This is a genomic window from Pseudomonas sp. Yb2C2, assembly GCF_052112325.1.
GTDB lineage: Bacteria > Pseudomonadota > Gammaproteobacteria > Pseudomonadales > Pseudomonadaceae > Aquipseudomonas > Aquipseudomonas marginalis.
Map to the genome: position 1 here is coordinate 1 of NZ_JAVAJK010000024.1, position 115295 is coordinate 115295.

The window sequence follows — 115295 nt, forward strand, 5'->3', positions numbered from 1 at the left end:
ACCGGAAGCCGCCGCGGCCCCCGTGCCCGCGACGGTGGTGCCGTTGGCTTTTTGAAAGTCTGCCGGCGACTTGGCCAAGCGTTTGGGGGCCGGGGTTGCCGGTTGGTCTTCGACCTGACGCACGCGCTGCTCCAGCACGGCCAGCGCTTTTTGCTGCACTTCGTACCGCTGCTTGAGTTCCAGGAGTTCCTGTTTGAGGGTTTCGATGTCGCTATCTGGCGCTGCATACAGAACGGATGCGGGCAAGAGCGTACTTAAACAGATCACAGCACGGAGCGTTAACGATCGATGCATGAAATAAGCCGTCCTTTTCTAATGCGTAAGTGTCGACGGTCAGCGTAGTTCAATAACCGAGCGTGCGTAGGGCTTTGAGTTGATCCAGATTGCAGTTCAATGCGCCGTTGTTCAAACCGTTGTTGTTCATCACTACGTTGAGTTGGGTCATGTTGTTGACGAAGTTAGTGTTGCCGGTCAGAACCGTGCCTTGCAGCACATTCCCACCACCGATCTGCTGCAGGCTGTTTCCCTGGTTGTGGTTGGCCTGGATCGCCATCTGCAAGCCACCGTTGTTGGCCGACACGCTCACGCGGCCTGCTGCGCTGTCACCGGTCACCGTACCGCCGGCGACCAGCACTTGCCCCGATTGCACGATGTTGGAGGGCGCAAAACCGTTCTCGACGGTGATGCCCACATTGTTATAGGCGGTGTTGCCATCGCCGGCGGTACGCACGCTTTGTGTCACACCCTGGCCGCTGCCCAGGCCGGCGCCGCCGGTGACCGTGCCGGTGCCGGTGTTCGGGTTCGTGCCGTTGCCGGTCGAGCCGGTGGTTTGTACGTAGAATTGCGGGGTGATGGTCGACGAATCGATCTGCATGCTGGCCTTGCCGGTGATGGTGTCACCCACGGCGTTGGTCCAGGTGCTGCTCATGACAATGCCGAAGCTGATGATCCGCCCCGGCATCACGTAACGACCGCGCAGGTCGGCCATTTCCGAATCCTTGAGCTCGATGGGTTTGAACCCCGACGAAGCATAAGCGGGCATTGAGGCTGCCAGACACAAGACCGTCAGCCAACGGGAAGTGTTCATCTTTTGCTCCTGGAGCGTCCTGCCCCTTATTGCGCTTCTTAGAAGAAGTCGCTCTGGATAAAACCGAAATCCATCAGCTCGGCATCGCCTACGGGCCTGAACTCATTCAACTGGTTCTTGGCGGTCAGTGGCGTGGGCGGGTCGAGCAGGGCGTTGGCCTTGTCGTAACCTTCACCCAGCACGGCGAACACGATGCCGTTCCAGCCCTTGACGAAGTCATCATGGGAATAGCGCTTATGGCCCAGTACCGGGTCGCCGATATAGACCCAGTCCTTGTCGGCCCGCTGCATCACCACGAAGTGCTTGTAGCCACGAATTTCCAGCAGGACCACCACGGGGATCTTTACGGTGACCAGTGTTTCTGGCGCGATTTTGTAGCCCCGGGCACGCATGCCGATGCTTTCGAGGTAGCGCTTCATGTCCAGCATGGAAAAGCCCTGGGTACGCACCAGGTCCTGGTCGGAATTGACCAGCATGCCTTTGATGACGTGATCTTCGTCTACATCCAGCCAATAACCCTGGCGCAGAATGGTAGCGAGTGCCGCAGCACCGCAGCTGAAATCGGTTTTCTGTTCCACCAGGTTGGCGAACCGGCGTTCACGAATACTCTCGACCTTCTTGTAGATCACTGCACCGCCAGGCAGGGCGGAGATCGCCATGGTGCCTGCCCAGGTCGGGCCGGTGAGCAGCATCAGGAGGGTGAGGGTCGCGAGGCGCATGATCATGTGACCTGCTGGACACTGGAATAAAAAAGGGCCTTGTTGCCAAGGCCCCGTTGGATCAGAAGCGCACGCCGCTGGCGCAGACGCTGCAACCTTGACCGATCGACAGGCTGTTGCTGCCTTGGTTGCCCGAGCCGGATTGCAGGTTCACACCCACGTTGCCGGAGTTGCGGTTAACCGAGTTGTCGAGGCTGGAGTTGTTGGACACGTATTGGGCTTTGCTGCCATGGCCATACCCGTAGCTGGTAGCGGCAGTGTTCAGGTAGCTGTTGGCGAGCGAGTTTTGCTCGGTGTTGGCGGCCGCTGCGATGTTTTTGCCATCAGCGGTGGTGATTGCCAGGTTGTTTTTACCCTGGTTGCCTTGACCGGCCTGGCCGTTGTAACCCAGGTTGCCGGAGTTCCCGTTAGCCGAGTTATCCAACGAGGCGTTGTTCTGGGTGCCTTTGTTGACGAAGTTGTTGAGCCCGCTGTTTTGATTGACATCGACGACAGCGAATACCGTTGCAAAGTCACCTTTGGCACTGGAGATGGCGCCGGAGTTGTCGGCCTGGTTACCACTGCCCGCCTGTACGTTGACCCCGGTGTTACCGCTGTTGCTGGTTACCGAGCCGTCGGCAGAGGCGTTGTTTTCGGTTTTGGTGTCATCGAACTTGTTGCCCACGCTGTTTTGCACATCGGTCACGACAGAGGCAACCACACCGGTGGGTTGAGGTGCAGGGTGCCAGCCACCACCTGCTTGAGCAGCAGCAGCCATGAGTGCGGCCAGTGCGAAAACCAGTGGTTTCAGAGCCATTTGAGGTTTCATGGTGTTTCTCCTTGCTTCTAATTAGTTGGTTAAGTGTTGGTACGGTCTAACGAGTGCTACCAAGCGTTTACTTGATAGTGATGCCCAGGGTGTTAGCCACTCGGTTCCCCACCCCGGCACTCTGGTTCACCTGAATCACTCCTCGGCTGCCTGTGAAGGCCTGGTCGCTCGTAACGACAAGGCGGCTGCCAGTGGTGGGGGTGAGCCCTGAGTCGGTTGCCAGCGTCGTGGTGTTCTGTTGCAACAGGACGCTGTCATCGATGCTTTGCGGGCCAGGGTTGATACTGATCCGCACGGCATTGATGGATTGGTTATTGGCCCCGGCGGACTGGTTGATGCCCAGTACACCGTTGCCGTTGGTAAATGAGCTGCCCTGGATCGCCGCCCTGGCGTTCAGGGACGGGTCGACACTGCCGTCGAGGCGCTGGATGTTGACGTTGGTGGCCTGGCCACCGAGCGCGATGGCGCGGCTGTTGGACATTTGCTGCTGGTTGCCGGCCGCCTGGTTGATCGACACGACACCCTGGTATTGTTGGCCGCTGTTGTGGATCACCGCCGTGTCGTCGGCGAATGCCGGGACGCTGGCCAACAGGGCGAGAACGAGCAGGGAACGATTCATCACTTGCCCCCCAGCATGCTGCCGATGTTATTCAACGGCGCCATGCCGCGCTGGACCGAGTCGCTGATCTGCCCGCCCATGCTGCTGCCCGCACCGTGGCCGGCGGCAGAGCCGGCCCCCAAGGTGGACATGCTGTTTTGCGTGGCGTGCAGGCCGGTCAAGGTGCCGTTGGTCTGAACTGCGCGGACAATGCTTGAGCCGCTGCTGATGCCGCCGATATCCATATCACTGAGCTCGCCAGTGGCACCGATGATGTCCCGGCTGGGGTTGGCGTTGGCGGTGGTGGGGTAGGGGTCTTTACCGAAGGCGGCGCGGCCGTACATATGAGCCTGTACGTTGCGCCCTGTCACGATCACGCCATCCTCTGCAAAGCTGGGAACACTGATGCCGACGCTGAGTACACAGCTGATCAGCAGCACGTTCATCGAACCTTGAGTGAGTGTGGCCACGGCGGCATTCCTTATTCGTCGCGCTGACCCTAAACAGCGCTGCAAGGGATAGAGCAGAAGCCGTGCCGCTTTTTATTTGCCGTTGTTATTCAATGCCTTGGATTTGTTTGTGGGCGAAGTGATGTCAGTGCTGTTTCAGCGCTGAGACACCTGCCTCCAAGGCATACACACAGCGGCGTACCACAAACGATTCACCAAGCTGTATCAGCGCTGTAACACTGCCTATGACAAAACGATGAATCCGCACCACACGGGCGGTCCAGGGGAGTCGAGTGTTTCAAAAATGGACACTTCAGGCGCAACGATGCCCCGGCCGGGGTGCAGGCTCAGCCTTTGGGGGATTTACGCGGGATGGAATTGAGTACGGGGTTGCCATCCTGGTTCTGGGTCAGATAGACCGGTAAGACCTTGGGCAAGGAGGGGATGAGGTTATTGACCTCGGTGATGTTGTAGATGCCACCGATGCGAATCGTCCCGGTGTTGGCGTCTGCCAGCATCACCGGTCTGTTCAGGTAGCGGTTGATCAACGGCAACGCATCCACCAGCGCCAGGTTGTCGAGCACCAGCTTGCCCTGGCGCCAGGCCAGGGCGCTGTCATTGGCGGTGATTGCCTGTATACGCGGCGTTGCATCGCCCTGTTGGTAGCTGGCCTGCATGCCCGGCGTCAGGGGCACGCTGCCGTGTGACGAGTCGCTGGCAATCTGCACCGAGCCTTCGAGCAACATCACCCGCACCTGGTCTTCATACTTCCAGACGTTGAACTGGGTGCCCGTGACGCGCACCTGGCCTTCGCCTGCGTGCACGATAAACGGATGCGCGCTGTCATGGCTGACCTTGAAGAACGCCTCACCCTTGTTCAACGTGACGCGGCGCTGATCCTTGTAGTTGCTGTAGACCAGCTCGGTGCCCAGGTTGAGTTCCACCTGGCTGCCGTCGCCCAGAATGACTTGGCGCAAGCCGTTGGCGGCCTGGAAACGCTCATAGGAACTCGGCAGCCAGCCGGCTTCCCAGCCAGTGAAAGCGGCCAGGGGCAAGGCGACCAGGCAGATCGCGGCCGCTACTGCATAGGTGCGCAGCCGGCTGCGCGGCTTGAACGGCACCACCACCGACGGGATCTCGTGGCGCGGCAGGTGGTCGGCGACGTCCCAGATTTCCAGCATGGCCGCGTATTCAAAGGCGTGCAGCGGATGGGAGTCATGCCATTGCGCAAAAGCCTGACGTTCATCCGCTGTGCAATCACTGGCGTGCAGGCGCATGCACCAATGCGCGGCGGCGTCGGTGATGGCGTCATATTCGGCTTCTGAAATGGACTTTTCGCTCATTAACTCATCCTGATTTCGCACATTCTAACCTCCCGAGGTGGACCGCGAGAACAGGCGTCATGGCGATTGCACATCAATTGGAACTTATTCTCGTTTGGGAGCACCTAAAAATCAGGACATTCCCACAATGGAGTACGAAAATGCTGAAGAAAACCTTAGTCGCGCTGTGTGCAACCACTGCTCTGCTTAGTGCGGGCGCTGCCCTGGCCGATAAGCCAGGCGCAGGCTGGATCACCATCGAAAAAGCCATCGACGTTGCCAAGACCAAGGCGGGTTATGTCGAGGTCTATGCGGCGGAAGCCGATGACAATGGCTACTGGGAAGTCAAGGGACGCAAGTCCGACGGTACCGTGTACGAAGCCCGTATCGATGGGGCCTCCGGCAACATCCTGCGCGACCAGAAAGACTGACGTACCTGCCGGGAGCCTGCTCAGGCTCCCGCATCCAGCTCTCGCCCGAGTTGGCTGATCAGGTAGGTGACCGAATCGGCATTGGCCAGAATCGTGTCGATTCGTTTGTCTGCATTGCTCATGAACATGTCCCGTGCCTCATTCAGGGTTCGGCAGCCGGTGATGCCGAGGACTTTATCTTTTTGCGGCGTGGTCGCCCGACTGCTGCCGAAATCCTCCCATTCTTCGCTGAACTCATCCCAGGTTTTGAACAACAGCGTGGCGGGCGTCAGCGTGGACAGCGCGGTATCACGCAAGTCGGCCAGGTCGGTCTGCATCAGCCTGGCACCTTGGATCTTCACATTAATCAGGTCGTGAAACGGGCGCATGCTGTCCAGGTAGGCCAGGTCCTCAGTCAAGGATTTGATGTGCGATATCTCGTGAATCAGCACCGTTGCCCGTGCGTGGGCCGAGATGTTGAACGGCGTGGTCAGGCGGTTTTGATAGTTATCCAGTGGGGGGTCGAAAAAGCGGTCGAGCAAATAGATTTTCTGCTCCTGGTCATCGGGCAGCACAAAGGCAAAGGTGTTGCGCGGGCTGTAGCGATGGGTGCCGCTGACAAACCGCATCGAATCGGGGCTGATGAGGGTATGGTTCGTCAACTCATCGAGTATCTCGTCGACCCGTCGCTCGACTCGCTGCACCTGCTCGGGCGTCAGCGTGACGATGCCGAACAGTTCGCTGAAAAACCGCCCGAGCCGGCTATTGGGGGCCAAATGTGTCGCGAAGTGCAGCAGGTTGCGTTTGCAGTTGACCGAATAGTACGTCGCGACATTGAGCGCTTCATCAATGCACTGGGCCTTCCAGTTGGATAGCGTGGCAATCTCTCGTATGCCCACCGCTTCGATATTGATGGCATCGCGCTCGGCTGCACGGGTGGTTAGTTTGCCGGCGTAGCGGCTTAACGTTTTGCCGTAGCGCGGGTAATGCCGGTCGAGGTCCAGTGTCCACACCCCCTGGGTGTTGCACTGCACATAAGGGCCCGGTAGCTCGTCCTTGATCAACCGCCAGTGTTTGCCGGCTTGTTTTATCGGATAAACCTTGCCCGACAAGGGGATGAACTGCCGCGTGCCGGCCTGATCCCTGTAAAGGCCGGTAGGCTTGCCTGGGGTGAGGTCCGCCAGCGCAATATCGTGGTCTTCGAATACTTGCAGGTGTGTCCGTGCGGGTGCGGTCAGGTCCAGGTCTGCCAGGGTATCCGCAGCAGGCGCGGGGGCTTGCAACCACTGCTCAACGGGGGGCGGCTCCGTGACTGGCGCGTCCTGGGGCAAGAGCTTGTCCAGCGCCTTGCGCAACGCGGCCAATTCGGCCACTCCGGCGGCAAAGGCCTTGAGCGCGCGTTGCCAGCGGTGCTGTTGCAGGTCTTCTGCGGAGGCCAGGAACAGTTTGTAGCTGCGCCACACCACTAGCGGGTAAGCAAGTTTACCGGCCATGAACTGCAAACCCTTGGGAATCTCCCGGGTCAACAGGCTGGTGATCCCGTCCCATTTGACCTTGCCCGACTCAGAGAACTGGCAGGCGAGCATCTGCAGCAGCAACTCAATATTGTCCTTGAACAGGCGCTTGAGCAGGTTGCCGACAATCGGGTTGGCACCCACGCGGATTTCCGAAAGCCCATGACGCCAGTTCTGGCTGAGCAAATTGCGGTAAGTGGCTTGTTGCGATTCTTCCAACTGGCTGACCACCCACTCTTGCAGCGCCCCGGGGGTGGTGAATTCGCTGATGAACGCCGCTTCATTTGCGTATTCCTTCAACAGGTGGCTGGGGCTATAGGGCGCATACAGGATCAACGGGCCCGTCGCGCCGCCCTTCGGGCCGATCAGGTAGCAGCCCAGAGCCTTGACCAGCGCCGCCCCCGGCGTGGCGATCAGTTCGAGCGGGCGAACCATCGCCGTGACGCCGCTTACGCTGTTGCGCGCCAGGGCATCGGGCATATCAAAGACTTGCTGGATAAAGCTCCAGGCTGATGCCGACAGGCGCTCCTGAAGTGTTTGTTCATGGGCGTATTGCAGCAATTGCCACGGCAGTTGCCGACAAAACAATCGACGACGGCGACGGGTGTCTTCGGTCTGGCCCTTGAGCAGGGTGGTCAGTTGTGTCTGGTAGAGACTTTTCAAGTCCAGTTGGCGCACCAGTTGCACCACGGTGCTGCCGTCGAGTGCTGCTGGCAAGGGCGTGTCTGTACGCGATCGCGGCCGGATATCGTCAGCGTTCAGTTCAGGCAAGTGCCGCAGGGCGAAGTCGGTCAGGGTCTGGGTGTGGTTTTGCAGGTCGATACGGCCAGGTATCAATATGGCGTCGGGGTTGACCACTTGCCCGGGAAACCGCGCATTGAGCAAGGTAGATAAGCTACTCACCACCTGTTCGCGCAGGGGTGTGAGGCTGTGCAGGTAATCCTGCTCATCCGTTACGCTGGCGCGGTATTGCTCAAGCAGTTCGGCATGCAGGATTTGTTCATGTGGCCGCGCCATCCCCAGCCAGACCGGCAGTGCCTGTTGATGGATCATGGCACGTGCAATGGCAATGGCCCTGGGCAGGTTGGTCGGTGTGGCCTGGCGGATAAAACTGTCCATGAAGTCCTGAAAGCGTTGAGCGTTCAATTTCATCGACAGTACATGGTCGATCTTGTCGCGCATGAAGTCGCTGTAAGTCTGTTGGCGATTGTGCAGCAGATGCTCGTCGATACGTTGCAGGGGGCCGAGCCGATAGGACTGGTGGGGTATGCGCTTGGAGGGCCTCAGGTTCTCGATCAGCGGTAACCGTGCGGTGGGGCTCAGCAAGCGTTGTTCCAGCACTTCGCGCAGGACGTTGAACGACGCAAAGGCCTCATAGCCGGCACGCGGCGTCCACAGCATTGCCAGCCCTGAATGGTCGGGGTCGGTGCCACCACGCTCGGTCAGTACAAAACAGTTGGTCAGAGCTTCGGGTACGGCGTCAGCCCCGAGGTTGAGGGTCAAGCCAAACGCGTCAGGGATAAACCCGTTGAGGCCACGCCGGGTGAGTCGGGTCATGTTTTCGGCGTGAAGGGCGCTGTCCAGCAGGTCGAGGCAGGCGACCGGCAGGCTCTTTTGTAATCGCCTCAGTTGTGCTTCACCGCTGAGCCCCAGCAACATGCCATGGCTCAGGTGCGCGCGGTTATGTTCCAGGAGTAGATGCGGCAGCGTCCGCAGGTCATGTTCTGCAAAGGTGGTCAGGACCTGCTCGATCACCGCATTGAAGCTGTTCGTGGTCAGGTTGTGCAGTTGGTTGGCGACGCCTGAGCGGCGCTTGCCGTAAAACCAGGTCAGGGGCGAGTCGGTCAAGGCCTCGGCTTGCTTGGCCAGGCGCGCAATAAAGTGCTCCACCATGCTTGTCGACGCCAGGGGCAATCGCTCTTCGCGCTCGCTGGCTGGCGTGGCGTAGCGGTTGATGTAGACGTTGTCGGCTTTGAGGCTCAACTGTCTTTTACCCAGCTCGACGTTCAATGCTCGGCCCACCAACTCGCGCAGGGTCGGGTGTTTGCTGCGCTCCATCGCCATCGCCGCCTCGACCGTTTCCAGCGTCTTCAGCTGTGCCTTGGCCTTTTCGGCATGGACGGTAGAGGGGCGGCCGTTGCCGCTGGTGATGGGATGGACGGACCAGCGCCCGCCGGCGTCCAGCGCCTGCAAACGGCTGTCGAGCATGGTGCGCACGTCCAGGGCATTGTCGAGCAGCGCGGCCAGGTCGATCTCACCTGCGCTACGCCGATAGAGCCCCAGCGCATATTCCAGGTTGTCGAACTGTTTGGCGAGAATGTCTTCGACCATCTCCTGGAACGCATCGCCCGCCACCGGCTTGCCGGTCACTTCTATCTGATCACTGCCAATGAACACGCTACGCTCGTCCAAGGAGAGGAAATTGAGCAACTCATCTTCATGCCCTGCGGTTTTGAGCATGGTCAACAGGATGTCCTTCAGATCATCGATGTCCTTGAGCACCTGCAAGCCGCGTGATTGCGTGTAGAGGTACGCGTGGGCATTGCTGATCATCAAGGTGCCCCCAAGATGGACATAGTGCTGAAAGGGCGCATGGATGCGCACCCTCTCGACGTTCAGGTGGTGGGTATAGGCCGCGCGCGCGGTCTTGTCTGCCAGGAACAGCGCGCGCAGTTGCTCGCTTTCTTCGCTGCTCAGGATCATGTCCTGATGCTTGAACAGCAGGTCTGCGCGACATTTGTCACTCATGACGCGGGCGCAAAACCGTTGGCGCGACTGGTCCGCGTTGACCTCTTGGTTCCAGTACGACTGGAGCAGGCTGTTCAATAGCTTGGAAAGAATGCCGCTGGTTTGCTCGACCACGCTGTTCCATCGCTGCTGGTCCTCGGCCAGTTGCTGCTGGCTGAAGGCTGTGGTGTTTCGGCCGATGTTGAAGAACGAATGAGTCTGGTCGGTTGGCCAGGCATGCCTGACATAAAACCGCAGCAACGCATCACGCAAGGGAAGCGAGTCGACCCAGCGGGCCTCTTCGCCCGTGGCCGGGCGGCTGAAGAAGTTCACGCGAGTGTCGGCCGGGTTCAACCCAGGGAAATAGGAGCGGGCCATGATGCCGAGCAAGGTGTCGAGCATGTCGTTCAGACCGGGGAGCTTGCGCAGTTCATCGAGCATCGCCCGTACATTTTTTTGCTGGTTAGCCAGGATGATCCTCCGTTGGTCGGCCATCACGGCGTCCGCAATCGTGGCGGTGGTCAGCGTCAGGCGCACGTTTATGGGCAACGCGTCCCGTTCGGCAATGGACAGAAACTGGAGCAACTCGCTGCGCCTGCTCGGTTGCGTCAAGCGTTCCTGCACCTCGCCAAGCAGGCCGGCACGGCTGTCGAACAGTTCCAGGCCACCGTAGGGGGTATAGAGCACGGCTTTGTTGGCGTCCGGCGTCGGGCTCATCATGAACGCGCCCGCCAGTGGAATGGCGGGTTGACCGCCGGGGTTGATCAACAACCGTTCTACGTGCATGGGGTTGCCTTGCACCGCGGGGTCCTGGCGGGCTGCGTCGGTGGCGTAGTACAGCGTATGCAACCATTCAAGGTCCTTGACCGTGAACCCCAGGGCACGCTCCCGTGGTGTCGGCTCATTGCGTTTTACGGGAAGCAGGAACTCGTCGAAGAAGTAGGGCGGGATGACCGTCGACATAGGGCACTCTCCATCAGATAGACGTTTACGAGCGCCCACGTTAAGGATTGCGCGGGAGTGCAGGGGGGTAGATAACTCGCGATCAAACCGCCGCAGACGTCAAGCGCCCGTTGACAGCAGGCACCTGAGGCGTTGTTTAATCGGGGGTCTGGATTCTTGTTGTCTCTTCCAATTATAAAATCGGAGCTACAGATGTCTGCCCAGTCCCCGATAGTTGACAACGCTACAGCGCTCATCGGTTTCAACGACCTCGTGGGTTTGTTGCACGCGGTATTCGTGAAGCACGGCACTTCGCCGAACGTCGCCGCGATCCTGGCGCATAACTGCGCCGGCGCCGAACGCGACGGTGCCCATAGCCACGGGATCTTCCGTATTCCCGGTTACCTCAGCACCCTGGCCAGCGGCTGGGTCGACGGCAAGGCCGTGCCGGTCGTCACGGATGTGGCGTCCGGCTTTGTGCGGGTCGACGCCGGCAACGGGTTTGCCCAGCCAGCGTTGCAGGCCGCCCGTTCGCTGCTGGTGGCCAAGGCGCGCAGTGCCGGCATTGCGCTGCTGGCGATCCACAACTCCCATCACTTCGCCGCCCTGTGGCCCGATGTCGAACCGTTCGCCGAAGAAGGCCTGGTGGCGCTGAGCGTGGTCAACAGCATGACTTGCGTGGTGCCCCATGGGGCCGACCGGCCGTTGTTCGGTACCAACCCCATCGCGTTCGCCGCACCGCGTGCCGACGGCGCGCCTATCGTCTTCGACCTGGCCACCAGCGCCATTGCCCATGGCGATGTGCAGATCGCCGCGCGCAAAGGCGAACGCTTGCCTGCGGGTATGGGCGTCGACAGCCTTGGCCAACCGACCACCGACCCCAAAGCCGTGCTGGAAGGCGGGGCGCTGCTGCCGTTTGGCGGGCACAGGGGCTCGGCGTTGTCGATGATGGTCGAGTTGCTGGCAGCGGCCTTGACCGGCGGTAACTTCTCCTTTGAGTTCAACTGGGCCGACCATCCGGGAGCGCGCACACCCTGGACCGGGCAATTGCTGATCCTGATCGACCCAAGCAAAACCGCCGGGCAGAACTTTGCCGAGCGCAGCCAGGAATTGGTGCGGCAGATGCATGCGGCGGGGCTGCGGCGGTTGCCGGGGGATCGACGTCATCGCACGCGGGCGAAGTCGTTGGAGGAGGGCGTGATGGTGGATCTGGAAGCGCTGAACCAGCTGCGGGACTGGGCTACGTAGAGGCTGTCTATCCCGCTCCGCGCAATTCCGTAGCAGCTGCCGAGCGCAAGCGAGGCTGCGTCGGCCGCGCCCCGAGCTTGAATCGGCAGTGCGCCTGACGCAGCCTCGCTTGCGCTCGGCAGCTGCTCCGCACGCATAGCGCTATACGGACGATGTCAGTTACGGCGACCCAACAACAGGCCAACCACCAGGCCGAAGCCTGCGGAGATCGCGACGGTCTGCCATGGATGGCCACCGATGTAGGTCTCGGTGGCATCGACTACTGGCTTGCTACGCTCGCGCACGTTGGATACCGAATCCAGTGCCTGCTTGAGTTTGATGGCGACCTGTTCGCGCAGGGTTTCGCCTTCTTCGCCCACCAGGGCAGCGCTGCTTTTGAGCAGCTTGTCCGATTCTTCGATCAGGGCCGTCAGTTCACTGAATGCTTGATCCTTGATTTGATCTTCAACAGCTTGGGCGGCAGTTTTGCGGGCCATGGGTGTGACTCCTTGCAAGTGAATGTGACAGTGAACAATGGAGTGCCGGGCGGTGGCAAAAGTTGCAGTTTTTTTGCCGGGTCGGCACTGGCGAACGAAATCCGAATCCGGAAAAATCGACCTACAGTGTAAGATGTCGTCTATTTGTGCAGCAGGAATTTCAACATGAGCTTCAATCTCGCCAACAAGACCCTCGCCGAACGCGCCGAGCTGGAAGATGAAAAGTCCCGCCTCTATGACCTGTGGCAGACCAACCTGGGCAAGGCCAAGGGCGAAGCCGCGCGGTTGTTCGGTGAGCGCGCCAAGCGCAAGGGCAGGTGGTCCGAATGGGTCCGCGCCGAACTGGACGGCATGTCGCCACCGGAGTTTTCCAACATGGTGCGCAGTGAAGTCAACAAACTGATGGCGGCGGCGAAGTAAAGCCGGCGGCAATCGCTTCGCGTACTTTAAGCAACATCGGATCAAGCTGGGCCTGGGTGCGCCAACCCAGTTCCACCGGGTATCGCGGCAGTGCCAACGGGCAGGGCAGGACCCGCAGGCCGGTCATCTCGGCGATGGCCTGCGCCGCATGCCCGGGAATGGTCGCTACCGCCTGGCTGCCCTTGAGCAGAAACGGCAGTGCGGCAAAATGACTGGTCGAGGCGCACACCTGGCGGCTCAGGCCCTGCGCTGCCAGCCCTTCGTCGGTGATGCCGATGAACCCGCCTGACGACACCAACACATGCTCGCGGGTGACAAATTCATCCAGGCTGAGGCTTTCCTGGCCTGGCGCCAGGCTGCGTGGGTCCACGACGCAGCGATAATCCCCCTCTCCCAGTACCTGCCGACTCAATCGGCTTTGCGCAAAGCCGCCCGCGGTAATTGCCAGGTCCAGGGTGCGGTCGAGCAGGGCGCCGGCGACGATCTGACTGTGGGTCTGGCGAAAGATCACCCGCAGCTTCGGCAAGCGCTGTGCGATGGTGTCCATCAACCGGCGGCCATAGGCAATTTCGAAGTCGTCGGACAGGCCCACCACCACCGAGCGGCCTTGATAGTTCGGGTTGTCCGGATTGACCATCGCCAGGCTTTGCCGACAGCGCTCCAGCGCCTCACTGATCACCGGTTTCAATTGGTTGGCCCGCAGCGTCGGCGCCAGACCACGGCCGGTGCGCACAAACAATTGGTCGCCATAGACGTCGCGCAGACGTCGCAGGCCTGCACTGATGGCCGACTGCGTGACACCCAGGCGCAATGCCGCGCGGCTGGCGCTGGACTCATCGTGCAGGGCTTCGAAGGTTTTCAGCAGGTTCAGGTCGACCTGGGCGATATTCATCTGGCTCATATCATTCAGCACTGAGGTGGGCTTTATTCATGATCGAGCCTGGCGAGAGAATGGGCAACCCCCTTATCTGGAGTGATCGTGATGCCCGTTTCTACTGTGGCGGCCCTGCAAATCGGTTCCCTGCCTGGCGGCAAGGCCGAGACCCTGGCGCAAATCCTCGCCTATGAAGACGAGATCCTGCGCAGCGGCGCGCAATTGGTGGTGATGCCCGAAGCGCTGCTCGGCGGCTATCCCAAGGGTGAAGGGTTTGGCACCCAATTGGGCTATCGCCTGCCCGAAGGCCGCGAAGCCTTTGCCCGCTACTTTGCCAACGCTATCGATGTGCCAGGCGCCGAGACCGAGGCTCTGGCCGGCCTGTCGGCACGTACCGGCGCCAGCCTGGTGCTGGGTGTGATCGAGCGCAGTGGCAGCAGTTTGTATTGCACCGTGCTGTATGTCGAACCCACGGGCGGCCTGGTGGCCAAGCACCGCAAACTGATGCCCACCGGCACCGAACGGCTGATCTGGGGCAAGGGCGACGGCTCGACCTTGCCGGTGATCGACGCGGCGGCAGGGCGTATCGGCGGTGCGGTGTGCTGGGAAAACATGATGCCGCTGCTGCGCACCGCGATGTACGCCAAGGGCGTCGAGGTGTGGTGCGCGCCAACGGTGGATGAGCGCGAGATGTGGCAGGTGAGCATGCGCCATGTGGCGCATGAAGGGCGCTGCTTTGTGGTCAGTGCGTGCCAGGTGCAGGCCTCGCCCCAGGCACTGGGCATCGAGGTCGCCAACTGGCCTGCAGAGCGCCCGTTGATCGCCGGCGGCAGCGTGATTGTCGGCCCGATGGGCGACATCCTGGCCGGGCCACTGGTGGGGGAGGTCGGGCTGCTGACGGCGCAGATCGACACCGATGACCTGGTGCGAGCGCGGTACGACTATGACGTGGTGGGGCATTACGCCCGCCCGGATGTGTTCGAGCTGGTGGTGGATGAGCGGGCCAAGCCAGGCGTGCGCTATATCACCGACTGAAACCCGGTCGAAATGTGGGAGGGGGCAAGCCCTAACGCCGTTCAGTTAATCCCTGTAGGAGCGAGCTTGCTCGCGAAAAACGCTCAGGCAACGCGTTCATTCTCGATAAACGCGGTGGCCCTGAGTGCTTCGCGAGCAAGCTCGCTCCTACAAAAAGCCAACTGAACGGCATTCTGGCAAGCCCCTTCCACCTTTGGCTCTCTCAGCCTTTGGGCGATTGGGTTTCCAGCCATTCCTCGCGGGTCATTTCCCAGACAGGATCAGGCGTTCGGTAAAAAGTGTCGGTTGCATGGTGTCATTACCAGGTCGCGGTATTCGGCAAGTCCAGCGTGCCACGGTCTACAAAGCGCATCGTGCCGAACAGCCCGCCCGCCAGTTTGCCCCGCAGCACGTAGGGCAGGTTGTTCAAGCTCTGGGTCTGGCTCAGGCCTAAGGTCTGGCGCAGCACGGAAAACGCCGAAACGCTGACCGGCACCATCAGCACGGTTTCGGAAAAACGCGGGATGCTGCCGCGCTGGTCACTCACCCCCGACGCCAGCGGCCGACCATTGACCTCCAGGTCGAGGGCCACGCCGTTGTAGTCGATCGCCGTTTCATTGGGGTTCTGCACCCGCAGTTTCACGGCGAAGCGCACTTCCAGGTCCTGGCTTTGCAGCGGCTCGATGCCCACCACATTGATATTCACCGGGTCGCGGTTGGGGAACAGCGCACAGGCGCTCAAGCTCAGCAGTAGCAGCGATAGAACCATGAGCTTGCGCATGCAAAGGGTGCTCCTATTTCGTGACGTCCGGGTCCTGCATCACTTTGAGGGTAGAGGACTCCGGATCAAATTCATCTTCCTGCAGCTCTATGAACGCTTCCGGCAGGAAAATGTTCAGCAGGATTGCACAGAACGCGCCCACAGTGATCGGCGACTCGAAGATGTTGTGCAGCGCCTTGGGCAGGTCGCGCAACACTTCCGGCACGGCGGCCACGCCCAGGCCCATGCCCAGGGAGATCGCCACGATCAGCACATTGCGGCGGTGCAGCCCGGCTTCGGCGAGGATCTTGATGCCGGCCACCGCCACGGTGCCGAACATGATCAGGGTCGCGCCGCCCAGCACCGGCTTGGGCATCAGTTGCAGCACCGCGCCGATCATCGGGAACAGCCCCAGCAGCACCAGCAGGCCGGCAATGAAGTACGCCACGTAGCGGCTGGCCACGCCGGTCAGTTGGATCACGCCGTTGTTCTGGGCGAACGTCACCATTGGCAGGCTGTTGAAGGTCGCCGCCATCGCCGAGTTGAGGCCGTCGGCCAACAGGCCCGACTTGATGCGCTTGATGTACAGCGGGCCCTTGACCGGCTGTTGGGAAATCATCGAGTTGGCCGTCAGGTCACCGGCTGCTTCCAGGGGCGAAATCAGGAAAATCACCGCCACCGGGATAAACGCCACCCAGTCGAACGAGAAACCGTACTTGAACGGCACCGGCACGCTGATCAGTGGCACGTGGGGCAGGGCGGCCAGGTCGACACGGCCCATCCACCACGCCACCACAAAGCCCAAGGTCAGGCCGATCACGATGGAGCCCAGGCGCAGGAACGGGTTGTTGAAGCGGTTGAGCACCACGATGGTCACTAGCACCAGTGCTGCCAGGCCCATATTGCTCGCGGCGCCCAGGTCGCTGGCGCCAAAACCGCCAGCCATGTCGGTGACGGCCACCTTGATCAGCGACAGCCCCATCAAGGTGATGATGGTGCCGGTCACCACCGGGGTGATCAGCTTGCGCAGCTTGCCGATGAACTGGCTGAGCACCACTTCGATAAACGCCGCGAAAAAGCAGATGCCAAAGATCGTCGAGAGGATCTCATCGGTGCCGCCGCCCCGGGCCTTGACCATGAACCCCGCGCTGAGAATCACGCTGATAAACGAGAAACTGGTGCCTTGCAGGCACAGTAGCCCCGACCCAATGGGGCCGAACGTGCGCGCCTGGACGAAGGTGCCGAGCCCCGACACAAACAGCGCCATGCTCACCAGATAGGGCACTTCGCTTTCCAGACCGAGCACACCACCGACGATCAGCGTCGGGGTGATGATGCCGACAAAACTGGCCAGCACATGCTGCAACGCGGCAAATATCGCCGCACTGAAATGCGGGCGATCCTCCAGGCCGTAGATCAGGTCGGATTTATAGCGGGGGCGGGGGGCTTGAGCGTCAGACAAAATGAGGGCTCGGGTCAGAAAATGGAGGCGCAGGATGCCAGAAACGGCCCAGCGTCAGAAGTGTAAAAAAATATTTATAAAGACCCTGCATAAAACCCCGATTCCTGCCGATACTGCTTATAGGCCCATCTATCAAAAACAACAGTGATGGCCGGTGTCAGGCAGTGCGTTGACGCTGGCTGATCGTTTCGTGGCATGGACGCGCGCCGCCACTCTATATTTCGAGATCGCCCTTATGTCGCTCCGTCACCTGAATATCGCCCCTCGCGCTTCCCTCGGTTTCGCCTTCATCGCCCTGTTAGTGGTGGTGTTGGGCGGGTTTGCGGCCAACCGCATGACGTTGATCCGCCAGGCCTCGGTGGACATGAGCAGCAACCAGCTGCCCAGCGTGACGTACCTGGCCCAGATGACGGAGAACGTCCTGCGCATGCGTATCCTGTCATTTCGGGTGCTGGTCAACCGCGAGCCGGCCGGCCTGCAGGAAGCCGAAACCCGCATCGGCGTGCTGGTCGACAAGGTCAAGACGGCCCAGGCCGGCTACGCGGCATTACCCGCCGGTACGGAGGAAGCGGCGTTGTACAAGACGTTTGTCAGCACCCTGGATAACTACTTCAAGGCCCAGGCGGACATGCTGGCGCTGTCCAAGCAAGGCGACGTCGAGCAGATGCGCACCCTGATCAATACCCGGATCAAGGAAGGCACCGATCAGATGGGCGAGCAGTTGAACAAGCTGATTGCGATCAATGCTGCCAACGCCAAGCAAGCCAGCGACGCGGCAGGGCACAGTTACACCAGTGCCATCACCGGGATTATCGTGGTCTCGGTCAGCGCTGCACTGCTCACGGTGCTGCTGGCCTGGCTGCTGACCCGCAGCATTGTCACGCCGTTGCGCAAAGCCGTTCAGGTGGCTGAAACCATCGCCGGTGGCAACCTGACCAGCGTCGTTGAAGATAATGGCAACGATGAACCCGCGCGCCTGATCAACGCCCTGTCGACCATGCAAACCAACCTGCGCCAGACCATCCAGCACATTGCCGGTTCGGCCACGCAACTGGCCTCGGCGGCGACAGAGTTGAGCGCCGTGACCGAGGAAGCGTCCCGGGGCCTGCAGCAACAGAACAATGAAATCGATCAGGCCGCCACGGCGGTCAACGAGATGACCGCGGCGGTGGAGGAAGTGGCGCGCAATGCGGTGTCCACCTCCGAGGCCTCCAACCAGTCCAACCAGGCCGCGCGGTCAGGTCGCGACCGGGTGATGGAAACCGTCGGCGCGATCCAGACCATGACCCAGGACGTCCAAAACACTGCCGCGATGATCGAAGGCCTGGCCACCCAGGGCCGTGACATCGGCAAGGTGCTGGACGTGATCCGCGCGATTGCCGAACAGACCAACCTGCTGGCGCTCAACGCCGCCATCGAAGCGGCCCGCGCCGGTGAAGCCGGCCGCGGCTTTGCGGTGGTAGCGGATGAGGTGCGGGCGCTGGCCCATCGCACGGCGCAGTCGACCCAGGAAATCGAGAAGATGGTCGCCGGCATCCAGAACGGTACCGGTGAAGCGGTGCAGTCGATGCAACAGAGCAACCAGCGCACCCAGGACACCCTGGAAATGGCCCGCGCCGCCGGCGTGGCCCTGGAGCAGATCACCCAGTCCATCAGCCTGATCAACGAACGCAACCTGGTGATCGCCAGCGCGTCGGAAGAACAGGCCCAGGTCTCCCGCGAAGTGGACCGCAACCTGGTGAACATCCGCGACCTGGCCACCCAGTCGGCGGCGGGGGCCAACCAGACCAGTGCCGCCAGCCACGAGCTCTCGCGCCTGGCGGTGGATTTGAATGGGATGGTGGCGAGGTTCGTTATCTAAGTATTTGGAATACTGGCAAAAATGTGGGAGGGGGCAAGTCGAATCGTCGCACCGCCCCTCCCACATGTGTTTATTGTTTCCAAGCCCCTGGGTTGACCAGGTTCTTCGGTTTTTCACCCGCCAACGCCTGCAACAGATTGTCCACCGCACACGTGGCCATCGCCTCCCGCGTCTCATGGGTCGCCGAGCCGATATGTGGCGTCGCCACCACGTTGTTCAGACGCAGCAACGGTGAGCCGTGATCAAGCGGTTCCTTTTCGAACACATCCAACCCCGCCGCCCGAATCGTACGTTGCTGCAAGGCCTCCACCAGCGCGGCCTCGTCCACCACCTTGCCCCGCGAGATATTGATAAAGATCGTCTCCGGGCCCATCCGCGCAAATTGTTCGGCGCCGATCAGCTTTTCGGTTTCAGCCGTGAGCGGCAGGGTCAGGCAGACAAAATCGGCCTGTTGCAGCAAATCGTTAAGGCTGCGGTACTGCGCGCCAAAGCGCTGTTCCACCGCCGGCTTGGGCGAATGGCTGTGGTAGATCACTGGCATGCCAAAACCGAAATGCCCGCGCTGGGCCAAGGCTTCGCCGATGCGGCCCATGCCGATGATGCCCAGGGTCTTGCCATGCACGTCGCTGCCGAAGTGTGAGGGGCCGATATTCTTGTTCCACTGGCCGGCGCGCACCATGTCGGCCAGCTCCACTACACGCCGGGCGGTGGCCAGGATCAGCGCGAAGCCGGTGTCGGCGGTGGTTTCGGTGAGCACGTCCGGGGTGTTGCTGAGCAGGATGCCGCGCCGGGTCAGGTAGTCGATATCGTAGTTGTCGACCCCCACGGACACGCTGGCCACGGCCTCCAGTTGCGGTGCGAGATCCAGCAACCCGGCATCCAGGCGCAGGCTGGCACCGAGCAGGCCGTGGGCGTTGGGCAGTGCATCGCGCAGCTTGGCCAGGCCAGTCTCGTCCAGTGCGTCTATCAGGGTGACGTCGCACTGTTCATGCAGGCGCGCCATTAACGGTGCGGAGAGCTTCTTGTACAGAACCACAGATTTTTTCATGGGGTTTTCACCTTCAATTCGAGGGTCGAGATGGGCGCGCGTTCACGGTCACTGGCGCCGGGCTTGAGGAAAATCGTCAGCACCACCGACAGCATCAGCGCGCCGCTCATCAGCAGGTACGAGGCGCCGGGCGAGCCGGTGCTGCTATTGAGGTAGCCCACCAGGTAGGAGCCGCCGAACGAGCCGAGGGCGCCCATGCTGTTGATCAGCGCCATGGCGCCACCGGCGACGTTGGCGGGGAGGATTTCCGGGACGATGGCAAAAAACGGTCCGTACGGCGCATACATGCAGGCTCCGGCAATGACCAGCAGGGTGTAGGACCACCAGAAATGTTCGGCGCCCAGGGCGTAGGAGGCATAGAACGCGATGGAGGCAACCAGCAGTGGCGGCCATACGAAGCGTTTGCGCTTTTGCAGTTTGTCCGAGCCCCACGACACCGCCAGCATGGCGATCACGGCAGCGAGATAGGGCAGGGCCGAGAGCCAGCCGGCTTCGACCATGTCCATCTGCAGGCCTTTCTTGAGGATCGACGGCAGCCACAAGACGAAGCCGTACACGCCGATGCTCCAGCAGAAAAACTGCAGCGCCAGGATGATCACCTTGGGCGAACGGAACGCTTCGGCGTAATTCTTCACCGCCTTGATACCGACCTGTTCGGCGGCCAGCGCGCTTTCCAGGTCTTTTTTGTGCTGTTCGCTCAGCCACTTGGCATCTGCGGGTTTTTCATCCGCCAGTTTCCACCAGATAAACGCCCACAGCACCGCCGGCAGGCCTTCGATGATAAACATCCAGCGCCAGCTGAAATGCTGCACCAGGTAGCCGGACACCACCGACATCCACAGCATGGTCACCGGATTGCCGAGGATCAGGAAGGTGTTGGCCCGCGAGCGCTCGGCACGGGTGAACCAGTGACACAGGTACACCAGCATGGCCGGCATCACGGCGGCCTCGACCACGCCGAGCATGAAGCGAATGACGATCAGCATGTAGGCGTTGGACACCACGCCGGTCAGGGTGGCCAACCCGCCCCAGAGGATCAGGCTGACGAAAATCAGCTTCTTGACGCTGCGCTTCTGCGCGTAGATCGCACCCGGCACCTGGAAGAAGAAGTAGCCAAGGAAAAACAGTGCACCCAGCAATGACGACATACCGGGGGTGATCATCAGGTCCTCGGCCATCCCGGAGGCGGCGGCAAAGCCGTAGTTGGCGCGGTCCAGATACGCCAGGCTATAGGTGATAAAGACGATGGGCATGATGTACCACCAACGGCGGGTGGCGAGTTTCACGGTGTCCATAAGGTTGCTCCTGAGCTTGTTGTAGTTGTGGCAACAGGGTGTGGGTCAAGCGACGGATCGGGTGGGTAATTCGGAGCGGGTGGGCAAGCCTTCCATATCGCCGCGGCTTTGCACGGCGCGGCTGCCGATCCAGTTACCCCGTTGTACCGCCTCGGGGAAGCTGAGGTTTTCCAGCAGGGCGCTGATCATGCCCACCGCAAACCCATCGCCGGCGCCGACGGTGTCCACCACCTTGTCCACGCGCACGGCGGCGACAAAGCCCTGGTCCAGCTGGGTGCGGAAGTAGGCGCCGTCCGGGCCGAGCTTGATCGCCACGGTTTCGGCGCCTTGGTCGAGGTAGAAGGCGGCGATATCCGCCGGGTCGTCGAAACCGGTGAGCAGACGGCCTTCGCCCAGGCCCGGCAGGACCCAGTCGGCGAGACCGGCGAGGGCGTTGATTTCGCGGATCATCTGTTCCTGGCTGGTCCACAGCGACGGACGCAGGTTTGGGTCGAACGACACGCTGCCACCGGCTTTGCGCATCTGTGTCATCAACTCGCGGGACAGCTCGCGGGTGGCCTCGGACAAGGCCGGCGGAATGCCGGTGGCATGCAGATGGCGGGCCTGCAACAGCGCCGGGCTGATGGCCGCAGTGGACAAATGGCTGGCGGCCGAGCCCTTGCGGAAATACTCCACCTGCGGGTCATCGCCGGCTTCTTCGCGGGACTTGAGTTGAAAGCCGGTGGGGTGCGCCGGGTCGACCGCCACGTGCCGGCAATCCAGGCCTTCTTTTTTCAGCGTGTCGACCACAAAACGCCCGAGGGAATCATTGCCCACCCGGCTCAGCCAGGCGACGTTGAAGCCCAGGCGCGACAGGCCGATGGCGACATTGCTGTCGGCGCCGGCAATGCGTTTGTGAAACTGTGCCACCTGGGCCAGGTCGCCGGTCTGCTCGGCGACAAACATCGCCATGGTTTCGCCAAACGAGAGGATATCGATCTCAGACATGGGCATTCTCCCCACGGGGTTGGCCAAGGAGGGCGAGGGCTGCGACCTGTTGCGCGGTGACGTCGACCAGGTCATCGCCCTGCAACGGGAATTCCACCGCCCGTGTAATGCCTTGAGTCATGTGCGTGAGCAGTTGTTCCCACAGATGCAGGTCGGTGGCGCCGGGCGGCAGCGCCACCAGCTTGCCGTCCGCGCGACGGGCCACGGCCTTGCAGTGCAGATAGTCGACGTGCCGGCCGAGCAGGCGCGCGGCGGTCAGGGCGGACTGGTCCTGCCACTGCCAGTTGCCGATATCGAAGGTCATCTTCACCGGCAGGCCCAGGCGTTCGACCTCGGTGAAGAAGCGCTGCATCGGCTCAATGCGCCCGCCGTGCAGGGTCTGGTCGTTTTCCACCAAGAGCTTGACCGGATGGCGGGCGAGCAGGGCGTGCAGGCTTTCCAGGTCGTTGGTGTCGGTGAAGTAGCCGAGGGAGACTTTCAGCCAGCGCGCACCAAAGGCCTGGGCGCGGTCCAGGGTTGCGTTGAGGTCGGCATTCGGCTGGGCGCGGCCGGCGATCCACAATTCCAGAGGCGATGAGAACACACACTCCAGGCCTTGCTCGGCGGCAGCCTGGGCCAGTTGTGCAGGTTGCTCGCTGGTCAGCAGTTCTTCGCGCCACTCGATGCGCCGGGCACCGGCGGCGGCCAGCAATTCGACAAAACTCAATTGGCCTTGCTGGCGGACCAGGTCGGCGCCGTAGCTGGAAAGGCTGATGGAGACGGGGTATTTGTGCATTGTCGTTTACCTCTGAAACCGGTTTCATTTTTTGCGTTAAATATCTAATCGACTCTGCCTTAGCAGCTGCCGAGCCTTGGCGAGGCTGCGTTTGCGGTGTGTCAGGTACGCCGCCGACGCAGCCTCGCCAAGGCTCGGCAGCTGCTACGTGCAGGGGCGCTGGGTTGAGCCTCGGATGATCAACTGGGGCAAAAAGTCCAGGGTTCGGGTCGGTTCGGTGTCACCGCGCAAGCGCTTGAGCAGGCAGTCGAACGCACTGGCGCCAATCGCTTCGGTGGGTTGGGCGAGGGCGGTGATGCCGTTGCCCACCAGCGGGTACCAGTCCAGGTCATCCAGGGCGATCAGCCCCACGTCGTCGAACAGCTTGCAGTCCAGCGCCTTGAGCGCACGGGTGCAGGCCAGTGTGGCGACGCCGTTGGCACAGAACACCGCCTTGGGGCCGGGTTTGGCGAGAAAGGCTTGCAGGCGTTGTTCCAGCCCGTCATCGAGCGCCAGCACCGCGCCGGTCAGCGCCGGGCGCCGGGCGATTTCGCTCTTGAAGCTGTCCAGGCGCTCCAGCCGTGAACTGGTGCCATCGCAGGCCTCGCTCACCAGCAATACATCGCGATAACCCTGTTGTTCCAGATGCTCCACCGCCATGCGCACCGCCGCCGGGTTATCCAGCCCCACCAAGTCGCTGTGCAGCGGCTCGACCTTGCGGTCTACCAGCACCAGGGGCATTTCCCGCTGCAGTTCCAGCAATTGGTCGAGGTGATGGCCGAGGGTGTTCACGATCAGCCCTTCGATGTTGTACGAGCGCAGCGCCGCCAAATGCTGGCGCTCCTGCTCGTCATCGCGGTCGGTGTTGCACACCACCAGGCTGTAGCCATGCCGGCGGCAGGCGGTTTCGACGCCGTGCATCACGGCAATGGAGTAGGGGTTGCGGATATCGGCCACCAGCATGCCGATCAGGCGCGTGCGGCCACGTTTCAGCCCGCGGGCCATCTGGTTGGGGCGGTAGCCGAGCTGTTCGATGGCGTGTTCGATGCGCAGGGCGATGGCATCGGAGAGCAGGGCGCGGTCGTCGCCGATAAAGCGCGACACACTGGCCTTGGAGACGCCGGCGTGTTGGGCGACGTCGAGCATGGTGACGCGGGTGCGCTGGGCGGCGGAAAAAGGAGTCACGGTCGCAGGCCTTTCTTATTGGATGAGTCGGTTTCAGCCGTGGCTTGGCAGGCTGAAACCGGTTTCAGAAGACATCAACTCGCTCATTTCGTCAAGCGTCTCATGCCCTCGGCATCGCTTGATATCCGACAAGTGGCGATACCCACCTGTTAGTTCTGACAGTATTCGACGCCAGGCATTGAGCGTTTAATGAATACCAGACGCGCCGTGGCGGTGTGTGACATGGGTATGACGGGAGGCTCCGATGAGTGCTGATAAAACCCCCGGAAGTAGGCGGCTGCATAACGGCATTTTGCGCTTGGCCGATATTCGGGTGCCCATTCTGGACGATGTTGTCCCACCGATCATGGAGGGGTATATCCCTCACCAATATCTCGACAGCGACCTGGAAGTGGTGATCCCGGAACTGTGGGAGGATGCTGCGCAAGCCGGTGAGTTCAATATTGTCGAAATCGTTTGGTCGCGCAGTGGCGGTGAGGGTGTCGCGCCGTTCGAGGAGCGGTGGGATGGCCCGATTACCAAGGAATTCCCTTTTCCGATCAGTGTGTCGCGAGACTATCTGGAGAACGACGGCACAGTCCGCTTGGCTTATCGGATCACTGATGAAGGCGGTCTGCCGACTACGTCGGAGTTCCGGACCCTGGTGCTTGATCGGAGCCCACCCAACAATAACGTTACCCCTCCGTCCCCGGCTTTTCCGGTGGGGTTGATTGATGAAGGCTATCTGGCCACGCATCCAACCGTTGACCTGGTAGTGCCGCCCTACAACGGTCGTCGATCCTGGGACAGGATCTATTACTGGATTACGGACAAAAACCCGCCACCGGACACTGCGCCGAGTGGCTATGTAGAGTTTCCCTTCGAAGACACGCCCCTTGTCCTCCCTGTGCCTGGGGATTTGTTTCGCCTGTACCCCAACGGTACTCAGTACGTTCATATCCGGCTTCAGGACCGCTCCAGCAACCGCGGCCCCAGGTGTGAGCAGTCGCCTGTGGAAGTCCAGTTGTCGGCGGTTCCGTCTGATCTGCAGCCCCTTGTCATTCCTGCGATGGCGAGCGGCCTGATCAATCGGCATGACGCTCGGATCGGCGTAGTCGCCAAGGTGCAATACGACAATTGGCAAGCCGGTGACCGGGTCGCAGTCCGATGGGGGAAAACCGTGCTTACCCGCCAGTCCGTCCCCGAGTTGCCTTTCGATGTCGTCATCCCGTGGCCCAGGTTGATAGAGGATGGCCTGGGACTCGCAGAAGGCGTGGCCACTTACACCATTACCCGGTCCGGTAGCGACACGCCCACCCCGCCCAGCCCGCCGGCATTGATCCGCTGGGACTTCAGAGTCGCCGGGCAGGACCATCTCGATGCCCCCGCACTGCTCAACCTTAACCTGCCCAGGGTGACGGTATGGGGTGAAGGCTCCATGACTGAAAACCATATTGATAGGCGTGACGAGGGCAAGCGCGTGTATGCCAGTGTCCCGCTGTATCACCAACCGCGCACTGGCGAAGTATTGGAATTGTATTGGGGGGACTTTCCCAGCATGGATAACCCGATTGCGCACTATGTCGTCGATACCGATAAGGGTGATGCCGAGGGCGTGCGCGTGGAGTTCAGTGATATTCCGTGGGAAGTTATTGTCGGTGCCGGCAATGAGGAAAAGATGCAGGTGTACTACACGACGTTTAATGGCGTTAATGAACAGCTTTCCAACTTTACTGAAGTCAATGTCGATGTAGTGCCTCCCCTGGTCTTTCAGCGTGTCGAGTACCCCAGCGCCAATGACAACCTGTTTATTAACTGTGGCTCCAGCCCGGCGATGTGGGACCACATTCCCATTCGGATTCTTCCTGAGGGCGCCTTCAGGAAAGACGATGATCTTGTTGTGACATGGCAGGGCTATGAAGAGTTCGGAGGCGGTGGCAAGGCCATAACATTGACTGCGGACACCCTGACGCACCGCTTGACGGAGCAGCAGGCCCAAGAGGGATATACGTTCAAGCAATCCAACTATGAAGAAAAAATCAAACCGATCAGGTCACCGCACCCCAACAGTCCGGGGAGTTCGGTGGGCGTCACGTATACCTTGTGGCGTAAGAAAAGAATCATAGGCTCGTCAAGGGAACGCTACGCGAAGATTGACCAGAAGTACTCAGGAGGGAGTTACTGCGGTCCGGACGGAGAGGATTCGGCGGGCAAGTAGTGTAGGGCACTTTAAAGTGATGGCTGATATGAATTGCGGCGTTTGGTGGTGGCGATGAAGCAGCTGTGCGACTTGATGAGTGTCATGTGAGGCAATGGTTTATCCGGCTGTAAGAGTGACTTCAAGTGCAAAAGGAGAATACAGATGACTACGTTAAGTAAAAAGCAGAAGGCTGCCATTCAATCGCGCGAGGTTAATAAAGAACTCTTGTCCCGGCGTAGAGCAGGGGGCTTGGCGCTGCCTCTGCCTACCTTTGACTCTCTGAATGAAAACGGGTTGATTTTGGAGATCGATGCGAGAAAACCGCTTCCTGTAACGTTTGATATTTCAGAGTTGGCGGAGGAAGAAGATCTTGATCCGGCAACCACCCGACTCGATATACATATGCGCGGCAAAGGCTCCACGAATTGGGGGGCGGCGATGTATAGCGTGCAATTCCAAACCCCCACATTCCCTGATCGCCAGCCTATTGACGAACCCTTTATCCGGGACATCCCTGTCTCCCGGCTGACGGAAGGGCAGCATGAGATCGGCTACATCCTTCATGAAGGCGCATCCCCCACGCCGCTGAGGGTGGGGGCGCCCCTGGAGGTCGATCGCACCGAGCCCCTACGCCCCAACTATCCGCCTGCGCCCAGTTTTCCGGGCTATTTGACAGATGAAATCACTGAGCAACATATTGAAGACAACCCGGACGGTCTGGTGTGCACCTTTCCGGATGCTCCGGGTGGTGCCGAGTTGGGCGTTAGCATCGCCGTGTATTTTTCTCCCGACTTCTCTTCACAATTGTCTGAGCCGATCGACACCTATCCCATAACCGCTGCGTTGAGTTTTACCGTGCCGTGGGCGTTGATTACCGGCAACCGCGCGGGACTCAACTACCTGTTTTACCAATTGATCGATCTCGCCGGCAACATCAGCAAAGACTCAGCCCCTGCGCGCGTTAAGTTGAATCTGACCGCTGAACCAGATCCCTTGGAAGCGTATGTACCTTTGGCGCTTCTGCCTGATGATGGCCTGCTTGACTTGGAGGACCTTTATGAGCCGACCGGGGTTTACGTCGCTATTCGCGAATATGCCAACAATCTGCCGACGATCGATGTAATCGAACTGACGCTCGGTAGCCAGCCGCCACAGCGTTTCGCGGTTAATTTTTATCTGCCCTTTCCGTTAATGCTTCCCGTCAGCAGGACCGCGCTTCTGGCCCATTACGGTACGAACACAGGTGAACTGGATACCTCAATTGATTATTTTATCGACCGTAACGGCAGTCCATTCGATGCGCCTACCCATGACATCAAAATTGATTTTTCCGCGCCAGGTCCCACGCCTGGAACCGACCCGGAGAATCCGCTGCTCAATCCCGTGCTGGTCTACGGCTCTGATCCAGACGCGGAAAACCAGCTGACCGAAGATGACTTCGAGAAGGAAGCTACGGTTGAAATCGTACTGTGGGACACGCCTATTCCGGCGCCAGGCACGGTGCTGAGGGGGTATTGGGGCAGTTTTGAATATGCGTTCGACGTTGTGCCGATCACGACCGAAGGACCGGGGGATACCGTTTCAATGAGCGTACCCTGGTCGATAATTCGTGCTGTCGGTAACGGTATAGTCAACGTCTTCTACACGCTGGAGTGGGCGACCAACGACAACATCCAGCGCTCTGCGCCACAGCCGGTGGTTGTCAATGCCAATAAGGTCGTACTGGAGCCGGCAACCTTTTCCAAGGCGACCACATTCTGGTCGTGTACCGATCTCAATCGCACGACGTTTGCGGGCACTGTCAGGGTTCCCGGAAATATGACTTACTTCAGGGAGTTTATGGTGATCCGCTGTGAGGTGCGGGTGTTCAGCGATATCACCGGCGATAGCCAGCTGGGCGAGACCACGACGATCCACTCACCGCCATTGACGCCAGACATGGTGGCCAACGGATTCACTATAACTGTCCCCTATGCTGTCATACGGCCAGCGGTCCGGAACTCGGCGGACTTTCACTACTTCGTTCCCATCCCCGGAGAGGGAGAGCAACCCTCCGTGAGAGCGTGGACCCGCACTCGGTTCACGGACTTGAATGGCGTGTTCTGCGAAAATCAACCCCCTACCACCCAAGAGGATGGCGTGGCCTAAAAAGTCTACGGGGGGTGTTTGCGCACCCCTCGGTTCCAATATCCCAGTGCACACGCTCATGGGGCAAGCATTCATTCATACAGATAGATTGGGATTAGTCCTACATATGCAGGTAATTCCAATCTGTAGTTTTGCGGCCTTGAGTGGCCTGGCTCCAACCCTCTGGAAATAGGCCGAACCGTTCCGTCGCGGAATGTCTGTTGAATGAGTGGTGTGTTGTGAATATCAATTCGTTTTTCAAGTTAAAACCGTTAGTTGCAATGATGCAGGTGCCGTCTGTTGTAACGTTATTGTTTCTGGCACCTGGGGCCCATGCCAGGCTCATCGAGAATGGCACTGAAACCATTGACCATGACGCCTATATCGATACGTTTGAGCTGCAAAATGCCACGCTCAACGTAATAGACGGACGGACACTGGACGTTTATGCCAATGCTTCGAGCCTGAATGTCAGCCAGAACAGCTTGATCATGGGCACTGTCGTCGCCCAGGGCGGCTCGAATGTGAATGTAGGCGCCAGTCGCGTCACCGCTTCCGGCGCGTTCCAGACCGGCATCACTTTGCTCAGCAGCACAGCACAGATCAACGACAGTGTGATTTCCAGTGCTGACTACCATGGGATGCTGGTCGGTAAATTTACTACCTCAACCCAGGCGTCCACGGCAACCGCAAACGGCAGTGTCATCGTGGGCGCAACCGGTGGTGCCGCCGTTACCGGCGGTAGCCTGCTGGAAACCGTAAATAGCCAGGTAGTCGGTACCGGCGCGGACAGTTTCGGGTTGAGCCTGCAGAGCGCCACGGCGCGTGCCTATCAAAGCAACATCACTGGTGGGCGCAACGGCGTGGAAATGTCTTATGACCGATATGCGCCGGGGGCCAATACGCTGCTTCTGGACCAAACCCACGTGACCGGCGTCACCGGTGCTGCGCTGCTGGTACAGGGGGCCAGGGGCCAGGGCGCCGTGGCGGATATTGTGGTACGCAATGGCTCGACCCTTACCGGCGGCAATGGCCATTTGCTGGAAGTAAAAGGCAACTCCACGGCGAACATGAGGGTCGAGAACAGCTGGCTTCAAGGTGACGTCATTGTCGAGTCCGGCAGCCAGGCTCATCTCAAGCTTAATGATCGGGCCTCATTGATCGGCCGCATGGAGAACGTTTCATCCCTGGAAGTAGGTGATGAGTCCCTGTGGATCATGACCGGCCATAGTCAGGTCGGCGATCTGAGACTGGCCGACGGCGTGGTCAAGTTCGGCGACGATGACGCTTTTTATCGGTTGGACCTGGAGCGCCTGTCGGGCCAGGGCACCTTTGCGATGGGCACTGATTTTGCCCGGGGCCTGACTGACTTTTTGAATATCAGCGGTGAGGCCACCGGTCATCATGGCCTGTTGCTCGCCAGTAGCGGTGCAGAGCCCGGCAATCCTGGCGCGGTGCATATCGTCCATACCGGTGGCGGTGACGCGCAGTTCGAGTTGCTGGGCGGGGCGGTGGATGTTGGGGCCTGGTCTTATGGACTCAAGCAGGAAGGCAACGATTGGTTCCTCGACCCGAACAATCGTACCGTCAGCCCAGGTACCCGCTCGGTACTGGCGTTGTTCAATACGGCGCCGACCGTGTGGTATGGCGAAATGACCTCCCTGCGCAGCCGCATGGGAGACCTTCGCTATAGCGGTGTCGAAGCCGGCGGTTGGCTGCGTGCCTACGGCAATAAGTACGAAATCAGCGGTGGGGACGGCGGAGCCTACGATCAAAACCAGCGCGGTTTCTCTCTGGGTGCCGATACACCGGTAGGCGACGGGCAATGGTTGCTGGGGGTGATGGCCGGTCACAGTACTTCCGACCTGGATCTCAGCCGGGGTACCTCGGGTACGGTGCAGAGTTACTATGCGGGCCTGTATGCCACCTGGCTGGATGAAGAGAGCGGGTATTACTTGGATGGGGTGGTCAAGGCCAACCGCCTGAACAACAATGCCAAGGTCGGTTTGAGTGACGGCAAGCAAACCAAAGGTAACTACAGCACCAATGCGCTGGGTGCGTCCGTGGAGGTCGGTCGTCATATCAAACTCGACGATGACTTCTTTGTCGAACCGTTCGCCCAGGCCTCCGTGGTGACGGTACAAGGCAAGAGTTATCGCCTGGACAACGGCCTGAAAGCCAAGAACGATCACACCGACTCGGTACTGGGCAAGTTGGGCGTAACGGTGGGGCGTGACTTCGTACTGGACGATGGCAGCGTGCTTCAGCCGTACTTGCGCGCCGGCGTGGCCCATGAATTTGTCAAGAACAACAAAGTCATGGTCAACAACCAGACATTCGACAATAACCTCTCAGGTTCCCGCATCGAAGTGGGAGCGGGGTTCTCGGTCTCGTTGTCCCAGAACCTGCAGGTGCATGCCGACTTCGACTACGGCCAGGGCAAGCATGTTGATCAACCGTGGGGGGCGAATGTCGGCGTGCGCTATAACTGGTAATCCGACAGTGGCGGTACGCTTTAAACAGGTTTAACAAAACGCCCCGGATCCGGGGCGTTTTGTCAGGACTCATCTGAGGTATTTTTTGTGTTGAACAGGATTTGCATATTTATTTCGTTGCCGTGGATATCCAGGAGGTCAACGTCGAGTGCGCCGTTGACAGTACTGTCGTTCGGGTCGTGAAAAAACTCGATGGTACCCTGGTGTGCCTCATAAGCCGGGACGGGCGTGTCGTTGACGGTCAAGAGAATCACCGAGTATCGAGAGGGGGATTGGGTGTCTGGAATTGAATAACGACCGGACGGCAAGTCTTCGCTGTGGTATTTGAAAATCACCCTTTGTCTCGATGTTTCACCCGGTGGGATTTTCATGGCGCCTTCAGTCAGCCAAAAGTGGTTTCTCCATTCGTGCTCAATAAAGTCTGCCTTGAAATCCTTACTTCCAATTTTGCCTTGAAAATAACTCCCAGTAGTTTCTTGGCGTTTTGCTTTTCGAGCGGTTGCAGTGGCCATGATTGAGTTCTCCTGCGATGGGTTGTGTCCGTGTGGGTGAAGAGCGCGGTAATTGGGCGTGTTTGTTGAGGCAGTGGATAATTTCAGGGACAGGTTGTCGACCACGAGGAAGGTCTCGCCCAGAATCCGTAGCGTGAACTCCGGTATGCCTTCCGGAATGGTCAACGAGTAGGTGTAAGTGTCCCAGGCACCGTCGCCGCGAAGTTCTATTTGCTGCACGTTGTCCGGTGTGAGCTCGAATATTGCGAATCCATGACCGCCTGAGGGGGTCATTGCCTCAATGGAAAAATCGTAGGTTTGTCCTGGCGTGACGGTAATCACCTGCTCAATGAATCCACCCAGGTTTGCCTGGCACCTGTTGTCATGGATCGAGACCGATCCAGGAGGAATTTCCGTGATACTCCAATCCTTGCTGTTTTCGGCAAAATCACCATTTTGAATCAATTCGATGGGGATGACGGTGCCTTCATCTTCCACCAGCCTGACGTTATCGAACCACACATCCCCGGCGTCACCGATCAGTTGTACGGTGATACCGGTCGTGCCTGCGGGGGTGTTGAACGTGATCGATCGGTGGGTCCAGCCGTGGTTCCCCGTCAGCCCGATGGATTCACTTGTATCCGACGGTCGAAATGTCAGCCGGGCAGAACCGGCACCCTCATGGGTAATCAACGTATAGGCACTGAAGGTGTAGGAGGTGCCGCCGGAAGCAGGCACCTCCTGTTCCGCGCGTCCCGTGGCAGTGATGATGCAGTGTTGACGTGAAAAATCCACCCGGCCTGGAGCGGTGGCCGTGGCGGTCCAGGAGGTCCCGTGCCTGGCGAAGGTGCCATTTAGAACCAGATTATTGATCATCGGTTGTTCTGACATGAATCAACCCCCGCGCCCTTTAAATGGGTTGCTGTGGTGTGCGACTCAATTCAGCGCCATCTGCGCCGAACGCACAACTGTCAGAACTAACAGGTTCCCCGTGCCATTCGTCGGTTGTCTACGCCGGGTGCCACATCCCCAGCCAGGCAGACGCCAGCAATAGGATCGCCATGCATCGATTGAAGCGTTGCATGGCCTTGGCCGACCCCACTAAGCGGGCGGAGCCTGCGCCCAGCAACGCCCACATCCCAAGACATGGCAGGGAAACCGCAAAAAACACCAGGGACAAGGCCAACACCCGCGCCTCACGCCCCTCTCCCTGCCCGGCAAACACACTGACCACCGCCAACGCCATCATCCACGTCTTCGGATTGACCAGTTGCAGGCTGGCCGCACCGAGCAGGCCCAAGCGTTTCTGTGGGGCATCGGTGTCAATGGCCTGGGCCGGCGCGCTGAATATCTGCCAGGCGAGGTAACTCAGCCAGGCGATACCGATCCATTGCATGGCGGTTTGCACTTGCGGCAGATGGACCAGTGATTCGCCGATGCCTGAACCGACTGCCAGCACGATCCCCGCCGCACCGGCGCACGCCCCGAGGATGATCGGCACGGCTGCCCGCAGGCCATGACGCGCGCTGTTGCTGAGTACGAGGATATTGGTGGGCCCGGGGGTGATGGAGGCAACGAAGGCGAATAACAGGAAGGGCAGGAAGGTGGATGGCATACAGGCGGACTCCAATGAACAGATCAGGGCTGTCCATCTTCACAAGCCTGTGGCTTACCTGTCTGGAAGGTTTGAGCAGCGCTTGCGGTAGGCCGCCGGTGTCAGTCCATAGGCGCGCACGAACCAGCGGCCCAGGTGACTTTGATCGGCAAAACCCAGGGCCATTGCTACGTCGGCCGGTTGCTCGCCCCTGGCCAATGCGTGCCGGGCGCGGGCCAGGCGCAATTGCACCAGGTAAGCGTGGGGCGGCAACCCAAAGGCGCTCTTGAACGCGCGGCTCAGGCGGAAGCGGTCGACGCCACAGGCCAGGGCCAGTTCGTCCATGCCGACATCGTGATGCAGGTGGGCGTGCAGGTACTCCCGGGCCTTGTGAGCCACCTGCGGCAGGCGTGGGTCTTCACGGTAACGGCTGCGCCAATACAGTTGGCCGGTGAGGTGTTCGAGCAATTGGTCCATGGCGCGCTGGCGCACGATGCGCAGTTCGCCGCTGTGCAGCGTCTGGAAGGCCTGGCTGGTGACCAGGGCCAGGCGCGGGTCGCTGGTCAAGGTGGTGGCGAAGCTCAATTGACTATGGGGCGGCGCCTCTTCGAACACCGCACTCACTTCTCGCGCCAGCCACTGCGGGTCGAGGTACAGCATGTGGTAGGTAAAGCCGTCCGGCGTGGGCGCGTCGCCGTCATGCAATTCACCGGGCTCCACCAGGAACACCTGGCCGGGCACGCTGTTGTGGCGGGCGCGGCGACAGTTGAACTGCTGCACGCCTTGTTCGGTGACGCCGACCAGATAGCTGTCATGCCAGTGGGGGTCATAGGCGTGACCCTCGAAATGCGCGCGCAGGGTCTCGATGCCGGTGTCGGCGTCCTGGGACAGATCGATCCAATTATGCGCAGCCATAAAACACCGGGACGGAATGTGTAAGGGTATTAGCGCCCAACGGCACCAGGGCGTCTAGAAGGTTTGTGCAGCCTAGCCGAACAGCCCGGCGGCGATGTTGATCGAGAACCCCAGGATCGCCGTATTGAACAGAAAACCGATCAGCGATTGCCCCAGCACTACCTTGCGCATGCCGCGGGTGGCGACGCCGACGTCAGAGGTTTGCACGGCCACGCCGATGGTGAAGGAGAAATACAGGAAGTCCCAGTAGTTCGGCGTCAACAGTCCTTCGGCAAAACGCAACGCCGGTTCCTTGCCGTTCCAGGTGTAATACAGGCGGGCGTAATGCACGCTGAAAATCACCCCGATCAACAGCCATGAACCGATCACCGTCAGCCCGGTAAACCCGTAGTGCAGCAGGCGCTCGGAAGTGGCCAGGTCTTTGCTGCCCACCAGTTCGAAGGTGATGGTGGCGAGGCTCGCGATGGCGGCGATGCACACCGTGAACAGCACCAGCCCGGCGTTTTCGTCCTCGATTTCGGCGATGCGCTTCACATCGTCGGCCCTGGCACGGCTGGTCAACCACAGCATCAGTACCAGGTAGGTCCAGACCCCGGCGTTCCAGCCGATGAGGATTTTGCTGGCGAGGGTGTCGGCCGGCGCCAGGATGCCGACGGCAAGGCCGAGCACAGCGGCGGCGGAGAGGCGAGGGTGGGTACGGGCTAGAAAAGGCATGGCAGCTCACAGATGGTTACCTGTGAGCACCTTAGCGCATTTTTGTTGTGGCAAGCGGGCCCGCCACCGTTACAGTGTCCCCCAAAAAGCCTTAGCGCTTTTTGCGCACCAGCTTCATGACCACCACAAAGAACACCGGCACAAATACCACCGCCAGGGTCGCGGTGATCATCCCGCCGATTACCCCGGTACCAATCGCCTGCTGGCTCGCCGAACTGGCACCGGTGGCAATCGCCAAGGGCACCACGCCGAGGATAAACGCCAGCGACGTCATGATGATCGGGCGCAACCGGAGTCGTGCGGCTTTCAGGGTGGCGTCGATGAGGTCTTCGCCCTGGTCATACAGGTCCTTGGCGAACTCGATGATCAGGATCGCGTTCTTCGCCGACAAGCCGATGATGGTGATCAGGCCGACCTTGAAAAACACATCGTTGGGCATGCCCCGCAAGGTCACCGCCAGCACCGCGCCGAGCACGCCCAACGGCACCACCAGCAACACCGACGTCGGGATCGACCAGCTTTCATACAGCGCCGCCAGGCACAGGAACACGATCAGCAGCGACAGCCCCAACAGTATCGGCGCCTGTGAGCCGGACAAACGTTCCTGCAGCGACAACCCAGTCCACTCCTGGCCCAGGCCTGCCGGCAATTGGCTGACCAGGCGCTGGATTTCCTCCATCGCCTCGCCGGTGCTGTGGCCGGGTGCGGCCTCGCCGGAAATGGCGATGGCAGGGTAGCCGTTATACCGCGTCAGTTGCGCCGGGCCCTGGGTCCATTTGGCTTCGACAAACGCCGACAGCGGTACCATCTTTCCATCCTTGTTGCGAACGTGGATCTTCATCAAATCCGCCACCTGGCTGCGCTGGTCACCTTCAGCCTGCACCACCACGCGCTGCATGCGGCCCTGGTTGGGGAAGTCGTTGATATAGGCCGAACCGATGGCCGAAGACAGCACATTGCCCACATCCGCAAACGAGACGCCCAGCGCGTTGGCCTGTTTGCGGTCGACTTCCAGCTGCACTTGCGGCGCCTCGGCCAGGGCGCTTTCGCGCACGTTGGCCAGGATCGGGCTTTTTCCGGCGGCGTCGAGCAGTTCGGTACGTGCCGCCATCAAGGCTGCATGGCCTACACCGCCGCGGTCCTGCAGGCGGAACTCGAAACCGCTGGAGGTGCCCAGGCCATCCACGGGAGGCGGCAGGACCGCATAGGCGATCGCGTCCTTGAGCTCGCTGAAGGCCATGTTGGCGCGGTCGGCAATCGAGGCGGCGGAGTCATCGCTGCCGCGTTGCGACCAATCCTTGAGCGTGGTAAACGCCAACGCCGCGTTTTGCCCGGAACCGGAGAAGCTGAAGCCCATGATCATGGTGGTGTCGCCCACCCCAGGCTCGCCGGCGTTATGCGCTTCGATCTGTTCGGCCACCTGCACCGTGCGGTTCTTGCTCGCGCCGGGCGGCAGCTGGATGTCGGTGATGGTGTAGCCCTGGTCTTCCACCGGCAGGAACGAGGAGGGCAGGCGGCTGAACATCAGCCCCAGGCCCACCAACAGCACCAGGTAGATCAGCAGGTAACGGCCGCTGCGCTTGAGGGCATAGGCGACCCAGCCTTCGTAACGGTCGGTGAGCTGCTCGAAGCGCTTGTTGAACCAGCCAAAGAACCCGCCCTTGGCATGGTGCTCGCCCTTGGCAATCGGCTTGAGCAGCGTGGCGCACAGGGCTGGGGTCAAGGTCAAGGCGAGGAAGGCCGAGAACAGGATCGAGGTGGCCATCGACAGCGAGAACTGCTGGTAGATCACCCCCACCGAGCCGGCCATGAACGCCATCGGCAGGAATACCGCGACCAGCACCAGGGTAATGCCGACGATGGCGCCGGTGATCTGGCCCATTGCTTTCTTCGTCGCGTCCTTGGGCGACAGCCCCTCGGTGACCATGATCCGTTCGACGTTCTCCACCACCACGATGGCGTCATCCACCAGGATGCCGATGGCCAACACCATGCCGAACATGGTCAGCACGTTGATCGAGAAGCCCAGCAACAGCATGGTGGCGAAGGTGCCCATCAGCGCGATCGGCACCACCAGCGTCGGGATCAGGGTGTAGCGCACGTTCTGCAGGAACAGGAACATCACCGCGAACACCAGGGCCATGGCTTCGAGCAGGGTGTAGACCACCTTGGTGATCGAGACCTTGACGAACGGCGAGGTGTCGTACGGGATCTTGTACTCCACATTGGCCGGGAAGTAGCGCGACAGCTCGTCCATCTTCGCCCGTACCAGGGTCGCGGTGTTCAGCGCATTGGCCCCAGGCGCCAGTTGCACGCTTACGGCGGTGGACGGCTTGCCGTTCAGGCGCGTGGAGAACTGGTATTCCTGGCTGCCCACTTCTACCCGCGCCACATCGCCGATGCGCACGGTGGAGCCGTCCGGGTTGGCCTTGAGCACGATATCGGCGAATTCCGCCGGCGTGGACAGCTGGCCCTTGACCAGGATCGCGGCGGTGATTTCCTGGGTCCTGGTACCCGGCAAGTCACCGATACTGCCGGCCGAAACCTGGGCGTTCTGTGCGCTGATCGCCGCATTCACGTCGGCCGGCGTGAGGTTGAAGCCGATCAGTTTCTGCGGGTCGATCCAGATGCGCATGGCGCGTTCGGCACCGTACAGCTGGGCCTTGCCCACCCCGTCCAGGCGCTTGAGCTCGTTCATCACGTTGCGCGCCAGGTAATCGCTGAGCGCCACGTCGTCGAGCTTGCCGTCGCTGGAGGTGAGGGTCACCAGCAGCAGGAAGCCGGCGGAGACTTTCTCCACCTGCAAACCCTGCTGTGTCACGGCCTGGGGCAGGCGCGGCTCCACCGCCTTGAGACGGTTTTGCACATCGACCTGGGCCATTTCCGGGTGGGTGCCGGGCTTGAACGTGGCGGTAATCGTCGCCGAGCCGAGGCTGCTCTGGGATTCGAAATACAGCAGGTGATCGGCGCCGTTGAGCTCCTGCTCAATCAGGCTGACCACGCTTTCATCCAGGGTCTGGGCCGAGGCGCCCGGGTACACCGCGTAGATTTCCACCTTCGGCGGGGCGACGTTGGGGTACTGGGCCACCGGCAACTGCGGGATGGCCAGCAAGCCGGCCAGCAGGATAAACAGGGCGACCACCCAGGCGAAGATCGGGCGGTCAATAAAGAACTGCGGCATTGTCAAAGATCCTTATTGGCCGGAAGCCTGGGCAACGGGTGTGGGGCTGTCATCGACCTCGACTTTTTCACCGGGGCGCGCGTGCTGCAGGCCTTCGACGACGATACGGTCGCCGGGCTTGAGGCCATGGCTGACCACCCAGCGGTCGTCGATCACCGCACCCAGTTCCACCGGCTGCTGGCTGACGGTCTGCTCGGCGTCGAGCAGCAGCACCATGGGGATGCCGGCGCTGTCGCGGGTGATGGCGCGTTGCGGCACGCTGATGCCTTGTTTGTCGACGGCTTGCTCCAGGCGTACCCGCACGAAGCTGCCGGGCAACAGGTCGAGGTCCGGGTTGGGGAACTCGCTGCGCAGGATGATCTGCCCGGTGCCCGGGTCGACGCTGATCTCGGCGAACAGCAACTTGCCCGGCAGCGGGTAGAGGCTGCCGTCGTCCTGGATCAACGTGGCCTTGGCCTGGTCCTGGCCGACCTGCTTCAAGCTGCCGGCGCGGAAGGCGCGGCGCAGGTCGTTGAGCTCGCGGGTGGACTGGGTGAGGTCGGCGTGGATCGGGTCCAGTTGCTGGATGATCGCCAGGGGCGTGGCTTCGTTCTGGCCTACCAGTGCCCCTTCGGTCACCAGGGCGCGGCCGATGCGTCCGGAAATCGGCGCGGTCACGGTGGCATAGCCCAGGTTCAACCTGGCGCGCTCGACGGCGGCCTTGTTGGCGGCGACTTCGGCGTTGGTCTGGCGCAGGTTGGCGCGGGCGTTGTCGTAGTCCTGGCCGCTGATGGCATTGCCTTCCACCAGTTGGCTGTAGCGCTGCTCCTGCAGGCGCGCCTGGAACGCATTGGCCTCGGCCTTGCTCAGGTTGGCCTGGGCGCTGTCCAGGTCAGCCTTGAACGGTGCCGGATCGATGCGAAACAACACGTCGCCCTGTTTGACGTCATGGCCTTCCTTGAAGACCCGTTGCATCACCACCCCGGCCACCCGTGCGCGCACTTCGGCAATGCGTGGCGCGGCGATGCGTCCGCTCAATTCGCTGGTGATGGAGAGGGGCTTGGCCTCAAGGGTTTCGATGCGCACTTTGGCCAGGGGCATTTGCGGCGCTTCGTCGGCCGATTGGTCACAGGCACTCAGGGCCAGCATCAGGGCCAACAGGCAAAATGGCGCAAACAGATTCTTCGACATGCTCTTATCCCAATATTGACTGGCGCATCCTAAGGGCACCGGCGCTGTGGTGCTGTGAAGCTATGTAGGTCGTCTGTGAAGAAATGTAAGGTGCGGCGCGCGGGGCGCCGAGGGCGTATATCCTTGCACAATCCTGCAACACACCAACAAACCGCATTATTTGGAAACACCATGCCCAACATCCTCCTGGTGGAAGACGACGCCGCACTCTCCGAGCTGATTGCCAGCTACCTGGAACGCAACGGCTACCACGTCAGTGTGCTCAGCCGTGGCGACCACGTCCGTGAGCGCGCGCGCCTCGACCCGCCGGACCTGGTGATCCTCGACCTGATGCTGCCCGGCCTCGACGGCCTGCAAGTGTGCCGCCTGCTGCGCGCCGACTCGGCGGGCCTGCCGATCCTGATGCTCACTGCCCGCGACGACAGCCACGACCAGGTGCTGGGCCTGGAAATGGGCGCCGACGACTACGTGACCAAACCCTGCGAGCCGCGTGTGCTGCTGGCGCGGGTGCGCACCTTGCTGCGGCGCAGCAGTTTGTCCGAGCCCCAGGTGGCCAATGACCAGATCCTGATGGGCAACCTGTGCATCGACCTGTCGGAACGCACGGTGACCTGGCGCGAACAGGCGGTGGAGTTGTCCAGCGGCGAATACAACCTGCTGGTGGTGCTGGCCCGGCATGCTGGCGAAGTGCTCAGCCGCGACCAGATCCTGCAACGGCTGCGCGGTATCGAGTTCAACGGCACCGACCGTTCGGTGGACGTGGCCATTTCCAAGCTGCGCCGCAAGTTCGACGACCACGCCGGTGAAGCGCGCAAGATCAAGACCGTGTGGGGCAAGGGCTACCTGTTCAGCCGTTCCGAGTGGGAATGCTGATCGATGTTTCGTGTGCTGCTACGTCTTTACCTGATCACCATCGTCACCTACAGCGCGGCGATCTTCCTGATTCCCAAGCTGGTGATCCAACTGTTCGAACACCGCTACCTGGACTACAACGTCGAGCAGTCACGGGGCATGCAGAAGCTGATCGTCAAGCAGTACCTGCGCGCGCCGGTGGAGCGCTGGTCCCAGGTGACCGAGCAACTGGGCAGTGACTTCGCGCCCCTCAAAGTGCAATTGCTGTTGCGCCAGGACGCGAGCTACACCACGCAGGAAGCCAAACTGCTGGAGCAGGGCAACCCCGTGATTCACCTGGGGGAGTTTGGCTGGATGGAGGACATCAGCTCGCCGCTCAACGAGCAGTTCGTGGTCAAGCTGACCATTCCGCCAGACCCGCTGGACATGAACCTGTTGTACTGGTCGATGAACGTGCTGATCGGTGCGGCGTTGCTGGCCTGCCTGCTGTTCTGGCTGCGTCCGCACTGGCGCGATCTCGAACGCCTGAAAAGCACCGCCACGCAACTGGGCAAGGGCAACCTGGCCGAGCGCACGCACATTCCGCCCAGCTCCAATATCGGCAGCCTGGCGTCGGTGTTCGACACCATGGCCGACGACATCGAACACCTGCTCAACCAGCAACGCGACCTGCTCAACGCGGTCTCCCACGAACTGCGCACACCCCTTACACGCCTGGATTTCGGCCTGGCCCTGGCGCTGTCGGAGGACTTGCCGGAGGCCAGTCGCGAGCGCCTGCATGGCCTGGTTGCGCATATTCGCGAGCTGGATGAATTGGTGCTGGAGTTGCTGTCCTACAGTCGCCTGCAAAACCCGACGCAATTGCCCGAGCGTGTGGAGGTGGTGCTCGATGAATTTATCGACAGCGTGTTGGGCAGCGTCGATGACGAGCTGGAAAACCCCGAGATCGTCATCGATGTGGCACTCGACTGCGCTGTGGAACGCTTCAGCCTCGACCCGCGCCTCACCGCCCGTGCCTTGCAGAACCTGTTGCGCAATGCCACGCGTTACTGCGACAAGCGCATTCAGGTGGGCGTCAAGGTCTGCGCCAAAGGCTGTGAAATCTGGGTGGATGACGATGGCATCGGCATTCCGCTGGACCAGCGCGAGCGTATCTTCGAGCCCTTTTACCGACTCGACCGCAGCCGCGACCGCTCCACCGGTGGCTTTGGCCTGGGCCTGGCCATCAGCCGGCGAGCCCTCGAGGCCCAAGGTGGCACCCTGACCGCACTGGCCTCGCCGTTGGGCGGCGCACGGTTCCGGGTGTGGTTGCCCACGGCTGCCGATTAGAAAATCTCCCGGGGAAGGCGCACACTGTGCCCCCGCTTTACCCGAGGAGAGATTGGCAATGACTGGTGTCCACACGTCTGCTCAACAAGGTTTCTCTACCCAGGCCGTCACTTACGCCCAAGGCCGGCCGAATTATCCCAGGCAGCTCACCGGTTGGCTCACGGATGTGCTCGGCGTCGATGGGCACTCACGGGTGATCGACCTGGGCGCCGGCACCGGCAAGTTCACGCGCCTGCTCAGCACCCTGGCGCCGACGTTGATCGCCGTCGAACCGGTGCAGGCCATGGGTGCGCAGTTGACCCGGCTGTTGCCGGATGTGCGCCTGGTCAACGGCACCGCCGAAGCCATCCCCCTGGAAACCGCCAGCGCCGACGCGGTGGTCTGCGCGCAAGCCTTTCACTGGTTCTCCACCCAGGCCGCGCTGGCGGAAATCCACCGCGTGCTCAAGCCCGAAGGGCGCCTCGGGCTGGTGTGGAATGTGCGCGATGAGTCGGTGGACTGGGTGGCGGCGATCACCGCGATCATCACGCCCTACGAGGGTGACACCCCGCGTTTTCACTCCGGACGCTGGCGTGAAGCCTTCGACGGCAAGTACTTTTCAGTCCCCGAAATGACCTGTTTCCCCTATAGCCACGTCGGCAGCCCACAGGAAGTGATCATGGATCGCTTCCTCTCCGTGAGCTTTATTGCTGCGTTGCCCGAGGCTGAAAAAGCCCTCGTGACCGAGCAGTTGCGTGGCTTGATCGCCAGCCATCCAGCCCTGAAGGGCCGCGACACGGTGGCGTTTCCTTATCAGACCCAGGCGTATGTCTGTCGTCGACTGCCATAAAAGGCATAAAGTCAGATCATATTGATATAAGTCGTTATAAGAAAAATCGCTATCCTGCGGCCAGAAATTTATAAGGCCGCGGGTAGCGTTGATGGAAGTGGGTAACTTTGGTTTTGTAATTGCGGGCCTGATCGTTGGTTTTATCGTCGGCATGACCGGTGTCGGCGGGGGCTCCTTGATGACCCCGATCCTGTTGTGGTTCGGCATCAACCCGGCCACGGCCGTGGGCACTGATCTGCTGTACGCGGCCATCACCAAATCCGGTGGCGTGCTGGTCCACAGCAAGAACAAGAACATCGACTGGACCATCACCGGCTGGCTGACCCTGGGCAGCGTGCCTGCGGTGTTGCTGACCCTGTGGTTCCTCGCCAGCCTGCACACCGACCCCAGCGCCATGAACGCGGTGATCAAGCAGGCCCTCGGCGTGGTGCTGCTGCTGACCGCCCTGGCGATCCTGTTCAAGCAACGCCTGCTGGCGTTCGCCCAGCGCCACGCCGGCGATCACTACCATATGAACCCGCGCAACCTGAATGCCCTGACCGTGGTGACCGGTGCGGTGCTGGGGACCATGGTTGCGCTCACCTCCATCGGCGCCGGCGCCCTCGGTACGGTCGCGCTGTTTATCCTCTATCCGTTCCTGGCCACGCGCCGCCTGGTCGGCACCGAGATCGCCCACGCCGTGCCCCTGACCCTGGTGGCGGGCCTGGGCCATGCCGGCATGGGCAATATGGACTGGCACCTGCTGGGCTTCCTGCTGATGGGGTCGCTGCCGGGCATTTACTTCGGCAGCCACATGACCGGCAAGGTCCCGGACGGCGTATTGCGCCCGTGCCTGGCGATCATGTTGATGACCATCGGCTACAAATTGGCCTTTTGAGGCGCACACGGGATTCAACTACACAGGCAGGGGCCAAATGTGGGAGGGGGCTTGCTCCCGATAGCGGTGGATCAGTCAACTGATGAGGCGACTGACAAACCGCCATCGGGAGCAAGCCCCCTCCCACATTTTGACTGTGACCAACCTTGATTCAGGCTTTCGCCGGGCCATTGCCGATCTGCCACACAAACGGCGGCTCGGTGCCATTGATCACCCAGTCCCCCACGATCCGCGCCTTGTAGATCACCGGGTTGTGCGACGACACGGTCCGCGCATTGCGCCAATGGCGGTCGAGGGACTTGCCCTGGCGCACATCCGAGGCCCCCAGTGCGTTGAACAACTCACTGGTGGCGCGCTGGATCAGTTCCGACACCACCACCTGCGCCGTGGCTGACTCGATTTCGGCGGCCACGTTGGCTTCGCGCTCGACCCCCTCATCCCCACCGAAACGCGCCAGGTACGCCCGCTGTGCCGGTACCGCAGCCCTCAGCGCGCTGGCTTCGGCGGCGTAGACCAGGGCGGCGACTTCGCCCACCACCTGCTGGATCTGGGCATCCTGGCTGACGTGCTGGGCATTGCCATGGCTGTAGATGCGCTTGCGGCTGCGCACCTGGTGGGCCACATCGCGCAATGCGGCACGGCCGATACCGGCGAGGCTGGCCAGCAGGACAAGTTGGTAGAACGCGGTCTGGTATTTGAAGCGGGTCGCGAAATCGATGACGTTTTCCGCCTCCACCACCGCATCGGTAAAGCGCGAGGTGCCGCTGCCGGTGGTGCGCTGGCCAAAGCCGTCCCAGTCATCGCTGTGTTCCACGCCGGGCTGGCGCGCGCGGGTGGCGGCGATCACATCGCCGCCGGTGTCGCTGCGCTGGGCGTACACGTCGATCCAGTCGGAGAAAATACTGCCGGTGCTGTAGAACTTTTCACCGTTGAGTTTCCACTGCTCGCCGTCCGGGCTGACCTTGGTGACAACGTCGCCAATGGCCACGGTGCCGATTTCGGTCCAGGCGCAGCCGACGATGTCGCCGTCGACAAAGCGTTTGAACCACAGGTCGCGGCCGGCACTGGGCGGCGCATTCAGGCGGTCTTCGGCAAAGGCGAAATGCCCGCGCAGGGCCTGGGGCACGTTGGAGTCGGCCTCGGCCAGTTCGATCAGCAGTTCGAACAACTGCGGCAGCGAAGCACCGCCACCGCCATATTCCACCGGCACCCGCACCGCGCCGAAGCCGGCTTCCTTGAGCCACTGGATCGGCTCGTGGGGCAGGGCGCGGGTTTGTTCGCGCTCCACTGCGCCAGCGGCGATGCGCTGGAAAATCGGGCGAAAGCGCGCCGCCAGCGTGGGGTAGTCGACGCCGACAGACAACGGGTTGATAACGTGGTGTTCGGTCATGAGCAGGGCTCCGGGGCAGTGATCGGTTCAGGGAGTGATTGCACAGTCCGTGCCGGGTGCCAGGGCCAATGTTTACGGGGGATGCATGCTGTCTACTGTTGCCCTGGCAACAGCAAATCGACAAACCGTCGCAATCCCTGACATCGGCATTCAACGCCTCCCAGCCCTGAATACATGTCGCACCCCTTGTGGCGCGGGCGTTTGCCTCCGCCTGGCACGCTTGCTGCTCCACACCTCGGTACATTCCTTTATGCGAGGTACCGTTCGATGAGTCAGCAAGCCGTGAAATTTGCCTATTGGGTGCCCAACGTCAGCGGTGGGCTGGTGGTCAGCAAGATCGAACAACGCACCCACTGGGGCATCGACTACAACCGCAAACTGGCGCAATTGGCCGAGAAAGCCGGCTTCGAATACGGCCTGACCCAGATCCGCTTCACCGCCGGCTACGGCGCGGAAAACCAGCATGAGTCCGTGGCGTTCAGCCATGCCTTGCTGGCCGCGACCACCAAGCTCAAGGTTATCGCCGCGATCCTGCCCGGCCCGTGGCAACCGGCGCTGGCGGCCAAGCAACTGGCGACCATCGACCAGCTCACCAATGGCCGCATTGCGGTGAACATCGTCAGTGGCTGGTTCAAGGGCGAGTTCCAGGCCATCGGCGAACACTGGCTGGAGCACGACGAGCGCTATCGCCGTTCCGAAGAATTCATCCGCGCCCTCAAAGGCATCTGGACCCAGGACGACTTTACTTTCAAGGGCGACTTCTACCGTTTCAACAACTACACCCTCAAGCCCAAGCCCCTGGGCCAGCCGGAAGTGTTCCAGGGCGGCAGTTCGCGAGCCGCGCGAGACATGGCGGCGCGCGTGTCGGACTGGTACTTCACCAACGGCAACACCCCGGAAGGCATCAAGGCCCAGGTCGATGACATTCGCGCCAAGGCTGCCGCGAACAACCATTCGGTCAAGGTCGGCGTGAATGCGTTCATCATCGCCCGCGACACCGAGGAAGAAGCCCGCGCCGTGCTCGCAGAGATCATCGACAAGGCCGACCCGGAGGCCGTGAACGCCTTTGGCGACGCGGCCAGGCAGGCCGGCAAGGCATCACCCGAAGGCGAGGGCAACTGGGCCAAGTCCAGCTTTGAAGACCTGGTGCAGTACAACGATGGCTTCAAGACCAACCTGATCGGCACCCCGCAGCAGATTGCCGAGCGCATCGTCGCGCTCAAGGCGGTGGGCGTGGACCTGGTGCTGGCGGGCTTCCTGCACTTCCAGGAAGAAGTGGAGTACTTCGGCAAGCGCGTGTTGCCGCTGGTGCGCGAGCTGGAAGCCAAGGCCGGGATCAAGCAGGTGGCCTGACCAAGGTTTTCTCCAGGCGCAGGGCCGGGGTGTGGTCTGCGTAGTAGTCGTTGACCTGGGCGAAACGCCGGTAGCCGTTGCGTTCATACAGCGCCAGGGCGCGGGGGTTGTCGGTGCGTACCTCCAGGCGCAGGTGGGTGCAACCGTGCGTCACCGCGCAGGCCTCGACATGGCTGAGCAACTGCTTGCCCAGCCCGAGGCTGCGTGCGTGCTCGGCAATGGCGATGGAATACAGGCGCGCGAACACGCTGCCACGACGAAACAGCACCAGCGCATAACCGAGCAACTGCCCGTCCTGTTCCGCCACCAGCAACTGGCCGTGGGCGCGGCTGATCATCCAGTGAAAACTGCGCGATGAGAGCCGGTCGGTGGTGAAACACGGGTGCTCCAATGCGACTAATGCCGGTATATCGCCGGGTAATGCAATGCGAGAGAAAAGAGCCATATAACCGCCGTAAAAGTTGCGTAACGAAACGGGACTTCCCTAAAAGATCGTGCTTAATAGAAAAGGTCGAGTTCTCTAAAGCGGATCAAATATTATGTCGGCGGTACAAGGTCATTGGCGTGAAGTATCCGAGCAAATCGTCGCGGCGACAATAACATCGAAGGGCTTTTTTTCTGCGCCGCCTCGAAGTAACAGTCAAGTGGTGATCATTGTTGAACGCAAGGAAGATTGGGCCTCCTACTTTCCCAGCGAAGACATCGTCACCGCCCAGGAGTACCTGGAGCAAACCCGGCAGAACGAGTCAGGCAAGCGGGTGCAGGTGATCAACCTGTGCCGCAGCTACAAGTACCTGGGGCACGGCTACTACTGCTCGTTGCTGGCCGAAGCGCGCGGACACAAGGTGATTCCTTCGGTGCGCACCATCAGTGAGCTGACTAAAAAGTCGCTGTACGGCCTGGCGCTGGATGACTTGGATAAAACCCTTGATAAAGCCTTGAGTCATCACCTCTACAGTAATACCGAAGGGTTTACCCTGACACTTTACTTCGGCAGGACCAATATAGAACCGTTGCAGGAATTGGCCCGTCAGTTGTTTGAAACATTCCCATGTCCGATCTTGTTAGTTGAGTTCAGAAAACATAACGGTTGGCATATCGTAGGGGTCAAGTCCGGCGTATTGCACAAGTTACGAGACGACCAGGAAGATCAATTCGCCCACGCCCTCGATAACTTCAGCCGCAAGATCTGGCGCCAACCTCGTTCGCGGCGCCTAGCCCGTTACGACCTGGCGATCCTGCACGATCCACAGGAGCAGTTGCCACCGTCCAACGCCCGTGCCTTGGAGAATTTCATCCGCGTGGGCAAGGGACTGGGCATCGATGTGGAGCTGATCGAGCGCAAGGACTACGCGCGCCTGGCCGAATACGACGCCTTGCTGATCCGCGAGACCACCAGTGTCGACAACCATACCTACCGCTTTGCCAAAAAAGCCGAAAGCGAAGGCCTGGTGGTGATGGACGACCCGGCATCGATCCTGCGTTGTACCAACAAGGTCTACCTTACCGACCTGCTCAACAGCCATCAGTTAGGTATGCCTGCCACCGAGATTCTCTACAAGGAACGACCGCAGGACTTCGAGCGGGTCGGCGAGCGCCTCGGGTTTCCGCTGGTGTTGAAGATTCCCGACGGGTGTTTCTCCCGTGGCGTGATCAAGGTCGAAAGCCAGGAAGCCTTGCTCAAGGCCACTGCCGAGTTGTTCGAGCATTCGGTGCTGCTGCTGGCCCAGGAATTCTTTTACACCGAGTACGACTGGCGCATCGGCGTACTCAACCGCAAGCCGATCTTCGCCTGCCAATACTTCATGTCCAAGGGCCATTGGCAGATCTATAACCACAAGGCCATTGGCCAGGCCATCAACGGCGAATGCCGCACCCTGGCTGTCCATGAAGCGCCCAGGGCGGTGGTGGAACTGGCGGTGAAGACCGCCAACCTGATCGGCGACGGCCTCTACGGTGTGGACCTCAAGCAGTCCGGCGACAAGGTGGTGGTGATTGAGGTCAACGACAACCCCAACCTGGATGCCGGCATCGAAGACGCCTACTTGCAGGACGACCTGTACAGCCTGGTGCTGGAAGAGTTTGTGCGGCGCCTGGAGTTGAAACGCCAGGGCCAGGTCTGGTGAGTGGCTGAGTGCATGCCACAGGTGTTTAAAGTCGCGCCGCGTAGCCAACCGCGCACATCCGTAGCAACTGCCGAGCGTAAGCGAGGCTGCGTCGGTCGCGCTGCCGAATCAGGACCGAGTCGCGGCCAACGCAGCCTCGCCGGGGCTCGACAGCTGCTACGAACGCCAATCACGTCAAGGCCTCCCCCCCGTAGCAGCTGCCGAGCGCAAGCGAGGCTGCGTCAGGCGCGCTGCCGACTCAGGACCGAGTCGCGGCCAACGCAGCCTCGCCGGGGCTCGACAGCTGCTACGAACGCCAATCACCTCACGGCCCCACCCCCGTAGCAGCTGCCGAGCGCAAGCGAGGCTGCGTCGGGCGCGCTGCCGATTCAGGACCGAGTCGCGGCCGACGCAGCCTCGCCGGGGCTCGACAGCTGCTACGAACGCCAATCACGTCAAGGCCACACCCCCGTAGCAGCTGCCGAGCGCAAGCGAGGCTGCGTCGGGCGCGCTGCCGATTCAGGATCGAGTCGCGGCCAACGCAGCCTCGCCGGGGCTCCACAGCTGCTACGGATTTGCGCGGTGTTGCATAAGGCGGTATCTACGGCGGTGGGTGAATCAAGGGCGGGTTTGCAGGGTAAGGACTTCAAAGCCATCCGCCGTCACTGCCACCGTATGTTCCCACTGCGCCGACAGGCTGTTGTCCTTGGTCACCACCGTCCAGCCGTCTTTCAGGCTGCGCACCTTGGCGCCGCCCTGGTTGAGCATCGGTTCGATGGTGAACACCATGCCTTCACGCAGTTCCAGCCCGGTGCCAGGGCGGCCGAAGTGCAGGATCTGCGGCTCTTCATGCATCTGCTTGCCGATGCCATGGCCGCAGTATTCACGCACCACGCTGTAGCCATTGGCCTGTGCATGGCTCTGGATCGCATGGCCGATATCCCCCAGGCGTGCGCCGGGCTTGACCTGGCGGATCCCGGCCCACATGGCCTCGAATGTCATATCCACCAGGCGCCGCGCCTTGGGCGCGACGGTGCCGATCATGTACATCTTGCTGGAGTCGGCGATAAAGCCGCCTTTTTCCAGGGTGATGTCGATGTTGACGATGTCGCCGTCCTTGAGGATTTCCTTGGCGCTGGGCATGCCATGGCACACCACCTCGTTGATCGAGGTGTTGATGGAGAAGGGGTAGTCGTATTGCCCGAGGCTGGCAGGGCGGGCTTTCAATTCGTTGCGGATAAAGGCTTCGACGGCGCTGTCCAGTTCCAGGGTGGAACGGCCGGCGGCGACAAACCCGTCGAGCATGTCGAACACTTGGGCCAGCAGGCGTCCGGACTCGCGCATCACAGCCAGTTGGGCGGCGGTCTTGATCATCAGCTGCGCCCCCGGATCAGGTCGGGCTTGTCCAGCAACAGTTTGTTGATCAGCTCGTGGTAGGGCAGGCTGGGATTGAGTTCGGCGAGCAGGCCGACCTTGATCCAGAACTCGGCCTGGGCGTTGATGGAACGGTCCATGGCCGCACTTGCCAGGCGCAGTTGTTCGTGCAGTTGGTCGCTGATCTTGACGATGCCCATGAGGTTCACTGTAGTGGTAGGATATACGAATCGTATATGTTTCGTGTGTCGTCAGTAAACATGACGTTGACTTGATCCGGATGGCCGGTTAATTTCCAGGCATGACCTACCCAGCCTTCCGCAGCCAGCCAAGCATTATTACCGCCATTCCTCATTTGGCGGGATAGCACACGGCTGCACCCCAACCCGCCTTAGAGGCGGGTTTTGTTTGTTCCGTCTCCAGGGCCTTTAAAAACCAGGAGACACCCCATGAGCACGTGCCCCGCCCCGTCTACCGCTGATACGGCATTGCTTGAACACTATGTGAAAAAGATCCTCGCCGCGCCGGTCTATGACCTCGCGGTGCGGACGCCCCTGCAAGCCGCACCGGCACTCTCGGCAATGCTCGGCAACCAGGTGCTGCTCAAGCGTGAAGACCTGCAACCGACCTTTTCCTTCAAGATTCGCGGCGCCTACAACAAGCTGGTGCAGCTTACCGGCGAGCAGAAAGCGCGCGGTGTGGTGACGGCGTCGGCGGGTAACCATGCGCAAGGCGTGGCACTGGCGGCGAAGACGCTGGGGCTCCAGGCGCGGATCGTGATGCCGTGCAGTACGCCGGAATTGAAGGTGCTGGGCGTGCGCTCCCGGGGCGCCGAAGCGGTGCTGCACGGCGAGAGCTTCCCGTTTGCCCTGGCCCATGCGCTGCAACTGGCCGAGATGTCCGGCTGCACCTTCGTCTCGCCCTTCGATGACCCGGAGGTGATCGCCGGCCAGGGCACGGTGGCCATGGAAATCCTGCGCCAGCAACAAGGCCCGTTGGACGCGATCTTCGTGCCCGTGGGCGGCGGCGGCCTGATCGCCGGCATTGCGGCCTACGTCAAATACCTGCGGCCCGAAGTGCGCATCATCGGGGTCGAGCCCGAAGGCTCCAGTTGCCTGCTCGCCGCACTGCAGGCCGGGGAACGGGTGGTGTTGCCAAGTGTCGACGGGTTCGCCGATGGCACCGCAGTCGCGCAGATCGGCGCCTATGGCTTTGAGATCTGCCGCGATTGGGTCGACGAGGTGATCACCGTCAGCAATGACGAACTGTGCAGCGCAATGAAGTTGATCTATGACGATACGCGTTCCATCACCGAGCCTTCCGGTGCGTTGGCGGTGGCGGGGGTTCGCAAGTACGTGGCCAGTCGTGGGGTGAGTGGGCAGACCTTGGTCGCAGTTAATTCAGGCGCAAATATCAACTTTGATAGTTTGCGATATGTTGCTGAAAGAGTGGCGGCACAAGCTGCAGTTTAATTCGAAGCGTGGGGTTAAACGATTAATCGAAGCGGTTCGACGATGATTTAACTGGGGTGACCTAAGCTATATAAATTCCTACATTGCTTATGAAGAAAAGTTACAACAAAAATGGAATTTGCCGAGTAGGCTGGTAAAGGTAAGCGTCTTCCAGGGCTGGCGAGACGTGGCAGGCACGGGCCTGCAGACCTATAACAATCGATTGGCAGTCTCAAAAAAGGAGAGGTTGGCCATGCTTTCGGAATTAGAACTTCGCAGCATTATTGAAGGAAGTTTCCTGCCTAAACGGTGCGAATGCACCAAAGCCGAAGATGCTTCGCTGACGATCAAGGTCTATGACGACCGCGACCGTGACCGGGTGGATTTGGAGGTCAAAGGTATCAATGCTGACAAACTCGACAGCAGTCGAGCTATTTGCAACCTCATTACCGGGTTGCGTGAAGACCTCAAGCACAGCCATGCACCTGTCCAGCAGCGGGCTGGAGGGCGCGGTTACTACTGATCGTTGGTTATGAACGGTGGGCCTGGTAAATGCCAGGCCCAATGCTGTGTATGTTTGCCCATCAATTCTGGAAATCGCAGGCTTCGGACATCTTCCGGTAGCTCACGTCTTCCACTTTGCCCGCCTTGTCCAGGAACTTGATATCCGCATCAATGACTTTACAGTCGCCGGTTGGGGTTTCGTTCATGGCCAGGACCTTGGCAATGTTCATCGGCATGCCGTAATGATAAGGCACGGGGTTGACCGCCTGGGTTTGATCGTCAGCCTGGGCCAGGCCCGACACTGCCGCCAGCGCCAAGGCGCCGCCGAGCATTAAGGTGTGCAGTTTCATGGTGGTGCTCCGCAAGTGAGTGGAATTTCACTCTCGACTTGCGGGATTAACCATCGATTAATTTTGCCCTGGCTGACAAAACCTTCATCCAAGCTGCTGGCGATACGGCAGGTCCGGCCCGGTCTTGCCGCACGTCAGTGCCGCAGCGCGGATGGCAAAACCGAGCATGGCGTCGATCTGCACGCGGGTCAGTTGTTGCAGGCCTTGCACCGAGTCCAGCTGGTGCTCGGTCAGCCAGGCAATCAACGCGGCCTGGAAGGTATCCCCGGCACCCACGGTATCCGCCATCACCACGCGCTGTGCCGGTTGCGACCAGGTGCCATGCTGACGGCTGAACACACTGGCGCCATCGCCGCCACGGGTGAGGAACACCAGCTGGCAACGGTGTTGCAGCCAGCCCTGCAGCACGCTTTCCGGCGACTGGCCGGGGTAGAGCAGGTGCAGGTCTTCGTCGCTGACCTTGATCAGGTCGGCATGCTTGGCCAACTCGGCGACGCGGTCGCGCCACAGTTGGATATCCGGCTGCGGATTAAGGCGCACGTTGGGGTCGAGGCTGATCAGGCGCTTGCCGCTTTCGCGCTTGACCAGGCTCAGCAGGGTGTCGCCGATCGGTTGCACCACCAGGGAGAACGAACCGATATGCAGCCCGCGCACCTCATCGCCGAGGACCGGCAAATGCGCGACTTCCAGCAGTCGGTCGGCGCAGCCTTCACCACGGAAGTTGTACTGCGGTGAGCCATCGGCGCCCACGGCGACCATCGACAAGGTGGTCGGCGCGGCGAACTCCACCAGGAACCGCTCGCTGACGCCTTCATCCTTGAGCACCTGCAACAGGCGCCGTCCGAGGAAGTCGCTGGACAGGCCGCCGAACAACCCGGCCTCAATGCCCAGGCGGCGCAAACCCACCGCGACGTTGAACGGTGAACCACCGGCAATCGCCTTGTAAGTGACCTTGGAGGCCTGCCCGCTGGCATCTTCCTCGCTGAAAAAATCAAACAGCGCTTCACCACACACCAGATACATAGTCGTTCGCTCTTAAAGGGTTGCCACGTGCTGTTGATAGCGTTCGTAAGCCAGTTGATAGGCGCCGACATTGGCCGCCACCGGCAGGGTACGGCTGGCCGGGTCGACGCTCACGCATTTGTCGCACAGGCTGGCCAGGGACTCTCCGGACTGGCTCCACGCCGCCTGGATCGCCGCGCCCAGGGCGGCGGCTTCGCTTTGTTCGGTGCAGATCACTTCGGTGTTCATGATATCGGCGACCATCTGCCGCCACACCGGGCTTTTCGAGCCGCCGCCGATCAGGCGGATGCTCTGGCTTTGCAGGCCGGTGTGGCGTAGCAGATCGAGGCCGTAGCGCAGGCCGAAGGTGGTGCCTTCGACCACCGCGCGGCACAGGTTGGCACGGGTCAGGTTGGTCATGGTCAGCCCATGCAGGCTGCCGGTGGCGTGGGGCAGGGCGGGTACGCGTTCGCCATTGAGGAACGGCAGCATGCTGACGCCATCGGCGCCAATCGGGGCTTGCTCGACCAGTGCGTTGAAGGCGTTGAGGTCCAGCTCGAACAACTCGCGAATCACCCCGGTAGCGTTGGTCAGGTTCATGGTGCAGATCAACGGCAGCCAGCCGCCGCTGGACGAGCAGAAGGTTGCGACCGACGCCTGCGGGCTGACATTGGGCTGGTCGGCGAAGGCATACACGGTGCCGGACGAGCCCAGGCTCATGGTGATCACGCCGGGGGCGATATTGCCCGTGCCGATGGCACCCATCATGTTGTCGCCGCCGCCGCTGGACACCCTGGCATTGGGGTTGATGCCCAGGCGTTCGGCGATGGCCGGCAGGATCGTGCCTACGCTTTGATCGGCTTCGATCAATGTCGGCAGCGCAGCTTCGAGACGGCCGCTGGGGTCGATGTGCTTGAGCAGCGCCATATCCCAGGCGCGGGTGCGCACGTTGAAGTAACCGGTGCCCGAGGCATCGCCGTATTCCGCGACCGCGCGGCCGGTGAGCCAGTAGTTGAGGTAGTCGTGGGGCAGCAGCACATGGGCGATGCGCGCGAACACATCCGGGTGCTGCTCGCGGGTCCACAGCAGTTTCGACACGGTGTAGCCCGGCGCAATCGCCACGCCCAGGCGTTCCAGCGAGCCGCCTTCGCCGCCCAGGTAGGCCAGCAGGCGCTCGTTCTCCAGCGCGGTTTCGGTGTCGCACCACAGCTTGGCCGGGCGCAGCACCTGGCCGCTGTCATCCAGCAACACCAGGCCGTGCTGCTGGCCGGACACGCCGATGCCGAGGATGTCCTGGCCGTCCACGCCGGCCTGTTGCAAGGCGCGGTGGGTGGCTTCGGTAAAGGCGTCCAGCCATTCCTGGGTGTGCTGCTCGCGACGGCCATTGGCGCCGCTGATCAGGGTGTGCGCGGCGGCGCCCAGGCCCAGTACCTTGCCGCTGGACGCGTCGAGGACGATGGCCTTGGTGCCTTGGGTGCCGCAGTCGATGCCGAGGAACAGGTTTTGCTGGGTCATGAGGGTGTGCTCAGCGGTGTTATTTTTTTGGATTGGCAACCCGGTCCAGTGTGGGAGGGGGCTTGCTGTGGTGAGTGGGGCTTGTCCCCCGACGGGTTCACCACAGATTTGTGGGCTGCTTCGCAGCCTGGCGCGGGGCAAGCCCGCTCACCACAGCAAGCCCGCACCACAGCTAGCCCCCTCCCACATTTAAACCGGTTTCTTCAGGAGGTGCTTCAGGGTAGTGGTGACGCCGTTATCACGCAGGCTCCCATAGCACCTCTCGAACGCTGCCACAAACTCAGGCGAGTTGGGAATAGCCGTACCGAAAATCTCTTCCACTGCCAGCAACCGCTGGCTGATCAGTGCATCGTCACTCACCAGCCCCTGGCAGAACTCGGCGCGCGGATCGGGGATTGTGTAGCTCACGCCATTCTCATCCACACCCTTCAAATACAAGGCCCAGGCCGCGACGACCAGTGCTGCACGCTCGGTCTCACGGCCGTCGGCAATCAGGCGGTTGATGGTCGGCACGGTGAACTTGGGAAACTTCGACGAGCCATCCGAACACACCCGTTCCAACTGGTCGGCAATCGCCTGGTTGGAGAAGCGGTCCACCAGGGTCTGCTTGTAGTCGGTCAGGTCGATGCCCGGTACCGGCGCGAGGTTTGGCGTGACGTCGAGGTCCATGTAGGCGCGCATGTAGGCCACGAACAGCGGGTCGTTCATGGTCTCGTGCACAAACCGATAGCCCTTGAGAAAACCCAGGTAGGTCAGGGCCAGGTGGCTGCCGTTGAGCAAGCCGATCTTCATCTCTTCATAGGGTGTCACATCGTCGGTGAACTGCACGCCAACCTTTTCCCACGCCGGGCGGCCGTTGACGAATTTGTCTTCCAGTACCCACTGCACAAAGGGTTCGCAAACAACTGGCCAGGCATCGTCGATGCCGTGTTCATCGTGCAGTTGCAGGCGGTGGGCGGTGCTGGTCATCGGCGTGATGCGGTCGACCATGGCGTTCGGGAAGCTCACATGGGCCTTGATCCAGTCATGCAGCTCGGCATTGTGCAGGGCGGCGAACGCCAACAGTGCCTTGCGCGTGACAGCGCCATTGTGGGGCAGGTTATCGCAGGACATCACGGTAAACGCCGGGATGCCGGCCGCGCGGCGCTGGGTCAATGCCGCGCAGATAAAGCCGAACACGGTTTTTGGCGACGACGGATGAGCCAGGTCGTGCTGGATCTGCGGCAAGTGGGCCATAAACTCGCCGTTGCTGTCGTCGATGCAGTAGCCGCCTTCGGTGATGGTCAGCGAGACGATGCGAATCTCGGGGCTGGCCAGTTTATCGATCAATGCCTGGGCGCTGTCTTCGGCCAGCAGCATGTCGCTGATCGAGCCGATCACGCGCACTTCGGTGTCGTCGGTGTCGCCCAGTTCGTACAGGGTGAACAGGTAGTCCTGGCCGGCCAGGTCATCGCGGGCCTTGCGGTCCTCGCTGCGCAGGCCAACGCCGCAGATGCTCCAGTCCAGGCCCTCGCCGGTATTCATCAGCGCATCGGTGTAATACGCCTGGTGCGCGCGATGGAAGCCGCCGACGCCGATATGGGCGATACCCTGGGAGGTACTCGCAATGGCGTAGGCCGGCAGTTTGACTTCCGGCGCCAGCTGGGTGAGGTTCTGTTTATTCAGTTTCATCACAAATCTCGCAAATCAGGCGGCGGCGCGCAGTGGGCGGGCCACGGCGACACCGTCGGTGTCGAACAGATGGCAGTGTGCCGGGTCCAGGTGCAGGTGCAGCGTTTCGCCATACTGGCTGGCCATGTCGCCGCGAATCCGCATGGTCAGCGGCTCGCCGTTCGAGGTGATGACGTGGCAGAAGGTGTCGCTGCCCAGGCGCTCGCCGACGTCGGCGGTGACGGTCAGGGCGGTTTGCCCAGGCGCGGCAATTTCCAGGTGCTCCGGACGAATGCCCAGGGTCACCGCGCTGCCCACGCTCAGGCTGGCGCCGCTCAGCGGCAGGCTGATCAGGGTGCCGGCGTCCAGCTGCACCTCACAGCCCTGGCCGTCGACGCGGGTGACCTTGCCCTTGAGGAAGCCCATTTTCGGCGTGCCGAGAAAACCCGCCACAAACAGGTTGGCCGGCTGGTGGTACAGCTCCAGCGGCGAGCCGACCTGCTCGATACGCCCGCTGTTCAACACGACCACCTTGTCGGCCAGGGTCATGGCTTCAACCTGGTCATGGGTCACGTAGATCATGGTCGCTTGCAGCTCTTTGTGCAGGCGCGCCAGTTCCAGGCGCATCTGCACGCGCAGGGCGGCGTCGAGGTTGGACAACGGCTCGTCGAACAGGAAGATCTTCGGGTTGCGCACAATCGCCCGGCCGATCGCCACACGCTGGCGCTGGCCACCGGAGAGTTGCTTGGGCTTGCGCTCCAGCAGCGGGCCCAGTTCGAGGATGCGCGCCGCTTCGTTGACCTTGCTCTCCACCAGCTGCTTGTCGACGCCGGCCAGGTCCAGGGCAAATGACATGTTCTTGCGCACGCTCATGTGCGGGTACAGGGCATAGGTCTGGAACACCATCGCCAGGTCGCGCTTGGCCGGGGTGACTTCGGTGATGTCGCGGCCATCCAGTTCGATGGTGCCTTCGCTCACTTCTTCGAGGCCGGCGATCAGGCGCAGCAGGGTGGATTTACCGCAGCCCGAGGGGCCGACGAAGACCACGAATTCCTTGTCGTTCACTTCCAGGTCGATGCCCTTGATGATCGAGAAACCTTCGAAGCCTTTTTGCAGATTCTTGATTTTCAGGTTGGCCATGGGATGGGCCTCCTTTTTGAATTTTTATAGGAAACCGTTATTTCACGGCGCCGAAGGACAAACCGCGCACCAGCTGTTTCTGGCTGATCCAGCCAAAGATCAGGATCGGCGCGCAGGCCAGGGTCGAGACGGCAGACAATTTGGCCCAGAACAAGCCTTCGGGGCTGGAGTAGGAGGCGATCAGTGCGGTCAACGGCGCTGCGTTGGACGAGGTCAGGTTCAACGACCAGAAGGCTTCGTTCCAGCACAGGATCAGCGACAGCAGCACCGTGGAGGCCAGGCCGCCCTTGGCGATCGGCAGCAGCACCCGGACCATTTCCTGCCACAGCGTGGCGCCGTCCAGGCGCGCGGCTTCGAGGATGTCCTTGGGGATGTCCTTGAAGTAGGTGTAAACCATCCAGACCACGATCGGCAGGTTGATCAGGGTGTAGATGATGATCAGCGCGATGCGCGTATCCAGCAGGCCAAAGCTCTTGGCCAGCAGGTAGATCGGCATCAGCACGCCCACCGGTGGCAGCATCTTGGTGGAGAGCATCCACAGCAGCGTGCTCTTGGTGCGTTTGGTTTCGTAGAACGCCATGGAGTAGGCGGCCGGCACCGAAATCAGCAGGCACAGGGCGGTGGCGCTGAATGAAATCAGCACCGAGTTCCAGGCATAGCTGAAGTAGTTGCTGCGTTCGTTGATGTGCAGGTAGTTCTCCAGGGTCGGCGTGAAGATGAACTGCGGCGGCGTGGCGAACGCGTCGATTTCGGTCTTGAAGCTGGTCAGCACCATCCAGAAGATCGGGAAGAAAATCAGGATCGCGATGGCCCAGGCCAGGGTGCCGAGCAACAGGCTTTGCAGGCGGCGGGATTGTTGAAGCGTCATGGCGCGGCCCTCAAGGCTTGTCAGTCAGGTTTTTGCCGATCATCCGCACCAGGATGATCGCCGCGATATTGGCGATGACCACGGCGATCAAGCCGCCGGCCGAGGCCATGCCCACGTCGAACTGCACCAATGCCTGGTTGTAGATCAGGTAGGCGAGGTTGGTTGAGGCGTAGCCGGGGCCACCGTTGGTGGTGGTGAAGATTTCGGCGAATACCGAGAGCAGGAAGATCGTTTCGATCATCACCACCACGGCAATCGGGCGGGCCAGGTGGGGCAGGGTCAGGTGCCAGAAAATCGCGATGGCGCCGGCACCGTCCAGGCGTGCGGCTTCCTTTTGTTCCTGGTCGAGGGACTGCATGGCGGTCATCAGCAGCAGGATGGCGAACGGCAGCCATTGCCACGAGACAATGATGATGATCGACAGCAACGGGTAGTGCGCCAGCCAGTCCACCGGCTCGGCGCCGAAGAACTTCCACACGGCGGCGAGAATCCCCGACACCGGGTGGAAAATCAGGTTCTTCCAGATCAGCGCACCGACGGTGGGCATGATGAAGAACGGCGAAATCAACAGCACCCGGACGATGCCACGCCCGAGGAACTCACTGGCCTCCAGCAGCGCACTGATCAACACGCCGAACACCACGCTGATCAGCAGCACGCTGCCCACCAGCAACAACGTATTGGTGGCGCCGGGCAGGAAACCCGAGTCAGTGATGAAGTAGGTGAAGTTCTCCAGCCCCACGAATTGGTTCTCGCCGGGGTAGAGCAGGTTGTAGCGAATCAGCGAAAAGTACAGGGTCATGCCCAGCGGCACGATCATCCACAGCAGCAGCAGGGCGACCGAGGGCGTGACGAGGAACCAGCCGGGGTTGGCCAGGCGGTTTTTGGCGGATGTATTCATGATAGTCAAGGCCAGTCAGGTACAGGTGCGTAAAACCCCTGTAGGAGCGAGCTTGCTCGCGAAGGTATTTCAGGCGCCTTGCGGCGTCGGATGTACCTTTTTCGCGAGCAAGCTCGCTCCTACAGGATCGGGGGTTACTTGGGGTAACCCGCCCGCTTCATTTCACGCTCGGTGGTGGTCTGCGCGGCGGTCAGTGCAGCATCGACCGTTTGCTGGCCGGTCAGCGCGCCGGAGAAGAACTTGCCGACCTGGGTCCCAATCGCCTGGAACTCAGGAATGGTCACCAGCTGGATACCGATATACGGCACCGGCTTGAGGGTCGGTTTGGTCGGGTCGGCGACTTTCAGCGATTCCAGGGTCACCTTGGCGAACGGCGCGGCCTTCATGTACTCGTCGCTGTAGGTCGACTTGCGGGTACCTGGCGGCACGTTGGCAACGCCGTCGGTCTTGGCGACCAAGGCACCGTATTCCTTGGAGGTGGCCCAACTGGTGAACACCTTGGCGGCATCCTTGGCCTTGGAGCTGGTCGGGATCGCCAGGCTCCAGGAGTACAGCCACGACGTGCCCTTGTCGGTTTTTTCGTGGGGGGCAAAGGTGAAGCCCACATGGTCGGCCACTTTGCTTTGGGTCTTGTCGGTGACGAACGAGCCGGCGACGCTGGCATCGACCCAGATCGCGCACTTGCCGCTGTTGAACAGCGCCAGGTTTTCGTTGAAACCGTTGCTGGAAGCACCCGGCGGGCCGGATTTCTTCATGTTGTCGACGTAGAAGTTCAGCGCGTCCTTCCATTCGGGGCCGTTGAATTCAGGCTGCCACTTCTCATCGAACCAGCGCGCACCGTAGCCGTTGGCCAGGGTGGTGATCAGCGCCATGTTCTCGCCCCAACCGGCTTTGCCGCGCAGGCACAGGCCGTATTGCTCTTTGCTCTTGTCGGTGAGTTTGGCCGCGAATTCGCCGATCTGGCTCCAGGTCGGGTGCTCGGGCATGCTCAGCCCGGCGTCCTTGAACAGGTCGGTGCGGTAGTAGGTGATCGAGCTTTCCGCATAGAACGGCAGGGCGTACAGCGAACCCTTGACCGACAAACCGTCACGCACGGAAGGGAATACGTCGTCGAGGTCGTAGGACGCCGGCAGGTCCTTCATCGGTTCGAGCCAACCCTTGGCGCCCCAGAGTGCGGCTTCGTACATGCCGATGGTCAACACATCGAACTGCCCGCCCTGGGTGGCAATGTCAGTGGTCAGGCGTTGGCGCAGCACGTTTTCTTCCAGCACCACCCAGTTCAGCTTGATCTCCGGATGCTCGGCCTCGAAGGTTTTCGAGAGCTTCTGCATGCGGATCATGTCGCTGTTGTTGACGGTGGCAATGGTCAGGGTTTGCGCGCCAAGGCTGACGGCGCTGAGGGTCATACAGGTACAGGCAAGCAGAGCTTTTGCTGTGAACTTCATCGCGCACTCCATTTCCGCGCCCAGGGGCTACGGAAGGACAGTTATTGTTGTTGTGTCTTCCTACGGGGAGTCAGGAAGAGTGTGCGTTGATTACAGCCTTCAAACGGGGTTGTGACAAATCCTTGGGAGCACTTGGACTGATACTTTTTTGCACTCGTTAGGTAAACAGCTGAAACCATCAAGCGTGGTGTGTCGCGTATTCACGCGGCAGCAGCGAGGGGGCACCGTTGCATTGGCTTCCCTCGCTTCTTTCATCATGCTAATGGTTCAGCGGTCAAAGCGTGACGGATTCCTTGGGTGCTTTGGCGGGGCCGAAACGTACAGGTCGATAATCGACTGGAAGCGTGACATATACCGGTTTTTTCGTTGTTCCCATATTGGCCTCGACAAGAGTGCCCACGTCCTTTCTAACGGTAAAGACTCTGAATTTATTATGATAGATTTTATTCAGGTCATTTTCCGCGATCCACTCGATGTCTTCTTGCTTGAATTTCGGGTACTTTGTCCTGGCGCGCTTTAATAGCAGTTGATATTGCTCATTCAGATCTGTACCTGCCATCCATTCGGTCGTTACCGGACCTTCAAATCCCTTTACGGGGACGCCCGTTAGCTTATTCAACTCGCCAGCGAACGAACCAGTGCCGCCACTTGCGGAGAAGCAGGTCAATGTCCGGACATTGGCGTAGTCACGAATGTCTACGCCTCGATCCAGCAGCTTTTGATTAACCTCTGCGGCCGAATAGCGTGCGTCATTGTCACCGACGATTTTTATCGGATCGCCTGGGTTTTCTGGCTCAGGGGCGTGTCCGATAATATTGAGCCGGGGCTTTCCATCATAAGTATCGACAAATGTCTGGATTTCGCCATCAAGTGGCCTGACCGTTTCCATCGGGCCTCCCAGCCTGATTCGACCATACAGGGCGTCGGTGACGGCTTGCGTTGTGTCAAGGCTGATTGGTCGGGTCAGGTCTCTAACCCGGGCAATATCAAATCTGCGCTGTGCCATCGCATTGATATCAAAGACACCGACGTTATATTTTGGTCCCGTGAATGCGTTGCCAAAATGGTTGAGTCCTTTGCCGACTTTGCCACTGTTCAGTGTTTTTTCCAGCCCGGCTTTCATTGATGTTTCTGAATTGAATGTCGCCAAACCATAGTTGGGATCGTAATAAAACCAGCTTTTTTTGCTGGCGTCGGCGGGGTCGACCCTAACCCCCGCGAGCATGCCATGATCTTTCGCGCCGATCAGCAAGGTCTTCGAAGTCTCGGCGTTACCCAGTGTTGTGCCAATATCCTTGTAGGGCGTGAGGACGCCTGAGGTCCCGGTTTGAAAGGTGCTTTGTCTGTCTACGTTAGCTTGCAACGCTGACAGCTCTGAGATGAATTTTGAACCGCCAGCGGACTTCGGGTTGGCCATGGCCATATGCACGTTATCGATCAACGTGTTTTCGGTGCCCTCCGAGAGCGCGAGCGCCATCGTATTGGACAGGGCAGCACATTCACCGTCTGAGCCTGGTTGTGTCAGGGCAAGATAATAGCCTTGGGACATTCCACGACTGGTTCCGCCCGCACCCTCTACTTCTCGATTGAACGTCTCAATGTTGATGCGGGAATCGGCAATGATGAGTCTTTCCCGTTGCCGAACCAGGCTTCCCACTTGTTGGGCGCTTAGCGGGGTGTCTGCAATCAGTTGTCTGATTCGGTCTTTGCCCATGTCGCTGCGGTAGCCCGGTATAGTTTCCGGTTTCAAGCTGTTGTAGCCGGCTTTAAAGGCTTGCTCATCTCTTAGCTGCGAGTTCACGACGTTCATCTCGAATCTGGCGGGCATGTCCGGATCGGGTTCGGCATTGGAAAAAAAGTCAAACAGGCCATTGACGTTGCGTTGGTTACTTTCGGGTACGAACCCTTTTAGCGCAGGCCCATCAGCCGCCATTGTCTTGGGGTTATAGGCATACCACTCGCCGTCCTGGAAAATGGCCGTGAGTTTGACAAGTGCAGAGGTATCGCCGTTTCTCACCGTGCCATCAACCATGTCCGCAGTCGGGACAAACGCCTCTCCAATTGGCTTTGTATATTGGCCGCCCTGCATTTGGCTCACTGAGCTGAACGCCTTCTCGGCGCCGGTGGTAGTCAGGTCTTGGAGCACAATGCTTTCTGTTTCCTCGATCCCAAACCTTTCGACGAATTTCGCCGAGGCCTTGGCCGCCGCCCAGGCCGCGCCGGATTTGGCCACATTGCAGAGTTTGCCGACGCCCTCGGTAAATACGTAGATCGCGATATCAACGCCCAGGTCTTTTACCGCCTCCGCATATTCACCGTGGTAGATGTCCACGAGGCTCGAGCCTCCCGGTAAGAAGCGCAAACCTTTTTGGAAGTAGTCACTGAGCTCCAAACCGTTTTCAACAGCGTTGTTCAGCCCACGTTGCGTAGCGAGTGCAGCCGCCTTGTTCAAGTACACACTGTCAACCAGCACCTCGGCGAGGTGCTGTATTCTTGTTCCGTCGTAGCTGGAAAGGTCAGTTTTGTCGTTCTCCGCATATAAGGGCCGCCTGCCGTGTGCAAAGTGATCCGGGTCGACGAGGCTGTTTTGATCAAGGCGTGTTATGAGGACCTTGGATTTGATATCCGGTTTTGGCTCGGCGTTGGTTTTAAACGCGGCTGTGTCGACGGTTTCTTCGGTGGTTTGGCCGTAAGGTGCTCTCTGTTCGATATTGGGGACCGGCACTATTTTTCCATAGGCTGGATAGATCGCGAACGTTCTGGACTGCTCCTTATGGGTGAACTGCATCAGGATGCCACTACCGGTGCCTTTCACTTGCAGGATTGTCGCAGAGCCATTGTTGACGATGTCCCGGTCCGCCAGCGGTAGCTGGCTGAACATGTTTTTGAACAGGGAAATGGTGTGGGTCCTGCGTAGGGCGAAGTCTTCTTCAAATGCCTGATTGAATTTCGCGTTGATGTCAGGCAACTCGGAGGCGCGCGTGCGAAGTGCATCGAAGTCGGGCCCCCTCGTTGACTCCCAGCGCCAACTTTCACCCAGGCGGCCAGCTTCATAGACGTCGACAATACTTGCCCGAGTATTGGAAAACATTCCAAACGGGCCAACCATTTCAGTGAGGTACGGACGCTCATAGTGGGTATCGGTACCCCATTTTTCCCTCAGCTCTGACAGGGCCATTTCCCTTCTGCTTGGTGGGTTGAAATTACTCAAGTAGTGCCTGGCACTGGAGATGTCATCATTTTGTTTTTTGAGCTTCTCCTGGCTGCTGGCGAGCTGTTCAAGGGTGTATTCGTCCTTGTCATTTCTCACGATATGGCCATTCACGATGGCCCAATCCAACACCGGGTTCATCTGGGCGACAGAGTGCAGTTGGGATTCACGTTCGGAAATGGGGCTGATCCGGTGAAGGTTCATGACTTGCCCGAAGGTCATACCCGAGGCGGCACCGGGAGCATTCAGTTCGATCCGATTGACGGCGGTCATAAAGCTGACCCAATCGGTCGAGCCCAGCGTCACGGTCGATGGCACATCGTTAACCAGCAGATGGGGCGCAGCGCCCGTCATCAACAGGTGCGCGGCTACTGGCGCAAGGTTTGCCGGAATTTTTCGATTTGTGGTCAAGTTGTTGTTGAACAGCTCACGAATCTTGTCCGTGCCCAACCCCCAATTATCCTTATGCATCAGATCAAAGCCTGCGAGGCTATTGCGTGAGGTGCCGGCCTCGGGATCAAGCTCCAGTACCAAAGCGGTCAGCAGCCACTGCTTGAGACTGGTCGAAGTGACTGCACCTTTCATCTCGGTTTGCAGATTCGTGGCCAGTTCCAGGGCGCTGTCACTGGACAGCAGTTGGTCCAGTGCTTGTGCAGGGCTGCTGCTGAGCTTGGGCACTTGGGCACTCAGGTGGCTCAGGAGGTTGGGATGGGGGCTGATGGCTTGTTTTACGAAGGTACTCACGGCCTCGCGTTGGGCCTTGCTCAGCGGGAGGGCCGAGGCCAGAAACCCACAGTTATTACCCAGTGTCGGTGCTTGCGGCAGGGGAGTCTGCAGAGCCTGTAACAGGTTGTCGACCCGCGCTGCCGACTTCGCCTCGTACCAGCCCTGATCCGTGAGGAATTTCTGCACGGTCGTCACGCCTTTAGGGCGGTGGGATGAGCCCGGATCGACAATGAAACGGGTGGTGTCGTCGTTGTCGATATTGCCGTGCTTGAGCTGACTGATCAGTGCATAGCGATCATTGCTATCCCCCAATGCGGTTTTTTGCTGGTTCAGCCAATTCACCATTTGTTCCGGGTGGTCCGGGTTCCTTGGGAACTTCTTCATGCTTTCCAGCTGCGTCATGCTGCGTTCGAATGCCTGGCTGCGGGGGTGCGTAGTGATGCCATAAAAACGGCCTACCCATTCCAGCGGTGCGTTAGTGGTGCTGGCGTCAGACAGCGTGATCGGCCTTCCAGGCGTCGCAAATACCCTGGCGGCGTTGAGCACCGGCGCCAGCACGTCGAAATGCTCGGGGTAGTTTTTCGCAAAATCGGCGGCGCTGAAGCGCTGGTCAACGCCGTTGACTTTGCCGATCAGCGCCTCGCGATTGGGGTCAAAGCGCAAGGAGGTCAAATCAACCTTGTGTTTCTCCGCCCACTCGATGAAACCGCGCGCCTTGATGGCTTTGTCCAGGTAGCTGCGCCATTGGCCGAACAGGCTGGCGGCCGGGATCGGTCCGATCATCTTCATCGAGGCTTGGGTCGGGTTGTTTTTCACCTCGCGCATTGCGCGATGCGTAGCGGCGGCCAGTGCGCTTTCGGCGCTGGCCAGGGCGTCTTGCGGGGACCGTGCGCCGCCCACTGTCGCGCTGGAGCTGGGCTCGACAGCCGCCGCCAGGGTTTCAAGTTTAGAGAGGGACGCGGGCGTGTCGGCACACTGTTGCCTGATGGCGTATTGGCGCTCACGTACACCTTTAGAGGAGTTGTCGCCCGTGCTGGGGTCAATGAGTGCCTTGAAGCCATTGTTACGGGTCATCTCGGTACTTCGATCAAGCAGCGATATCAGCGCGCGTTGACGCCAGTTGGCTTGTTGGCCGTTTTGTTGGCGAGGGATCTCTTCGTTGTAAAAACTCATGACCTCATACAGCGATGCAGAGGGTGGGGAGGGGTATCGAACAGGTTGCTCCGCTCCAGCCGCCATCTGCCGGACTGCATCTGCAATTTCTGCCCAGACAACACCCCAGCCCGAAAGATCGTTCGGGACGAAGGGGGTATCCTTGCCATTTACCTTGCCTGTCAGCTCTCCGGTGACGGGGTGGATACGAACGCTGCCGGGCTCAACGTTGTGCTCTTGTGCAAAGGTTGTAAAGGCACTGCCGGTCAGCGCATCCAGAAGGTTTTTGCGCACCTGGTTGAAGGTCGAATACTCCGGAATCTCTTTGAGCACCGGCGGGAATGCTTCGCCTTCGACTCGGGCTTGAGGGGCGAGCCTCATCACGGCCTGGCTGCACTGCTGCGCCAGGGTTCGATCGGCGTCCTGGACCTTTCGTGCCGCAGTTGAAGATGTGAACCTATCAAGGCGTTGCATCAACTGATCCGGCGGTAAATTCATAAGCCGCTGACTGGCTTCGTTTTGTCGCTGTTTGACCGGGGCGTAAACGGTCGCGTAGTGCGGATCGGTGCTGCTGAAGGCGGGGAAGGTACCCTCGCGCAGCAATTGTCCGATGCTGAACAGCGTGTCGTCGCTGCGTATGCCGCCCAGTTGCAGGCCGTAAAACGAGGCTATGTTGTAAGCCGATGCGTGTTCCCTATCGCGAAACATGACAACGCCTTGTTTCCCCGCGAGGACTTTTCTGGCTGCGCTCATCACTTGGGCCGACGCCGCTGCCCAGTCCGCGTCTCGATGCAGGTAGAGGTTGACCGGCACGTTGTCGCGCATTTCGGTCAGTTGTCCCCTGGAGTTGATCGTCAATCCAGAAACATCGATCTTCCTGGCTTCGGCAAACGATTTGAACGGTTCCGAGTACAGCGCATCGGCCAGTTCGGCCCAGGCTTGGCCGAAGGTTGAGTCGGCCGGGATGATCACCTTGTCCTCGGCATCGCTGGAGTGACCTTTCTCGACGGCAAGCCGTTGGCGCATCAAGCTATTGGCCACACCTATGGCCAACTGCCGGTCACCGCTGTCGATCAAGGCATCGGTGAATTGGCGAACCGCCGCATTGCGCGTAGCGGAAGCCGGTTCAGGGGCTTGCAGATCTCGGCGTAAGCGCAACGGGGCAGGGCGAGTGTTCGAAGTGTGGGAGGCCGAACTGTCGAGTATTTCCTGAAGAAGTTGAGCGTAGGTTTTTTGCGCGTCGAGGGCGCTTGGCTGGTTCAGGTGTTGCTCCACCTGATTGCGCAGCGCTGTGTCCGTCAGTGGCTCATGACTGCTTTTAATCAACTGGCTGATGCGCTCGGCTACGCTGGGGTATTCCTTTGTCACGGCGAATCTGAGCAATTGCTCGATACGTTTGTGGGCTGGCGCCAGTCCATCACTCGATTGCGCGGATGCAGGGAACGTTTGAATGTTCTTCAGGCGCTTATGAAAAAACTCAATGACTTGAGAGGTTACTGAACCCGCGGTTGTCTTGGGCCGACTCGACTCGTTTGTAGCCGTGGCGCTGACAATATGTGACGGACGAATGCTGATCATGGGGCTGCCCTTTTACCGACGTATTTATAAGCACGGCCTCTCGACAGATTCGGAGAGGTACTTCAATACGTGGCCAAGGGACTGATGGGCGTTCCTATGCAGGGCTGTGAGAAAGTTGAGTGATTGTAAGTCTTTGTCTGGATTGGTCAGGCCAGGTTTTGTTCCGTCAGACGCTGAACTGCCAAACGGCGGTAGTGAGAGGGGGTCATCCCCTTGAGCTGCTGAAAGCGCCGGTTGAAGTTGGAAATATTGTTGAAACCCGACTCGAAACACACATCCGTCACGGCCTTGTCGCCATCGGCCAGAAGCTCGCAGGACTTGCTGATGCGCAGCCGATTTACAAACTCGATAAACGTGCGCCCGGTCGCCTGCTTGAACACCCGGGAAAAGTACGTCGGCTTCATCCCCAGGTGTTCCGCCACTTCCTCCAGGGGCAACTCGCGCGCGTAGTGGGCGAAAATGTAGTCCACCGCGCGGTTGGTGCGGTCGATACTATGTTCATCCGCCAGTTGCGGCGTGGTCACGCCGGACAGCAACTGGTAGTCCTCACAGCTACTCAACACTTCCAGCAGGATAAAGAAGTGCCCCAGGCGCGCCATGCCCCGGGCGTCTTCGATACGCTGCATCAGGGTCATGGCCTGGGCGATGGTTTTCTTGCAGCGAAACTCAATGCCGGACTGCGCGCGTTCCAGCATGGGCGTCAAGGTCTTGAGCTCGGCAAAAATATGGCTGCCCTGCTCGAACAGCTCATCGGTGAAGTTCACCAGCATGTCGCGCTTGGGCACCACTTCGTCTTCCTCCACCTGGCTGATCCAGTTGTGGGGCAGGTTGGGCCCCGTGAGGAACAGGCTCTCCGGATAGAAGTTGCCGATATAGTCGCCAATAAACACCTTGCCGGAACTGGCGACGATCAGGTGAAGCTCGTATTCCTTGTGGAAATGCCAGCGCACCAGCGGGCAGGGGAAACCATGCTGGCGATAGATGATGGACAGGCCGTTGTGATCGTCCATCAGCTCGTAGGAAGGGTCGGTGATTCGCGTTGCTCGGGTCATGCTGCCGTCGCTTTATTGTGGTTGCTGCTTGGGATAATGCCCCCTCGCGCACGACCTCGCCAGCGCCGCGGTTTACAGGCTACGGTTTTTCGCCTCGATCCACTGGGACATGTACTGCGTACTTTTATGCGCATGGTGGCGCAGCATGCTGCCGGTGAAGTTGCTGCGGCGATGGGCGGCGAGGTGGCTGCGGCAGTGTTGCAGGCACTCCACCAGTGCAGGCCCGTGGACAGTGCGGTCATAACGGCCGGCAATCAGTTGGCGCCCATCCTGCTGGGCCTGGGTCCAGCGTTCGCGATCCTGATAAAGCGCCACGGCCGCCGCCGCCAGGGCTTCGGCGCATTGCTCGATGGCGCCGGGCCATGGCCGCTCATCGCCCATGGCCTCCGCGCCGATGGGGGTAGTGATGTTGGGCGTGCCGCACAGCATCGCATCGGCCAGCTTGCCCTTGATACCCGCGCCAAAGCGCAGGGGCGCGAGGCAGATGCGCGCGGCGCTCATCACTTGCAGGGCATCTTCGGCCCAGTTCATCACATGAAAGCCCTGCGCCGGGTTGTGCAGGGCGGTGGCCTTGGGCGGGGTGTAGGCGCCGTAGATATGCAGCTGGGCGCCCGGCAATTGCTGGCGAATTATTGGCCAGACGCTGTTCTTCATCCACAGTACGGCGTCCCAGTTCGGCGCATGGCGGAAGTTACCGATGCTGAGGAAGTGCGCACGCTCTTCGAACGGTACGAAGGCCTCGGTTGGCGGCGTCATCATCAGCGGGCACCAGTGGAGCAGGGCGGCGGGTAGCTTGAATTGTTCGGTGAGCAGGCGGATTTCCACGTCGGAGATCATCAGGCTGATGTCGCAGCGATAAATCGCGGCGATTTCGCGCTTGGCCAGGTCGGTGTCGGCCATCAGTTGGAACGCCTGCTCCAGGGCCGGGGCGAACAGCGCGCTGAAGTCGTCGCTGCCCGGGTGGGCCTTGAGGTGCGCCTTGAGGCGCCGCTGACGGGCGTCGCGCAGGCTTTGCAGGTCGGAGGTTTCCAGCACGCGCAGGGCGTCGGGGCAACACTTCTCCACGCGCCAGCCAAACTGTTCTTCCATCATGAACCGGTCGAACAGCACGATATCCGGAGCCAACTCGCGGACAAAGTCGTCAAAGCTGCTGCTATTGAGCTCGATCGCGCATTCGGCGATGCCCAGCGCCAGCAGGTCGGCCTTGTGCTCGCCCAGTGCTGCCGGGCTGCTGAAGGTAATATCCCAACCTTGTGTAAGAAAAGTTTCAAGGATCTGCATCATATGCCCGCCCGCGGCCGAGGAACGGGGCTCCGGCCAGACATAACCAATGACCAGGACTTTGGTGGCGGGCTGATTCATTAGCAACGGTTTCCTTGGAGGGCAGGCGCAAAGCGCGCAATTAAACCACAACCGCGTGGCATGACAATTTGTGTCTGGCGGTAGGTAGCCACGGTACTTTGTGGTTAACTTCCGCCTCTCGAATTCGTTTAACCAAAACCCAGCATAAGGATTCTGTTCATGGCTCAAGTCACTCTTCGCGGTAACCCTGTCCAGGTTGAAGGCGAATTGCCGAAAGTCGGCTCTGAAGCAGCAGACTTCACCCTGACCGCCGGCGATCTGTCGGATGCAACCCTGGCTACCTTTGCCGGCAAGCGCAAAGTGCTGAATATCTTCCCAAGCGTCGACACCCCGACCTGCGCCACGTCGGTACGCAAGTTCAACGCCCAGGCCAACGAGCTGAACAACGCCGTCGTACTGTGCATCTCCACCGACCTGCCATTCGCCCAGGCGCGTTTCTGCGGCGCCGAAGGCCTGGAAAACGTGAAGAACCTGTCGGACTTCCGTGACCCTGGTTTTGCCGTCGATTACGGCGTAGCGATTACCGATGGCCCGCTCAAGGGCCTGACCGCCCGTGCGGTCGTGGTGCTGGACGAAAATAACACCGTGCTGCACAGCGAACTGGTTTCGGAAATCGGCCAGGAGCCGAACTACGAAGCGGCCCTGGCTGTTTTGAAGTAACTGTTGCGGCGCGTTACTGTCGTTTTGCAGTAACACCCGTAAGACATGATTGCGGCCTGGCCTAGTCCAGGCCGTTTTTATTTGTGGCTCAGACGTTTAGCGAAATAGCCCGCAGACTAAGCCGCAGAAGTTAAAAGTTGTAAGCCCAAGGTAAATAGCCGGTAAAGGCGCTTTTCTTAACGCGCTCCAGTGCTTATCTTTCAGCCTCCCGAAGAAGAAGCTCTCGCGCCCAATGGTTGATCACTCCATGCAATCCTCCCCCCGCAACTCCCGCCGCTGGCTGTTCGGCCTGCTCGTGCTGCTGGTTATCGCCGGCCTGTGCTGGAAATTCTGGCCAGGCGGCGCCGCCCACAAAGACGCACCGGCCGGGCATACCGGTAAAACCGGCATGGCGCGCCCGGGGTTCGGCGGGTCCACCGGCCCGGTGCCGGTGCGTGTAGCGCCAGCGGTGCTGGGGGAGTTCCCGGTGTACTACAAGGCCTTGGGCACGGTCACCGCGCTCAATACCATCAATGTGCGCAGCAGGGTGGGTGGCGAGCTGGTCAAGATCGCCTTTGAAGAAGGGCAGATGGTCAAGGCCGGCGACCTGCTGGCCGAGATCGACCCGCGCAGCTACCAGAATGCCTTGCTCCAGGCCCAGGGCACGCTGATGCAGAACCAGGCCCAGTTGAAAAACGCCCAGGTCGACGTGCAGCGTTATCGCGACCTGTACACCCAGGACAGTATCGCCAAGCAGACCCTGGACACCGCCGAAGCGCTGGTCCTGCAATACCAGGGCACGGTCAAGACCAACCAGGGCGCGGTGGACGACGCCAAGCTCAACCTCGAGTTCACCAAGATCCGCGCGCCTATCAGCGGTCGCGTCGGCTTGCGCCAGGTCGATGTGGGCAACCTGGTGGCGGCCAACGACACCACCTTCCTCGCGGTGATCACCCAGACCCAACCGATCAGCGTGGCCTTCACCCTGCCGGAAAACACCCTGGAAACCGTGCTCGCCCGTTATCACGCCGGCAACAAGTTGCCGGTGGAAGCCTGGGACCGTGGCGACGTCAAGCGGCAGGCCACTGGTGTGCTGCAAAGCCTGGACAACCAGATCGACGTCACCACCGGCACCCTGAAATTCAAGGCGCGTTTCGATAACAAGGACCAGGCGCTGTTCCCCAACCAGTTCGTCAACGTGCATTTGCTCGCCGATACCTTGCACAACGTGGTGCTGGCGCCGTCCGCCGCGATTCAGTTCGGCAACACCGGCACCTTTGTCTACAAGCTCGATGGCGACAAGAAGGTCAAGGTCCAGCCGCTGGTGGTGGGTGACACCGATGGCGACAACACTGTGATCAAGGAAGGCCTGGTCGCCGGCGACCGTGTGGTGCTGGAAGGCACCGACCGCCTCAAGGACGGCAGCGAGATCGAAGTGGTCAACGACAGCAGCGAAGTGCCGACGACGCCCACCGAACACCTGCAAGGCAAGCCGGCGGCTAAAGGGGAGACCGGCACCACCGCCGGCAAGGCGCAAAAGGTCGGTTCATGAACCTGTCGCGGCTGTTTATCCTTCGTCCGGTCGCCACCACGCTGAGCATGCTGGCGATTGTTTTGGCCGGCATTATTTCCTACCGCTTGTTGCCGGTCTCGGCGCTGCCTCAGGTGGATTACCCGACCATCCGGGTGATGACCCTGTACCCCGGTGCCAGCCCCGATGTGATGACCAGCGCGGTCACCGCGCCCCTTGAGCGCCAGTTCGGGCAGATGCCCGGCCTGACCCAGATGGCGTCCACCAGTTCCGGCGGCGCCTCGGTGCTGACCCTGCGTTTCAACCTCGACATCAATATGGATGTCGCCGAGCAACAGGTGCAGGCTGCGATCAACGCCGCCACCAACCTGCTGCCCAAGGATTTGCCGGCACCGCCGGTGTACAACAAGGTCAACCCGGCGGATACCCCGGTGCTGACCCTGGCCATTACCTCCAAGACCATGCTGCTGCCCAAGCTCAATGACCTGGTCGACACACGCATGGCGCAGAAGATCGCGCAGATCAGCGGCGTCGGCATGGTCAGCATCGCCGGTGGCCAGCGCCAGGCCGTGCGCATCAAGGTCAACCCCGAAGCCCTGGCGGCCAACGGCTTGAACCTCTCCGATGTGCGCACCCTGATCGCCGCGTCCAACGTCAACCAGCCCAAAGGCAACTTCGACGGCCCCACGCGGGTGTCGATGCTCGATGCCAACGACCAGTTGGTGTCGCCCCAGCAATACGCCGAGCTGATCCTGGCCTACAACAATGGCGCGCCTCTGCGCCTCAAAGATGTGGCGCAGATCGTCGACGGCGCCGAAAACGAACGCCTTGCCGCCTGGGCCAATGAAAACCAGGCCGTACTCCTCAATATCCAGCGCCAACCGGGCGCCAACGTGATCGAGGTGGTCGACCGCATCAAGGCGCTGCTGCCGAGCATCACCGACAACCTGCCGGCCGGCCTCGACGTGACGGTGCTTACCGATCGCACCCAGACCATCCGCGCCTCGGTCACCGATGTGCAGCACGAATTGCTGATCGCCATTGCCCTGGTGGTGATGGTGACGTTCCTGTTCCTGCGGCGGGTCAGCGCCACGATCATCCCGTCGATTGCCGTGCCGCTGTCGCTGGTGGGCACCTTCGGGGTGATGTACCTGGCCGGGTTCTCCATCAATAACCTGACGCTGATGGCCCTGACCATTGCCACCGGTTTCGTGGTGGACGATGCCATCGTGATGCTGGAGAACATTTCCCGCTATATCGAGGAAGGCGAGACGCCGCTGGCCGCCGCGCTCAAGGGCGCCAGGCAGATCGGCTTCACCCTGATCTCCCTGACCCTGTCACTGATCGCCGTATTGATCCCGCTGCTGTTCATGGCTGATGTGGTGGGACGGCTGTTCCGCGAATTTGCCATCACCCTGGCGGTGGCGATCCTTATTTCCCTGGTGGTGTCCCTCACGCTCACGCCGATGATGTGCGCGCGTTTGCTCAAGCGCGAGCCCAAGGAAGAAGAGCAGAGCCGTTTCTACAAGGCCAGCGGCGCCTGGATCGACTGGCTGATCGAAGCCTACGGGCGCAAGTTGCAATGGGTGCTCAGGCACCAGTCGCTGACCCTGCTGGTGGCCATCGCGACCCTGGGCCTGACCGTGGTGCTGTACCTGGTGGTGCCCAAGGGCTTTTTCCCGGTGCAGGACACCGGGGTGATCCAGGGTATTTCCGAAGCGCCGCAGTCGATTTCATTCGCCGCCATGAGCCAGCGCCAGCAGGAACTGGCGCAGATCATCCTCACCGACCCGGCGGTGGAAAGCCTGTCGTCCTATATCGGCGTGGATGGCGATAACGCCACCCTCAACAGCGGCCGCTTGCTGATCAACCTCAAGCCCCACGGCCAGCGCGACTTGAGCGCGGCCCAGGTGATCACGCGCCTGCAACCGCAAATCGACAAGCTGGTGGGAATCCGCCTGTTCATGCAGCCGGTGCAGGACCTGACCATCGAAGACCGTGTCAGCCGCACCCAGTACCAGTTCAGCATGTCCTCGCCGGACGCCGACCTGCTGGCCCTGTGGAGCGGCAAGCTGGTGCACGCACTGAGCCAGATGCCGGAGCTCACAGACGTCGCCAGCGACCTGCAGGACAAGGGGCTGCAGGTGTACCTGGTGATCGACCGCGATGCGGCCTCGCGCCTGGGCGTCAGTGTGTCGACCATCACCGATGCTCTGTATGACGCGTTCGGCCAGCGGCAGATTTCCACCATCTACACCCAGGCCAGCCAGTACCGCGTGGTCTTGCAGGCCCAGTCTGGGGAAACCCTGGGCCCGGCGGCGCTGAACCAGATCCATGTGAAGACCACCGACGGCGGCCAGGTGCGCCTGTCCAGCCTCGCCCATGTGGAACAGCGCCAGGCGCAGTTGGCGATTGCGCATATCGGCCAGTTCCCGGCGGTGATGATGTCGTTCAACCTAGCCCCCGGCGTTGCCCTGGGCAAAGGCGTGGAGCTGATCAACCAGGCGCAGAAGGACATCGGCATGCCGGTGGGGGTGCAGACCCAGTTCCAGGGCGCTGCCCAGGCATTCGAAGCGTCGCTGTCGAGCACCTTGCTGCTGATCCTGGCAGCGGTGGTCACCATGTACATCGTGCTGGGCGTGCTCTACGAGAGCTATATCCACCCGATCACCATTCTCTCGACCTTGCCGTCGGCGGCAGTGGGGGCCTTGCTGGCCTTGCTGCTCAGCGGCAATGACCTGGGCATGATCGCGATCATCGGCATCATTTTGCTGATCGGTATCGTCAAGAAGAACGCGATCATGATGATCGACTTCGCCCTCGACGCCGAACGCAACCAGGGCCTGGACCCGCAGACCGCGATCTACCAGGCGGCGCTGCTGCGCTTCCGGCCGATCCTGATGACTACCCTGGCCGCCCTGTTCGGTGCAGTGCCGTTGATGCTCGCTACCGGCTCCGGTGCCGAACTGCGCCAGCCCCTGGGCCTGGTGATGGTCGGCGGCCTGCTGGTGAGCCAGGTGTTGACGCTGTTCACCACGCCGGTGATCTACCTGTATTTCGATCGCCTCGGCCGCCGCTGGCGCAAAGAGCCGCAAAGCCTGGAGCCGGTTGAGTCATGAACCTGTCCGGACCTTTCATTCGCCGGCCGGTAGCGACCCTTCTGCTGAGCCTGGCGATCATGTTGCTGGGCGGGGTCAGCTTCAACCTGCTGCCGGTGTCGCCGCTGCCACAGATCGATTTCCCGGTGATCGTGGTCTCGGCCAGCCTGCCCGGCGCCAGCCCCGAGGTGATGGCCTCCACGGTGGCCACGCCGCTGGAGCGTTCCTTCGGCGCGATTGCCGGCATCACCACCATGAGCAGTTCGTCGAGCCAGGGCTCCACCCGGGTGATCCTGGCGTTCGACTCCGACCGTGATATCAACGGCGCCGCGCGGGAAGTGCAGGCGGCGATCAACGCTTCGCGCAACCTGCTGCCCAGCGGCATGCGCAGCATGCCCACCTACAAGAAGATCAACCCGTCCCAGGCGCCGATCATGGTGCTGTCGCTGACCTCGGACGTGTTGCAGAAGGGCCAGCTGTACGACCTGGCCTCGACCATCCTCTCCCAAAGCCTGTCCCAGGTGCCGGGGGTGGGCGAAGTGCAGATCGGCGGCAGCTCCCTGCCGGCGGTGCGTATCGAGCTGGAACCCAAGGCCCTCGACCAGTACGGCGTGGCCCTGGACGACGTGCGCAACACCATCGCCAATGCCAACCAGCGTCGGCCCAAGGGCTCCCTGGAAGACGGCGAGCGCAACTGGCAGATCCAGGCCAACGACCAGCTGGAAAAGGCCAAGGATTACGAGCCGCTGCTGATTCGCTACCAGGACGGCGCCGCCCTGCGCCTCAAGGATGTGGCGAAGATCAGCGACGGCGTGGAGGACCGCTACAACAGTGGCTTCTTCAACAATGATTCGGCGGTGCTGCTGGTGATCAACCGCCAGTCCGGCGCCAACATCATCGAGACCGTCAGGCAGATCAAGGCGCAACTGCCGGCGTTGCAGGCGGTGCTGCCGTCCAGCGTCAAGCTCAGCCTGGCCATGGACCGCTCGCCGGTGATCACCGCGACCCTGCATGAAGCCGAGATGACCCTGCTGATTGCGGTGGGGCTGGTGATCCTGGTGGTGTACCTGTTCCTCGGCAACTTCCGCGCCTCGCTGATTCCAACCCTGGCGGTGCCGGTGTCGCTGGTGGGCACGTTCGCGATCATGTACCTGTACGGGTTCTCACTGAACAACTTCTCGCTGATGGCGCTGATCCTGGCCACCGGCCTGGTGGTGGACGATGCCATTGTGGTGCTGGAGAACATTTCCCGGCATATCGACGCGGGCGTGCCACCGATGAAGGCCGCCTACCTGGGTGCCGAGGAAGTCGGGTTTACCTTGCTGTCGATGAACGTATCGCTGGTGGCGGTGTTCCTCTCGATCCTGTTCATGGGCGGGATCGTCACCAACTTGTTCCGCGAGTTTTCCATCACCTTGTCGGCGGCGATCATCGTTTCGCTGATCGTGTCGCTGACGTTGACGCCGATGCTCTGCGCCCGTTGGCTCAAGCCCCACGTGAAAGGGCAGATGACCGGCCTGCAGCGCTGGAGCCAGAAGATCAACGACCGCATGGTGGCCGGCTACGCCACCAGCCTGGACTGGGTGCTGCGCCATCGCCGCCTGACCTTGCTCAGCCTGCTGCTGACCATTGGCGTGAACGTGGCGCTGTACGTGGTGGTCCCGAAGACCTTTATGCCGCAACAGGACACCGGCCAATTGATCGGCTTTGTGCGCGGGGACGACGGCCTGTCGTTCAGCGTCATGCAGCCGAAGATGGAAATCTTCCGCAAGGCGGTGCTCAACGACCCAGCGGTGCTCAGCGTGGCCGGCTTTATCGGCGGCAACAACGGTACCAACAACGCGGTGATGCTGGTCCGCCTCAAGCCCATCAGCGAACGCAAGGTGTCCGCCCAGGCGGTGATCGAGCGCCTGCGCAAGGATGTACCGCTGGTGCCGGGCGGGCGCCTGTTCCTGATGGCCGACCAGGACCTGCAATTCGGCGGCAGCCGTGATCAGACCAGCGCGCAGTATTCCTACATCCTGCAAAGCGGCGACCTGGCCGCGCTGCGCCTGTGGTACCCGAAAGTGGTTGCGGCGCTGCGTGAGCTGCCGGAACTGACCGCCATTGACGCCCGTGAAGGGCGCGGCGCGGCCCAGGTCACGCTGATTGTCGACCGTGACCAAGCCAAGCGCCTGGGCATCGACATGGACATGGTCACCGCGGTGCTCAACAACGCCTACAGCCAGCGGCAGATTTCCACCATCTACGACAGCCTCAACCAGTACCAGGTGGTGATGGAGGTCAACCCCAAATACGCCCAGGACCCGATCACCCTCAACCAGATGCAGGTGATCACCTCCAGCGGCGCGCGGGTGCCGTTGTCGACCATTGCCCATTACGAGAACAGCCTGGCGGACGACCGCGTCAGCCACGAAGGCCAGTTCGCCTCGGAAAACATCGCCTTCGACATGGCCCCCGGGGTCACGGTGGAGCAGGGCACGGCGGCCATCGAGCGGGCGATTGCCAAGGTCGGCCTGCCGGAAGATGTGATCGCCAAGATGGCCGGCACTGCCGATGCCTTTGCGGCCACGCAGAAGGGCCAGCCGTTCATGATCCTCGGCGCGCTGGTGGCGGTGTACCTGGTGCTGGGCATTCTGTATGAGAGCTACATTCATCCGCTGACGATCCTCTCGACCCTGCCGTCGGCCGGCGTCGGCGCGATGCTTGCCATCTACCTGACGGGAGGGGAATTCAGCCTGATTTCCCTGCTCGGCCTGTTCCTGTTGATCGGGGTGGTGAAGAAGAACGCGATCCTGATGATCGACCTGGCGTTGCAGCTGGAACGCAACGATGGGCTAGGCCCGCTGGAATCGATTCGCAGCGCCTGCCTGTTGCGTCTGCGGCCGATCCTGATGACCACCCTGGCGGCCATCCTCGGCGCCTTGCCGTTGCTGCTGGGCACCGGCGATGGCGCGGAAATGCGCCATCCCCTGGGCCTGACCATCATTGGCGGCCTGATTTTCAGCCAGGTCCTGACCCTCTACACCACCCCGGTGGTTTACCTCTATCTCGACCGCGCGCGCCACCGTTTCAATGCCTGGCGCGGCGTGCGTACCGATGCTGCCCTGGACACTGCGCTATGACCGATTCAACCAACGCCAATGCACTGCGGGCTTCCGACACGGCACTCATCCCTGTAGGAGCGAGCTTGCTCGCGAAAAAACGGCAGGCACCGCGTTCATTCAGGCTCGGCGCGTTATCGTTAACGACCTTCGCGAGCAAGCTCGCTCCTACAGTAGGGTTGGCGTTGTTGCTCAGCGCCTGTGCCGTCGGCCCGGATTACAAACGCCCGGAAGTCACTGAACCCGCGCAGTTCAAGGAAGCCCAGGGCTGGCGCCAGGCCGCGCCGAGTGATTCCCTGGCCCGTGGCGCCTGGTGGGAGCTGTATGGCGACCGCCAACTCAACGACCTGGTGCTGCGCCTGAATAATTCCAACCAGACCGTGGCCCAGGCCGAAGCGCGTTTTCGCCAGGCCCAGGCCCTGGTGCGCAGTTCACGCGGGGCGTTTTACCCCAGCGTCGACCTGAGCGCGGGCAAAACCCGCGCCAGCCAGGGCACCGGCAGCAGCAGCGCCAGCCTCAGCAGTTCCAGCAGCGGGATCCGTGACACCCTCAACGCGCAGCTCGGCGTGAGCTGGGAAGCCGATATCTGGGGCAAATTGCGCCGAGGCCTGGAGGCCAACGAGGCCAGCGCCGAAGCCAGCTCGGCAGACTTAGCCGCGATGCGCCTGAGCCAACAGTCGGAACTGGTGCAAAGCTATCTGCAACTGCGGGTCATGGACGAGCAGACCCGCCTGCTGCAAGCCACGCTGGACACCTACCAGCGCTCCCTGCAAATGACCGAAAACCAATACCGCGCCGGGGTTTCCGGCAAGGACGCGGTGGCCCAGGCGCAAACCCAGCTCAAGACCACCCAGGCCAGCCTGATCGACCTGATCTGGCAACGTGCCCAACTGGAAAACGCCATCGCCGTGTTGATCGGCGAGGCACCGGCCAACTTCAGTCTGGCGGTGAGCAAGGACATCCCGGCCCTGCCGCAGATTCCGGTCAGCCTGCCGTCGCAATTGCTTGAACGGCGCCCGGACATCGCCTCGGCCGAACGCTCGGTGATCGCCGCCAACGCCAATATTGGCGTGGCCAAGGCCGCCTATTACCCGGACCTGACGCTGAGCCTGGCCGGCGGCTATTCCAGCAGCACCTATGCCGACTGGATCAGCCTGCCGAACCGCTTCTGGTCGGTAGGGCCGAAACTGGCCATGACCCTGTTCGACGGCGGCCAACGCTCGGCGGAAGTCGACCGCACCGTGGCGTCCTACGACGAAACCGTGGCCAAGTACCGCCAGACCGTGCTCGACGGCTTCCGTGAAGTGGAAAACTACATGGTCCAGCTTGAGGTGCTGGAAGACGAGGCGGTGGTCAGCAACGAAGCCCTCGAGGCCGCCCGAGAATCGCTGCGCTTGACCCAGAACCAGTACAAGGCCGGGCTGATTGCCTATCTGGATGTGGTGACGGTCCAGGCCACGGCGCTGAGTAACGAGCGCACCGTGTTGACCCTGTTGCAGAGCCGCCTGGTGGCCAGTGTGCAACTGATCGCCGCGCTGGGCGGTGGTTGGGATGGGCAGACGCCGATTGCCGAGAAGGATTGATTGATCGTTCTCACGTGTGTGGGAACGCAGTGTGTGGGTAATTTCAATCAGTAGATTGGCGTCAAACTGCCACTAATGGCCCTCTGATAATTAATCAACTGTTCAAGAATTATTCTCGCTACAATCGCCCGCTTTGCCACTTGGTACGGGCGTTTCGGGTCCGTTGCCCACGAGAAGTCCCATGCTTATCGGTAGCTATTCCCCCTCGCTGGTCGCGATCTCGCTGTTTGTCGCGATCCTCGCTTCCTACACCGCCCTGGACCTCACCGGCCGCATCGCGACCGCCAAGGGGCGCGCTGTGTATTTATGGATAGCCGGCGGGGCCATGGCGATGGGGGTAGGCGTCTGGTCCATGCACTTTATCGGCATGCTGGCGTTGCGCCTGCCGTTTGCCTTGGGCTTCGACATCGGTATCACCGCGCTGTCGTTGTTGATCGCGGTATTGTCCTGCGGCTTTGCATTATGGCTGGTCAGCCAAGCGCGTTTGCCTGCCTGGCAACTGGCGTTTGGCGCGCTGGTCATGGGCAGCGGTATTGCCAGCATGCACTACACCGGCATGGCCGCGATGCGCATGACGCCGGGCATCGACTATGACCCCACGCTATTTGGCCTGTCGTTGCTGATCGCGGTGGTGGCGTCCGGAGCCGCACTGTTGATTGCGTTCAACCTGCGCCGCAACACGCCTTACGTACGCCTGGCCCGTGGTGGTGCGGCGGTGGTGATGGGCTTTGCAATCGTCGGCATGCATTACACCGGCATGGCGGCCGCACGCTTTGCCGATGAAAGTTACTGCGCCGCCGTGCTGGATGGCTTGAGTGGCAAGGGCCTGGATAACCTGGTGTTGGTGACGACCCTGGCGGTACTGGCCATTGCGTTGCTGACGTCGTTGCTCGACGCGCGCCTGGAAGCCCGTACTGCGGTGCTCGCCGACTCGTTGACCCAAGCCAACCAGGAACTGACCCACCTGGCCCTGCACGATATGCTCACCGGCCTGCCCAATCGCACCTTGCTGGCCGATCGTATTCAACAGGCCATCGAGGCGGTAAAGGAGCAGGGCGGTTGCTTTGCCCTGATGTTCATCGACCTGGATGGCTTCAAGCCGGTCAACGATGCCTTTGGCCATCACATGGGCGACCAGTTGTTGCGCGAAGTCGGCCTGCGCCTGCGCGAAGACCTGCGCAGTCACGACACCCTGGCGCGCATCGGCGGCGATGAGTTTGTATTGCTGGTGCAGTTGACCCAGCCCGACGATGCCCTCGGCCTTGCCGAACGCCAGGTGGTGCTGATCAACCGCGCGTTCCAGGTGGCCGAGCATGAGCTGAAGATTTCCGCCAGCGTCGGCATCGCCATGTTCCCGGGCAATGGCAACACCCCCCAGGAACTGCTGATGAACGCCGACGCCGCCATGTACCATGCCAAGGGCATGGGCAAGAACGGCTACAGCTTCTTTGATGTGTCGATGAACACCAATGCGCGCAAGCAATTGCAGCTGCTGCAAGACCTGCGCAATGCTCTTGAGCACGAGCAGTTCCGGCTGTATTACCAGCCCAAGTTTGATGCGATCAGTGGGATCCCGGTGGGCGCCGAAGCGCTGGTGCGCTGGGAGCATCCGCAACAAGGCTTGTTGTTGCCGGCGACCTTTATCGAACTGGCGGAAAAAACCGGCCTGATCATCCCCATCGGCGAATGGGTGCTCAATGAAGCCTGTCGCCAAATGAGCCTGTGGTACGCCCAGGGTTATGAGCACTGGCGCATCGCGGTGAACTTGTCGGCGTTGCAGTTTTGCCACGCCGGGCTGGTCAACAGCGTCGCCGGCGCCCTGGCGCGGCACCGGTTGCCGGCCAACAGCCTGACCCTGGAAATCACCGAGACCACCGCGATGAGCGACGCCGATGCGAGCATGACGGTGTTGCAGCAGCTGTCGGACATGGGCGTGGACCTGTCCATCGACGATTTCGGCACGGGCTACTCCAGCCTGATGTACCTCAAGCGCCTGCCGGCCAACGAGTTGAAGATCGACCGTGGTTTTGTGCGTGACCTGGAGCATGACAGCGACGACGCCGCCATCGTGTCTGCCATTGTTGCCTTGGGCCAGGCGCTGGGGCTGCGAATCGTCGCCGAAGGTGTGGAAACCGATGTGCAGCAGAGTTTTCTCACGCGGTTGGGGTGTAACTCCCTGCAAGGCTACCTGCTCGGCCACCCGTTGCCGGCGGACGGTTTCATGGCCCATATCCAGCGCGGCGAAGATGCAGCGGCGCCTGACAAAAGCCGTGCGTGACGGTTAGTATCGGATCCAACCCTAAACACCAGGTTGGATCAGGAGACCGCACGCATGGACAAAGTCCTCATCATCACCGGGGGGAGCCGTGGTATCGGCGCCGAGACGGCATTGCTGGCTGCCCGCGAGGGCTATCGCATCTGCATCAACTATCACTCCGATGAAAAAGCCGCCCACAGCGTGCTCGAGCAGGTTCGCGGCCTCGGTGCCCAGGCGATTGCGGTGCGCGCGGATGTCAGTATCGAAGATGAAGTGATTGCGCTGTTCCATCGCGTGGACGCCGAACTGGGCCGGGTCACCGCGCTGGTGAACAATGCCGGCACCGTGGGGCACAAGTCGCGGGTGGATGAGATGTCCGAGTTCCGCATCCTGAACATTCTCAAGACCAATGTGCTCGGTCCGATCCTGTGTGCCAAGCACGCGGTGCTGCGGATGTCGCCCAAGCATGGCGGGCAGGGCGGCAGTATCGTCAATGTGTCGTCGGTGGCTGCACGCCTGGGTTCGCCGGGTGAGTACGTCGACTACGCCGCATCCAAGGGCGCACTCGACACCTTCACCCTCGGCCTGTCGAAAGAAGTGGCGGGCGAGGGCATCCGCGTCAACGCGGTGCGCCCCGGCTACATCTTCACCGACTTCCACGCCCTGAGCGGCGACCCGGACCGGGTCAGCAAGCTCGAGTCCGGTATTCCCATGGCCCGTGGCGGGCGGCCGGATGAAGTGGCGGAAGCGATTATCTGGCTGCTGTCGGACAAGGCTTCGTATGCCACGGGGACTTTTCTGGATTTGGGTGGCGGTCGCTAGTGATGCAGTGCCTGTACCGGCGCCATCGGGGCATAGGTATCTACACAACTCTTAAAGGCTGACACATAACTCTGTGGTGAGCGGGCGGTGCGACGATTCGACAAGCCCGCTCACCACAGAAGCCTAATTGCCATAGATTCCGTATTCACTGGAAGTTGTGTAGATACCCATGGCCATCGGGGGCTTGCCCCCGATGGCGTCAGAAAGCGCAACGCCATCCCTCAAAACGACCGCACAATCCGCCCCAACGTCTCCATCGCCTTCTCCGAGACCTCGGTCCACGGGCTGCCGTAGTTCAGGCGAATACAGTTGCGAAAGCGCTGGGTCGCAGAAAAGATCGGCCCCGGCGCAATGCTGATGCCTTGCGCCAGCGCCATCTGGAACAACTTCAACGAATCGGTCTGCTCCGGCAATTCCAGCCACAGGAAATACCCGCCGGCCGGCTGGCTCACCCGTGTCTGCGCCGGGAAGTAGCGGGCGATAGCCGCCAGCATGGCGCTTTGCTGTTCTTCCAGGGCATAGCGCAGTTTACGTAAGTGGCGGTCATAGCCGCCGTGTTGCAGGTAGTCGGCAATCGCCGCTTGCGCCGGCATCGAAGGGCACAGCGAGGTCATCAGCTTCAAGCGCTCGACCTTCTGCGCATAGCGCCCGGCCGCCACCCAGCCGACGCGATAGCCCGGCGCCAGACTCTTGGCGAAGGAGCCGCAGTGCATCACCAGGCCTTCGTTGTCGAAGGCCTTGGCCGGCTTGGGTGCCTGCTGCCCGTAGTACAGCTCGGCGTACACGTCGTCCTCGATCAACGGCACTTGGTGGCTACGCAGCAGTTCCACCAGCGCCTGCTTCTTTGCTTCCGGCAATGTGGCGCCCATGGGATTCTGGAAACTGGTCATGGTCCAGCAGGCCTTGATCGGGTAGCGCTCCAGGGTTTGCGCCAGGGCGTTGAGGTCGATGCCGTCGCGCGGGTGCACGGGGATTTCCACCGCCTTGAGCTTCAGGCGTTCCAGCACTTGCAGGCAGGCGTAGAACGCCGGGGCCTCGATGGCCACCAGGTCGCCCGGTTCGGTGACCGCTTGCAGGCACAGGTTCAACGCTTCCAGGGCGCCGTTGGTGATCAGCAGCTCCTCCATGGGCAGCATCAGGCCGCCGACCATATAGCGCAGGGCAATCTGCCGACGCAGTTGCGGGTTGCCCGGCGACATGTCGGTGACCACCAGACGCGGGTCCATCTCGCGGCTGGCGCTGGCCAGGGAGCGGGCCAGGCGCGGCAGCGGGAACAGCATGGGGCTGGGGAAGGCCGAGCCGAAGGGCACGGTGTTGGGGTCTTTGATCGAATCGAGTACCGAGAACACCAGTTCGCTGACATCGACTTCGGTGGACTCATGCACCTGCTCGCTCACCACCGGTTCGGAGAACGGGCTGGGTGCATGGGTGTTGACGAAATAGCCGGAGCGCGGCCGTGCCCGGATCAGCCCGCGACGCTCCAACAGGTAGTAGGCCTGGAACACCGTGGACGGGCTGACGCCATAGGTCTGGCTGGCATAGCGTACCGACGGCACACGCTGGCCGGGGCCGAGCACGCCGGAGCGGATCAGTTCTGCGATGTCATCGGCGAATTTTTCGTAGCGTTTCATGTTGGCCTTAAACAAATAGGTAATATGAGTCCAGCCCCCTCCCACATTTGATCTGCATCATTTTCGATAGCGAGGTCTCAGCGGTTGAGCGGTGCCACAAAGCGACTGTCGGCGGCGCTGTAGATCCACGGCTCGTCCACATCCGAAACCTTGAAGCGCACTGTCTGCGAACTGCTCGCCGGCTTGTCGGCCAGCAATGCCACCGAAACCGGCACATCGACGATTTCCCCCGGTGCCAGGCTGATCTCGGTCTTGCCTTGCAGTTGGAAACCCTCTGCATCCAGCAGCTCCACCCGGTATTCCTGGCGCTGCTGTGTCTTGTTGATGACCTTGAGGCTGTAGATGTTTTCGATCTGGCCCTGGGCGTTCTCGCGGAACATGCCACGGTCCTTGGTCACGTCCAGCGACACCATTGGCCGCTCCACCAATGCCACCACCAACGCCGCAATCATCACCAGCAGCACCGCACTGTAGCCGATCAGGCGCGGCCTGAGCAGGTGGGTCTTGCCGCCTTGGAGTTGATGCTCGGAGGTGTAGCTCACCAAGCCCCGCGCATAGCCCATCTTGTCCATGATCGAATCGCAGGCGTCGATGCACGCCGCGCAGCCGATGCACTCCATTTGCAGGCCGTCGCGGATGTCGATGCCGGTGGGGCAGACCTGCACGCACAGCTGGCAGTCAATACAGTCACCCAGGCCGACAGCGGCCGGCGTGACCTCGCGTTTACGCGGGCCGCGATGCTCGCCACGGGCGCTATCGTAGGAAATGGTCAGGGTGTCTTTATCGAACATCACGCTCTGGAACCGCGCATACGGACACATATGCATGCACACCGCTTCACGCAGCCAGCCGGCGTTGATGTAGGTGGCGGCGGTAAAAAACAGCACCCAGAAGAGACTCACGCCCCCCATTTGCCAGGTCAGCAGTTCGGCGGCCAGGGGGCGGATCGGCGTGAAGTAGCCGACAAAGGTCAGCCCGGTGAGCACGCTGATGCCCAGCCACAACATGTGTTTGGCCGAGCGTCGCGCGAGTTTGTTCAGGCTCCAGGGCGCCGCTTGCAGCTTGATACGCTGGTTGCGCTCGCCCTCGGTGAGCTTTTCGCACCACATGAACAGCCAGGTAAACGAGCTTTGCGGACAGGTGTAGCCACACCACACGCGGCCGGCGAACACCGTAATCGCAAACAGGCCGAAGGCACAGATGATCAGCAAAGCCGATAACAGGATGAAGTCCTGGGGCCAGAAGGTGGCGCCGAAAATATGGAATTTACTCTCGGCCAAATCCCACAGCACGGCTTGCCGCCCACCCCAGTTCAGCCACACCGTGCCGAAGAACGCCAGGAACAGAAAGCCCGCGCCAGCCACGCGCAAGGTGCGGAACAGGCCGGTGAAACTGCGGGTATGGATCAGGTTGTCGCTGGATTTGGCCTTCACCTTCTTTGGGTGGATCGGCTCAAAGGTTTCCACGGTTGGGATTCGTTCGCTCATGGTCGTTCGCTCATCAGCCTCCATCAGGCCGATGAACTATGCGCGCCGGTCTGTTTGCATAACAGGCTCAGGTATGGCGATAAAAAGCGGATCAGATGGGCTTTGGCCATGGGCCTGCGTCAATGTGCTGCACCCCATGGCGCTGGAGGTGCAGCTAGATCTGGCGCGTGCTGATACAGATCAATTAAATCAGCGAACCAGGTTCTTCAGCCTTTACATGTTGGCGCCCATCATGGGCACCTGCCACCGTCAGGGCGTCGGCCTCGGCTTCGGTGATATAGATCCGCTCGGCGGCCAGTTCCACGTACGACATGGATTTGTCGGTGTCGGTAACGATATGGACGCGGGTCGCCGGCACGCTCTGTTCCTGGCCATTGTCATCGAGCATGAAGTAGCACAGTTGGTTTTCGATACGCAGGGGCATGCCGGTCTCCTTTTTCATGGGGTATGAAGGTTAGGGGGCAGCAAGGTGTGTGGGTTCAAGGCAACTGACTGGCGGTCGCCGCTGTCCATCCTTTATCCATAAATAAAGGACAGCATCCATGGACGCCTGGTGGCACGAAGTGTGGCAAACCCTGCAGGCCGAATTCGCCGACCTTGGCGACGCGAAACAGCTCACTCAAATCACTGTTCGCCTGCTGATCGCAGCGCTGTTGGGCGGCATCCTCGGGTTTGAGCGCGAGCACAAGGGCAAGGCTGCCGGTGTGCGCACCCATATGCTGGTGGCAATGGGCGCCGCATTGTTTGTGCTGGTACCGCAGATGTCTGGCAACCAGGCGGATGCCATGAGTCGTGTGGTCCAGGGGGTGATCGCGGGGATTGGTTTCCTCGGCGCAGGGACGATCCTCAAGGGCAAGGAAGATGAAGAGGGCCAGCACGTCAAAGGCCTGACCACCGCTGCCGGGTTATGGATGACCGCCGCCATTGGGGTGGCGGCGGGAATGGGCCGCGAGTCGACGGCGGTGTTGAGTACCTTGCTGGCCCTGGCGGTGTTCAGCGTGATGCCAAGGATCGTCAAGCTGTTGGACAAGGAGACCTGACTTAATAAGGGACCTTCATGTTGACGCTGTAGGTTTCAGGACCGTGTTGGCGTTCGGCGGGCACTCGTTCTGTGCGTAAAGAGTCGAGCCTGTGCATGTTCAACAGACTACCAAACCCAGTCAAGAACCCAGCCATACGTCCCATTGCTGAATGGTTCTTGCCAAGGGTCTCCACATCGTCTTTCGACTTATGATAAGCGTTCAGCAGATCTGCGGTGTCACTGCCAGAATATGCTTTCATCAAGTTTTCAAGCCCTTTCAACCTGAGCTCCTTGATCAGGGTTTCTTCCGCATCACGCCTGGCGGATTCCAGGTTGGTGCTGATCATGTCCGGATTTAACTGTTTACCGAGCGCTTCGAGGGTTTTGGCGTTCGCTTCAGCATTCTCACCGTGCAACATCAACCGGATGTTGTCTTCAGTCAACAGTCTGCGGACTTTGTCAAGCTGTGTGCGGGAATGAAAGGAGTTCGGGGCGTGCAGAATGCAGTGGATGTTGTGCTGGGATAACAGCGAGTTCAGCTCAGCCAGAGGCGTTGCATCGGTGTGCGCCGGAGTGACGGGGGTGGACGGTACGTAGTTCGGGGTCAGCTGAGGAGGGATGGTCGACATATATAACCTCACGAAGAATGGACTGAAACGCCTTATCCCAAAGGGTGGGGGGAGCATTTCGCGAGGTCAGTATATAAAGCTGGGCTTAAGCAATATTTTCTTAATAGCGAAGGAAATTTCGGTTTTTCATGAGGTCCGCTCGAAGGACGATATCTTGTTTTCGAGCGAGCCTCCCGTCGCCGTCAGCTGGTTCTTACAATTACCGGTGGCATTGTCGTTGGTGGTTCTTCCACCGCTGGCGGTTGGGTTTCCGGCGGTTCCTTCTCGGGAATCGGCTCCGGCTCCGTGGGGGGCAAGGTCGGGTTGTCGATATTCGGGTCCGGGGTTTCAGCCGGGATAGGGATATTCATCGGTGTGGCCTCCTTTGTGCTTTGCTCCAGTGGTGGACATCCACCGGGGCCAATTGATTCCCCGCCCAATGGCGGAACATCCAGCTGAACTTTTAACCTTGGCCCAGGCTCGGACCTATAGCGGCCCTGCTCAGGGAGAGCGCTGCCGTATCGGAATTCGGATCAAGCAAAGAGCGTCCACAGGGCGTAAGGGGAAGATGCTCGATGACTGCTGAAACACTGGCTCCAGAAGACTCCATATTGCCGCTGTCCCAGGCGCTGTTGCTGCCCAGGATCGCGATCGAAAGCACTTCACCCGTGATCGACGGCGGCGAATTTGCCGTCAAGGCTGTGGTGGGCCAGCGGGTCAACGTCACCAGCAAGGTATTCGCCGATGGCCACGACAAGCTGGCCGTATTGATCCGTTGGCGCCCGCTGCATGACGAAAGCTGGCACAGCGTGGTCATGAACGACGTGGGCAACAATGGCTGGGAAGGGGCGTTTACCGTCACCGTCCAGGGCCCTCACGAATACTGCATCGAGGCCTGGATCGATACCTACGCCAGCTTCTGCTATGAACTGCGCAAAAAACATGAAGCCGGGGTGCCGGTCAGCCTGGAGTTGCAGGAAGGCCGCAGCCTGGTGCTGCAGGCCGCCGAACGCAGCGACAACGAACTGCGTGACCGCCTGATGCTGTTGCACCACGAACTCTCCGGTTTGCTGGAAACCGAGCAGGTCGCGCTGTTTTTGCACGAAGACAGTGCACACCTGATGACCCAGGCCGACCACCGCGCCTACTTGAGCATCAGCACCGTCTACCCGATTGATGTGGAGCGCGAGGCGGCGCAATTTGCCAGTTGGTACGAGCTGTTTCCCCGTTCGATCACCGACGATCCGGCCCGCCACGGTACGTTCAACGACGTGCACTCGCGCCTGTCGATGATCCATGACATGGGGTTCGACGTGCTGTACTTCCCGCCGATCCACCCGATCGGGCGCAGCCACCGCAAAGGCAAGAACAATTCCCTGACCGCAGGCCCCGATGATCCGGGCAGCCCCTATGCCATCGGCAGCGAGGACGGCGGCCACGAGGCCATCCACCCGCAGTTGGGCAGCCGCGAAGACTTCCGTCGCCTGGTCAAGGCCGCCGCCGAGCATGGCCTGGAGATCGCCCTGGATTTCGCCATCCAGTGCTCCCAGGACCACCCGTGGCTCAAAGAGCACCCGGGCTGGTTCAACTGGCGCCCGGACGGCACGATCAAATATGCCGAGAACCCGCCAAAGAAGTACCAGGACATCGTCAACGTCGACTTCTATGCCGCAGATGCGATCCCAGGCCTGTGGACTGAACTGCGCGACATCGTGGTGGGCTGGGTGGAAGAGGGCGTGAAGACCTTTCGCGTCGACAACCCCCACACCAAGCCGCTGCCCTTTTGGCAGTGGCTGATCGCCGATGTACGGGCAAAGCATCCCGAGGTGATCTTCCTCGCCGAAGCCTTCACCACCCCGGCGATGATGGCGCGCCTGGGCAAGGTCGGTTACTCCCAGAGCTACACCTACTTCACCTGGCGCAACACCAAGGCCGAACTGGCCGAATACCTGGCGCAATTGAACGAGTCGCCGTGGCGCGAATGCTACCGGCCGAATTTTTTCGTCAATACACCGGATATCAACCCAGGGTTCCTGCATGAATCCGGGCGCCCGGGCTTTTTGATCCGCGCCGCGCTGGCCACCATGGGCTCGGGCCTGTGGGGCATGTATTCGGGCTTTGAGCTATGTGAAGCGGCACCGGTGCCGGGCAAAGAGGAATACCTGGACTCGGAGAAATACGAGATTCGCCCTCGGGACTTCACCGCACCCGGCAATATCATCGCCGAGATCGCCCAGCTCAACCGCATTCGCCGCCAAAACCCGGCCTTGCAGACTCACCTGGGCCTGAAGCTCTACAACGCCTGGAACGACAATATCCTGTACTTCGGCAAGCGCAGCGAGGACGGCAGCAACTTCATCCTCGTAGCCGTCAACCTCGATCCGTTCAATGCCCAGGAGGCCCACTTTGAGTTGCCGTTGTGGGAATTGGGCCTGCCGGACGATGCGCAGACCCAGGGCGAAGACCTGATGAACGGCCACCGCTGGACCTGGTATGGCAAGACCCAGTGGACGCGGCTGGAGCCGCAGATGCCGTTCGGGATCTGGCGCATCAGCACCTCCTGAGTCTGGTGAAGATCAACATGTGGGAGGGGGCAAGCCCCTCCCACATTGACCCGGTTCAGTCTGCACGATTTTTCGAGTATTTCAGGAGTTTCCAATGGCGAAGAAACCCAAGGCTGCCACCTTCATCAAAGACCCGCTCTGGTACAAGGACGCGGTGATCTACCAGGTTCACGTCAAATCCTATTTCGACTCCAACAACGACGGCATCGGTGATTTTCCCGGCCTGATCGCCAAGCTCGACTACATCGCCGACCTGGGTGTCAACACCATCTGGCTGCTGCCGTTCTACCCCTCGCCACGCCGCGATGACGGCTATGACATTGCCGAATACCGGGGCGTGCACAGCGACTACGGAACCATGGCCGATGCCCGGCGCTTTATCGCCGAAGCCCACAAACGCGGGTTGCGGGTCATCACTGAACTGGTGATCAACCATACCTCCGATCAGCACCCGTGGTTCCAGAGGGCGCGCAAGGCCAAGCCGGGCTCGGCGGCGCGGGACTTCTACGTGTGGTCCGATGACGACCAGAAATACGACGGCACCCGCATCATTTTCCTCGACACCGAAAAGTCCAACTGGACCTGGGACCCGGTCGCCGGCCAGTACTTCTGGCACCGTTTTTATTCCCACCAGCCGGACCTCAATTTCGACAACCCGCAGGTGATGAAAGCCGTGCTGTCGGTGATGCGCTACTGGCTGGACATGGGCATCGACGGCCTGCGCCTGGACGCCATCCCTTACCTGATCGAGCGCGATGGCACCAACAACGAAAACCTGCCGGAAACCCACGACGTCCTCAAGCAGATCCGCGCCGAGATCGACGCCCATTACCCCGACCGCATGCTGCTCGCCGAGGCCAACCAGTGGCCGGAAGATACGCAGCTGTATTTCGGCGACCGCAAGGGCGATGACGGTGATGAATGCCACATGGCGTTCCACTTCCCGCTGATGCCGCGCATGTACATGGCGCTGGCCCAGGAGGATCGCTTCCCGATCACCGATATCCTGCGCCAGACCCCGGAGATCCCCGCCAACTGCCAATGGGCGATCTTCCTGCGCAACCACGATGAACTGACCCTGGAAATGGTCACCGATAAAGAGCGCGACTACCTGTGGAACTACTACGCTGCTGACCGCCGCGCACGCATCAACCTGGGCATTCGCCGGCGCCTGGCGCCCTTGATGGAGCGCGACCGCCGCCGTGTGGAGTTGCTCAACAGCCTGCTGCTGTCGATGCCCGGCACGCCGACCCTGTATTACGGCGACGAAATCGGCATGGGCGACAATATCTACCTCGGCGACCGCGATGGCGTGCGCACGCCGATGCAATGGTCCATTGACCGCAACGGCGGTTTCTCCCGCGCCGACCCGGCCAGCCTGGTGCTGCCACCGATCATGGATCCGCAATACGGCTATCTGTCGGTCAACGTCGAAACCCAGGCCCAGGACCCGCACTCACTGTTGAACTGGACCCGCCGCATGCTGGCGGTGCGCAAGCAGTCCAAGGCGTTTGGGCGCGGCAGCCTGAAAATGCTCTCGCCAAGCAATCGCCGCATCCTGGCGTATACCCGCGAATTCACCGGCGAAGACGGGCGCAACGAAATCATCCTGTGTGTGGCCAACGTCTCGCGCAGCGCCCAGGCGGCCGAGCTGGACCTATCGGCCTTTGCCGGCATGGTCCCGGTGGAGATGCTCGGCGGCAATGCGTTCCCGCCCATCGGCCAGCTGAATTTCCTGCTGACCCTGGCGCCGTATGGCTTCTATTGGTTCGTGCTGGCGGCGGAAAACCAGATGCCCAGCTGGCACGTGGAGCCGGCGCAAAGCATGCCGGACTTCACCACCCTGGTGCTGAAAAAGCGCATGGAAGAGCTGCTCGACGAACCGTGTCGCACCGCCCTCGAACAGACCTCGCTGCCCGCCTGGCTGCCCAAGCGCCGTTGGTTTGCCGGCAAGGACACCGCCATCGACAGCGTGCGCATCGCCTACGGTGTGCGCTTTGGCGACCCCCAGCACCCGGTCTTGCTCAGCGAGCTTGAGGTGACCGCCGGTGGCCAGGTCAGCCGTTATCAGCTGCCGTTCGGTTTTCTTGGCGAAGACCAGTTCACCAGCGCCTTGCCGCAACAGTTGGCCCTGGCCCGGGTACGGCGGGTGCGTCAGGTCGGCCTGGTGACGGACGCCTTCAGCCTGGAGCACTTTATCCGCGCGGTGATCCAAGGCCTGCAGGCCGGTACCGTGTTAAACGGCAGCGACGGCGACCTGCGTTTTGAAGCCACGCCACACTTGGACACGCTGCAACTGACGGACGAGTCGCCGGTACGTTACTTGTCTGCCGAGCAGTCCAACAGCTCGGTGGTGGTGGGCGAGAGCCTGGTGCTCAAGCTGATCCGCAAAGTCAGCGCCGGGGTGCACCCGGAGCTGGAAATGAGCGCGTACCTGACGCAGGCGGGTTACCCGAATATCTCGCCGCTGATGGGTTCGGTGATTCGCCATGATGGCGCAGGCGAGGACAACCTGCTGATGATCGCCCAGGGCTACTTGAGCAACCAGGGTGACGCATGGAGCTGGACCCAGAACAACCTGGAACGTGCCATCCGCGATGAACTGGCCGAGGCCATCTCCGAACAGGAACAGCATTACAATGCATTGGGCGAGCTGGCGGACTTCGCCGGGCTGCTCGGCCAGCGCCTGGGTGAAATGCACGGGGTACTGGGTGCCAACACGACCAATAAGGACTTCAAGCCCGAACCGACCAGCGCCAAGGATACCCAAGCCTGGGCCAAGGACGTTGGGGCGCAGATCGACCGTGCATTGCAATTGCTCAAGCTGCATCAAAGCCAATTGAACCCTGCCGATCAGGCGCTGGTCAGTGAATTGCTGGCGCAGAAAAAAGCCATCGGCGCGCATGTCCAGGCGCTGGCGAAAGCCACCTTGGGCGGGCTGCGCATTCGGGTTCATGGTGACTTGCACCTGGGCCAGGTGCTGGTGGTGAAGGGCGATGCCTACCTGATCGACTTTGAAGGCGAACCGGCGCGGCCGCTGCATGAACGGCGCGGCAAGCACAGCCCGTATAAAGATGTGAGCGGCGTGTTGCGCTCCTTTGACTACGCGGCGGCCATGGCCTTGAACGTACAAGGGGTGGATCACTCGCCCGCAGCGGACCAGGCGCGCAGGCGCGTGACCGATCGCTACCTGAAAGAGGCCCGCCAGGCATTTATCCAGGCTTATCAGGCCGCTGCGTCTACACTGGCGCATGACTGGCAGGATGCCAAGGGCCAGGACGCCGCGCTGACGTTGTTCAGCCTGGAGAAGGCCGCGTATGAGGTAGCGTACGAAGCGGAAAACCGCCCGACCTGGTTGCCGGTGCCCCTGCGGGGCTTGCACGGGTTGTTGAGCGGGATTACATCTAAATCGAACACTGCACGCGGTGGGGAGACGTCATGAGCTTTACGAATAAAGAACCGCTGCAACCGAAGTTGACAGCCATGCCGGCGTCCAAGGACGTCGAAGCGCTGGTGCGCGCCGAGCACCACGACCCGTTTTCCATTCTCGGGCCACACGATGACGAGCAGGGCGGCCAATTTATCCGCGCGTTCCTGCCGGAGGCCTTGAGTGTCCAGGTGCTGAGCCGCGATGGCGGTGAACAGATCGGCAGCCTGGATGCGACCCAGGTGCCGGGCCTGTTCGTCGGGCAGTTCAACACCCGCCAGGCGTACTTGCTGAAAATCCAGTGGGCCGGTGGCGAGCAGATCACCGAAGACCCTTACAGCTTCCAGCAACTGTTGCTGGGGGAGATGGACCTGTACCTGTTCGCCGAAGGCAACCACCGTGACCTCAGCAGTTGCCTGGGGGCCCAGGTGACCAGCGTCGATGGCGTAGACGGCGTGCGTTTTGCCGTGTGGGCGCCGAATGCGCGGCGGGTCTCGGTGGTGGGGGACTTCAATATCTGGGACGGCCGCCGCCACCCGATGCGCCTGCGGCATCCGTCGGGCGTGTGGGAGATCTTCATTCCCCGCCTGCAACCTGGCGCCGCCTACAAGTACGAAATCCTCGGCGCCCACGGGATTCTGCCGCTCAAGGCCGACCCGATGGCGCTGGCGACCCAGTTGCCACCCGATACCGCCTCGAAAGTCGCCGCGCCGTTGCAGGTGGACTGGCAGGACCATGAGTGGATGCAAGCGCGGGTCGAGCGACAGAAGGCCACGGCGCCGCTGTCGATCTACGAGTTGCATGTGGGCTCCTGGCAGTGCGAGCTGGACGAGGCCGGCGAAGTAGCGCGCCAATACACCTGGCGCGAGCTGGCCGAGCGGTTGGTGCCGTATGTGCAGCAACTGGGCTTCACCCACGTCGAATTGATGCCGATCATGGAACACCCGTTCGGCGGTTCGTGGGGTTACCAGGCGCTTTCACAGTTCGCACCGACGGCGCGTTTTGGCTCGCCGGAGGACTTCGCCTATTTCATCAACGCGCTCCATCAGGCCGATATCGGCGTGATCCTCGACTGGGTGCCGGCGCATTTCCCCACCGACACCCACGGCCTGGCGCAATTCGACGGCACTGCGTTGTATGAATACGCCAACCCGCTGGAAGGCTTCCACCAGGACTGGGACACGCTGATCTACAACCTGGGCCGCACTGAGGTCCACGGCTTCATGCTGGCCTCGGCACTGCATTGGCTCAAACACTTCCACATTGACGGGCTGCGCGTGGACGCTGTGGCGTCAATGTTGTACCGCGACTATTCGCGCAAGGCCGGCGAATGGGTGCCCAACCGCCATGGCGGGCGCGAGAACCTGGAAGCCATCGACTTCCTGCGCCACTTGAACGACGTGGTGGCACTGGAAGCGCCCGGCGCCCTGGTGATCGCCGAAGAGTCCACCGCCTGGCCCGGCGTCAGCCAGCCCACCCAACAGGGCGGCCTGGGCTTCAACTACAAGTGGAACATGGGCTGGATGCACGATTCTTTGCATTACATCCAGCAGGATCCGGTCTATCGCGCCCATCACCATAACGAGCTGAGCTTCGGCCTGGTGTATGCGTGGTCCGAGCGCTTCATCCTGCCGATTTCCCACGATGAAGTGGTGCACGGCAAGCACTCGCTGATCGACAAGATGCCGGGCGACCGTTGGCAGAAGTTTGCCAACCTGCGCGCCTACCTGGCGTTCATGTGGATGCATCCGGGCAAGAAGCTGCTGTTCATGGGCTGCGAATTCGGCCAGTGGCGCGAGTGGAACCACGACCAGCAACTGGACTGGTACTTGCTGCAGTACGCCGAGCACAAAGGCGTGCAAAAGCTGGTGGGTGACTTGAACCGCCTGTATCGCGAAGAGCCGGCCCTGCACGAGCAGGATGATGCGCCTCAGGGGTTCCAGTGGCTGATCGGCGACGACGCGATCAACAGCGTCTACGCCTGGCTACGCTGGAGCAAGGACGGCAAGCCGGTGCTGGTGGTGGCCAATTTCACCCCGGTGCCCCGTGAGGCCTACAAGGTGGGCGTACCGTTCGGTGGGCGTTGGAGCGAGGTGATCAACAGTGACGCCGATACCTACGCGGGTTCCAATTACGGCAATGGCGGTGGCGTGTTCACCGAGGATGAGCCACGCCATGGGCAACCGGTGTCACTGTCGTTGAACCTGCCGCCGTTGGGGGTGCTGATTTTGCGGCCTGACGGGAGTTAAAGGCTCTACCCTGCTGGATTCAGTTGTCCACGCTGGTGGCAGGGTGCCACAATGGCGCCTTTGTCATGGCAGTCGAATCAGGCGAATTTCATGAATGGCCTTGGGCATGGGCGGGATCAGGATTGCTTTATAGAGGCACAGGTGCGAACCGACCGTTTGCACCAGTTGTTTCGCCAGTCATTTGCAGCCATTTTCGGCAGCTACATGGCAGCCGCCATGCTCTGCTGGCTGTGCTGGGAGCGCTTCGATCACACGTTCATGGTGGTGTGGCTGGTGGTGCTGGGCGCGTCGTCGCTGCTGCGGGTCAAGATGTTCCTGGACTGGTTCCGCTGCCCCAACAGCGAACGCACCCCGGATCGCTGGGAGCGCCGCTACTGGGTCACGCTGGTACTGTCCGCGAGCATTTGGGGGGCTGGGGCACTCGCGCTGATGCCCCCCGATGATCGGTTGTCCCAGGCGCTGGTGATGCTGTTCACCGTGGGGATGTCGGTCAGTGCCGTGTCGTGTTATTCGGCCTATCGCTATATGACCCTGGTGTCCATCGGTCTGGTGTTGCTGCCGTGCACCCTGTGGCTGTTGTTCCAGCCGACATCGATGCAAGTGGGTATCGGCATCGCGGTTCTGGTGTTTTCCACGTTTGTGGCCAGTGCCACGCGCAAGTTGTCCGATGCACTGGAGAAAGCCTTTCGCCTGACCCGGCAAATGGAACGGGCCCATAACATCTCGACCCGTGCCGCACAGACCGATGAGCTGACCGGCCTGATGAACCGCCGGGCGTTTTTCGAACATGCGCAATTGCTGTATGCGCAATGCCGTCATAACCAGCAGCCGCTGTGCGTGCTGATGATGGACATGGACCACTTCAAGCAAATCAACGACACCTATGGGCACCAGGCCGGCGATCAGGTCTTGCGCCAGATTGGCGGGGTGATCAGTGCGTCGTTCCGCAAGGCCGATGTGTATGGTCGCTTGGGCGGCGAAGAGTTTGCCGTGTTGTTGCCCAATACGTCGTTGGACACCGCGCGCAATATTGCCGAGGACCTGATCAAGGCTATAGCCGGTTTGGCCGCCGAGCCGGTCAAGGGGCTGTCAGCCAGCCTTGGGGTGGCGTTTACCCATGCCGTGGACGAGGACCTGCACGGCCTGATGAACAGCGCCGACAAAGCGCTGTACCGGGCCAAGGCATTGGGCCGCAACCAAGTGGCCGTGGCGGAGTAGGGCGCTGCTCAATCCTTGTGCATGGCCTTGATCAATACCCGCGAAACCTGCTCGGCAGAGTAAGGCTTGGGCAGGAACTCGAAGCCGTCATAGCCATTATCGGCCAGCTCTTCGCTGTAGCCCGAGGTCAGTATCACCGGCAGGTCCGCTCGACGCTGGCGCAGCAGCTTGGCCATGGCGACGCCGGTGATACCGGGCATGACCACGTCGGAGAAGATCACATCGAAGGCCCTCCCATCGTGCCCCGCAAGGGTCAGGGCCTGTTCGGCATCGGTCACCCAGGTGGCCTGGTAGCCCAGGTCTTGAAGAATCTGGCTGGCAAACCGCCCGATCTCCAGATTGTCCTCCACAATCAGCACCCGGCACTGTGATGTGTCGTGGGACGACGCCAGCGTTTCCTCGCAGGGGGGCGGCGCTGCTTCGGCTTCGACCTGGGGCAGATACAAGGTGAATACGCTGCCTTGGCCAGGCGTGCTGGTCACATCGATATTGCCCTCCGACTGCTTGGCGAAGCCGAAGACTTGCGACAGGCCCAGGCCGGTGCCTTTACCCACCGCCTTGGTGGTGAAGAACGGCTCGAAAATGCGTTCGACGGTGTCTTCGGGAATGCCGGGGCCGGTATCGGCGAGCGAAATGGCGACATACGCCTTACCCGACCCGGCATCGCCGCGAATGTGGGGCAACGGCTGTTCCGCGATGACTTTCAGGGTCAGGGTGCCCTGGCCATCCATTGCGTCCCGTGCATTGAGGGCGATGTTGATCAGTGCGGTTTCAAACTGGCTGGCATCGATCCGCGCAAAACACGGCTGCGAAGGCATCTCGACGCGTACATGAATGCGCGCGCCTGTGACGCTCTCCAGCATCTCGCCGATGTTCTGTACGCGCTGGCCCACGTCGAAGACTTCCGGGTTCAGCGGTTGGCGACGGGCAAAGGCGAGCAATTGGCTGGTCAGCTTGCTGGCCCGCTCTACGGTATCCGCCACTGCGCCCATATAGCGCTGGCGACGCTGTTCCGACAGGTCTGGCTGACGCAGGAAGTCCACCGATGAGCGAATGATGGTCAGCAGGTTGTTGAAGTCATGGGCCACGCCGCCGGTGAGTTGGCCGATGGCTTCGAGTTTCTGCGACTGGCGCAGCGCGGCTTCGGCCTTGGCCAGCGCCAGGGTGCGCTCTTCGACGCGCTGTTCCAGGGTGGTGTTCAGTTCGGCATAGGCCGCCAGGCCCTTGCGCACATCGGCATCGGCACGCACGCGCTCGATATGCGCCCAGGAGCGCTCGGTGACTTCCCGCAACAGGGCCAGGTCGTAGGGTGACCAGGCGCGTGGGTTTTTGTCATGGACGGCCATCAGGGCGGTCAGGCGACCGTTCTTGATCAGCGGCATGCAGATCGTCGCCGTCACCCCAAGGGCCTGGAAGGTGGCGGACTCTGCGGGTGGCAACTCGCGCAGATTGTCGTGGATCACCAGGGGCTCGCCGGCGCGCAGGCATTTGACGGCCATCTCGCCGAACGCCGCCAGGCTGTAGCGGCCGATGATGCTGGGCGAGCCGGGCGCGGTCCAATTGTCACGAATGGTAAAGCCGTCTTCATCGGCGTCCATGTCGGCGTAGGCGCAATTGCTCACCTGCAGGTGCTCGGCCAGCAAGCGGGTGGTGCTGGTCATGATGGCTTCGGCATCGACGGCGTTGACCACCGCGTTGCCGATGGCGTCCAGCACCGCCAGGCGGCGTGCCAGGAACACCGTGGCGGTGGTCTCGGTGACGGTGTCGAGCATGCCGACCACCTTGCCTTGGGGATCGCGGATCGGGCTGTAGCAGAAGGTGAAGTACGCCTGCTCCCGCCTCGGGCCGCGTTCAATCACCAGGGGAAAGTTTTCGATATAGGTGGCGTGGCCCTCGAAGGCGGCGTTGGCGATGGGGCTGACGTCATCCCACACCTCGGCCCACACTTCGTTGAACGGGCGCCCCAACGCGTAGGGCTTGCTGCCCAGGATCGGGATAAACGCATCGTTGTAGAGCGTGATCAGCTGCGGGCCCCAGACAATCGCCTGGGGAAAGCTGGAGGCGAAGCACAGCGCCACGGTGGTCTTTAACACGTCCGGCCACTGTTCCAGCGGTCCTAGGGGCGTATTGGCCCAATCATGCTGACGTACTTGCTCAGCCATGTCGCTGCTGCTTTGCAGCCAATTCATCATTGGGAGAACACCTTGTATTCCGGAATCTTCAACGCGCCCGCAAGGATGTGGCGTAAAGCTACAGACCTGTCTGGTCGCTGCCAGTTCAGCACGATTATCCGCTAGATGGCATTTTGATGCTGCATTCGTTTGAAAGAGCGAAGGCCGGGGGGCGGGCGATTGCCCAACCCTTACTGCGTGCCGAATAAAGCGGTCCAGTAGATGCCCGCGTCACTCTTCGGGTCCATGGCATAGGCCGAGCCCAATTCGCGAAACTGCGGGTTCATCAGGTTGGCGCAATGACCTGGGCTGGCGAGCCAGCCGTCGACCACCTTGCGCGGGGTGTCCAGGCCGGCGGCGATGTTTTCGCCGATGTTCTTCGCGATATACCCGGCCAGTTCCGCGCGGTCGCCAGGCGTGCGGCCGTCGTGGTCCAGGTGGTCGAAGAAATTGCCGTTGGCCATGTTGCGCGTGTGGCTGTTGGCGGCCCCGGCCAGCGCCTCGTTCCACGATAATGGCGTGGTCGCGGTAAACGCCTGGGTACCGCACTGGCGCGGTTGCGTGCGGGCGGCATTGATCAGGTCGAGCAGCTTGCGGCCTTCGGTTTGCCAATCGCCCAGGCCGCTGGACAGCAACGGGCGGGCCAGCACGATGCGCCAGTCCTGGCCGCTGTTGCTCACGCCGATGTCGACGAATTGCGGGTCCAGCACCACCCGGCAGAAACTCTCGCGCACGGCTTTCATGGCTGCCTGGGCGTCCTTGGGCCCGGACAGGCTGATCGCCTGCACATTGACCATCGGGTACGCGGCACGGGCCAGGGCCTGCTGCAGGTCGCCGACGTTATTGGCCGGCAGCACCAGCCGTGTATCGTTGGCCAACGGTGGCAGTTCCTGGGAACCCTGGTCGCCGCAGCGCTGCACCTGGCTGCGGTACTCGTTGATCTGTTGCACCAACTGACTTTCTTCATTCGCCATCGCGCTGGCGCAGAACACCGTACTGGCGGCCAGCGTCGTAAGACCCATCATCAATGACAGAACGCGCATGGACGTTACCCTTGAGCTTGAAAGTGCCCATGATGCGCGATGTAACCCCGTCTGGCGCAACGCCTTTTTTGTTTTTTTGCCTCAACGGGTATTCTGTGGGGCATTCACGGCGCGGATGCGGCCCGTTGCCATCGCGGTGGCCAGCAGGATCAAGCCCACGGCGACGGTGAAAGTCGCATGCAGGCCGCTGGTCACGGATTGCGCGTTGGCGCGGGTGACATCCGGGGTCGCCCAGGCGAACACCGCCCCCAGGGCCGAGGTACCGAAGATCAGCCCGATATTGCGTGACAGGTTGAGCAAGCCTGCGACCGTACCTCGGCGCGCACCGTCTACATCGCACATCACCGCAGTGTTGTTGGCGGCCTGGAACAGACTATAGCCCGTCGTCAGAATCACCAGCCCCCCAAGGTAGGCGATCAATCCTGAGGCCAACGACAACAGTAATGCGCCGCAAAACAGGATGCCCAACCCGGCGAAAGTCATAAGGCGCCAGCCCTGGCGGTCGGTGAGGCGGCCCGCCGGTACACCGCTGAGCGCCGCGACACAGGGCCCGACGGCCATGGCCAGGCCCATCCATTGCGGGTCCAGCCCCAGCCCCTTGGACAGGTAGAAAGGGCCGACCACAAAGGTTGCCATGATCACCGCCGCTACTAACGCACTCATCGCGAGACTCGTGCGCAAGGGTGCTTCCTTCAACGGTGACCAGACGCTGGAAGGTGAGCCTGCTTGGCGTCGATCAACCGGCAAGTAGCGCCACGCGAGGCTGGCCGTGAGTAACCCCAAGGGCATGCCCACCAGAAACAGCGCGCGCCACCCCCACACACTGAGCAATAACCCGCCAGCGGCGGGGCCCATGGCGGTACCGACGGCTGACATCGTGCCCAGCAGGCCCATCACCCGGCCGGTGCGTTCCTTGGGCACCGTGTCGCCGACCATCCCCAGCGCCATGGCCATCATGCTCGCCGCGCCCAAGCCCTGCAGGAGGCGTGCGGCAATCAGCCAGCCCAGCGAGGGCGCGCCCGCACACAGCCCACTGCCCAGCGCAAACAACAGCAGCCCGGCGAGCAACAGCCGGCGACGGCCCAGGCGATCGCCCATTCGGCCGGCCATGACAATCACCGCCGTGATCGCCATCAGGTAGGCCAGAACCACCCACTGCACGGCATGAAACGACGCATCGAATGCCTGTACCAGGCTGGGCAGGCCGACATTGGCGATGCTGGTGCCGAGGGCGGCGAGCAACATGGACAGCGACAGGCTGGCAAGGCCGCCGCGTGAAGACGTATTCATGGAAGATTCCTTGGGTGGACGCAACTGTCACAAATCTACGGCCTGGCCTAACATGGCGGAAGACGCAGGGTTTGCAGTTAATACCTGCGTCAAACGCCTGCTAAGGAGCGCCCATGCCCGACTTTAATCTGCTGATTACCCTGGATGTCTTGCTGGCCGAAGGCAGTGTCGCCCGAGCGGCCAAACGCTTGCAGTTGAGCCCCTCGGCCATGAGCCGGGCGCTGGCGCGCTTGCGCGAGACCACCGGCGATCCGCTGTTGGTCCGCGCCGGGCGCGGGCTGGTGCCGACGCCGCGGGCGCAGGCATTGCGTGAGCAGGTCAGCCGCCTGGTGCAGGACGCCCACGCGGTGCTGCGCCCGGCACAATCCCTGGACCTGGCCCAGGTGGAGCGCACCTTCACCTTGCGCACCAGCGAAGAGTTCGTCGAAAATTTCGGTCCCGCGTTGCTGGCGCGCATCGCACGGGAGGCACCCGGTGTACGCCTGCGTTTCGTCAGCAAGACCGACAAGGACAGCACGTTACTGCGCCAAGGCAGCGTCGACCTGGAAACCGGCGTGGTCGACCCTGACGCCAGCCCCGAAGTGCTGACCCAGGCGCTGTTTCGCGACCGTTTGATTGGCGTGGTGCGCAGCGGCCATCCCCTGAGCCAGGGCGACATCAGTGCCGAGCGGTTTGCCCAGGGGCGCCACGTCTACGTCTCGCGGCGCGGGCAGGAGCGCGGCCAGATCGACGATGGGCTTGAAGCCCTGGGCTTGACGCGGCAGATCGGCACCATCGTCGCCGGGTTCGCCACGGCCATCGCCCTGGCCCGCGACACCGACCTGATTGCCTGCGTGCCCGAACGCTACACCGCCCATCAGCGCGAAGGCCTGTACAGCTTTGCGTTGCCGTTGACGCTGGCACCGTTCACCGTGGCGATGCTCTGGCATCCGCGGCTGGATGCCGACCTGGCCCACCGCTGGTTGCGCGGGTGCGTGCGTGAGGTGTGCGGACACTGAACGGCCTGCAACAGGTACAATCGCCGCTGCCTTGACGCGAAACCCCAGGAATCTGCATGTTCAGCCTTACCCGCTACACCACACCGTGCCCCGAGCCCATCAATGCCCAGATCCTGCAGATGGTGGTGGACAACCTCACCGACATCAGCAGCGTCGCACTGCCGCCGAGCAACCTGCTCTACAACATCTACCAATATGCCATCGGCTTTGAGGTGCACCTGTACCTGGAGGCATTGGGCGGGTCGAAGGGGATTGCCGTTGAGTTGATCGTGGCGATGCTCGAGGAGCAGGTGATTGGCTTTTGCCTGTACCTGCCGGTGAAAGATGATCCTGAAGCCTGTGGCATCGCCTTTATGGCGGTACAGGCCGGTTTCCGGCGTCAGGGTGTGGCGCGCGGGATGATGGCGGACGTGGTGGCGCGCTATCCCCATGCCGAGTTGGCATGTGCCGTGGAGAAGGTAGCGGCCTTCGAGGCCATGGGTTTTCAAGTGCGGGGTGCGCGGGGCACCCAGGTGTTGATGAATACCCGGGCCTACGGCACCGATGGCTTGATGGGCGTGTTGGATGTGGCGGCAATCTACAGTTCGCTGGAGGTACGCCAGATCCATACCTACCTGCTGCAAAAACACGGCAAGCGGGCGATGGTGGATGCCGAGAAACAGCGGGACCGGCACCTCGATCAACTGGCACGCAAGGTCCAGCTGTTTGTGGCAGGGCGTTAGCCTGGCCTGCTTGGCTTTTTTGTAGTGCTTCTGTAGTGAGCGGGCTTGCCCCGCGCTGGGCTGCGAAGCGGCCCCAGAAACAGCCCCTGAGCTGCCTGGCACACTGCAGTGCTCTTATTGGGGCTGCTTCGCAGCCCAGCGCGGGGCAAGCCCGCTCACCACAACAAGCCCGCTCACCACAGAAGCTTCTTCAGTCTTCAACGCTGTGCGCGGTTGACCATCGCCAGGATGGTTGCCAGTAGTTCCTGTTGCGCTTCTTCCCGGCTGATCTCGCCGCTCGCCGCAGCATCGGACAACGCTTCCGCCGCCCCCAGCATCGCCCGTAATCCTGGCTGTGAAACCTGGCCAAAGGGCGCCAGCGCGGCGCGGCATTTGTCGAGAAAAATCGCCTCATACTTACGCTTGAGCGCTTCCAGCTCCGGCGAGCTGCTCAGTGCGGCAATCACCCCCGGAATTTCCCGGCCCTGCAATAACACGCAATCGACATAGCACGAGGCGATCACCCAGGCACGTTCTTCCAAGGTCGCGCTGCTGGCGTCGAGGGCTTCGGCAAACACCTGGGTCTGACGCGCGTCAAAGTCTTCATACAGCGCGGCGAGCAGCCCGGCACGGGTGACGAAGTGGTCGTAGACCACCGGTTTGGTGACGCCGGCCAGTTCCGCCAGGCGGCCCAGGGTCAGGGCTTCGGTGCCTTCCTCGCGCACCAGTTGCCAGGCCACCTCCAGTAATTGACGCAGGCGATCTTCACGGGACAGGCGACGACGTGGGGCAGGGGATTCAGGGCTTGACATGCTTATATACCAAAAGTAACTTGTTGGTGTTAACTTACCAAAAGTAGATTAAACCCAAAGGGAGTCAAAGTCATGCACGCACTCATCGTCGTTGCCCATCACGACCCACAATCCCTCACCCACGCCGTGGCCGCGCAGGTGGCTGCCGGGCTGACTGCTGAGGGCCACACCTTCGAAATCGCCGACCTCGCCGCCGAAGGCTTCGACCCGCGCTACACCGCCGCCGACCACCTCGTACACCACACCCGCGCCACGCCCCCGGCCGACGTGCTGGCGGAACAGGCACGCATCGACCGCGCCGATGCCCTGGTGCTGGCGTTCCCGATCTACTGGTGGTCGCTGCCGGGCCTGCTCAAGGGCTGGGTCGACCGCGTGTTCGTCAACGGCTGGGCGATCGATTACGGCCCGGACATGCCCGTGGTGAAAAAACTGCGGCACTTGCACGTGCACCTGTTGGCCCTGGGGGCGGCCGATGAAAGCGCGTTTGACCGACACGGCTACGCCAAGGCGATGCGCACGCAGATCGACTACGGGATTTTTGATTACTGTGGAGCGAAAGTGGTGACGTCGGCGTTGTTGCTGGAGTCGGAAGATGGCGCGGCGACCGCGCATCTGCAAACAGCCAGGGCGGTAGGGCAGAAACTGTTCGAGGCCGAGACGGTCGCCGGTTGATTCAACCTTCGCGAAACAGGTCGTGGGCGTCCAGCAGGCGGTAGGCAATTTCCGGATTTTTCTCCAGGCCCCGGCGAATCGCCGCCGGGATCGCTTGCCGGGTCTTGCGGCACATGCCTGGCAGCTCGTCGATGACGATCTGGATGCCGCGCATGCTCTTGACCTCGTTGTGCCCCGGCGCGATATGCACGCGGATGCCCAATAGCTCGTGCATCCGCTGTTGCATGCGCTCCAGGTCTTGCAGGCTTTGCAGGTTTTCCAGGCGCTCGACCAGGCGTTTCTCTTCCTGCCGCGTCAGGCTGAGGATACGCAGGTCCGCGCCGGGGGCTTCCAGCAGTTGTTCACGGTCGCAGACACAGGCACCGGGTGGGCAGGGTTGGCGAATGGTCATGATCCTTACCTCCCCATTCCGACGCCGTTGAGTCAGTCGCTCAACGCGACCCCAAGGCTGCCCAGGGCCTTCCAGTACCCAGGATAGGTCTTGGCCACGCAGTCCGGGTCCTGAATGCGGATTCCCGCGATTTTCAACCCCGCGAGTGCAAAGCACATGGCGATGCGGTGGTCGGCATGGGTGTCGATCAGGGCGTTGCACGACGTGCCGGCCAGCGCCGGGTCGGCCGCGACCAGCAGGTCATCGCCTTCAATGCTGGCGAGGCCCGGACGGATCGCATTGAGGCCGTCATGCAGGGCCTGTACGCGATCGCATTCCTTGACCCGCAGGTTGGCCAGCTCAGTGAAACGCACCGGGGTGTTGTTGAAGGCAGCCAGGACCGCCAGGGTCGGGATCGCGTCCTGCATCTGCGAACCGAGCACGGTGGCCTGCATATTCGGGAACTGCGCGATCACGGCCTGGGCCTTGGCGTCTGGTTGGGTGAAGGCCTGGGCGGCCACGCCGATGTCGATGCGGCCACCGGTCAACACTTCGGCAGCCCACAAGTAGGTGGCGGCGGAAGCGTCGGGTTCGATCAGGTAATCATGGGCGGTGTAGCCGGTGGGGGCCACGCGCCAGGTGGTGTCGTCGACCACATCGACCTGGGCGCCGAAGGCCCGCATGCAGTCCAGGGTCAGGTCCACGTAGCCACGGGCACCGATGTCCTTGCCGGTCAGTGCCACTTCAATCGGCGCTTCGCCGCACGCGGCCAGCATCAACAGGGCCGATACATACTGGCTGGACAAGCCGCCGTCGATCTCGAAGCGCTTGGCCTGGACCGTGCCCACGCCGTGCACCGTCACCGGCGGGCAACCGGTCGGGCTGTCGACCTGGATACCGTTCCGGCCGAGGGTGGCCAGCAGCGGGCCGATCGGACGTTTCTGCATATACGCGTCGCCGTCCAGTACCACCGTGCCTTGCACGGTAGCCACGGCGGCCGTCAGGAAGCGCATCGCGGTGCCGGCATTGCCGAGGAACAACGGCTGCGCCGGCAATTGCAGCTTGCCGGTGCCGGTGACCACGAAGGTGGTGTCGTCCGGCTCGTCGATGGTCACGCCCATCTGGCGCAGGGCCACCGACATATGCCGGGTGTCGTCGCTCTTCAAGGCGCCGCTCAGGCGGCTGGTGCCCTTGGCCAGCGCCGCCAGCAGCAGGGCGCGGTTGGTAATGGATTTGGAGCCGGGGGGCGCGACCTTGCCATTCAGGGGGAAGTTGGGCGGTGTAACGGTCACGGTTTTCTGCGAACTCAAGGTGCAAGGCTCCTGATCAAGGCAAGGTGGTACGGAGTGGCCGACGGGCGGACCCGAATAATCGGCCAAAGGTGCGGTGCTTGTCGAGGTCTAGCGCTTGCTCAACCAGTAATCGTGCAGTGCCCGTGCCGCCGGTTCGATAGCGCTGACCCGTTGCTGATGCAGCTCCACATCCAGGTCGGCGGGCAACTCGAAGTTGTCCTGCTCGGCGCACCAGGAGATTTTATCCAGGTTCGCTGCCTGCTCCGCGGGCAACTCAGGCCAATTGCCGATAGCGGCGCCACGGATATAACCAAAGCACCATTCTTCGGCGAGGGTCACGACTTGGTCCTGGTGTTCGGTTTCATCGAAGCGTGCCTTAAAGGCCTTGGCGTCAGTCGCCAGTTGTGCGGCCAGGGTGTTGATATGACGCACGCACAGGTCAAGGAACTGCTGGGCCTCTTCGGCGTTTTCCCACTCCGGGTTCTGCCCGCCCCAGATCGCCGGGAACCACTCGGCGATGTCCACCTGTGCCGGGCTGGACACCAGCGCGGTGAAGTAGCCGTCGAGTTCGGCCAGGTTCAGCACCGAATGGTCGTCGCCGTATTTCAACAGGGTTTCTTCGATGAATTCGAAATCGGCGGGGGCGAGGGGTTGGGCGTGCATGGGCATATCCTTTAAACGTCGAACGCCGCTGATGGGGCGGCTCAAAGCGCGAAGGATGGCGTGTGCCGGGGCTTTTATCCAGCGTCTTTTCCATCGCCGTTGCCAGTCCCGCTTTTGGCCGATGCGCCGTCACGTACCCTTGTTATAGTTCAGGCCTTATCACTCGCCAGCCAGGGATCACTGCCATGTCCGAATATCAAGCTTTCGTCGTCGAACTCAGCGGCAACGTAGCCCATGTGCAGATCAACCGCCCGGAAAAGATCAACGCGATGAACGCCGCGTTCTGGACCGAGATCATCGACATCTTCCAATGGATCGAAGACACCGACGCCGTACGCGCCGTGGTGCTCAGCGGTGCCGGCAAGCATTTTTCCTCCGGCATCGACCTGATGATGCTGGCCTCGGTGGCCAATGACTTCGGCAAGGATGTGGGCCGCAATGCACGCCTGCTGCGGCGCAAGATCCTCGAACTGCAAGCCTCGTTCAGCGCCGTCGACAACTGCCGCAAACCGGTACTGGCGGCGATCCAGGGTTACTGCATCGGTGGCGCCATCGATCTGATCAGCGCCTGCGACATGCGCTACGCGGCTGAAGACGCGCAATTCTCGATCAAGGAAATCGACATCGGCATGGCCGCCGACGTCGGCACCCTGCAACGCCTGCCACGCATCATCGGCGACGGCATGCTGCGTGAGCTGGCCTACACCGGCCGCCCGTTCGGTGCCGAGGAGGCGCGCAGCATCGGCCTGGTCAATCGCGTGTATGCCGACCAGGAAAGCCTGTTGGCCGGCGTGTTCGAGATCGCCCATGAAATCGCGGCCAAATCGCCGATTGCGGTCACTGGCACCAAAGCCATGATCAGCTACATGCGTGACCATACGGTCAATGACGGTCTGGAATACGTTGCCACCTGGAACTCGGCTATGTTGCAATCCAACGACCTGCGCGTGGCCATCGCGGCCCATATGAGCAAGCAGAAACCCGAATTCGTGGATTGACTGACATGACCCCAGGCTGGATTACCACAACGCTGCTGGACAACGACGCCCCCGGCGGCTGGGCCGTCGCCCGCAGCCGCGACGGCTTTTTGCATGACGCCAACGGCCCGCTGTTCCCTCGGGAATGGCTCAAGCGCCAGGAGCTTTCGGTGTTTGCCGAACATGGCATCGGCCACCTCGACGGTGAGCCGGTGTATCTGCTGGAACTCGACTCGGCGGGCGAAGTGCCTGGTTGCAGCTGGCAGGGCCTGCGCGGCTTCATGCTGCAAGGTGATCACACCCTCTACAAAGTGCTGGGCTACGCCGCGCAGATCGGCACCTGGGCGCGGGAGCATCGGTTCTGCGGCAGTTGCGGCCAGGCCATGGTCCAGGTGCCACGGGAACGGGCGATGTATTGCCAGGCCTGCGACCTGCGCAGCTACCCGCGGATTTCGCCGAGCATGATCGTGCTGGTGACCCGTGGCGACGAGATCCTGCTGGCGCGCTCGCCGCGGTTTGTCACCGGCGTCTACAGCACCTTGGCGGGCTTTGCCGAGCCGGGGGAGTCGGCCGAAGACTGCCTGATCCGCGAGGTGCGTGAAGAAGTGCAGGTGGAGGTCAGGAACATCCAGTACATGGGCAGCCAGTGCTGGCCGTTCCCCCATTCGATGATGCTGGGCTTCCATGCCGAGTACGCCGGTGGCGACATCGTGCCCCAGGCCGACGAGATCGAGGACGCGCAGTGGTTCAGCATCCACGACCTGCCGCCGTTGCCGGCGTCACGCTCGATTGCGCGTTACCTGATCGACCTCTACCTGGCCCGTCGCCTAGGCCACGCTGAACCAGTGCTGCCAGGCTAGGCGCACGGTCAGGCCGAGAACCACGGTGATAAACACCGGGCGAATGAATTTGGCGCCGCCGCTGATCGCGCTGCGCGCGCCAAAGAACGCGCCACACATCACCGACACGCCCATCGCCAGGCCGACAATCCAATCCACCGAGCCGTTGAAGATAAACACCGACAGCGCCGCCGCGTTGCTGACGAAGTTCATGCTGCGCGCCACGCCGCTGGCCTTCACCAGGTCGATGGGGTGCAACAGCATGGTGCTCACGGTCCAGAATGCACCGGTACCGGGGCCGGCCACGCCGTCGTAGAAGCCCAGGCCGAAACCCTGGGTGCCTTGCCATTTCTTCTTGATCGGCGCGTCGGCGTCCAGTGGCGCCTTGGGCGTGCCACCAAACAGCAAATACACGCCGCAAGCGAATACGATCACCGGCAGCATTTTGTTCAGGGTTTCGGCGGGCAGGTAGTGGGCAACCACCGCACCGGCCAGCGCACCGATCAACGTGCCGATGATCGCATGCACCCACTGGCGCGGGTGGAACAGCTTGCGACGGTAGAAGGTGAAGCTGGCCGTGGCCGAACCGAAGGTGGAGCTGAGCTTGTTGGTACCCAGTACCAGGTGGGGCGGCATCCCGGCGGTGAGCAGCGCCGGGGTGGTAAGCAGGCCGCCGCCACCGGCGATGGCGTCGATAAAGCCGGCGATAAAGGCCACGACGGCGAGAATGGCGAGGGTGGTGAGGTCTACGCTGAGTTCGAAGGGCATGGGGGAGTGCTTATGGTTGGCAGTGCGCAGCAAAACGCTGTGCGAAGGGCTGCCATCTTACCTGCCTGATGTACGCAGAACCAAATGTGGGAGGGGGCTTGTTTCCGTGGCGGCCTTCGGGCCGACCATGTCGTTGGTTTTGACCGAGTACATATCCGTTGCTGCGGTAACGGCCACTTATGGTTTCGCTTTTACAGCGACTCACTTTTGGAGGGACCCAAAAGTAAGCAAAAGGTCCTCGCCCCAACACTCGGCACCTCGCTTAGGCTCGGTGTGCCCTCACTCCGGCTTTGGAGCGTGGGCCGCCGCAATGGGCCATCCTTGGCCCAGTGCGGCTAACCCGGCGTCCTGCCGGGTTACCCACGCTCCAAAGCCTGCGTTCGGCCAGCGTGTTTGACAGGGCGATCCCAGATCAAAAACAAAGCGAGGCGGCCTTAAAGCCGACCTGATCTTTGAAGCGTACGCGGTGTGGCTTCTACTTCCTTAACCGCTGACGAAGTCAGCAATCTTTTGATCTGCTCTGGCTCTGGCTTTTGATCTTGATCTCAGGCGCCCCGTTAACCACGCTGGCCGAACGCAGGCTTGAATCCGTGGGTAACCCGGCAGGACGCCGGGTTAGCCGTCCTGGGCCAAGGATGGCCCATGACGGCGGCCCACGGATTCAAGCCTTCGTTCGGGCATACCGAGCCTAGGCGAGGTACCGAGTGGTGGGGCGAAGCGTTTTTGGTTACTTTTGGCGCTTTTCCAAAAGTGACACGCCGTAAGGGCGTAACCATAGGCGGCCGTTACCGCAGCAACGGATATGTACTCATTCCACGCCAACATCCTGGTCGGCTGTCAGGCCGCCATCGGGAGCAAGCCCCCTCCCACATTTTGCCCACGGTCTGTCAGTTGCCTATTTGTGAGTCCCCATCCACTCCAGCGCCGTGCGCCACACGCAAATCCCGAGGAAATACGCCGACATCACCGACCACAACCCAAACGTCCACGGATTGGTGTTGGGATAATCCACCACCATCAAAAAGCTGCAGAGCAACCAGATGGTGGTCACTGCGATATTGATCGGCATGAAGCGCTTGACCCGGAACGGGTGCAGGAACTTCATCGGCGTCACGGTCAGCAGGGCCAGGCCGATCACGGTCAGCAAGGTGACCCAGGCGTCCGGCTGGATGATGTATACGCACAAGGCCACCACGTTCCAGGCGGCGGGGAAGCCGACGAAGTAGTTGTCCTTGCTCTTCATGTTCACGTTGCAGAAGCAGAACAGCGATGACACCAGGATCACCGACACGGTGAACAGGTGGGTAAAGTCCGGCAGGTCGATATAGCGGTAGATAAACAGTGCCGGAATAAACACATAGGTGAGGTAATCGATCACCAGGTCCAGTACCGAGCCGTCAAAGCTGGGCAATACCGTGCTGACATTCACCCGTCGCGCCAGGGAACCATCGACGCCGTCTACTACCAGGGCCAGGCCCAGCCAGAGCAGGCAGGCCTTGGGTGAGTTTTCCAGCAGCGCCAGGGTGGCCAGGAAGGCCAATACCACACCGGTGGCGGTAAAGCCGTGGGCGCCCCAGGCTTTGATTCTGGCTACATGCAGGGTCGATATCACGGGCGGTTCTCCAAAAGGTGAAACGGGGCAGCCGACAACGTGACGCTGTCGAGTCTGGCCGGGGAATGCAGGTATCGACCGGGAAGGGGGTCATAAGGTTCACCGCCCGGCGCATCACATAGCGTAGCAAGCGTAGGACGTTTCGGCATCAGCCTTGGCGAAACACCAGTGCCTTCAGTCCGCTTTGCGCGTCGATATCCGGAAATTCCGGCGGGTTTTGCAGCCGTTCAATAAAGCGCAGGCCCGGTGCTTCGCGGGTGACGCCGTCGATCAGGAAGTCTTCGCCGAAGGCCGGGTCGTTCATGCACGCCAGGACAGTGCCCTGGGCCGTGAGCAAATCCGGCAGGCGACGCAGTACGCGCTGGTAGTCCTTGGTCAGCAGGAAGCTGCCTTTCTGGAAGGACGGTGGGTCGATGATCACCAGGTCGTAGGGGCCGCTGTGGGTGACCTTGGCCCAGGATTTGAACAGGTCGTGGCCGAGGAAGGTGACCTTGCTCAGGTCATGACCGTTCAGGCGGTGGTTATCGCGGCCGCGGCTCAGGGCGCCACGGGCCATGTCCAGGTTCACCACGTGGCTGGCGCCGCCCTCGATGGCCGCGACCGAGAAGCCGCAGGTGTAGGCAAACAGGTTGAGCACGCGCTGGCCCTTGGCCTGTTCGCGCACCCAGTTGCGGCCGTAGCGCATGTCGAGGAACAGCCCGCTGTTCTGCTTTTTGCCCAGGTCGATGAGGTAACGCAGGCCGCCTTCGGTGATGGTCAGCTCGTCGATGGCTGCGCCCACCAGCCATTCCGTGGTGCTTTGCGGCAGGTAGCGGTGTTGCAGCGCCACGCTGTGGGCGCCGGATTGGGCCCAGTCGAAGTCGATCAACAGCTGTTTCAACCCCTCCAGGTGAGGCGCTTCGGGCTCTTTGAACAGCGCGACCAGCACCACGCCTTGCAGCCAGTCCACGGTCAATTGCTCCAGGCCCGGCCAGCAGCGGCCACGGCCATGGAACAGGCGCCGGGTTTCAGCCGGCGGGCTGGCCAGGGCGGTGAGCAGGTGGGCGTGCAGGGTAGCGAGTGCGTCTGGGTTCATCGTTGAGCGTCGGTCATTGAGCGGGCGGCATTTTAAACACACTGGTGAGGTTTCGGGTTGTTTGAGCACAACGTGCTGGGAAAAAGCCCATGGGCAGTGATTCATGCTCAAAATTCTGTAAACCGCGCCTGATAACAGGCAAAAAATCCTCAAGCGCCGACATAAACTGGAAAAAAAAGCCCGGAGGTGCCCATGAACGGTTTCGCGAGTGCAGTGAATCACACAGCCCTGGATCAACCAGAGCTAGACGAATGGCGCGACGCGCTGGCGTCGCTGGTAGCCAATGCCGGCCCTGAGCGCGCACGCCAGATCCTCGATCTGCTGGCCCGCGATGCCAGCGCTCCGCACATCGACTGGAAACCCCGCCACGGCACGCCCTACATCAATAGCATCAGCGTCGAGCAGCAACCGGCGTTTCCCGGCGACCTGGCCACCGAAGAGCGCCTGGCCTCACTGGTACGCTGGAACGCCCTGGCCATGGTGGTGCGGGCCAACCAGGCCTATGGCGAGCTCGGTGGCCACATTGCCAGTTACGCCAGTGCGGCGGATTTGTTCGAGGTGGGCTTCAATCACTTTTTCCGCGCCCGCAATCACGACTTTGGCGGCGACCTGGTGTTCTACCAGCCGCATTCGGCCCCCGGCATTTATGCGCGCGCCTTCCTTGAAGGGCGCTTGAGCGAGGACGACCTGGCCCACTATCGGCAGGAACTCGGTGGCGCCAAGGCCGGGGCGAGTGGGCTGTGCAGTTACCCGCACCCGTGGTTGATGCCTGACTTCTGGCAGTTCCCCACCGGTTCCATGGGCATTGGCCCCATCAGTTCGATTTTCCAGGCGCGCTTCATGCGCTATCTGCAGCATCGCGGCCTGCAGGACACCGCCGAGCGTCACGTGTGGGGTGTCTTCGGCGACGGCGAGATGGACGAGCCGGAAAGCATGTCGGCCCTGACCCTGGCCGCGCGCGAAGGCCTCGACAACCTGACCTGGGTGGTCAACTGCAACCTGCAACGCCTCGACGGCCCGGTGCGTGGCAACGGGCGGATTATCGACGAGCTGGAGGCATTGTTCGCGGGGGCGGGCTGGAACGTGATCAAGCTGGTCTGGGGGTCGGACTGGGACGCCTTGCTCGCCAAGGACGCCGACGGTTCCCTGGTCAACACGTTGTCGAACACCGTGGACGGCCAATTCCAGACCTTCGCTGCCAAGGACGGGGCCTACAACCGCGAACACTTCTTCGGCCAGAGCGCGGCGCTGGCCAGCTTGGTCAAGGGCATGAGCGATGAGCAGATCGACCGCCTCAAGCGTGGCGGCCACGACATGGTCAAGATCCACGCCGCCTATCATGCCGCGCGCCGGGTCAAGGGCAAGCCCACGGTGATCCTGGCCCAGACCAAAAAAGGCTTCGGCATGGGCGAGGCCGGGCAGGGCAAGATGACCACTCACCAGCAGAAAAAGCTCGATCGCGACGCGCTGCTCGCTTTCCGCAACCGTTTCCAGTTGCCGCTGAGCGATGAACAGGCCGAGTCGCTGAGCTTCTTCAAACCCACGGATGACAGCCTCGAGTTGCGCTACCTGCATCAGCGGCGCACGGCCTTGGGCGGTTATGTGCCCAGCCGTAGCCAGGCCGCGGCACCGGTGAACGTCCCGCCCGTGAGCGGTTACGCCGGTTTCGCCACGGCGGCCGACGGCAAGGAAATGTCCACCACCATGGCCTTCGTGCGCATGCTGACCAACCTGCTCAAGGACAAGGCGCTCGGGCCGCGCATCGTGCCCATCGTGGCGGATGAGGCGCGCACTTTCGGCATGGCCAACCTGTTCAAGCAGATCGGCATCTATTCCAGTGTCGGCCAGCGTTATGAGCCGGAAGACATCGGCTCGATCCTCAGCTACCGCGAAGCCACCGACGGGCAGATTCTTGAAGAAGGCATCAGCGAGGCCAGTGCCATCAGTTCCTGGGTCGCGGCGGCCACCAGTTACTCGGTGCATGGCCTGCGCATGCTGCCGTTCTACATCTATTACTCGATGTTCGGCTTCCAGCGCGTCGGCGACCTGATCTGGGCCGCCGCCGACCAGCGCGCCCGTGGCTTCCTGCTCGGTGCCACGGCCGGGCGGACCACACTCGGCGGTGAGGGCTTGCAGCACCAGGACGGCAGCAGCCACCTCACCGCCGCCACCGTGCCCAACTGCCGCGCCTACGATCCGGCGTTTGCCGGGGAATTTGCGGTGATCCTCGACCACGGCATGCGCCAGATGCTGGAACAGGATGTGGACGAGTTCTACTACGTGACCCTGATGAACGAAAACTACCCGCAGCCAAGCCTGCCCGCAGGCGTGGAGGCGGCGGTCATCAAGGGCCTGTATCGCCTGGAAGGCGCCGCCGACGCCCGGGTACGCCTGCTCGGTTCGGGCACCTTGCTGCGTGAAGCCCAGGCCGCCGCGCGGTTACTGGCTGAGGATTGGCACGTGGCGAGCGAGGTGTACAGCGTCACCAGTTTCAGCGAACTGGCACGGGAGGCGCGGGAAGTGGAACGCTGGAACCGCCTGCATCCGCAGGCCGGCAAGCGTGTCAGTCACCTGAATGACTGCTTGCCGGCAGGTGCGCCAGTGGTTGCCGTGTCCGACTACGTACGCGCAGTACCGCAGATGATTGCGTCCTATCTGGACTCCAGCTACACCGTGCTCGGCACCGACGGGTTCGGTCGCAGTGATACACGGGCGGCGCTGCGGGATTTCTTTGAGGTGGATCGGCATCACATCGTGCTGGCGGCGCTTACCGCGTTGGTGGAGCAGGGCAGTCTTGAGCGGCAGGTTTGCCAGCAGGCGATTGAGCGGTATGGCTTGCAGGTGGATCGCGCAGCTTCCTGGACCTGCTGATTCCCCCCGTAGATACAACACCGCGTAAATCCGTAGCTGTCGAGCCCCGGCGAGGCTGCGTAGGCCGCGACTCGAGCTTGAATCGGCAGCGCGCCTGACGCAGCCTCGCTGGCAGCTCGGCAGCTGCTACGACGGTCACATGCTGCTGGCGATGAGGGGCTGACCGAACACTTCGCGTATAAACCCCGGGGCGATATACCGCTCGTAATGCGCCTCGGACAGCAGGAAAAACTCCCGGTCAATGGCATCGCGCAAATCCGCCAGGCTGCGTTCGCGAAACTCCGGCAACAACGCCAACCCATAGGCGTCCAGCCTGGAAATCACCCGCGCGCCCCGGGCAATCAGCTGGTACGCCCAGCAATACGGCGACTGGTGCGGCATAAAGCGAATCTTGCGGTCTTCCAGTTGCTGGCGCAGGCGCTGCGGGTCGAACACTTCCAGTTTGCTGGCCATCACCTGCACCAGCAACTGCTCAAGGCGCAGCCATACCGCCTGCTTTTCCTCGGCGTTGTAGCCATTCCACTGGATCACTTCATGGTGATAACGCTTGCAGCCTCGGCAGACCAGGTCCCCGTAAACGGTGGAGCACAGGCCGACGCAGGGGGTCTTGATGGTTTGATTGGGCATAAAAAATATCGACAAGTGAAACAACACGGCCCCAGAAAGGGGCCGTTTTTTAATCAATCCCAGCTCAGCGCACCGCCGGTCTGATACTCGATCACACGGGTTTCGAAGAAGTTTTTCTCTTTCTTCAAATCCATGATTTCACTCATCCACGGGAACGGGTTAGTCGTCCCCGGATACTCTTCCTTCAAGCCAATCTGCGACAGGCGACGGTTAGCGATGAACTTCAAATAGTCTTCCATCATCGCGGCGTTCATACCGAGCACCCCACGCGGCATGGTATCCCGCGCATATTCAATCTCCAGCTGAGTCCCCTGCAGGATCATCTGGGTCGCTTCTTCCTTCATCTCGGCATCCCACAGGTGTGGGTTTTCGATCTTGATCTGGTTGATCACGTCGATACCGAAGTTCAGGTGCATCGACTCATCGCGCAGGA

At 61.3% G+C, this 115295-nt stretch carries 87 protein-coding genes and 2 pseudogenes; 34 read left to right on the plus strand and 55 right to left on the minus strand.

Going from position 1 to position 115295, the window contains the following annotated elements:
• The 7 genes and pseudogenes from Q8X51_RS26465 to Q8X51_RS26495 all read right to left on the minus strand — a co-directional run.
• A pseudogene (locus Q8X51_RS26465) lies at positions 1-294 on the minus strand (hypothetical protein); the annotation flags it as partial.
• Positions 295-343: 49 nt separating this feature from the next.
• Positions 344-1087 (minus strand): hypothetical protein, encoded by a 744-nt coding sequence (locus Q8X51_RS26470; protein ID WP_027606449.1) that lies wholly within the window; start codon positions 1085-1087, stop codon positions 344-346.
• Positions 1088-1125: 38 nt separating this feature from the next.
• Positions 1126-1806, minus strand: coding sequence for a C39 family peptidase (locus tag Q8X51_RS26475; RefSeq protein ID WP_065927976.1), 681 nt, complete (start codon positions 1804-1806; stop codon positions 1126-1128).
• Positions 1807-1867: 61 nt separating this feature from the next.
• Positions 1868-2614, minus strand: a complete 747-nt coding sequence (locus tag Q8X51_RS26480; RefSeq protein ID WP_027606447.1) for a hypothetical protein — start codon at positions 2612-2614, stop codon at positions 1868-1870.
• Between the two features lie 67 nt (positions 2615-2681).
• The gene (locus Q8X51_RS26485) at positions 2682-3233 is read right to left on the minus strand and encodes an adhesin (RefSeq protein WP_407694586.1); all 552 of its coding nucleotides are present in this window, start codon (positions 3231-3233) and stop codon (positions 2682-2684) included.
• A complete protein-coding gene (locus Q8X51_RS26490) occupies positions 3233-3682 on the minus strand; it encodes a hypothetical protein (protein ID WP_065927885.1) in 450 nt (149 codons plus the stop codon). The genes Q8X51_RS26485 and Q8X51_RS26490 overlap by 1 nt, the downstream gene beginning before the upstream one ends.
• Before the next feature lie 326 nt (positions 3683-4008).
• Positions 4009-5004 (minus strand): FecR family protein, encoded by a 996-nt coding sequence (locus tag Q8X51_RS26495; RefSeq protein ID WP_074846428.1) that lies wholly within the window; start codon positions 5002-5004, stop codon positions 4009-4011.
• A gap of 140 nt (positions 5005-5144) precedes the next feature.
• On the opposite strand from Q8X51_RS26495, the gene Q8X51_RS26500 reads away from it, so the two are divergent.
• Positions 5145-5414, plus strand: a complete 270-nt coding sequence (locus Q8X51_RS26500) for a PepSY domain-containing protein (RefSeq protein ID WP_065927883.1) — start codon at positions 5145-5147, stop codon at positions 5412-5414.
• 20 nt (positions 5415-5434) lie between these two features.
• Here Q8X51_RS26500 and Q8X51_RS26505 read toward each other — a convergent pair whose 3' ends face one another.
• A complete protein-coding gene (locus Q8X51_RS26505; protein ID WP_407694587.1) occupies positions 5435-10597 on the minus strand; it encodes a dermonecrotic toxin domain-containing protein in 5163 nt (1720 codons plus the stop codon).
• A gap of 192 nt (positions 10598-10789) precedes the next feature.
• Between Q8X51_RS26505 and Q8X51_RS26510 the strand changes: the two genes are divergently transcribed.
• Positions 10790-11824, plus strand: coding sequence for an Ldh family oxidoreductase (locus tag Q8X51_RS26510; RefSeq protein WP_407694588.1), 1035 nt, complete (start codon positions 10790-10792; stop codon positions 11822-11824).
• Between the two features lie 155 nt (positions 11825-11979).
• Here Q8X51_RS26510 and Q8X51_RS26515 read toward each other — a convergent pair whose 3' ends face one another.
• A complete protein-coding gene (locus Q8X51_RS26515; RefSeq protein ID WP_032887039.1) occupies positions 11980-12300 on the minus strand; it encodes a DUF883 family protein in 321 nt (106 codons plus the stop codon).
• A gap of 165 nt (positions 12301-12465) precedes the next feature.
• Between Q8X51_RS26515 and Q8X51_RS26520 the strand changes: the two genes are divergently transcribed.
• Positions 12466-12720: a hypothetical protein gene (locus Q8X51_RS26520; RefSeq protein WP_065927880.1), complete on the plus strand. Its 255-nt coding sequence runs from the start codon at positions 12466-12468 to the stop codon at positions 12718-12720.
• Here Q8X51_RS26520 and Q8X51_RS26525 read toward each other — a convergent pair.
• Positions 12692-13612, minus strand: a complete 921-nt coding sequence (locus Q8X51_RS26525) for a LysR family transcriptional regulator (protein WP_065948656.1) — start codon at positions 13610-13612, stop codon at positions 12692-12694. The two genes, Q8X51_RS26520 and Q8X51_RS26525, sit on opposite strands and share 29 nt — an antisense overlap.
• A gap of 90 nt (positions 13613-13702) precedes the next feature.
• Here Q8X51_RS26525 and Q8X51_RS26530 point away from each other — a divergent pair, with 90 nt between their 5' ends.
• On the plus strand, positions 13703-14629 hold the full coding sequence (locus Q8X51_RS26530; protein ID WP_065927878.1) for a carbon-nitrogen hydrolase family protein: 927 nt from the start codon (positions 13703-13705) through the stop codon (positions 14627-14629).
• Positions 14630-14927: 298 nt separating this feature from the next.
• Here Q8X51_RS26530 and Q8X51_RS26535 read toward each other — a convergent pair whose 3' ends face one another.
• Positions 14928-15389 (minus strand): LEA type 2 family protein, encoded by a 462-nt coding sequence (locus Q8X51_RS26535; RefSeq protein ID WP_065927877.1) that lies wholly within the window; start codon positions 15387-15389, stop codon positions 14928-14930.
• A gap of 13 nt (positions 15390-15402) precedes the next feature.
• Positions 15403-16830, minus strand: a complete 1428-nt coding sequence (locus Q8X51_RS26540) for a nucleobase:cation symporter-2 family protein (RefSeq protein WP_065927876.1) — start codon at positions 16828-16830, stop codon at positions 15403-15405.
• 235 nt (positions 16831-17065) lie between these two features.
• Here Q8X51_RS26540 and Q8X51_RS26545 point away from each other — a divergent pair, with 235 nt between their 5' ends.
• On the plus strand, positions 17066-18691 hold the full coding sequence (locus Q8X51_RS26545; RefSeq protein WP_027606434.1) for a methyl-accepting chemotaxis protein: 1626 nt from the start codon (positions 17066-17068) through the stop codon (positions 18689-18691).
• 70 nt (positions 18692-18761) lie between these two features.
• Here Q8X51_RS26545 and Q8X51_RS26550 read toward each other — a convergent pair whose 3' ends face one another.
• The 5 genes from Q8X51_RS26550 to Q8X51_RS26570 form a co-directional block, all read right to left on the minus strand.
• Positions 18762-19739, minus strand: coding sequence for an NAD(P)-dependent oxidoreductase (locus tag Q8X51_RS26550; protein ID WP_065948654.1), 978 nt, complete (start codon positions 19737-19739; stop codon positions 18762-18764).
• Entirely contained in the window at positions 19736-21034 is a 1299-nt protein-coding gene (locus tag Q8X51_RS26555; protein ID WP_065927874.1) for an MFS transporter, read from the minus strand. The genes Q8X51_RS26550 and Q8X51_RS26555 overlap by 4 nt, the downstream gene beginning before the upstream one ends.
• Positions 21035-21079: 45 nt before the next feature.
• On the minus strand, positions 21080-22021 hold the full coding sequence (locus Q8X51_RS26560; RefSeq protein WP_407694589.1) for a sugar kinase: 942 nt from the start codon (positions 22019-22021) through the stop codon (positions 21080-21082).
• The gene (locus Q8X51_RS26565; protein ID WP_027606430.1) at positions 22014-22796 is read right to left on the minus strand and encodes a sugar phosphate isomerase/epimerase family protein; all 783 of its coding nucleotides are present in this window, start codon (positions 22794-22796) and stop codon (positions 22014-22016) included. The genes Q8X51_RS26560 and Q8X51_RS26565 overlap by 8 nt, the downstream gene beginning before the upstream one ends.
• Before the next feature lie 144 nt (positions 22797-22940).
• Positions 22941-23960, minus strand: a complete 1020-nt coding sequence (locus Q8X51_RS26570; protein WP_407694590.1) for a LacI family DNA-binding transcriptional regulator — start codon at positions 23958-23960, stop codon at positions 22941-22943.
• A gap of 244 nt (positions 23961-24204) precedes the next feature.
• Here Q8X51_RS26570 and Q8X51_RS26575 point away from each other — a divergent pair, with 244 nt between their 5' ends.
• The 3 genes from Q8X51_RS26575 (at position 24205) to Q8X51_RS26585 (ending at position 30761) form a co-directional block, all read left to right on the plus strand.
• A complete protein-coding gene (locus Q8X51_RS26575) occupies positions 24205-26157 on the plus strand; it encodes a hypothetical protein (RefSeq protein ID WP_407694591.1) in 1953 nt (650 codons plus the stop codon).
• Positions 26158-26301: 144 nt separating this feature from the next.
• The gene (locus tag Q8X51_RS26580; RefSeq protein WP_407694592.1) at positions 26302-28287 is read left to right on the plus strand and encodes a hypothetical protein; all 1986 of its coding nucleotides are present in this window, start codon (positions 26302-26304) and stop codon (positions 28285-28287) included.
• Between the two features lie 263 nt (positions 28288-28550).
• Entirely contained in the window at positions 28551-30761 is a 2211-nt protein-coding gene (locus Q8X51_RS26585; RefSeq protein ID WP_407694597.1) for an autotransporter outer membrane beta-barrel domain-containing protein, read from the plus strand.
• A 62-nt stretch (positions 30762-30823) separates the two neighbouring features.
• Here Q8X51_RS26585 and Q8X51_RS26590 read toward each other — a convergent pair whose 3' ends face one another.
• From Q8X51_RS26590 to Q8X51_RS26615, 6 genes are all read right to left on the minus strand, one after another.
• Positions 30824-32143, minus strand: coding sequence for a hypothetical protein (locus tag Q8X51_RS26590; RefSeq protein WP_407694593.1), 1320 nt, complete (start codon positions 32141-32143; stop codon positions 30824-30826).
• A gap of 118 nt (positions 32144-32261) precedes the next feature.
• Complete coding sequence (locus Q8X51_RS26595) at positions 32262-32867, minus strand: LysE family translocator (RefSeq protein WP_065948649.1); 606 nt, start codon at positions 32865-32867, stop codon at positions 32262-32264.
• Positions 32868-32921: 54 nt separating this feature from the next.
• Positions 32922-33761 (minus strand): AraC family transcriptional regulator, encoded by an 840-nt coding sequence (locus Q8X51_RS26600; protein ID WP_065927865.1) that lies wholly within the window; start codon positions 33759-33761, stop codon positions 32922-32924.
• A 72-nt stretch (positions 33762-33833) separates the two neighbouring features.
• Positions 33834-34475 (minus strand): DUF1345 domain-containing protein, encoded by a 642-nt coding sequence (locus tag Q8X51_RS26605; protein WP_053135146.1) that lies wholly within the window; start codon positions 34473-34475, stop codon positions 33834-33836.
• A 91-nt stretch (positions 34476-34566) separates the two neighbouring features.
• Positions 34567-37656: a multidrug efflux RND transporter permease subunit gene (locus Q8X51_RS26610; RefSeq protein WP_407694594.1), complete on the minus strand. Its 3090-nt coding sequence runs from the start codon at positions 37654-37656 to the stop codon at positions 34567-34569.
• 12 nt (positions 37657-37668) lie between these two features.
• Complete coding sequence (locus Q8X51_RS26615; protein WP_065948647.1) at positions 37669-38826, minus strand: efflux RND transporter periplasmic adaptor subunit; 1158 nt, start codon at positions 38824-38826, stop codon at positions 37669-37671.
• A 171-nt stretch (positions 38827-38997) separates the two neighbouring features.
• Here Q8X51_RS26615 and Q8X51_RS26620 point away from each other — a divergent pair, with 171 nt between their 5' ends.
• From Q8X51_RS26620 to Q8X51_RS26635, 4 genes are all read left to right on the plus strand, one after another.
• Positions 38998-39699 (plus strand): response regulator transcription factor, encoded by a 702-nt coding sequence (locus Q8X51_RS26620; protein WP_027606419.1) that lies wholly within the window; start codon positions 38998-39000, stop codon positions 39697-39699.
• 3 nt (positions 39700-39702) lie between these two features.
• Complete coding sequence (locus tag Q8X51_RS26625; RefSeq protein WP_065927862.1) at positions 39703-41007, plus strand: ATP-binding protein; 1305 nt, start codon at positions 39703-39705, stop codon at positions 41005-41007.
• Between the two features lie 58 nt (positions 41008-41065).
• On the plus strand, positions 41066-41836 hold the full coding sequence (locus Q8X51_RS26630; RefSeq protein ID WP_065927861.1) for a class I SAM-dependent methyltransferase: 771 nt from the start codon (positions 41066-41068) through the stop codon (positions 41834-41836).
• A gap of 91 nt (positions 41837-41927) precedes the next feature.
• Positions 41928-42713: a sulfite exporter TauE/SafE family protein gene (locus Q8X51_RS26635; protein ID WP_027606416.1), complete on the plus strand. Its 786-nt coding sequence runs from the start codon at positions 41928-41930 to the stop codon at positions 42711-42713.
• A 151-nt stretch (positions 42714-42864) separates the two neighbouring features.
• Here the strand turns inward: Q8X51_RS26635 and Q8X51_RS26640 are convergent, their stop codons facing one another.
• Entirely contained in the window at positions 42865-44103 is a 1239-nt protein-coding gene (locus Q8X51_RS26640; protein ID WP_074846456.1) for an acyl-CoA dehydrogenase family protein, read from the minus strand.
• 267 nt (positions 44104-44370) lie between these two features.
• Between Q8X51_RS26640 and sfnG the strand changes: the two genes are divergently transcribed.
• Positions 44371-45456: a dimethylsulfone monooxygenase SfnG gene (sfnG, locus tag Q8X51_RS26645; protein WP_074846458.1), complete on the plus strand. Its 1086-nt coding sequence runs from the start codon at positions 44371-44373 to the stop codon at positions 45454-45456.
• Here the strand turns inward: sfnG and Q8X51_RS26650 are convergent.
• Positions 45452-45901, minus strand: a pseudogene (locus Q8X51_RS26650) (GNAT family N-acetyltransferase); the annotation flags it as partial. The gene sfnG and the pseudogene Q8X51_RS26650 overlap by 5 nt on opposite strands.
• Positions 45902-45995: 94 nt before the next feature.
• Between Q8X51_RS26650 and Q8X51_RS26655 the strand changes: the two are divergent.
• Positions 45996-47582, plus strand: coding sequence for a RimK family protein (locus Q8X51_RS26655; RefSeq protein ID WP_065927857.1), 1587 nt, complete (start codon positions 45996-45998; stop codon positions 47580-47582).
• 597 nt (positions 47583-48179) lie between these two features.
• Here Q8X51_RS26655 and map read toward each other — a convergent pair.
• Both map and Q8X51_RS26665 read right to left on the minus strand, forming a co-directional pair.
• Positions 48180-48935 (minus strand): type I methionyl aminopeptidase, encoded by a 756-nt coding sequence (gene map, locus Q8X51_RS26660; protein ID WP_315871785.1) that lies wholly within the window; start codon positions 48933-48935, stop codon positions 48180-48182.
• On the minus strand, positions 48935-49135 hold the full coding sequence (locus Q8X51_RS26665; RefSeq protein ID WP_027606410.1) for a ParD-like family protein: 201 nt from the start codon (positions 49133-49135) through the stop codon (positions 48935-48937). Before Q8X51_RS26665 ends, map begins: the two co-directional genes overlap by 1 nt.
• A 249-nt stretch (positions 49136-49384) precedes the next feature.
• On the opposite strand from Q8X51_RS26665, the gene ilvA reads away from it, so the two are divergent.
• Both ilvA and Q8X51_RS26675 read left to right on the plus strand, forming a co-directional pair.
• On the plus strand, positions 49385-50407 hold the full coding sequence (gene ilvA, locus Q8X51_RS26670; RefSeq protein WP_083244953.1) for a threonine ammonia-lyase, biosynthetic: 1023 nt from the start codon (positions 49385-49387) through the stop codon (positions 50405-50407).
• Positions 50408-50639: 232 nt separating this feature from the next.
• On the plus strand, positions 50640-50909 hold the full coding sequence (locus Q8X51_RS26675; RefSeq protein WP_027606409.1) for a DUF1652 domain-containing protein: 270 nt from the start codon (positions 50640-50642) through the stop codon (positions 50907-50909).
• A gap of 61 nt (positions 50910-50970) precedes the next feature.
• On the opposite strand, the gene Q8X51_RS26680 is transcribed toward Q8X51_RS26675, so the two are convergent.
• From Q8X51_RS26680 to Q8X51_RS26730, 11 genes are all read right to left on the minus strand, one after another.
• Positions 50971-51240, minus strand: a complete 270-nt coding sequence (locus Q8X51_RS26680) for a DUF2790 domain-containing protein (RefSeq protein ID WP_027606408.1) — start codon at positions 51238-51240, stop codon at positions 50971-50973.
• 84 nt (positions 51241-51324) lie between these two features.
• Complete coding sequence (locus tag Q8X51_RS26685; protein ID WP_065927855.1) at positions 51325-52263, minus strand: carbohydrate kinase family protein; 939 nt, start codon at positions 52261-52263, stop codon at positions 51325-51327.
• Between the two features lie 12 nt (positions 52264-52275).
• Positions 52276-53757 (minus strand): xylulokinase, encoded by a 1482-nt coding sequence (gene xylB, locus Q8X51_RS26690; RefSeq protein WP_065927854.1) that lies wholly within the window; start codon positions 53755-53757, stop codon positions 52276-52278.
• A gap of 189 nt (positions 53758-53946) precedes the next feature.
• The gene (locus Q8X51_RS26695; protein ID WP_315871788.1) at positions 53947-55428 is read right to left on the minus strand and encodes a mannitol dehydrogenase family protein; all 1482 of its coding nucleotides are present in this window, start codon (positions 55426-55428) and stop codon (positions 53947-53949) included.
• 15 nt (positions 55429-55443) lie between these two features.
• Positions 55444-56547, minus strand: a complete 1104-nt coding sequence (locus Q8X51_RS26700) for an ABC transporter ATP-binding protein (RefSeq protein WP_065948641.1) — start codon at positions 56545-56547, stop codon at positions 55444-55446.
• 37 nt (positions 56548-56584) lie between these two features.
• Positions 56585-57415, minus strand: coding sequence for a carbohydrate ABC transporter permease (locus Q8X51_RS26705; RefSeq protein ID WP_027606403.1), 831 nt, complete (start codon positions 57413-57415; stop codon positions 56585-56587).
• 10 nt (positions 57416-57425) lie between these two features.
• Positions 57426-58316 (minus strand): carbohydrate ABC transporter permease, encoded by an 891-nt coding sequence (locus Q8X51_RS26710; protein ID WP_051429369.1) that lies wholly within the window; start codon positions 58314-58316, stop codon positions 57426-57428.
• A 134-nt stretch (positions 58317-58450) separates the two neighbouring features.
• Positions 58451-59761 (minus strand): ABC transporter substrate-binding protein, encoded by a 1311-nt coding sequence (locus tag Q8X51_RS26715; protein WP_027606401.1) that lies wholly within the window; start codon positions 59759-59761, stop codon positions 58451-58453.
• A 274-nt stretch (positions 59762-60035) separates the two neighbouring features.
• Positions 60036-66428: a hypothetical protein gene (locus Q8X51_RS26720; RefSeq protein ID WP_407694827.1), complete on the minus strand. Its 6393-nt coding sequence runs from the start codon at positions 66426-66428 to the stop codon at positions 60036-60038.
• Between the two features lie 146 nt (positions 66429-66574).
• Positions 66575-67480, minus strand: coding sequence for an AraC family transcriptional regulator (locus tag Q8X51_RS26725; RefSeq protein WP_027606399.1), 906 nt, complete (start codon positions 67478-67480; stop codon positions 66575-66577).
• A 72-nt stretch (positions 67481-67552) separates the two neighbouring features.
• Positions 67553-68842 (minus strand): glycosyltransferase, encoded by a 1290-nt coding sequence (locus Q8X51_RS26730; RefSeq protein ID WP_074846470.1) that lies wholly within the window; start codon positions 68840-68842, stop codon positions 67553-67555.
• Positions 68843-69001: 159 nt separating this feature from the next.
• On the opposite strand from Q8X51_RS26730, the gene tpx reads away from it, so the two are divergent.
• The 7 genes from tpx (at position 69002) to Q8X51_RS26765 (ending at position 81876) form a co-directional block, all read left to right on the plus strand.
• Positions 69002-69502, plus strand: a complete 501-nt coding sequence (tpx, locus tag Q8X51_RS26735) for a thiol peroxidase (protein WP_065927848.1) — start codon at positions 69002-69004, stop codon at positions 69500-69502.
• Between the two features lie 232 nt (positions 69503-69734).
• On the plus strand, positions 69735-71033 hold the full coding sequence (locus Q8X51_RS26740; protein ID WP_065927847.1) for an MdtA/MuxA family multidrug efflux RND transporter periplasmic adaptor subunit: 1299 nt from the start codon (positions 69735-69737) through the stop codon (positions 71031-71033).
• Positions 71030-74131, plus strand: a complete 3102-nt coding sequence (locus tag Q8X51_RS26745) for an MdtB/MuxB family multidrug efflux RND transporter permease subunit (protein ID WP_323145965.1) — start codon at positions 71030-71032, stop codon at positions 74129-74131. The genes Q8X51_RS26740 and Q8X51_RS26745 overlap by 4 nt, the downstream gene beginning before the upstream one ends.
• Positions 74128-77235, plus strand: coding sequence for an efflux RND transporter permease subunit (locus Q8X51_RS26750; protein ID WP_065927845.1), 3108 nt, complete (start codon positions 74128-74130; stop codon positions 77233-77235). Before Q8X51_RS26745 ends, Q8X51_RS26750 begins: the two co-directional genes overlap by 4 nt.
• The gene (locus Q8X51_RS26755; RefSeq protein WP_407694828.1) at positions 77232-78797 is read left to right on the plus strand and encodes an efflux transporter outer membrane subunit; all 1566 of its coding nucleotides are present in this window, start codon (positions 77232-77234) and stop codon (positions 78795-78797) included. The genes Q8X51_RS26750 and Q8X51_RS26755 overlap by 4 nt, the downstream gene beginning before the upstream one ends.
• A gap of 181 nt (positions 78798-78978) precedes the next feature.
• Complete coding sequence (locus Q8X51_RS26760) at positions 78979-81075, plus strand: putative bifunctional diguanylate cyclase/phosphodiesterase (RefSeq protein ID WP_065948637.1); 2097 nt, start codon at positions 78979-78981, stop codon at positions 81073-81075.
• Positions 81076-81129: 54 nt separating this feature from the next.
• Positions 81130-81876, plus strand: a complete 747-nt coding sequence (locus Q8X51_RS26765; RefSeq protein ID WP_065927843.1) for an SDR family oxidoreductase — start codon at positions 81130-81132, stop codon at positions 81874-81876.
• A gap of 221 nt (positions 81877-82097) precedes the next feature.
• Here Q8X51_RS26765 and mapR read toward each other — a convergent pair whose 3' ends face one another.
• The 3 genes from mapR to Q8X51_RS26780 all read right to left on the minus strand — a co-directional run bounded on the left by mapR (position 82098) and on the right by Q8X51_RS26780 (position 85418).
• Entirely contained in the window at positions 82098-83507 is a 1410-nt protein-coding gene (gene mapR / locus Q8X51_RS26770) for a GntR family transcriptional regulator MpaR (RefSeq protein ID WP_065927972.1), read from the minus strand.
• A gap of 77 nt (positions 83508-83584) precedes the next feature.
• Positions 83585-84994 (minus strand): cytochrome c oxidase accessory protein CcoG, encoded by a 1410-nt coding sequence (gene ccoG / locus Q8X51_RS26775; protein WP_407694829.1) that lies wholly within the window; start codon positions 84992-84994, stop codon positions 83585-83587.
• 184 nt (positions 84995-85178) lie between these two features.
• Positions 85179-85418, minus strand: a complete 240-nt coding sequence (locus tag Q8X51_RS26780) for a DUF3203 family protein (RefSeq protein ID WP_027606388.1) — start codon at positions 85416-85418, stop codon at positions 85179-85181.
• 118 nt (positions 85419-85536) lie between these two features.
• On the opposite strand from Q8X51_RS26780, the gene Q8X51_RS26785 reads away from it, so the two are divergent.
• Positions 85537-86034, plus strand: a complete 498-nt coding sequence (locus Q8X51_RS26785) for an MgtC/SapB family protein (protein WP_065927841.1) — start codon at positions 85537-85539, stop codon at positions 86032-86034.
• Position 86035: 1 nt separating this feature from the next.
• On the opposite strand, the gene Q8X51_RS26790 is transcribed toward Q8X51_RS26785, so the two are convergent.
• Both Q8X51_RS26790 and Q8X51_RS26795 read right to left on the minus strand, forming a co-directional pair.
• Positions 86036-86644, minus strand: a complete 609-nt coding sequence (locus Q8X51_RS26790) for a hypothetical protein (RefSeq protein ID WP_065927840.1) — start codon at positions 86642-86644, stop codon at positions 86036-86038.
• Positions 86645-86826: 182 nt separating this feature from the next.
• Positions 86827-86994, minus strand: coding sequence for a hypothetical protein (locus Q8X51_RS26795; RefSeq protein WP_162844262.1), 168 nt, complete (start codon positions 86992-86994; stop codon positions 86827-86829).
• 204 nt (positions 86995-87198) lie between these two features.
• Here Q8X51_RS26795 and Q8X51_RS26800 point away from each other — a divergent pair, with 204 nt between their 5' ends.
• The 4 genes from Q8X51_RS26800 to Q8X51_RS26815 all read left to right on the plus strand — a co-directional run bounded on the left by Q8X51_RS26800 (position 87199) and on the right by Q8X51_RS26815 (position 96081).
• Positions 87199-89187, plus strand: a complete 1989-nt coding sequence (locus tag Q8X51_RS26800) for an alpha-1,4-glucan--maltose-1-phosphate maltosyltransferase (RefSeq protein ID WP_065948635.1) — start codon at positions 87199-87201, stop codon at positions 89185-89187.
• A 94-nt stretch (positions 89188-89281) separates the two neighbouring features.
• Complete coding sequence (gene treS / locus Q8X51_RS26805) at positions 89282-92629, plus strand: maltose alpha-D-glucosyltransferase (RefSeq protein WP_065948634.1); 3348 nt, start codon at positions 89282-89284, stop codon at positions 92627-92629.
• Positions 92626-94863, plus strand: a complete 2238-nt coding sequence (glgB, locus tag Q8X51_RS26810) for a 1,4-alpha-glucan branching protein GlgB (protein WP_065927837.1) — start codon at positions 92626-92628, stop codon at positions 94861-94863. The genes treS and glgB overlap by 4 nt, the downstream gene beginning before the upstream one ends.
• Before the next feature lie 51 nt (positions 94864-94914).
• Positions 94915-96081 carry a GGDEF domain-containing protein gene (locus tag Q8X51_RS26815; RefSeq protein WP_065948632.1) on the plus strand — a complete coding sequence of 389 codons (1167 nt, stop codon included), beginning with the start codon at positions 94915-94917 and terminating at the stop codon, positions 96079-96081.
• 8 nt (positions 96082-96089) lie between these two features.
• Here Q8X51_RS26815 and Q8X51_RS26820 read toward each other — a convergent pair whose 3' ends face one another.
• The 3 genes from Q8X51_RS26820 to Q8X51_RS26830 form a co-directional block, all read right to left on the minus strand.
• Positions 96090-98273: a GAF domain-containing protein gene (locus Q8X51_RS26820; RefSeq protein ID WP_407694830.1), complete on the minus strand. Its 2184-nt coding sequence runs from the start codon at positions 98271-98273 to the stop codon at positions 96090-96092.
• A 170-nt stretch (positions 98274-98443) separates the two neighbouring features.
• Entirely contained in the window at positions 98444-99295 is an 852-nt protein-coding gene (locus tag Q8X51_RS26825; RefSeq protein WP_065927834.1) for a CAP domain-containing protein, read from the minus strand.
• Positions 99296-99376: 81 nt separating this feature from the next.
• A complete protein-coding gene (locus Q8X51_RS26830) occupies positions 99377-100585 on the minus strand; it encodes an MFS transporter (RefSeq protein ID WP_407694831.1) in 1209 nt (402 codons plus the stop codon).
• Between the two features lie 113 nt (positions 100586-100698).
• Between Q8X51_RS26830 and Q8X51_RS26835 the strand changes: the two genes are divergently transcribed.
• Both Q8X51_RS26835 and Q8X51_RS26840 read left to right on the plus strand, forming a co-directional pair.
• Complete coding sequence (locus Q8X51_RS26835; RefSeq protein ID WP_407694832.1) at positions 100699-101583, plus strand: LysR family transcriptional regulator; 885 nt, start codon at positions 100699-100701, stop codon at positions 101581-101583.
• Between the two features lie 56 nt (positions 101584-101639).
• On the plus strand, positions 101640-102305 hold the full coding sequence (locus tag Q8X51_RS26840; RefSeq protein ID WP_065927831.1) for a GNAT family N-acetyltransferase: 666 nt from the start codon (positions 101640-101642) through the stop codon (positions 102303-102305).
• 197 nt (positions 102306-102502) lie between these two features.
• On the opposite strand, the gene Q8X51_RS26845 is transcribed toward Q8X51_RS26840, so the two are convergent.
• Positions 102503-103096, minus strand: coding sequence for a TetR/AcrR family transcriptional regulator (locus Q8X51_RS26845; RefSeq protein WP_065927830.1), 594 nt, complete (start codon positions 103094-103096; stop codon positions 102503-102505).
• A gap of 72 nt (positions 103097-103168) precedes the next feature.
• Here Q8X51_RS26845 and Q8X51_RS26850 point away from each other — a divergent pair, with 72 nt between their 5' ends.
• Entirely contained in the window at positions 103169-103768 is a 600-nt protein-coding gene (locus tag Q8X51_RS26850; protein ID WP_065927829.1) for an NAD(P)H-dependent oxidoreductase, read from the plus strand.
• Position 103769: 1 nt separating this feature from the next.
• Here Q8X51_RS26850 and Q8X51_RS26855 read toward each other — a convergent pair whose 3' ends face one another.
• The 3 genes from Q8X51_RS26855 to Q8X51_RS26865 form a co-directional block, all read right to left on the minus strand.
• Positions 103770-104159, minus strand: coding sequence for a hypothetical protein (locus Q8X51_RS26855; protein WP_065927828.1), 390 nt, complete (start codon positions 104157-104159; stop codon positions 103770-103772).
• A 32-nt stretch (positions 104160-104191) separates the two neighbouring features.
• On the minus strand, positions 104192-105448 hold the full coding sequence (gene aroA, locus Q8X51_RS26860; protein ID WP_330215996.1) for a 3-phosphoshikimate 1-carboxyvinyltransferase: 1257 nt from the start codon (positions 105446-105448) through the stop codon (positions 104192-104194).
• 90 nt (positions 105449-105538) lie between these two features.
• Complete coding sequence (locus tag Q8X51_RS26865) at positions 105539-106093, minus strand: UPF0149 family protein (RefSeq protein ID WP_407694833.1); 555 nt, start codon at positions 106091-106093, stop codon at positions 105539-105541.
• A 185-nt stretch (positions 106094-106278) separates the two neighbouring features.
• Between Q8X51_RS26865 and Q8X51_RS26870 the strand changes: the two genes are divergently transcribed.
• Both Q8X51_RS26870 and nudC read left to right on the plus strand, forming a co-directional pair.
• Positions 106279-107091, plus strand: a complete 813-nt coding sequence (locus tag Q8X51_RS26870) for a crotonase/enoyl-CoA hydratase family protein (protein ID WP_315871800.1) — start codon at positions 106279-106281, stop codon at positions 107089-107091.
• Positions 107092-107096: 5 nt separating this feature from the next.
• The gene (gene nudC / locus Q8X51_RS26875) at positions 107097-107930 is read left to right on the plus strand and encodes an NAD(+) diphosphatase (protein ID WP_065927825.1); all 834 of its coding nucleotides are present in this window, start codon (positions 107097-107099) and stop codon (positions 107928-107930) included.
• Here nudC and Q8X51_RS26880 read toward each other — a convergent pair.
• From Q8X51_RS26880 to Q8X51_RS26890, 3 genes are all read right to left on the minus strand, one after another.
• Positions 107898-108677, minus strand: coding sequence for a TSUP family transporter (locus tag Q8X51_RS26880; protein WP_065927824.1), 780 nt, complete (start codon positions 108675-108677; stop codon positions 107898-107900). The genes nudC and Q8X51_RS26880 overlap by 33 nt on opposite strands.
• Positions 108678-109572: 895 nt before the next feature.
• Positions 109573-110289: a phosphatidylcholine synthase gene (gene pcsA, locus Q8X51_RS26885; RefSeq protein ID WP_027606368.1), complete on the minus strand. Its 717-nt coding sequence runs from the start codon at positions 110287-110289 to the stop codon at positions 109573-109575.
• 148 nt (positions 110290-110437) lie between these two features.
• Positions 110438-111364 carry a class I SAM-dependent methyltransferase gene (locus Q8X51_RS26890; protein WP_137212457.1) on the minus strand — a complete coding sequence of 309 codons (927 nt, stop codon included), beginning with the start codon at positions 111362-111364 and terminating at the stop codon, positions 110438-110440.
• Between the two features lie 192 nt (positions 111365-111556).
• Here Q8X51_RS26890 and mdeB point away from each other — a divergent pair, with 192 nt between their 5' ends.
• Entirely contained in the window at positions 111557-114235 is a 2679-nt protein-coding gene (gene mdeB, locus Q8X51_RS26895) for an alpha-ketoglutarate dehydrogenase (protein ID WP_065927822.1), read from the plus strand.
• A 135-nt stretch (positions 114236-114370) separates the two neighbouring features.
• Here mdeB and Q8X51_RS26900 read toward each other — a convergent pair whose 3' ends face one another.
• The gene (locus Q8X51_RS26900; RefSeq protein WP_065948623.1) at positions 114371-114862 is read right to left on the minus strand and encodes a DUF1289 domain-containing protein; all 492 of its coding nucleotides are present in this window, start codon (positions 114860-114862) and stop codon (positions 114371-114373) included.
• A 53-nt stretch (positions 114863-114915) separates the two neighbouring features.
• The coding region (locus tag Q8X51_RS26905; RefSeq protein WP_170058888.1) for a ribonucleotide-diphosphate reductase subunit beta at positions 114916-115295 on the minus strand (380 nt) is incomplete at its 5' end.

What these genes read in the sequence shown, in the direction of transcription:
- Q8X51_RS26470 (WP_027606449.1), bottom strand. Translation starts at nt 1,087, where the DNA reads ATGAACACTTCCCGTTGGCTGACGGTCTTGTGTCTGGCAGCCTCAATG.
- Q8X51_RS26475 (WP_065927976.1), bottom strand. Translation starts at nt 1,806, where the DNA reads ATGCGCCTCGCGACCCTCACCCTCCTGATGCTGCTCACCGGCCCGACC.
- Q8X51_RS26480 (WP_027606447.1), bottom strand. Translation starts at nt 2,614, where the DNA reads ATGAAACCTCAAATGGCTCTGAAACCACTGGTTTTCGCACTGGCCGCA.
- Q8X51_RS26485 (WP_407694586.1), bottom strand. Translation starts at nt 3,233, where the DNA reads ATGAATCGTTCCCTGCTCGTTCTCGCCCTGTTGGCCAGCGTCCCGGCA.
- Q8X51_RS26495 (WP_074846428.1), bottom strand. Translation starts at nt 5,004, where the DNA reads ATGAGCGAAAAGTCCATTTCAGAAGCCGAATATGACGCCATCACCGAC.
- Q8X51_RS26500 (WP_065927883.1), top strand. Translation starts at nt 5,145, where the DNA reads ATGCTGAAGAAAACCTTAGTCGCGCTGTGTGCAACCACTGCTCTGCTT.
- Q8X51_RS26505 (WP_407694587.1), bottom strand. Translation starts at nt 10,597, where the DNA reads ATGTCGACGGTCATCCCGCCCTACTTCTTCGACGAGTTCCTGCTTCCC.
- Q8X51_RS26510 (WP_407694588.1), top strand. Translation starts at nt 10,790, where the DNA reads ATGTCTGCCCAGTCCCCGATAGTTGACAACGCTACAGCGCTCATCGGT.
- Q8X51_RS26515 (WP_032887039.1), bottom strand. Translation starts at nt 12,300, where the DNA reads ATGGCCCGCAAAACTGCCGCCCAAGCTGTTGAAGATCAAATCAAGGAT.
- Q8X51_RS26520 (WP_065927880.1), top strand. Translation starts at nt 12,466, where the DNA reads ATGAGCTTCAATCTCGCCAACAAGACCCTCGCCGAACGCGCCGAGCTG.
- Q8X51_RS26525 (WP_065948656.1), bottom strand. Translation starts at nt 13,612, where the DNA reads ATGAATATCGCCCAGGTCGACCTGAACCTGCTGAAAACCTTCGAAGCC.
- Q8X51_RS26530 (WP_065927878.1), top strand. Translation starts at nt 13,703, where the DNA reads ATGCCCGTTTCTACTGTGGCGGCCCTGCAAATCGGTTCCCTGCCTGGC.
- Q8X51_RS26535 (WP_065927877.1), bottom strand. Translation starts at nt 15,389, where the DNA reads ATGCGCAAGCTCATGGTTCTATCGCTGCTACTGCTGAGCTTGAGCGCC.
- Q8X51_RS26545 (WP_027606434.1), top strand. Translation starts at nt 17,066, where the DNA reads ATGTCGCTCCGTCACCTGAATATCGCCCCTCGCGCTTCCCTCGGTTTC.
- Q8X51_RS26550 (WP_065948654.1), bottom strand. Translation starts at nt 19,739, where the DNA reads ATGAAAAAATCTGTGGTTCTGTACAAGAAGCTCTCCGCACCGTTAATG.
- Q8X51_RS26555 (WP_065927874.1), bottom strand. Translation starts at nt 21,034, where the DNA reads ATGGACACCGTGAAACTCGCCACCCGCCGTTGGTGGTACATCATGCCC.
- Q8X51_RS26560 (WP_407694589.1), bottom strand. Translation starts at nt 22,021, where the DNA reads ATGTCTGAGATCGATATCCTCTCGTTTGGCGAAACCATGGCGATGTTT.
- Q8X51_RS26565 (WP_027606430.1), bottom strand. Translation starts at nt 22,796, where the DNA reads ATGCACAAATACCCCGTCTCCATCAGCCTTTCCAGCTACGGCGCCGAC.
- Q8X51_RS26575 (WP_407694591.1), top strand. Translation starts at nt 24,205, where the DNA reads ATGAGTGCTGATAAAACCCCCGGAAGTAGGCGGCTGCATAACGGCATT.
- Q8X51_RS26580 (WP_407694592.1), top strand. Translation starts at nt 26,302, where the DNA reads ATGACTACGTTAAGTAAAAAGCAGAAGGCTGCCATTCAATCGCGCGAG.
- Q8X51_RS26585 (WP_407694597.1), top strand. Translation starts at nt 28,551, where the DNA reads ATGCAGGTGCCGTCTGTTGTAACGTTATTGTTTCTGGCACCTGGGGCC.
- Q8X51_RS26590 (WP_407694593.1), bottom strand. Translation starts at nt 32,143, where the DNA reads ATGTCAGAACAACCGATGATCAATAATCTGGTTCTAAATGGCACCTTC.
- Q8X51_RS26595 (WP_065948649.1), bottom strand. Translation starts at nt 32,867, where the DNA reads ATGCCATCCACCTTCCTGCCCTTCCTGTTATTCGCCTTCGTTGCCTCC.
- Q8X51_RS26600 (WP_065927865.1), bottom strand. Translation starts at nt 33,761, where the DNA reads ATGGCTGCGCATAATTGGATCGATCTGTCCCAGGACGCCGACACCGGC.
- Q8X51_RS26605 (WP_053135146.1), bottom strand. Translation starts at nt 34,475, where the DNA reads ATGCCTTTTCTAGCCCGTACCCACCCTCGCCTCTCCGCCGCCGCTGTG.
- Q8X51_RS26610 (WP_407694594.1), bottom strand. Translation starts at nt 37,656, where the DNA reads ATGCCGCAGTTCTTTATTGACCGCCCGATCTTCGCCTGGGTGGTCGCC.
- Q8X51_RS26615 (WP_065948647.1), bottom strand. Translation starts at nt 38,826, where the DNA reads ATGTCGAAGAATCTGTTTGCGCCATTTTGCCTGTTGGCCCTGATGCTG.
- Q8X51_RS26620 (WP_027606419.1), top strand. Translation starts at nt 38,998, where the DNA reads ATGCCCAACATCCTCCTGGTGGAAGACGACGCCGCACTCTCCGAGCTG.
- Q8X51_RS26625 (WP_065927862.1), top strand. Translation starts at nt 39,703, where the DNA reads ATGTTTCGTGTGCTGCTACGTCTTTACCTGATCACCATCGTCACCTAC.
- Q8X51_RS26630 (WP_065927861.1), top strand. Translation starts at nt 41,066, where the DNA reads ATGACTGGTGTCCACACGTCTGCTCAACAAGGTTTCTCTACCCAGGCC.
- Q8X51_RS26635 (WP_027606416.1), top strand. Translation starts at nt 41,928, where the DNA reads ATGGAAGTGGGTAACTTTGGTTTTGTAATTGCGGGCCTGATCGTTGGT.
- Q8X51_RS26640 (WP_074846456.1), bottom strand. Translation starts at nt 44,103, where the DNA reads ATGACCGAACACCACGTTATCAACCCGTTGTCTGTCGGCGTCGACTAC.
- sfnG (WP_074846458.1), top strand. Translation starts at nt 44,371, where the DNA reads ATGAGTCAGCAAGCCGTGAAATTTGCCTATTGGGTGCCCAACGTCAGC.
- Q8X51_RS26655 (WP_065927857.1), top strand. Translation starts at nt 45,996, where the DNA reads ATGTCGGCGGTACAAGGTCATTGGCGTGAAGTATCCGAGCAAATCGTC.
- map (WP_315871785.1), bottom strand. Translation starts at nt 48,935, where the DNA reads ATGATCAAGACCGCCGCCCAACTGGCTGTGATGCGCGAGTCCGGACGC.
- Q8X51_RS26665 (WP_027606410.1), bottom strand. Translation starts at nt 49,135, where the DNA reads ATGGGCATCGTCAAGATCAGCGACCAACTGCACGAACAACTGCGCCTG.
- ilvA (WP_083244953.1), top strand. Translation starts at nt 49,385, where the DNA reads ATGAGCACGTGCCCCGCCCCGTCTACCGCTGATACGGCATTGCTTGAA.
- Q8X51_RS26675 (WP_027606409.1), top strand. Translation starts at nt 50,640, where the DNA reads ATGCTTTCGGAATTAGAACTTCGCAGCATTATTGAAGGAAGTTTCCTG.
- Q8X51_RS26680 (WP_027606408.1), bottom strand. Translation starts at nt 51,240, where the DNA reads ATGAAACTGCACACCTTAATGCTCGGCGGCGCCTTGGCGCTGGCGGCA.
- Q8X51_RS26685 (WP_065927855.1), bottom strand. Translation starts at nt 52,263, where the DNA reads ATGTATCTGGTGTGTGGTGAAGCGCTGTTTGATTTTTTCAGCGAGGAA.
- xylB (WP_065927854.1), bottom strand. Translation starts at nt 53,757, where the DNA reads ATGACCCAGCAAAACCTGTTCCTCGGCATCGACTGCGGCACCCAAGGC.
- Q8X51_RS26695 (WP_315871788.1), bottom strand. Translation starts at nt 55,428, where the DNA reads ATGAAACTGAATAAACAGAACCTCACCCAGCTGGCGCCGGAAGTCAAA.
- Q8X51_RS26700 (WP_065948641.1), bottom strand. Translation starts at nt 56,547, where the DNA reads ATGGCCAACCTGAAAATCAAGAATCTGCAAAAAGGCTTCGAAGGTTTC.
- Q8X51_RS26705 (WP_027606403.1), bottom strand. Translation starts at nt 57,415, where the DNA reads ATGACGCTTCAACAATCCCGCCGCCTGCAAAGCCTGTTGCTCGGCACC.
- Q8X51_RS26710 (WP_051429369.1), bottom strand. Translation starts at nt 58,316, where the DNA reads ATGAATACATCCGCCAAAAACCGCCTGGCCAACCCCGGCTGGTTCCTC.
- Q8X51_RS26715 (WP_027606401.1), bottom strand. Translation starts at nt 59,761, where the DNA reads ATGAAGTTCACAGCAAAAGCTCTGCTTGCCTGTACCTGTATGACCCTC.
- Q8X51_RS26720 (WP_407694827.1), bottom strand. Translation starts at nt 66,428, where the DNA reads ATGATCAGCATTCGTCCGTCACATATTGTCAGCGCCACGGCTACAAAC.
- Q8X51_RS26725 (WP_027606399.1), bottom strand. Translation starts at nt 67,480, where the DNA reads ATGACCCGAGCAACGCGAATCACCGACCCTTCCTACGAGCTGATGGAC.
- Q8X51_RS26730 (WP_074846470.1), bottom strand. Translation starts at nt 68,842, where the DNA reads ATGAATCAGCCCGCCACCAAAGTCCTGGTCATTGGTTATGTCTGGCCG.
- tpx (WP_065927848.1), top strand. Translation starts at nt 69,002, where the DNA reads ATGGCTCAAGTCACTCTTCGCGGTAACCCTGTCCAGGTTGAAGGCGAA.
- Q8X51_RS26740 (WP_065927847.1), top strand. Translation starts at nt 69,735, where the DNA reads ATGGTTGATCACTCCATGCAATCCTCCCCCCGCAACTCCCGCCGCTGG.
- Q8X51_RS26745 (WP_323145965.1), top strand. Translation starts at nt 71,030, where the DNA reads ATGAACCTGTCGCGGCTGTTTATCCTTCGTCCGGTCGCCACCACGCTG.
- Q8X51_RS26750 (WP_065927845.1), top strand. Translation starts at nt 74,128, where the DNA reads ATGAACCTGTCCGGACCTTTCATTCGCCGGCCGGTAGCGACCCTTCTG.
- Q8X51_RS26755 (WP_407694828.1), top strand. Translation starts at nt 77,232, where the DNA reads ATGACCGATTCAACCAACGCCAATGCACTGCGGGCTTCCGACACGGCA.
- Q8X51_RS26760 (WP_065948637.1), top strand. Translation starts at nt 78,979, where the DNA reads ATGCTTATCGGTAGCTATTCCCCCTCGCTGGTCGCGATCTCGCTGTTT.
- Q8X51_RS26765 (WP_065927843.1), top strand. Translation starts at nt 81,130, where the DNA reads ATGGACAAAGTCCTCATCATCACCGGGGGGAGCCGTGGTATCGGCGCC.
- mapR (WP_065927972.1), bottom strand. Translation starts at nt 83,507, where the DNA reads ATGAAACGCTACGAAAAATTCGCCGATGACATCGCAGAACTGATCCGC.
- ccoG (WP_407694829.1), bottom strand. Translation starts at nt 84,994, where the DNA reads ATGAGCGAACGAATCCCAACCGTGGAAACCTTTGAGCCGATCCACCCA.
- Q8X51_RS26780 (WP_027606388.1), bottom strand. Translation starts at nt 85,418, where the DNA reads ATGCCCCTGCGTATCGAAAACCAACTGTGCTACTTCATGCTCGATGAC.
- Q8X51_RS26785 (WP_065927841.1), top strand. Translation starts at nt 85,537, where the DNA reads ATGGACGCCTGGTGGCACGAAGTGTGGCAAACCCTGCAGGCCGAATTC.
- Q8X51_RS26790 (WP_065927840.1), bottom strand. Translation starts at nt 86,644, where the DNA reads ATGTCGACCATCCCTCCTCAGCTGACCCCGAACTACGTACCGTCCACC.
- Q8X51_RS26795 (WP_162844262.1), bottom strand. Translation starts at nt 86,994, where the DNA reads ATGAATATCCCTATCCCGGCTGAAACCCCGGACCCGAATATCGACAAC.
- Q8X51_RS26800 (WP_065948635.1), top strand. Translation starts at nt 87,199, where the DNA reads ATGACTGCTGAAACACTGGCTCCAGAAGACTCCATATTGCCGCTGTCC.
- treS (WP_065948634.1), top strand. Translation starts at nt 89,282, where the DNA reads ATGGCGAAGAAACCCAAGGCTGCCACCTTCATCAAAGACCCGCTCTGG.
- glgB (WP_065927837.1), top strand. Translation starts at nt 92,626, where the DNA reads ATGAGCTTTACGAATAAAGAACCGCTGCAACCGAAGTTGACAGCCATG.
- Q8X51_RS26815 (WP_065948632.1), top strand. Translation starts at nt 94,915, where the DNA reads ATGGCGCCTTTGTCATGGCAGTCGAATCAGGCGAATTTCATGAATGGC.
- Q8X51_RS26820 (WP_407694830.1), bottom strand. Translation starts at nt 98,273, where the DNA reads ATGATGAATTGGCTGCAAAGCAGCAGCGACATGGCTGAGCAAGTACGT.
- Q8X51_RS26825 (WP_065927834.1), bottom strand. Translation starts at nt 99,295, where the DNA reads ATGCGCGTTCTGTCATTGATGATGGGTCTTACGACGCTGGCCGCCAGT.
- Q8X51_RS26830 (WP_407694831.1), bottom strand. Translation starts at nt 100,585, where the DNA reads ATGAATACGTCTTCACGCGGCGGCCTTGCCAGCCTGTCGCTGTCCATG.
- Q8X51_RS26835 (WP_407694832.1), top strand. Translation starts at nt 100,699, where the DNA reads ATGCCCGACTTTAATCTGCTGATTACCCTGGATGTCTTGCTGGCCGAA.
- Q8X51_RS26840 (WP_065927831.1), top strand. Translation starts at nt 101,640, where the DNA reads ATGTTCAGCCTTACCCGCTACACCACACCGTGCCCCGAGCCCATCAAT.
- Q8X51_RS26845 (WP_065927830.1), bottom strand. Translation starts at nt 103,096, where the DNA reads ATGTCAAGCCCTGAATCCCCTGCCCCACGTCGTCGCCTGTCCCGTGAA.
- Q8X51_RS26850 (WP_065927829.1), top strand. Translation starts at nt 103,169, where the DNA reads ATGCACGCACTCATCGTCGTTGCCCATCACGACCCACAATCCCTCACC.
- Q8X51_RS26855 (WP_065927828.1), bottom strand. Translation starts at nt 104,159, where the DNA reads ATGACCATTCGCCAACCCTGCCCACCCGGTGCCTGTGTCTGCGACCGT.
- Q8X51_RS26865 (WP_407694833.1), bottom strand. Translation starts at nt 106,093, where the DNA reads ATGCACGCCCAACCCCTCGCCCCCGCCGATTTCGAATTCATCGAAGAA.
- Q8X51_RS26870 (WP_315871800.1), top strand. Translation starts at nt 106,279, where the DNA reads ATGTCCGAATATCAAGCTTTCGTCGTCGAACTCAGCGGCAACGTAGCC.
- nudC (WP_065927825.1), top strand. Translation starts at nt 107,097, where the DNA reads ATGACCCCAGGCTGGATTACCACAACGCTGCTGGACAACGACGCCCCC.
- Q8X51_RS26880 (WP_065927824.1), bottom strand. Translation starts at nt 108,677, where the DNA reads ATGCCCTTCGAACTCAGCGTAGACCTCACCACCCTCGCCATTCTCGCC.
- Q8X51_RS26890 (WP_137212457.1), bottom strand. Translation starts at nt 111,364, where the DNA reads ATGAACCCAGACGCACTCGCTACCCTGCACGCCCACCTGCTCACCGCC.
- mdeB (WP_065927822.1), top strand. Translation starts at nt 111,557, where the DNA reads ATGAACGGTTTCGCGAGTGCAGTGAATCACACAGCCCTGGATCAACCA.
- Q8X51_RS26900 (WP_065948623.1), bottom strand. Translation starts at nt 114,862, where the DNA reads ATGCCCAATCAAACCATCAAGACCCCCTGCGTCGGCCTGTGCTCCACC.